This window comes from Flavobacterium sp. LS1R10 (assembly GCF_003968825.1).
Classification (GTDB): Bacteria; Bacteroidota; Bacteroidia; order Flavobacteriales; family Flavobacteriaceae; genus Flavobacterium.
Genome location: NZ_RYDH01000005.1, coordinates 148,705 through 238,152, shown reverse-complemented (window position 1 = coordinate 238,152; position 89,448 = coordinate 148,705). Strand labels below are relative to the sequence as shown.

At 35.3% G+C, this 89,448-nt stretch carries 82 protein-coding genes, 3 tRNA genes and 2 pseudogenes; 48 read left to right on the top strand and 39 right to left on the bottom strand.

Features of this window, described 5'->3' with window-relative positions; genetic code table 11:
* Positions 1-53: 53 nt before the first annotated feature.
* From EKL96_RS11015 to EKL96_RS11005, 3 genes are all read left to right on the top strand, one after another.
* Positions 54-692: a hypothetical protein gene (locus tag EKL96_RS11015; protein ID WP_126462149.1), complete on the top strand. Its 639-nt coding sequence runs from the start codon at positions 54-56 to the stop codon at positions 690-692.
* The gene (locus EKL96_RS11010; protein ID WP_126462146.1) at positions 674-1,876 is read left to right on the top strand and encodes a hypothetical protein; all 1,203 of its coding nucleotides are present in this window, start codon (positions 674-676) and stop codon (positions 1,874-1,876) included. Before EKL96_RS11015 ends, EKL96_RS11010 begins: the two co-directional genes overlap by 19 nt.
* Positions 1,877-1,993: 117 nt before the next feature.
* Complete coding sequence (locus EKL96_RS11005) at positions 1,994-2,548, top strand: REP-associated tyrosine transposase (protein WP_126462143.1); 555 nt, start codon at positions 1,994-1,996, stop codon at positions 2,546-2,548.
* A gap of 212 nt (positions 2,549-2,760) precedes the next feature.
* On the opposite strand, the gene EKL96_RS11000 is transcribed toward EKL96_RS11005, so the two are convergent.
* From EKL96_RS11000 to EKL96_RS10975, 6 genes are all read right to left on the bottom strand, one after another.
* Entirely contained in the window at positions 2,761-3,726 is a 966-nt protein-coding gene (locus EKL96_RS11000) for a sodium-dependent bicarbonate transport family permease (protein ID WP_126462140.1), read from the bottom strand.
* A gap of 36 nt (positions 3,727-3,762) precedes the next feature.
* Positions 3,763-5,115, bottom strand: coding sequence for a dihydroorotase (locus EKL96_RS10995; RefSeq protein ID WP_126462137.1), 1,353 nt, complete (start codon positions 5,113-5,115; stop codon positions 3,763-3,765).
* A 3-nt stretch (positions 5,116-5,118) separates the two neighbouring features.
* Positions 5,119-6,078 (bottom strand): L-threonylcarbamoyladenylate synthase, encoded by a 960-nt coding sequence (locus tag EKL96_RS10990; RefSeq protein WP_126462134.1) that lies wholly within the window; start codon positions 6,076-6,078, stop codon positions 5,119-5,121.
* 3 nt (positions 6,079-6,081) lie between these two features.
* Entirely contained in the window at positions 6,082-6,918 is an 837-nt protein-coding gene (locus tag EKL96_RS10985) for a DUF6671 family protein (RefSeq protein WP_126462131.1), read from the bottom strand.
* Positions 6,911-7,213 (bottom strand): hypothetical protein, encoded by a 303-nt coding sequence (locus tag EKL96_RS10980; protein WP_126462128.1) that lies wholly within the window; start codon positions 7,211-7,213, stop codon positions 6,911-6,913. Before EKL96_RS10980 ends, EKL96_RS10985 begins: the two co-directional genes overlap by 8 nt.
* Positions 7,214-7,514: 301 nt before the next feature.
* The gene (locus tag EKL96_RS10975; protein WP_126453535.1) at positions 7,515-8,951 is read right to left on the bottom strand and encodes an NADP-dependent isocitrate dehydrogenase; all 1,437 of its coding nucleotides are present in this window, start codon (positions 8,949-8,951) and stop codon (positions 7,515-7,517) included.
* Between the two features lie 90 nt (positions 8,952-9,041).
* Between EKL96_RS10975 and EKL96_RS10970 the strand changes: the two genes are divergently transcribed.
* From EKL96_RS10970 to EKL96_RS10920, 11 genes and pseudogenes are all read left to right on the top strand, one after another.
* Positions 9,042-9,962: a LysR family transcriptional regulator gene (locus tag EKL96_RS10970; RefSeq protein ID WP_126462125.1), complete on the top strand. Its 921-nt coding sequence runs from the start codon at positions 9,042-9,044 to the stop codon at positions 9,960-9,962.
* 99 nt (positions 9,963-10,061) lie between these two features.
* Positions 10,062-10,205, top strand: a pseudogene (locus EKL96_RS10965) (DUF2721 domain-containing protein); the annotation flags it as partial.
* Between the two features lie 112 nt (positions 10,206-10,317).
* A complete protein-coding gene (locus tag EKL96_RS10960) occupies positions 10,318-11,214 on the top strand; it encodes a DMT family transporter (RefSeq protein WP_126462119.1) in 897 nt (298 codons plus the stop codon).
* Positions 11,215-11,282: 68 nt separating this feature from the next.
* Positions 11,283-11,636, top strand: coding sequence for a MauE/DoxX family redox-associated membrane protein (locus EKL96_RS10955; RefSeq protein WP_126462116.1), 354 nt, complete (start codon positions 11,283-11,285; stop codon positions 11,634-11,636).
* A 4-nt stretch (positions 11,637-11,640) separates the two neighbouring features.
* Complete coding sequence (locus EKL96_RS10950) at positions 11,641-12,249, top strand: alpha-ketoglutarate-dependent dioxygenase AlkB family protein (protein ID WP_126462113.1); 609 nt, start codon at positions 11,641-11,643, stop codon at positions 12,247-12,249.
* A gap of 45 nt (positions 12,250-12,294) precedes the next feature.
* Positions 12,295-13,122, top strand: coding sequence for a sterol desaturase family protein (locus EKL96_RS10945; protein WP_126462110.1), 828 nt, complete (start codon positions 12,295-12,297; stop codon positions 13,120-13,122).
* A gap of 118 nt (positions 13,123-13,240) precedes the next feature.
* Positions 13,241-13,519, top strand: coding sequence for a DUF2805 domain-containing protein (locus tag EKL96_RS10940; protein WP_126462107.1), 279 nt, complete (start codon positions 13,241-13,243; stop codon positions 13,517-13,519).
* 62 nt (positions 13,520-13,581) lie between these two features.
* The gene (locus EKL96_RS10935; RefSeq protein ID WP_126462104.1) at positions 13,582-13,926 is read left to right on the top strand and encodes a hypothetical protein; all 345 of its coding nucleotides are present in this window, start codon (positions 13,582-13,584) and stop codon (positions 13,924-13,926) included.
* 1 nt (position 13,927) lies between these two features.
* On the top strand, positions 13,928-14,875 hold the full coding sequence (locus tag EKL96_RS10930; protein ID WP_126462101.1) for an alpha/beta hydrolase: 948 nt from the start codon (positions 13,928-13,930) through the stop codon (positions 14,873-14,875).
* A 55-nt stretch (positions 14,876-14,930) separates the two neighbouring features.
* Positions 14,931-16,799, top strand: coding sequence for a peptidase M61 (locus tag EKL96_RS10925; protein WP_126462098.1), 1,869 nt, complete (start codon positions 14,931-14,933; stop codon positions 16,797-16,799).
* A gap of 213 nt (positions 16,800-17,012) precedes the next feature.
* On the top strand, positions 17,013-17,723 hold the full coding sequence (locus EKL96_RS10920) for a DUF4369 domain-containing protein (RefSeq protein ID WP_126462095.1): 711 nt from the start codon (positions 17,013-17,015) through the stop codon (positions 17,721-17,723).
* Between the two features lie 198 nt (positions 17,724-17,921).
* Here the strand turns inward: EKL96_RS10920 and EKL96_RS10915 are convergent, their stop codons facing one another.
* The 7 genes from EKL96_RS10915 to idi all read right to left on the bottom strand — a co-directional run bounded on the left by EKL96_RS10915 (position 17,922) and on the right by idi (position 21,553).
* Entirely contained in the window at positions 17,922-18,386 is a 465-nt protein-coding gene (locus tag EKL96_RS10915) for a hypothetical protein (RefSeq protein ID WP_126462092.1), read from the bottom strand.
* A 129-nt stretch (positions 18,387-18,515) separates the two neighbouring features.
* A tRNA-Thr gene (locus tag EKL96_RS10910) sits at positions 18,516-18,589 on the bottom strand.
* A gap of 78 nt (positions 18,590-18,667) precedes the next feature.
* Positions 18,668-18,934, bottom strand: a complete 267-nt coding sequence (locus tag EKL96_RS10905; protein WP_126453511.1) for a hypothetical protein — start codon at positions 18,932-18,934, stop codon at positions 18,668-18,670.
* A gap of 68 nt (positions 18,935-19,002) precedes the next feature.
* A complete protein-coding gene (locus EKL96_RS10900; RefSeq protein ID WP_126462089.1) occupies positions 19,003-19,965 on the bottom strand; it encodes a type I phosphomannose isomerase catalytic subunit in 963 nt (320 codons plus the stop codon).
* 149 nt (positions 19,966-20,114) lie between these two features.
* Positions 20,115-20,570: a peroxiredoxin gene (locus tag EKL96_RS10895; protein ID WP_126462085.1), complete on the bottom strand. Its 456-nt coding sequence runs from the start codon at positions 20,568-20,570 to the stop codon at positions 20,115-20,117.
* Positions 20,570-20,980, bottom strand: a complete 411-nt coding sequence (locus tag EKL96_RS10890; protein ID WP_126462082.1) for a 6-pyruvoyl trahydropterin synthase family protein — start codon at positions 20,978-20,980, stop codon at positions 20,570-20,572. Before EKL96_RS10890 ends, EKL96_RS10895 begins: the two co-directional genes overlap by 1 nt.
* 12 nt (positions 20,981-20,992) lie before the next feature.
* Positions 20,993-21,553: an isopentenyl-diphosphate Delta-isomerase gene (gene idi, locus EKL96_RS10885; protein WP_126462079.1), complete on the bottom strand. Its 561-nt coding sequence runs from the start codon at positions 21,551-21,553 to the stop codon at positions 20,993-20,995.
* 289 nt (positions 21,554-21,842) lie between these two features.
* On the opposite strand from idi, the gene msrB reads away from it, so the two are divergent.
* The 5 genes from msrB to EKL96_RS10865 all read left to right on the top strand — a co-directional run bounded on the left by msrB (position 21,843) and on the right by EKL96_RS10865 (position 26,263).
* A complete protein-coding gene (msrB, locus tag EKL96_RS10880; protein WP_126462076.1) occupies positions 21,843-22,403 on the top strand; it encodes a peptide-methionine (R)-S-oxide reductase MsrB in 561 nt (186 codons plus the stop codon).
* Position 22,404: 1 nt separating this feature from the next.
* Positions 22,405-23,019 (top strand): peptide-methionine (S)-S-oxide reductase MsrA, encoded by a 615-nt coding sequence (msrA, locus tag EKL96_RS10875; protein WP_126462073.1) that lies wholly within the window; start codon positions 22,405-22,407, stop codon positions 23,017-23,019.
* Between the two features lie 211 nt (positions 23,020-23,230).
* Complete coding sequence (locus EKL96_RS10870) at positions 23,231-24,538, top strand: amidohydrolase (RefSeq protein ID WP_126462070.1); 1,308 nt, start codon at positions 23,231-23,233, stop codon at positions 24,536-24,538.
* A 251-nt stretch (positions 24,539-24,789) separates the two neighbouring features.
* The gene (locus EKL96_RS14220; RefSeq protein ID WP_156063255.1) at positions 24,790-24,954 is read left to right on the top strand and encodes a hypothetical protein; all 165 of its coding nucleotides are present in this window, start codon (positions 24,790-24,792) and stop codon (positions 24,952-24,954) included.
* 235 nt (positions 24,955-25,189) lie between these two features.
* Positions 25,190-26,263: a glycoside hydrolase family 130 protein gene (locus EKL96_RS10865; RefSeq protein ID WP_197037216.1), complete on the top strand. Its 1,074-nt coding sequence runs from the start codon at positions 25,190-25,192 to the stop codon at positions 26,261-26,263.
* A 307-nt stretch (positions 26,264-26,570) separates the two neighbouring features.
* Here the strand turns inward: EKL96_RS10865 and EKL96_RS10860 are convergent, their stop codons facing one another.
* The gene (locus tag EKL96_RS10860; RefSeq protein ID WP_126462065.1) at positions 26,571-28,136 is read right to left on the bottom strand and encodes an NAD(P)/FAD-dependent oxidoreductase; all 1,566 of its coding nucleotides are present in this window, start codon (positions 28,134-28,136) and stop codon (positions 26,571-26,573) included.
* A gap of 213 nt (positions 28,137-28,349) precedes the next feature.
* Between EKL96_RS10860 and EKL96_RS10855 the strand changes: the two genes are divergently transcribed.
* A complete protein-coding gene (locus EKL96_RS10855) occupies positions 28,350-28,589 on the top strand; it encodes a hypothetical protein (RefSeq protein WP_126462062.1) in 240 nt (79 codons plus the stop codon).
* Between the two features lie 95 nt (positions 28,590-28,684).
* On the opposite strand, the gene EKL96_RS10850 is transcribed toward EKL96_RS10855, so the two are convergent.
* Positions 28,685-29,080 carry a hypothetical protein gene (locus tag EKL96_RS10850; protein WP_126462059.1) on the bottom strand — a complete coding sequence of 132 codons (396 nt, stop codon included), beginning with the start codon at positions 29,078-29,080 and terminating at the stop codon, positions 28,685-28,687.
* 9 nt (positions 29,081-29,089) lie between these two features.
* The gene (locus EKL96_RS10845; RefSeq protein WP_126462057.1) at positions 29,090-31,285 is read right to left on the bottom strand and encodes a RecQ family ATP-dependent DNA helicase; all 2,196 of its coding nucleotides are present in this window, start codon (positions 31,283-31,285) and stop codon (positions 29,090-29,092) included.
* A gap of 85 nt (positions 31,286-31,370) precedes the next feature.
* On the opposite strand from EKL96_RS10845, the gene EKL96_RS10840 reads away from it, so the two are divergent.
* The 5 genes from EKL96_RS10840 (at position 31,371) to EKL96_RS10820 (ending at position 34,625) form a co-directional block, all read left to right on the top strand.
* Positions 31,371-32,336, top strand: a complete 966-nt coding sequence (locus tag EKL96_RS10840; protein WP_199739609.1) for an SIS domain-containing protein — start codon at positions 31,371-31,373, stop codon at positions 32,334-32,336.
* The gene (tatC, locus tag EKL96_RS10835; protein ID WP_126453463.1) at positions 32,336-33,151 is read left to right on the top strand and encodes a twin-arginine translocase subunit TatC; all 816 of its coding nucleotides are present in this window, start codon (positions 32,336-32,338) and stop codon (positions 33,149-33,151) included. Before EKL96_RS10840 ends, tatC begins: the two co-directional genes overlap by 1 nt.
* Positions 33,144-33,497 (top strand): carboxymuconolactone decarboxylase family protein, encoded by a 354-nt coding sequence (locus EKL96_RS10830; RefSeq protein ID WP_126453460.1) that lies wholly within the window; start codon positions 33,144-33,146, stop codon positions 33,495-33,497. The genes tatC and EKL96_RS10830 overlap by 8 nt, the downstream gene beginning before the upstream one ends.
* Before the next feature lie 94 nt (positions 33,498-33,591).
* Complete coding sequence (gene lptB / locus EKL96_RS10825) at positions 33,592-34,332, top strand: LPS export ABC transporter ATP-binding protein (protein WP_126453458.1); 741 nt, start codon at positions 33,592-33,594, stop codon at positions 34,330-34,332.
* 56 nt (positions 34,333-34,388) lie between these two features.
* The gene (locus EKL96_RS10820; protein ID WP_126462054.1) at positions 34,389-34,625 is read left to right on the top strand and encodes a DUF5808 domain-containing protein; all 237 of its coding nucleotides are present in this window, start codon (positions 34,389-34,391) and stop codon (positions 34,623-34,625) included.
* Here the strand turns inward: EKL96_RS10820 and EKL96_RS10815 are convergent, their stop codons facing one another.
* Complete coding sequence (locus tag EKL96_RS10815; protein WP_126462051.1) at positions 34,626-35,489, bottom strand: glycoside hydrolase family 25 protein; 864 nt, start codon at positions 35,487-35,489, stop codon at positions 34,626-34,628.
* Positions 35,490-35,496: 7 nt separating this feature from the next.
* A complete protein-coding gene (locus tag EKL96_RS10810) occupies positions 35,497-36,213 on the bottom strand; it encodes a CDP-alcohol phosphatidyltransferase family protein (protein ID WP_126462173.1) in 717 nt (238 codons plus the stop codon).
* A gap of 531 nt (positions 36,214-36,744) precedes the next feature.
* On the opposite strand from EKL96_RS10810, the gene EKL96_RS10805 reads away from it, so the two are divergent.
* Both EKL96_RS10805 and EKL96_RS10800 read left to right on the top strand, forming a co-directional pair.
* On the top strand, positions 36,745-37,731 hold the full coding sequence (locus EKL96_RS10805) for a PorV/PorQ family protein (RefSeq protein WP_126462170.1): 987 nt from the start codon (positions 36,745-36,747) through the stop codon (positions 37,729-37,731).
* 218 nt (positions 37,732-37,949) lie between these two features.
* Positions 37,950-39,089 carry a DUF4105 domain-containing protein gene (locus tag EKL96_RS10800; RefSeq protein WP_126462048.1) on the top strand — a complete coding sequence of 380 codons (1,140 nt, stop codon included), beginning with the start codon at positions 37,950-37,952 and terminating at the stop codon, positions 39,087-39,089.
* A 527-nt stretch (positions 39,090-39,616) separates the two neighbouring features.
* Here the strand turns inward: EKL96_RS10800 and EKL96_RS10795 are convergent.
* The 4 genes from EKL96_RS10795 to EKL96_RS10780 all read right to left on the bottom strand — a co-directional run bounded on the left by EKL96_RS10795 (position 39,617) and on the right by EKL96_RS10780 (position 49,592).
* Entirely contained in the window at positions 39,617-41,146 is a 1,530-nt protein-coding gene (locus EKL96_RS10795; protein ID WP_158614847.1) for a RagB/SusD family nutrient uptake outer membrane protein, read from the bottom strand.
* Between the two features lie 19 nt (positions 41,147-41,165).
* Positions 41,166-44,201, bottom strand: a complete 3,036-nt coding sequence (locus tag EKL96_RS10790) for a SusC/RagA family TonB-linked outer membrane protein (RefSeq protein ID WP_126462042.1) — start codon at positions 44,199-44,201, stop codon at positions 41,166-41,168.
* Positions 44,202-44,932: 731 nt separating this feature from the next.
* The gene (locus EKL96_RS10785; protein ID WP_126462039.1) at positions 44,933-46,483 is read right to left on the bottom strand and encodes a RagB/SusD family nutrient uptake outer membrane protein; all 1,551 of its coding nucleotides are present in this window, start codon (positions 46,481-46,483) and stop codon (positions 44,933-44,935) included.
* A gap of 4 nt (positions 46,484-46,487) precedes the next feature.
* Positions 46,488-49,592 (bottom strand): SusC/RagA family TonB-linked outer membrane protein, encoded by a 3,105-nt coding sequence (locus tag EKL96_RS10780; RefSeq protein ID WP_126462036.1) that lies wholly within the window; start codon positions 49,590-49,592, stop codon positions 46,488-46,490.
* Positions 49,593-49,791: 199 nt separating this feature from the next.
* Between EKL96_RS10780 and EKL96_RS10775 the strand changes: the two genes are divergently transcribed.
* The gene (locus EKL96_RS10775; protein WP_126462167.1) at positions 49,792-50,451 is read left to right on the top strand and encodes a ribonuclease HII; all 660 of its coding nucleotides are present in this window, start codon (positions 49,792-49,794) and stop codon (positions 50,449-50,451) included.
* Positions 50,452-50,476: 25 nt separating this feature from the next.
* Here the strand turns inward: EKL96_RS10775 and lipB are convergent, their stop codons facing one another.
* Together lipB and EKL96_RS14585 are read right to left on the bottom strand one after the other, a co-directional pair.
* Positions 50,477-51,208: a lipoyl(octanoyl) transferase LipB gene (lipB, locus tag EKL96_RS10770; RefSeq protein ID WP_126462033.1), complete on the bottom strand. Its 732-nt coding sequence runs from the start codon at positions 51,206-51,208 to the stop codon at positions 50,477-50,479.
* Between the two features lie 920 nt (positions 51,209-52,128).
* Positions 52,129-52,263 carry a hypothetical protein gene (locus EKL96_RS14585; protein WP_255416231.1) on the bottom strand — a complete coding sequence of 45 codons (135 nt, stop codon included), beginning with the start codon at positions 52,261-52,263 and terminating at the stop codon, positions 52,129-52,131.
* A gap of 268 nt (positions 52,264-52,531) precedes the next feature.
* On the opposite strand from EKL96_RS14585, the gene lysS reads away from it, so the two are divergent.
* The gene (gene lysS / locus EKL96_RS10760; protein WP_126462030.1) at positions 52,532-54,241 is read left to right on the top strand and encodes a lysine--tRNA ligase; all 1,710 of its coding nucleotides are present in this window, start codon (positions 52,532-52,534) and stop codon (positions 54,239-54,241) included.
* A gap of 330 nt (positions 54,242-54,571) precedes the next feature.
* Here lysS and EKL96_RS10755 read toward each other — a convergent pair whose 3' ends face one another.
* Both EKL96_RS10755 and EKL96_RS10750 read right to left on the bottom strand, forming a co-directional pair.
* Positions 54,572-55,123 carry a carboxymuconolactone decarboxylase family protein gene (locus EKL96_RS10755; RefSeq protein ID WP_126462027.1) on the bottom strand — a complete coding sequence of 184 codons (552 nt, stop codon included), beginning with the start codon at positions 55,121-55,123 and terminating at the stop codon, positions 54,572-54,574.
* Between the two features lie 88 nt (positions 55,124-55,211).
* Complete coding sequence (locus tag EKL96_RS10750; protein ID WP_126462024.1) at positions 55,212-56,066, bottom strand: helix-turn-helix domain-containing protein; 855 nt, start codon at positions 56,064-56,066, stop codon at positions 55,212-55,214.
* A 510-nt stretch (positions 56,067-56,576) separates the two neighbouring features.
* Between EKL96_RS10750 and EKL96_RS10745 the strand changes: the two genes are divergently transcribed.
* Positions 56,577-57,020 (top strand): hypothetical protein, encoded by a 444-nt coding sequence (locus tag EKL96_RS10745; RefSeq protein WP_126462022.1) that lies wholly within the window; start codon positions 56,577-56,579, stop codon positions 57,018-57,020.
* Between the two features lie 212 nt (positions 57,021-57,232).
* Here EKL96_RS10745 and hemL read toward each other — a convergent pair whose 3' ends face one another.
* From hemL to EKL96_RS10725, 4 genes are all read right to left on the bottom strand, one after another.
* Entirely contained in the window at positions 57,233-58,519 is a 1,287-nt protein-coding gene (hemL, locus tag EKL96_RS10740) for a glutamate-1-semialdehyde 2,1-aminomutase (protein ID WP_126462019.1), read from the bottom strand.
* A 32-nt stretch (positions 58,520-58,551) separates the two neighbouring features.
* Entirely contained in the window at positions 58,552-59,457 is a 906-nt protein-coding gene (locus EKL96_RS10735; RefSeq protein ID WP_126462017.1) for a glucosaminidase domain-containing protein, read from the bottom strand.
* Complete coding sequence (locus EKL96_RS10730; protein WP_370274312.1) at positions 59,450-60,364, bottom strand: 1-aminocyclopropane-1-carboxylate deaminase/D-cysteine desulfhydrase; 915 nt, start codon at positions 60,362-60,364, stop codon at positions 59,450-59,452. Before EKL96_RS10730 ends, EKL96_RS10735 begins: the two co-directional genes overlap by 8 nt.
* A 201-nt stretch (positions 60,365-60,565) precedes the next feature.
* Entirely contained in the window at positions 60,566-60,844 is a 279-nt protein-coding gene (locus EKL96_RS10725; RefSeq protein WP_126462014.1) for a hypothetical protein, read from the bottom strand.
* 125 nt (positions 60,845-60,969) lie between these two features.
* On the opposite strand from EKL96_RS10725, the gene EKL96_RS10720 reads away from it, so the two are divergent.
* The 7 genes from EKL96_RS10720 to EKL96_RS10690 all read left to right on the top strand — a co-directional run bounded on the left by EKL96_RS10720 (position 60,970) and on the right by EKL96_RS10690 (position 68,185).
* The gene (locus tag EKL96_RS10720; protein ID WP_126462011.1) at positions 60,970-61,158 is read left to right on the top strand and encodes a DUF5522 domain-containing protein; all 189 of its coding nucleotides are present in this window, start codon (positions 60,970-60,972) and stop codon (positions 61,156-61,158) included.
* 17 nt (positions 61,159-61,175) lie between these two features.
* A complete protein-coding gene (locus EKL96_RS10715; protein ID WP_126462008.1) occupies positions 61,176-63,212 on the top strand; it encodes a urocanate hydratase in 2,037 nt (678 codons plus the stop codon).
* Positions 63,213-63,261: 49 nt separating this feature from the next.
* Positions 63,262-63,798, top strand: coding sequence for a DUF4136 domain-containing protein (locus tag EKL96_RS10710; RefSeq protein ID WP_126462005.1), 537 nt, complete (start codon positions 63,262-63,264; stop codon positions 63,796-63,798).
* 59 nt (positions 63,799-63,857) lie between these two features.
* Positions 63,858-64,259 carry a group III truncated hemoglobin gene (locus EKL96_RS10705; RefSeq protein ID WP_126462002.1) on the top strand — a complete coding sequence of 134 codons (402 nt, stop codon included), beginning with the start codon at positions 63,858-63,860 and terminating at the stop codon, positions 64,257-64,259.
* A 36-nt stretch (positions 64,260-64,295) separates the two neighbouring features.
* Positions 64,296-65,456, top strand: coding sequence for an esterase-like activity of phytase family protein (locus tag EKL96_RS10700; RefSeq protein ID WP_233579295.1), 1,161 nt, complete (start codon positions 64,296-64,298; stop codon positions 65,454-65,456).
* Between the two features lie 252 nt (positions 65,457-65,708).
* Positions 65,709-66,053 carry a hypothetical protein gene (locus EKL96_RS10695; RefSeq protein ID WP_126556133.1) on the top strand — a complete coding sequence of 115 codons (345 nt, stop codon included), beginning with the start codon at positions 65,709-65,711 and terminating at the stop codon, positions 66,051-66,053.
* 374 nt (positions 66,054-66,427) lie between these two features.
* On the top strand, positions 66,428-68,185 hold the full coding sequence (locus tag EKL96_RS10690) for an aromatic amino acid hydroxylase (protein WP_126461993.1): 1,758 nt from the start codon (positions 66,428-66,430) through the stop codon (positions 68,183-68,185).
* Between the two features lie 104 nt (positions 68,186-68,289).
* Here the strand turns inward: EKL96_RS10690 and EKL96_RS10685 are convergent, their stop codons facing one another.
* The 5 genes and pseudogenes from EKL96_RS10685 to alaS form a co-directional block, all read right to left on the bottom strand.
* Positions 68,290-68,910 carry a DUF4230 domain-containing protein gene (locus EKL96_RS10685; protein ID WP_126461989.1) on the bottom strand — a complete coding sequence of 207 codons (621 nt, stop codon included), beginning with the start codon at positions 68,908-68,910 and terminating at the stop codon, positions 68,290-68,292.
* Positions 68,911-68,912: 2 nt separating this feature from the next.
* Complete coding sequence (locus EKL96_RS10680) at positions 68,913-69,863, bottom strand: GSCFA domain-containing protein (RefSeq protein WP_126461986.1); 951 nt, start codon at positions 69,861-69,863, stop codon at positions 68,913-68,915.
* A 26-nt stretch (positions 69,864-69,889) separates the two neighbouring features.
* A pseudogene (locus EKL96_RS14635) lies at positions 69,890-70,036 on the bottom strand (GxxExxY protein).
* A gap of 56 nt (positions 70,037-70,092) precedes the next feature.
* Positions 70,093-70,218, bottom strand: a complete 126-nt coding sequence (locus EKL96_RS14630; RefSeq protein ID WP_317125143.1) for a GxxExxY protein — start codon at positions 70,216-70,218, stop codon at positions 70,093-70,095.
* 90 nt (positions 70,219-70,308) lie between these two features.
* Positions 70,309-73,002 carry an alanine--tRNA ligase gene (gene alaS, locus EKL96_RS10670; RefSeq protein WP_126461983.1) on the bottom strand — a complete coding sequence of 898 codons (2,694 nt, stop codon included), beginning with the start codon at positions 73,000-73,002 and terminating at the stop codon, positions 70,309-70,311.
* 338 nt (positions 73,003-73,340) lie between these two features.
* Between alaS and EKL96_RS10665 the strand changes: the two genes are divergently transcribed.
* The 7 genes from EKL96_RS10665 to EKL96_RS10635 all read left to right on the top strand — a co-directional run bounded on the left by EKL96_RS10665 (position 73,341) and on the right by EKL96_RS10635 (position 80,153).
* Positions 73,341-74,318, top strand: a complete 978-nt coding sequence (locus tag EKL96_RS10665; RefSeq protein ID WP_126461980.1) for a M23 family metallopeptidase — start codon at positions 73,341-73,343, stop codon at positions 74,316-74,318.
* Positions 74,319-74,394: 76 nt separating this feature from the next.
* Positions 74,395-74,727 carry a MerR family transcriptional regulator gene (locus EKL96_RS10660; RefSeq protein WP_126461977.1) on the top strand — a complete coding sequence of 111 codons (333 nt, stop codon included), beginning with the start codon at positions 74,395-74,397 and terminating at the stop codon, positions 74,725-74,727.
* Positions 74,728-74,796: 69 nt separating this feature from the next.
* Positions 74,797-75,384: a LemA family protein gene (locus tag EKL96_RS10655; protein ID WP_126461974.1), complete on the top strand. Its 588-nt coding sequence runs from the start codon at positions 74,797-74,799 to the stop codon at positions 75,382-75,384.
* A gap of 149 nt (positions 75,385-75,533) precedes the next feature.
* Positions 75,534-75,971, top strand: a complete 438-nt coding sequence (locus tag EKL96_RS10650; RefSeq protein ID WP_126455359.1) for a TPM domain-containing protein — start codon at positions 75,534-75,536, stop codon at positions 75,969-75,971.
* Positions 75,971-76,765: a TPM domain-containing protein gene (locus tag EKL96_RS10645; RefSeq protein WP_126461971.1), complete on the top strand. Its 795-nt coding sequence runs from the start codon at positions 75,971-75,973 to the stop codon at positions 76,763-76,765. The genes EKL96_RS10650 and EKL96_RS10645 overlap by 1 nt, the downstream gene beginning before the upstream one ends.
* Before the next feature lie 187 nt (positions 76,766-76,952).
* Positions 76,953-77,366 carry an RrF2 family transcriptional regulator gene (locus EKL96_RS10640; protein WP_126455363.1) on the top strand — a complete coding sequence of 138 codons (414 nt, stop codon included), beginning with the start codon at positions 76,953-76,955 and terminating at the stop codon, positions 77,364-77,366.
* A gap of 243 nt (positions 77,367-77,609) precedes the next feature.
* The gene (locus EKL96_RS10635; protein WP_126461968.1) at positions 77,610-80,153 is read left to right on the top strand and encodes a TonB-dependent receptor; all 2,544 of its coding nucleotides are present in this window, start codon (positions 77,610-77,612) and stop codon (positions 80,151-80,153) included.
* A 259-nt stretch (positions 80,154-80,412) separates the two neighbouring features.
* Here the strand turns inward: EKL96_RS10635 and EKL96_RS10630 are convergent, their stop codons facing one another.
* Positions 80,413-83,235, bottom strand: a complete 2,823-nt coding sequence (locus tag EKL96_RS10630) for a T9SS-dependent M36 family metallopeptidase (protein WP_126461965.1) — start codon at positions 83,233-83,235, stop codon at positions 80,413-80,415.
* 627 nt (positions 83,236-83,862) lie between these two features.
* Here EKL96_RS10630 and EKL96_RS10625 point away from each other — a divergent pair.
* The gene (locus EKL96_RS10625; protein ID WP_126461962.1) at positions 83,863-84,615 is read left to right on the top strand and encodes a DUF2490 domain-containing protein; all 753 of its coding nucleotides are present in this window, start codon (positions 83,863-83,865) and stop codon (positions 84,613-84,615) included.
* Between the two features lie 113 nt (positions 84,616-84,728).
* Positions 84,729-84,893 (top strand): hypothetical protein, encoded by a 165-nt coding sequence (locus tag EKL96_RS10620; RefSeq protein ID WP_233579294.1) that lies wholly within the window; start codon positions 84,729-84,731, stop codon positions 84,891-84,893.
* Between the two features lie 122 nt (positions 84,894-85,015).
* Here the strand turns inward: EKL96_RS10620 and der are convergent, their stop codons facing one another.
* Entirely contained in the window at positions 85,016-86,326 is a 1,311-nt protein-coding gene (der, locus tag EKL96_RS10615) for a ribosome biogenesis GTPase Der (RefSeq protein WP_126461959.1), read from the bottom strand.
* Between the two features lie 272 nt (positions 86,327-86,598).
* Complete coding sequence (gene era / locus EKL96_RS10610) at positions 86,599-87,480, bottom strand: GTPase Era (protein WP_126452863.1); 882 nt, start codon at positions 87,478-87,480, stop codon at positions 86,599-86,601.
* 118 nt (positions 87,481-87,598) lie between these two features.
* On the opposite strand from era, the gene EKL96_RS10605 reads away from it, so the two are divergent.
* A tRNA-Met gene (locus tag EKL96_RS10605) sits at positions 87,599-87,671 on the top strand.
* A 34-nt stretch (positions 87,672-87,705) separates the two neighbouring features.
* Positions 87,706-87,778, top strand: a tRNA-Met gene (locus tag EKL96_RS10600).
* Positions 87,779-88,544: 766 nt separating this feature from the next.
* On the opposite strand, the gene EKL96_RS10595 is transcribed toward EKL96_RS10600, so the two are convergent.
* Complete coding sequence (locus tag EKL96_RS10595) at positions 88,545-89,399, bottom strand: leucine-rich repeat domain-containing protein (protein ID WP_126461956.1); 855 nt, start codon at positions 89,397-89,399, stop codon at positions 88,545-88,547.
* Positions 89,400-89,448 lie beyond the last annotated feature (49 nt).

Here is an 89,448-nt window from a genome sequence, read left to right as displayed (position 1 = left end):
CTATTGAAGAATTTAACAATCAAATTAATTACAAAAATGTAGCTTAACTTAATGTGCAGTTTTTATTTGCATATCCAGACCCTGATTTTTTAATAAATGCTCTTGCAGACAAAAATATAGAAAATGTAGATGGTTGGTGTGCAAATCATCACTGTGTAAGTGCAGTTAGTTTATATTTTTTAGTAATTTCTGATAAATTTCCTAACATCAAAAACAAACTTTTAGAAAATTTCAAACAATTAAATTTAGAAAACATTAGTGCTTATTGGTGGTCGGATAACATTTATACTTTGTATTATTTGTTTTTGAGTTATCAAAAATTGAACTTAAAAAATGAAATGGAGCAAATTCAAAATTTTATTTCGCTTAAGGTAGAAAATGGTTTTTACAAAGATACTTATGGTATAAATTTATTTTTCACGGCTTTAGCATTAGAAATTTTAACCTTTAATAAATCCTACAAAGAATTAAATTCAAAAATTGCTGATTATTTGATTAACAATCAGTTTGAAGATGGTTCGTGGCAAGAAAGTAACAGTTTGTGTATTCCAAGACCTAATGAGATAAATCCAATTAATGAAAATTATGAAGTACAAACTTTTGGAATTGGTGTTTGTTCACATGAATTTAATAGATTATTTACAACTATTTCAGCATTAAGAAGCCTTTATATATGGAAAAATCAAAACTAATTCCTGTTTGTTCAATTGATTTATCAATTTCAAAGTTTGATCAAGAAAGTTATTACATTCATCAAACAAAATTTGATTATAGATTAAAACTTTCTCAAGAAAGTCACGATTTACTTTTATTAGCAAATGGTACAAACACTTTAGAAAACATAAAGAATTTAGTAAATGATAGTGAAGTTGATATTGATTTTTTAGAAGATTTTTATTTTAAAAATTTAGCCAAATATGGCATAATCGAAAACAAAGATATTGATGTTCAGCCAATTGGCAAACCAAGTTATTTAAAATTGAGTTTTATTGTTTTACCAGCAAAAGTTGTGGATTTAATAACACCTTATTTAAAATTTCTTTTTGTTCCTCAACTAATGTATTCGTTTTTAGGATTAATTCTTATTTTTTTATCAATTATAACTTTTCAATATTACAACACTTTAATTTCTTACGATTTAACGCAAATTAATTGGTTGTACTTTGGTTTACTAGGCTTTATTAGCGTAACATTTCATGAATTTGGTCATGCAAGTTCCGCAAAATATTTTGGAGCAAAACATGGCGGAATTGGTGGCGGATTTTATCTTTTTACACCTGTATATTTTGCAGATGTTTCTGATATTTGGAAATTATCAAGATTCAAACGAATTATTGTAAATCTTTCTGGTATTTATTTTGAATCTATAATGTCTTGTCTTTACATTGTTTTCGGGTTAGTTGCAAATATTGAAATGTTTGTAATCATTGGTATATTTCTTTTTTTTCATTCACTATGGAATTTAAACCCGTTTTTAAGAAATGATGGTTATTGGGTTTTGTCTGATGGTTTAAATTATCCCAACTTATCTAAAAACAGTTTACTTCTTTTAAAAGATTTTATATTGTCTTTTTTTAAAAAAACTACATTTATTTATTCAGTTAAAAACATTTTTTTAATTCTATATGCTTTTGTTAATCAATCATTTGTATTCATTTTTCTTTATTTTTCTATAAAAAATTACGGTCTTGATTTACTCACTTTTCCTTATGATTTTGTAATATATATTAAAAACGTCATCAATAATATAGTTGAATTTAATATAAAAAATATATTTCACTTTTTTATTCCGTTTTTGTTTTATTACATTCTGATAAACTATTTAAAAAGTATAATTTTAAATTTAGTGAAAAGAAGAAAATTAGTGCAAAAATAAGCACTGCACTCAACAGCTTCGTTGCGTGCGCAGCACGAACAATGAAACTCCGGTTGAACGGACCCGATCGCGCCGATATACCACAATAGTGAGCAAACAATACAAATAACACAAAAAATGTCGACAAAGTATAAAGCCACAACAACTGAAGACGCTTATTTTATTACGATAACTACAATGGGTTGGGTAGATATTTTTACACGATTAAATCAAAAACAAATTATTATACAAGCGTTACACTATTGTCAAGATCAAAAGGGCTTAGAAATTTATGGATATTGTATTATGCACAGCCATATTCATCTGCTTTGCAAAGCAACAAACGGTTTTATATTATCCGATGTGATGCGTGATTTTAAAAAATATACATCTAAAAAAATTATTCAGACTGTTATTGAAGAACCGGAAAGCAGGAGAGAATGGATGTTGGATTATTTTAAAAAAGCTTGTCAGCATTTAAAACAAGAACAACAATACAAAGTTTGGCAAAATGGCTATCATGCAGAACATATTTACAGTAATAAATTTATTAGACAAAAAATGGATTACATACACAACAATCCTGTAAATGAAAAAATTGTAACGATGCCGGAAGATTATTATTTCAGTTCTGCAAGAAATTATGCTGCATTAGAAAATGAATTAGAGGTGATTTTATTAGATTTATTTTAGTTGCCAATTGAAATGGGCACAGTTTGCAAAACTGCGCTAACGATTCTCTGTAAATAATAGCGATTGGATTTATTAAATTTAATTTAGTTGCCAATTGAAATGGGCACAGTTTGCAAAACTGCGCTAACGATTCTCTGTAAAGAACATTCATGTTATTACCAATAGTTTTTGAAACAATTAATAAGTGCTACTACATTGGTCAAAGCAACTGTCTAAAGGTGACACAATACAATTGAAAAATAAATGGGCATCCCAAAAGTAATGTTAAAAGGAAACGTTACTGCCAAAGCCATGGGTAAAAATATTCCTGGATTCGCCTTTGGAACGGCTATTTTCATTGCTGCCGGAACCGCAATATAAGAAGCACTGGCCGCTAAGACAGCAAAAATAAAACGATTCCCAACATCATCGGTAACGAATTGACTTAAGAAAGCCACAATACACCCGTTGATCAATGGGAAAACAATAGCAAAAAAGACGCTAAACCAGCCACTTTTGAAAAAATCATTTAATTTTCGTCCACTAACAATTCCCATGTCCAGTAAAAATAAAGCCAAAAACCCTTTGAAAATATCAGTAGTAAACGGCTTAATTCCTAAAGCCTGTTGCTCACTGGCCAAAAACCCAATAACCAAACTACCTAGAATCAAGAGCACGCTTCCATTAGTAAATGAATGTTTGATAATCGTGGTCATCTTCGTTTTTTGAACTTTTTCCTTACTAAATAATCGGATTAAAATCACTCCGATAATGATTGCAGGAGCTTCCATCAGCGCCATAACAGCAACCATGTGGCCGCTAAAATTGTAATTTTGAATTTCTAAAAAAGAGATGGCCGTTACAAAGGTAACTGCACTCACGGATCCATAAGCTGCAGCAATGGCGCCCGAATTCTCAATGCTAAACTTTTTCTTTAAAATAAAAAAAGTATATAATGGAATTAATACCGCAATCGATACTCCAAAAACGATCGACCAAAGTATGTCTAGAGTAAAGTGACTGTGAGCTAATTCCTGTCCACCTTTAAAACCAATCGAAAAAAGAAGGTACAGCGATATAAATTTAGAGGTATTCTCCGGAATTTCTAAATCACTTTTGACATAGACGGCTATAATTCCCAACACAAAAAACAACAAGGCAGGATTAGTTAAATTATCCAGTAATAAACTAAGATTCATATTTTAATTATTTTAAAATTATTTTATACATTTTGATTATCTTATCTTTTCAAATCGCAATCTTTTTCCTTTTATATCTGTCTTCACAAGTCCTTTTTCATACACCAAATTTCCATTTACAAAAGTTGAACTGATGCTGCTTTTAAAAACCTGTCCTACAAAAGGAGACCATTTGCATTTATATAAAAGAGAGTCTGGAGTTACTTCCTGTTTTTTATTTAAATCAACTAAAACTAAATCGGCAAAATAGCCCTCTCGTATATAGCCTCGTTCTTTTATTCTGTAAATTTCGGCTACATTATGGCTCATTTTCTCCACTACTTTCTCCAACGGAATTTCATCACGATGAAATAATTCTAACATTGCTAAAAGAGCATGTTGTACTAATGGTCCGCCGGAATGCGCCTGAAAATAATTCCCTGCTTTTTCGGCAACAGTATGAGGAGCATGATCCGTTGCAATAATATCTATTGAATTATTGAGCAAATACTGCAGTAAACCTTTTCTATCTTGCTCTGTTTTTATGGAGGGATTCCATTTGATCTTGGAGCCCAGTCTTTCATAATCGGCATCCGAAAACCAAAGATGATGTACACATGCCTCGGCTGTGATTCGTTTTTCTCTGATCGGTGTATGATTATCAAATAATTTGGCTTCCGCCAAAGTTGAAATATGAAAGAGATGCAAGCGTGTTTGGTGTTTTTTAGCAATTTTCAATACTCGTTCAGTTGCTTTTAGGCAAACTTCCTCATCCCGAATAAGAGAATGATAAAAAAAAGGAATTTCAGTTCCGTAAATTAGTTTATAATCCTCCGTATTCTTTTTTATCAGTGAATCATCTTCGCTGTGCAAAGCTACCAAGGTATCGGTTCTTGAAAAAAGTTGCTCCAAAAATTCTGGATAGTTGGCTAAAATTCCCTCGTCATTATTAAAATAAAGCCCATCATCCGTAATTCCACATACATTTTCGGCATTTGTTTTTAAAGCTTCTTCCAAGTTGTTTTTTGAAATCCCCATAAAAAACGAATAATTAGCAATTGATTTTTCCGCCGCCATCTTGTATTTTTCTTCTAATAACTCTTGAGTCAGCGTATTGGGAATCGTGTTGGGCATATCCATAAAGGAGGTGATGCCGCCAGCCACAGCGGCAACCGACTCTGAAAAAATAGTGCCTTTATGTGTTAGTCCCGGATCTCTAAAATGAACCTGATCATCAATTACACCCGGAAGCAGATAAAGTCCTGTTGCATCAATTTCGATATATTTTTTTGCAGGATTTAGTCCAATTGATGGTGCTATCTTTTCAATTCTTTCTCCTGAAATCAGAAGATCTAAATTAAGTATTTGTCCTTCATTGACCACTTTTGCATTTCTTATGATGGTATCCATATTTTATTTTTTGGTGGCTCTTTTTAAACGATCGTTTATCGTTTTGCCTAAACCCACATCTGGAAATCGTTCCGCTATAATGCAGTCGAGATGGCACTTATCTAATCTATGCAAGGCAGCATACAATTGCGATGCGGCTTCTGCTAAATTGCCTGTTGTCGATAGAATTTCCTGTTGTACAATTTTTGGATCATCAATCCCTTTTTGGAATACTAAAACTCCAATTTTTTGATCCGGAAACATTTTTAGCTTCTCCGTCACATCAGCTGTCAAAAAAGTCGTCGTCGAAGGCGCATAGTGCTTAGAAAACATACCTGGTGCCGCTGGAGCAATATCATCATGGGTAATCATTTTTACCGGCCCAACAATTGCTTCAATATCCTCTACAGCCAAAGAACCCAAGCGATATAAAATAGGCTCCCCATTTTCAAATCCGATGATCGTTGACTCTATTCCCCTTTGACAAGCTCCACCATCCAAAACCATTGGTAACACCTCTTCAAAATAGTCAGCAACATGTATTGCTGTAGTGGGACTAAGAGAGCCAAACGGATTAGCACTCGGAGCCGCTAGAGGATAGGCTAACTGATTCAGCAGGGCTAAGGCTACTGGGTGATTTGGAACTCTGATCGCTACGGTATCTTTACCACCGGTAACCAAATCCGGAATGGAAATTTGCTTTTTTAAAACCAAAGTTAAAGGTCCCGGCCAGAAAGCTTTTGCTAACAAGTTCGCTTTTTCAGGAATGTCTCTCGCTATTTCAGAAAGGACAGTTGCCGATTTTATATGAACAATTAACGGATTAAAAAACGGACGTTTTTTAATCGAAAATATACGCTCTACCGCCTTTGAGCTGTAAATATTGGCGGCTAAACCATAAACCGTTTCGGTAGGAATTCCTATGGTTTGCTCCTGATTTAAAAGCGCAACAGCTTTTGGAATCGAACTACTGATTACACTCATATCTTATGGATTACAGGAATCGCAGAATCCTGGTTCTTCGGTTATTTTTTGATGGGGATACATTTTTTCGGAACTAAAACAACACTTTTTACAACTATAAATAAAACTCAAGGTAGATCGTGTGGGCGCTGAACACCATGAACAAGGCAAGCCCTGTTTCGCATCTATCACACAAAAACCCGGTGCTTTACAGCTTGGGCATTCCGTTTTTATAGTTTCCAATAATTTTTGCGCCGCTACTTTTATCACACCCATACGAGTGGGGTTGTACAGCGCACGCATATCAGTTTCAGCATAAACACTCCCATATTTGTTCACAAGGTGCTGAAAAGTATCTTCCAATTCACCTTTTGTGGTAATCCCTTTAACTAGTGTTGTTAGATCATCAGGCTTGCTTCGCAAAATTATGGCATGGGCAGGAAATTGAATCTTATTTGCAAAATCCAAGAGCATTTCTTTACTAGAAATATTTTCTCCATAAAAATTAGTCTCCAAACTGAGTTCTCTGGCAATGATTTCTAAGTCGTTTTTTTTATCGATAAAAATTAAAAACTCATCATCGGCCTGGGCAAAAAAGATAGAAGGATGTGAACCAAAAGAGCCTTCGCTGGCAATAGCCAAATCGCAGTCAAATTCTTCCATTGCCGCCAAACATTTAGCCCTGACGGTTTCAACTGCCGTATTTTTCCGCTCCACTTCACCTGAAAAAGTGCCGAAAATATCCGAATCATAACTTTCAGGAACAAAACAGTGAACACCTAATCCTTTTTCAAAAATTGGAGCAATCACTTTTTCTTTGTGATGCTTGGTGGCAATGAGTAATTGTCTACCCTCAAACATTCAATTCAGTTTTTACTTTAGGACACAGTACAATTTGAATTACACTGTCAATTTTCAGTTCCAAATCCTTTGACGACGCTTCTTTGATGAGTTCCTTGATGTATTCAGAGGCTTCTAAAAGAGTTTCAAGCCTTATTTTTGAATGCGAACAGTCTTCATCAAATCGAATTTGATTGCTAAATTTTTCTAAATTATGATAATTAATCTTATTGTTGATTAACGAAAACAGTACTTTTCCTGCTTCTGATGGTGCAAACTGACCTTCAACTAGCTTAAATTGATATTCTTTTTCCATAATACTTTATAATGAAATTTTATTTTTTTGTAATGTGTAGATCGTGAAAAATATTCCCAAACCTAGAAACAGTGTGAAAAATAAGTTATTAGGTGCTACGATTGTCAATAGTATTCCACCAATCAACCAAACTATTCCAAAGACCAAACTAATTTTTTTATTTTTATTTTTCATAGGGACTAATTTTTTTTACTACTTAATGGAGCGTGTTAGGAATAACTCACCTTATTAAATTCTTTAAAGGAAACAGCACATTTAGTGAAAGAGTACCAATTAAATAAAGGAGAAGTTAACGCATTTCTTACTGTCCTTGACCCAATGAAAAAGCCATTTTCCCGTCAAATTTATATAAATTTTCAGTTTTGATGCTATCGATATTATGGTCGATGCATTGCTGCAATAATCCAATGATCTCCTCTTTGTTAACTAGTACTCCATCCTCAGCTTTGAAACGGCATCTCCAGTGATCTGTACAAAAGGTTTGTTTAAATCCTTCGGGCCAAACTTTGATTCCTCTATTGGAAATCATATTCAGTTTTAGATTTTCAGTCCCTATATTTTTTAGAATTTCGGCTAGCGAATTAGGATCGGTTCCATTCCAATGCACAAATACATCGTGACCTACCAATTCTTTTTTTGCAGCTGGTCTTCTCTTATATTTCGGGAGATCTAAGGCTTGAACATTTTTATAATCTACAGCAGGAAGCTGTTTTGGTTTTTGCCCTAAATTTAGGATTACTGCGTCGGCAAATTCTGAAGTCCCTACTTTTGCAGTGCTTACGCCTTCTTTGAAGATATCATAGGTATGTATTCCGTCTTCAAGCGTTTTCAGCCATGCATTTTGTACTTTACTAGCCACTTCGTTTTGCCCAATATGATTCAGCATCATTACTGCTCCTTGTAATAATCCCGACGGATTCGCAACATTTTGTCCGGCTCTTCTGGGTGCAGATCCGTGAATTGCTTCAAACATTGCACATTCTTCTCCAATATTTGCTGAGCCTGCCAGCCCCACAGAACCGGCAATTTGTGCAGCGATATCAGAAATCACGTCACCGTATAAATTTAAGGTTACAATAACATCAAAATTCTCTGGTGTATCGCTCATTTTTGCAGCACCAATATCTATAATCCAGTGCTCGTTTTCAATTTCAGGATACTCTCTCGCTAACTCATCAAACACTTCATGGAATAATCCGTCCGTCTGCTTCATGATGTTGTCTTTTGTGAAACAAGTTACCTTCTTTCTTCCATACTGTTTGGCATATTCAAAAGCATAGCGGACAATTTTTTCACAGCCTGGACGACTAATGATTTTCAAACACTGCACAACTTCATCCGTTTGCTGATGTTCTATTCCCGCATATAAATCTTCTTCATTTTCACGAACAATGACAATATCCATTTTTGGATGTTTTGTTTCCACAAAAGGGTGCAAACTCATACATGGTCTAACATTAGAATATAATCCTAAGAATTTTCTAGTGGTAACATTCAAGCTTTTATAACCACCACCTTGCGGAGTAGTAATTGGAGCTTTGAGAAATATTCTATTGTTTATTATAGAATCCCAAGATGACTTTTCAATTCCGGAGGTATTGCCTTTTAAATACACTTTTTCACCTACTTCAATTTCATCGAATTCGATTTGTGCGCCCGCTGCCTTAATAATTTTCAAAGTAGCATCCATTATTTCAGGTCCTATTCCGTCTCCTTTTGCTATTGTTATTCTTTGCATATCTTTTTGTTTATTTTTTTTTTACAAAAGTAAAACCGGCTATCCATATATTTTTATTTATATTTGTAATACAAAACATAAAAATTATTTATGAATTATACACTACACCAGCTGCATGTCTTTTTAAAAATTACCCAAAATAAAAGCATCACTAAAGCCGCAATGGAACTGCACCTTACACAACCCGCAGTATCCATTCAATTAAAAAATTTTCAAGATCAATTTGATGTACCGTTAACAGAAGTAATCGGAAGAAAGCTGTTTGTTACTGATTTTGGCAAAGAAATCGCCATGGCTGCAGAAAAAATTCTAAATGAAGTGCATGCAATCAATTATAAAACAATGGCATTCAAGGGACAACTGACAGGACGATTAAAAATTTCTGTCGTATCAACCGGGAAATATGTAATTCCCTATTTTTTATCTGATTTTTTGAAACAAAATCAAGGTGTCGAATTGATTCTGGATGTGACCAATAAAACTAAAGTGTTGAAAAACTTAGAAAGAAATGAAGTAGATTTTTCTCTGGTTTCCGTGTTACCAGAAACCCTGCAAATCGAGAAAGTGGAGCTTATGCCTAATTCCCTTTTCCTAGTTGCTAATAGTGATCAAAAAATGGGAAAAGGAATTCAAGAAAAAAAAATCATAGAAACCTTACCCATCATCTATCGCGAGCAAGGATCAGGAACAAGATATGTGATGGAAAAATTTATAGAACAGAATCAATTAACAGTTTCAAAAAAAATGGTGCTGACCGGAAATGAAGCGGTAAAACAAGCTGTACTGGCTGGACTCGGATGCTCGATCATGCCTTTAATTGGTATAAAAAACGAACTTAATAATAGAGACCTACAAATTATTCCGGTAAAAGGCTTGCCTATTCAATCCAACTGGAATTTAATTTGGTTAAAAGGCAAAAAGTTTTCACCTGTAGCCGATGCCTATTTAAAATTTATTCAAGAAGAAAAAACTAGAATCATCGAACAAACCTTTAACTGGATTACACTTTAAAAATTTAAGTCAGTAAAGGAAAACTCCTCTTATTCATTGCAATACTAAAATGCATCAAAAGATTAGCGATCTTTGCCTTTAAAATGATTCTATTAAATTATGATTTTACAAATAGAAACTCCAGCATTACTTTTTAGCGCAACTTCGTTGATTTTATTGGCGTATACCAACCGGTTTTTGGCTAATGCTGCAATCATAAGAGGATTAAAAAAAACCTACCACGAAAAGCAAAATGATGTAATTTAATTGGAAATCAAAAACCTGAATTTATGGTTGACTCTGATATTATCTACCAATTCACACCTTATAACTAGGAACTAAACCCTATCTTTGCCCGCTTTTTAAAATTAAAAAAATGATAAAAAATAGTATCTTAAAAGGAGTTTTCTTAGTTGGTCTCGGTGCAACGAGTTACGGAATGCTGGCTACTTTTGTAAAGATAGCCTACGGTCAAGGCTACACCACTCCCGAAGTTACCGTTGCCCAATTTGTATATGGAATCATGGGAATGCTGCTGATCAATATGTTTCAAAAAGCTAAGAAAGGAAAAACCGTTATAAAAGCATCCCAAAAAAACATCACTCAGCTGATGCTTGCCGGAACTTCTTTAGGATTTACGAGTATCTTTTATTATTTGGCAGTAAAATACATTCCTGTTTCTATTGCGATTGTTTTATTGATGCAAACCGTCTGGATGGGTGTTTTATTCGAAATGATTTTAGAAAAAAAAATTCCTTCTACTCAAAAAATAGTTTCCGTATTTATTGTCTTAACCGGAACTATCCTTGCTACCAATGTCTTCGAGAATAGTATCGTTTTAGACTGGCGCGGTATAGCTTTAGGGCTTTTAGCAGCAGCTTCTTTTACTACAACTATGTTTACCGCTAATCGTGTGGCAACTCATATTTCCTCGGCACAACGCAGTTTATTCATGTTGTTGGGAGGTGCTGTCATCGTGACCTTTTTTGCAATCTCAACACAAACTACTCCTTTTAACTTTGAAATTTTCATGAAATGGGGAATCATTTTAGCCCTTTTCGGAACCATAATTCCACCTTTATTGTTGAATGCCGGTTTTCCGCTGACTGGAATCGGACTGGGAAGTATTGTTTCGGCACTGGAACTTCCCGTATCGGTACTTATGGCATATCTCTTATTGAATGAGCAGGTAAACCTGATCCAATGGCTTGGCATTATTTTAATTATTTTAGCAATTATCATAATGAATGTAAACCTGAAGCGAACCTCCTAATTGCAGTTTCAATCCATTTGCACTGATTTTAATAAAATTTTTATAAATTCGTATTAAATAACTTTACTATGAATTTACCTTGGCATTTATATGTGATGGCTTTCGTCTACTTTATCGCAGGATTAAACCATTTCAGGAATCCCAGACTGTACTTGAAAATCATTCCTTCGTACTTTCCAAATCCAAAATTATTAAATTACATCAGTGGTTTAGCAGAAATATTTCTGGGAATTTCGCTTTGTATTCCGTTACTTTCCAACTATGCCGCTTGGGGGGTGATCGCTTTGTTGATTGCTATTTTTCCAACACATTTGTATATGTATTTTGATGAAAAAGCAAGAATGGGTCTGCCAAAATGGGCCTTACTATTGCGAATGCCGCTGCAATTATTTTTAATTTACTGGGCGTACCAATATACTTAATCTCGTGAAATCACTTTTCGAATCCACATCAGAACCTGTATTTATTGACTTGCCAGATGCGGAGATCATCTACTATCCTCATTTTTTTGACCAAGAACAAGCCGATATTATTTTTGCCGAATTAATGCAAGATATCCCTTGGCAACAAGACGATATTCGTGTATACGGGAAAATTCATCCGCAGCCTCGTTTGACGGCTTTATTTGGAAACGAAGGAAAACCTTACTCGTATTCGAATATAACGATGCAGCCACATCCTTGGAATTTGCTTTTGCAAAAGCTAAAATCTCAAGTCGAAAAAAGTGCTGATACTACTTTTACAACCGTCTTACTCAACCAATATCGCGACGGAAAAGACAGCAACGGCTGGCATGCTGACAACGAAAAAGAATTAGGAATCAATCCCATAATTGCGTCGTTGAGTTTTGGTGCCCAACGAACCTTTCAGCTCAAACATAATTTAGATAAAGACCTAAAAAAAACTATCCTACTGGAACATGGAAGTTTGTTGCTGATGAAAGGAACGACACAACATTTCTGGAAACACCAGATTCCAAAAACCACAAAACCTATTGGCCCCAGAATAAATGGCACTTTCCGGGTAATCAAATAATTACTTTCATGAAAAATTATTAAATTTGGAATAAATATCTGAATTATGAATGATATCATTACTTATTTTTCTACCATTCCATCGTCACACCGAAGTTTAATTCTTGTGGGCGGAATCACTTTTTTCTGGCTGATCGAAAATGCTTTTCCGCTTTTTAACTTCACCTATAAAAAATGGCATCACGCCGGCATCAATATTTTTATGACCTTCACGACTATTGCTGTCAATTTTTGCCTAGCTTTTATTTTATTAAAAGCGGCTGACTGGACAATTGCTACAAATTTTGGAATTTTACAATGGCTTCCTGAAATGCCGCTATGGCTTTACGCCCTTATTGGATTGCTTTTATTGGATTTAATAGGCGCTTATCTGGTGCATCTAGTCGAACATAAAACCAAGTTCCTGTGGCGTTTTCATTTGATTCATCATACAGACACCTGGATTGACACCACAACCGCCAATAGACACCATCCGGGAGAAAGTGTGATCCGATTTACATTTACCGCTTTGGGTGTTTTAATCATTGGAAGCCCCATGTGGATGGTTTTTCTATACCAAACATTATCTGTAGTAGCAACGCAATTCAATCATGCTAACATTTCACTTCCTAAAAAAATAGATACTATTATGAGCTATTTTATCGTATCGCCAGACATGCACAAAGTACACCACCATCATGTTTTGCCCTATACCGATAGTAATTATGGCAATATATTTTCAATCTGGGATCGGTTATTTGGCACATTTATGACACTTCCAAAAGAAGAAATTATTTACGGAATTGATACCCATCCTAATCCTGAGGAACACAATGCATTAAAAAATTTATTGAAAATACCGTTTCAAAAACAGCCATTAAAGAAAAAAAATTAAAAAAATTAAAAAAAATCATCTTTTGAGAAAAAGTAATTATAATTTTTCTTAATATTGAATGAAATTAAAAAATTTAATTTAATAATCATTAACACCTATTTGAATTAATTTTCACGTGATGAAAAAGAGTAACCGCAAAGAATTGAACTGGGAGCAAACAGAAAAACTTGTTACAATGGCTTTAGAAGAAAAAAATCCTTTTGAAATCATTAAAAAAGAATTTGGTTTGGCCGAAAAAGAGATCCTAGAGATAATGAAGAAGAAGATGCCGGCAGAAAAATTTGAAATGTGGAAAAAGAAAGCTACCGCAAATAAACCAAAACCAAAACCCATAAAAGTGGATGATTTTGACGAAGACTTAGACGGTAAATATTACATAAAAAACAAACTAGATTAAAATAAAACTCCTGATATTCGGGAGTTTTCTGTTTTAAAACAGCAGTCTCAACTCATACATTTATGGTTTCAGTAACATCAAACGAAAACGAATTTATTTTTGATATTCTAGGAAGTCATACATTTTGGGCTTTCGAAAATAAGATTCGTGTACCGAAAGATAAAATAATCCGAGCGTATCAAAGCAACGATGAATTTACATTTTGGATCGGCTGGAAAATGCCAGGCACCCAATTACCATGGGTTATAACTGCTGGCACTTATATCAAAAAAGGAAAACGCAACTTTTGGGACGTTTGCAATAAAAAAAATGCAATTATTGTTGAACTCAAAGATTCCTATTACAATAAACTAATTATTGAAGTCGAAAATCCGGAAGAAACAATAAACGAATTAAATGCGAAATAAAATGAAAAAATTACTACTCGTACTCCTGATCTCGTGTTCAATACTCTGCCATTCACAAACAAAAACAGCAATTCAATCTTTTAATAAGGATGAAGTTACTATAAATCCATTGTTAAATGGGTCGTTGTACTCTCCTTTAAAACAAAACAAAAAGACGAATCTTGTCATCCTTATTGCAGGTTCAGGCCCTACAGACAGGGACGGCAATCAAAAAGGACTCCCCAATAATTCCCTGAAATATTTATCCGAAGAATTAACTAAAAATGATATTGCCGTCTTTAGCTATGATAAAAGAATCCTTGCTCAAATGAAGAGTGGAACGGTAAATGAAGCTACCCTTACTTTTGATGATTTCATCACTGACGCAACCACCGTTTTGCTGTTTTTTAAAAATCAAAAAAAGTACAACAAAATAATAATTGCCGGACACAGCGAAGGTTCCTTAATAGGAATGATTGCTGCCAATGGCAAAGCGGATGCTTTTATTTCATTAGCTGGAGCCGGAAGAACCATTGATGCCGTTCTGGTGGAACAAATAGCAAAGCAAGCCCCTTACCTCAAAGAAGAAGTTCAGAAAAACCTGGACATTCTTAAAAACGGAGAAACTTTCGAGTTAAAAAACCCCATGTTAGCTTCCCTTTTTAGAGCAAGCATCCAGCCCTATATGATTTCATGGATAAAATACAATCCGCAAATTGAAATTGCAAAGTTAAAAATACCCGTACTACTGCTAAACGGAACTGCAGATTTACAGGTGTCAGTTGCTGAAGCAGAACTGTTAAAAAAAGCCAAACCGGAAGCAAAGCTAGTTCTGATCGAGAAAATGAATCATATTTTCAAAGAGATAAATGGAGATGATTCTGTAAATATGAAATCCTATTCTAATCCGGACTTACCCATTGCTCCAAAAGTGGTGACAGCAATAACTGGCTTTATAAAATCGTTATAAGGGGTAACAATTCCCTCTTGTAAAAGACCTATACAATAAACAAAAAACAATACAAATGAAAAAAATATTTTTTGCAATAGCATTTGCTACTCTTCTTTGGAGCTGTAAAACTGTTGGCACTTCAGCAAATGTTTCAAAATCAATTACCGATGTAGTACACGTAGCAATCAACTTAAATGACGTTAAAGAAGACAAAGTAATGGTTACGATTACCGCACCAAAAATTAGCACTGATGAAGTCACTTACAGCATTCCTAAAATTGTCCCTGGCACCTACTCTATTGATGATTATGGAAAATACATTGAAGATCTAAAAGCTTTTGACAATAAGGGCAATATACTTCCGGTTAACAAAACGGATGACAACACCTGGAATATCAAGAATGCCAAAACTGTCACTAAAATAACCTATTGGGTTAACGACACATTTGATACTGAAAAGGGAAGCGGCTTTGGCAAGAATGATATTTTCTCTCCTGCCGGAACAAATATAGATGCAGGAGTCAATTTCATGCTAAACACGCATGGTTTTGTGGGCTATTTTCAAGACAAAAAAGACCTTGCTTATACGGTAAATATAGCCCATCCGGAAACACTTTGGGGAGCAACTTCCATGACAGATCAAGACGCAAGTACTACAAATGATGTATTTACAACAGCTCGTTATGCTCAATTAGTTGAAAATCCAATTATGTATGCTAAACCGGACTACACTACTTTTACTGTAGACGGTATGGAAATATTGATCAGTGTTTTTTCGCCTACCGGAAAAGTAACTGCTGAAAGTATTACTCCACAGATGAAAACCATGATGACTGCTCAAAAAACATTTTTAGGAAAAATAAACGCTACCAAAAAATATACCGTCTTGTTGTATTTATCAAGCATGAAAGATACTGATGCAAAGGGATTTGGAGCCTTAGAACACCCTACAGCCACTACAGTGGTTTTACCGGAAATGATGCCAAAAGAAGAATTGGTCCAATCAATGAAAGATGTAGTTTCGCATGAATTTTTTCATATCGTAACTCCTTTAACCATTCATTCTAAAGAAATTCACTATTTTGATTACAACACGCCTAAAATGTCAGAACATTTATGGCTGTACGAAGGGGTGACGGAATATTTTGCCAATCTTTTTCAGATTAATCAAGGATTAATTACAGAAGAGGAATTTTATACGCGTATGTCTGAAAAAATTGCACATGCAAATGCAATGAATGACACGATGCCTTTCACAACGATGAGCGCAAATGTGTTGACTGAACCTTACAAAGCCCAATACTTGAACGTATATGAAAAAGGAGCTCTTATTGGAATGTGTCTGGATATCATTATCAGAGAAAAAAGCAACGGAGAAAGAGGAATCCTTGATTTGATGCAAAAGTTATCAAATGAATATGGCGCTTCAAAACCGTTTAATGACAAGGACCTTTTTGCAAAAATAACTTCATTTACCTACCCTGAAGTAGGGACTTTTTTAACAACTTATGTTTCCGGACCAACACCAATACCGTATGAAACGTACTTAGCTAAAGTAGGCATCACAAAAGCTATGGCAAAAGTACCTGGTAATGTGTTCTTAAAAGGACAATCCCCGTACATAACCGTGAACCAACAAACAAAGGAAATTATCGTAATTCCAACTATAGAACTAAACGATTTTTATACCACTTTAGAGCTAAAAGGAGGCGACATCATCATCTCTATAAATGAAAAACCTTATTCATTAGACAATATTTATGAAATGATTGCTGAAAGTCAAAACTGGAAAGAGAACGATACAATCACAATTAAGATAAAACGGGATGGAAAAGAACAAATAATCAAAGGAAAAGTTACACTTCCTTACGAAGAAAAAGAAGTTCTTAAAGCCACTGATACGTCCAAAACCGTTTTAAAAGAAGCCTGGTTAAAAGCTTAAATTGATAATTTAATGAGGAACATCTCAATTTAGAAATAAATTGGGATTTTTTTTGATAAATTTGAATGTGTTAGCAAAATCATTCCAACAATTTTCTTTATTTTGCGCCAAAATCTAAACACTAATCAAATCGCCAGGATTCTATCCCGAGATATCAGGACAAATCATAAAAAATGACGATGCCATGTCCTAAAAAACAAATTTTAACTTCACATGAAAAAAACTATTCTAGCATTTATCACTTTAATCCTTTTATCGTCCTGTAATAAGGAGGAACCTGGAGGGAATGTACACATTACCGGAAATATTAAAGGATTAAAAAAAGGAACTTTATACATCCAAAGAGTCGTTGATACAATGCTGGTTGCAATTGACACGATTCATATTGACGGAAGCGCCGTTTTTGAAAGTCACTTAGATCTAAAATCACCTGAAATGCTATACTTGTTTCTAGACAGAGGCGTGAGTAATTCCATGGACAACAACCTGCCTTTCTTTGCTGAGCCGGGAAAAATAACTATTGAAACCAGTTTAGATCGCTACTTATCTGATGCTACAATTACAGGTTCTAAAAACAATGAAATCTTTGAAGAATTTAAAAAAATAAACAGCCGCTTCACCGATGAAAGTCTTATTTTAATAGAAAAAAAATTCAATGCAGTAAAAAGTCAAAACATAAAAACCATTGATAGCATAGGAGCAAAACAGGATTCTAACTTGAAAAGAAAATACTTATTTGCCACAAATTTCGCTCTAAACAATAGAAACTACGAAGTGGCACCTTATATTGCCTTATCCCAGATTTACGACATCAACATAAAATACTTAGATACGATTCAAAAATCAATGTCTCCTAAAGTGGCAAAATCTCTTTATGGAAAGCAATTAACAGAGTATGTAGCAACAATCAAAAAACAGCAATAATCATACAAATTAAGAGAAGTACTATTAGAACCTCCTCGTATTCTATCCTGAGTAGTGTTTTTTCATAATTTATGTTCTAAAAAAAAATGAAACAAAAACCATCTTGTTAAGGCAAGATGGTTTTTTGTTTTATAATTACAGTCCGATTAACATTCCGCAACAGGCTGAATCAAAGCAATTTTAGAACCTAAAAACACACTATAGCGCACTAGAAGTTATTCCAGCAACAATCATTCCTACAAATAGTAAAAGATAAAGAGAGAAAACAACCAGAGTCATAATTCCAATGTATTTATAATGTGACTTTAGGTATTCTAACGAAGCAGTCAAGGCATCTGAATCATTGTTTTGGAATGCTGCTTTGGCATTTGAAGCAAACTTATTCAAGTAATATACTGGAAAAAAATAAAGAATGGCTATCAAAAAGTATACAAAAGCCATTACAAACCCAAAAGAAGATCCCATCATTCCCATAGCAGGATTCACCTTAGCCATAGCAGAGAATAGCGTTCCGGCGAATAAAGCGGCAAAAATAATAAACCCAATTCCGATGTAACCAAGAATGGACAAAAAATAGGCCCACTTTGCGGTTTCTTTCAAAAAGCCCTTAGCAGAGGCGCTAAGTTTCATTTCGAAACTTTCAATCACTGAATGCTCTTCCATATGTATTTGTTTTTTTGTTAGAACCCAAATTTAACAAAAAAAATTATGAAAAGCATTAAATAGGAATCAATTGTCATGTCCCCAAAAACAAAAAACCATCCCGCTTAAGACGGAATGGTTTTATCAAAGAGCCGGCGGAGGGACTCGAACCCACGACCTGCTGATTACAAATCAGCTGCTCTAGCCAACTGAGCTACGCTGGCGACTCATTACGGGTGCAAATATAGGTCTGAATTTCTGTTTTCCAAAACAAATTCAAACTTTTTTTGCTTTTTTTTTGACTACAATTCGTTGATTTTAGCAATCAATTGATTAGCAGTTTGTTCCAATTCAACATTAATTTGTTTGAAGTGTGCTTTTTTATTTTCTACTTTTTTAACATTTACCTTTGTGATTAAAGTGTCAAAAGCAGCAATCGCTTCGTCAATTAAAGCATTCGTTTCTGTTGTTGGTTTTCCTGTTGTAGAAATTTCGAACAAGTAAACTGCTTCAATAATATCTCCTAAAACGTAGTTGATGTCTTTTTTTAAATTCTTAATGTTTGCCATTTTTATTTTTTTAAAATTTGAATTTTAATTTGCGTCTGCAAAAGTACACATAATCTTTCTATTACCGACTATGAAATGTAAATTTCTAAAATTGAAGCTTTTCCATTGATAATGAATGCATGCATGGCAGCAGGAATCAAAACGGTATCTCCCTTTTTATATTCTAGTTTTGAATTGTCAAATTCTATTTCAAATGCTCCTTCCACACACATATATACGGTAAAGCTTTCTCCAGATTTAGAAACTGAAATAGCTCCATCTAGCGGGATAAAGTTAGTGGTAAAGTAAGGACAATCAACCACTGGATTAGACTCATTGCTATTCTTAGAGTATTCTTTTTTAGTTTCAACTGTGTTGTAATTGATCGCTTCCAATGCCAAATCCACATGCAATTCTCTGGTATTCCCATTCGTGTCTACTCGATCAAAATCATACAATCGATACGTAATATCCGAAGTTTGTTGAATCTCGGCCACCATTAACCCAGCACCAATAGCGTGAACAGTGCCGGTTTCCAGAAAGAAAACATCTCCTGCTTGTACTTTTATATCGTCCAGAATAGAGAGCAGGGTTTTATTTTTTAGGTTTTCTAAATAGGCTTCGGGATTCGACTTTTCTTTGAAACCTACAATAATTCGGGCGTTATCATCTGCTTGCAAGATATACCACATTTCTGTTTTACCAAAAGAATTGTGGCGTTTTTTTGCTAAGGCATCATTAGGATGTACTTGAATAGACAAATCTTGACGGGCATCTAAATATTTAAAAAGCAATGGAAATTGCTTTCCAAAGCGATTATAAACCGCTGTTCCTAGGATTTTCTCAGGAAACTCATTAATAATATCTGTCAATGCACTGCCTTTCCAATCTCCGTGAGCCACAATACTGACATCTCCTGCTACAGTCGATAACTCCCAACTTTCGCCAATATGCGTTGAGGCAATGGGTTTATTAAGTATTGTTTTTAATTTTTCACCACCCCAGATTCTTTCTTTCAAAATGGGTTCAAACTGTAAGGGATAAAATGTCATGTAACTATTTTTTTTTGAGTCCCAAATGTAAACAAATCAATATTGTTTTCCACCAAAATAGGTTTCCATTTACAGGAGTCCGTTAAACTACCGAAAAAAGTATAAATTAATTCCAATCAGAAAGGTAGCAAATCACATCTTGTAATTGATTATACTAATTTTTTAATGGCTTCAAGTGCTTTAGGAATATGTTTTGTTGCCAGAATACTGTCAAAAATCATTTGTACTACTCCGTTTTTATCCGTTACATAAGTCACTCGTCCTGGAAGCAACCCGAACATTCCAGAGGGAACCCCAAAAAGTTTTCTTATTTTTTTATCAGAATCGGACAAGAGAATAAAAGGCAGTTTGAATTGTTTGCTGAATTTTTGATGTGAGGCAACGCTATCGCTGCTAATCCCTATCACTTCTGCACCCAAATCCTTAAAATCTTCGTATTGATCCCTAAAACTACAGGCTTGCGCAGTACATCCAGGCGAATTATCTTTAGGATAAAAATAAATTACAAGCGGTTTTTGGCCTACTACGTTTCCACTGTCAAAATCAGTTCCATTGGTGTCTTTCGCCATGAAATGGGGAATAGTATCTCCTACTTTTAGCTCCATTATTCTCCTTTATAAGTTACAAAATTCCGAGGTGTTTCGTATAAAACCACTTCTAATTCAAACTCTGCCTTGATTCTTTTTCTAATTTTATTCCAAATGACTACTACAATATTTTCAGCTGTTGGATTCAAATCCTGAAACTCCGGAACATCCAAGTTCAGATTTTTATGATCAAACTGATGCTCAACTTCCTCTTTAATAATATCACTCAGAAATTTCACATCCATTACATAACCCGTTTCCGGATCAATTTCCCCAGTCACACTTACTATCAGTTCATAGTTATGCCCGTGGAAATTTGGATTGTTGCACTTGCCAAAAACGGCATCATTTTGTTCAAAAGTCCAATCTTTCCTATGCAATCTGTGAGCCGCATTGAAATGGGCTTTTCGTGAAATAGTCACTTTCATAAAACGTATAAATTAGGGGTTATCTGTGCTCGAGTTCAGAGACAAAGGGCTTTTATGTTCTTCCAGAAAATAATAAAACTCGTCAAAAATTATTTTGAACCAAACGGTGTATAAGGCCGGCTGCAATTCCATATCCATTTTAACATCCTCAATTTTCATCCATTTCCAGTCTTCCACTTCCTCCGGATTGATGACCGGTGCGTCGTTATAATAGCCAATCATCACATGATCGAGTTCATGCTCCGTCAAGCCATTATCAAACGGCGCTTTATAAATAAAATGAAAAAGTTCTTTGAGTTCTGTTTTAAAACCCATTTCCTCAAATAGCCTTCGGTTTCCCGCCTGAATATTTGTTTCTCCCTCGCGTTGATGACTGCAACATGTATTAGTCCACAATAACGGGGAATGGTATTTTTGACCTGCCCGCTGCTGCAGCATGATTTCATTCGTACTGTTTAGAACAAAAACTGAAAAGGCACGATGCAGAACTGCTTTTTCATGCGCTTCAAGCTTAGGCATCAGCCCTATCTGCTCATCATTTTCATTAACTAAGATTACATTTTCTTCTAACATGTGGATTTATAATTAGGTCAAAAATACAAAAAAAGAACGGGTATCTATACCGTTTTTGAATTTGTGAAAAGTTTAACGAGTGTTGAATACCCTAATATTCTAATTTTATATTCTTTGTATTAGTCTTCTAATTTACAATTTAGCGTGGGTAAGACCCGCAAAACTAAAAGGCTGTTTTTTTCGTAAATATAGAGGAATCAAAAACTTAAATAAAAGAAAATTCAATTGCAAAGTAGCCGACATTTTAAAATAAAAAGCGCTTTACATTTGTACTGTAAATAAAAAAAAGATGAAAACAAAAAACCAATTCGTAAGTGTATTATTTTTAACCTCTTTATTCATGTTCACTGCCTGTGCACAAACAACAAAGAAACAAGATCCTATAAAAAAAACTGTCACAATGAAAAACACAATTGAAAAACCTGGAAACCCATATTACTCCAATACGGATACTGCAAAACTCAAAATAAGTAATGCCGAATGGAAAAAAGTTCTACCCGAAGATGTCTATGAAGTAACTCGTAATGCGGATACGGAAAGACCTTTCACAGGAAAATTCTGGAATACAGATGACAAGGGGACTTATTATTGTGCCGCCTGTGGCAACAAATTATTTCGTTCCGGCGCCAAATTTTCCAGCACTTGCGGCTGGCCAAGCTTTTTCGAACAAGACAATAAAAACAGTGTGGTTTATAAAACCGATAATTCACTGGGAATGGAAAGAACTGAAGCGCTCTGCGGAAGATGTAACGGTCACTTAGGTCATCTTTTTGATGACGGACCGGAACCAACCAAAAAAAGATACTGCATGAATTCAATCGCACTGGACTTTATACCTGATACCAAATAACATGAAAAAATTATTTTTAGTATGTATTTTAACGACCAGTAGCTTGTTTGCGCAAGGTCAAACACCAAAGCAATCCAATCTTGAATCCATTACTTTAGCCGGTGGATGTTACTGGTGTGTTGAGGCCGTTTATGAGAATCTCATTGGAGTACAATCGGTAATCTCAGGATATGCAGGCGGCAAAAATACCAATCCTACCTATGAAGATGTGTCAACTGGAAGATCGGGTTATGCAGAAGTGGTAAAAATTACCTATGACAAAAACGTAACGAATCTAGATGAGATTTTCAAAGTCTTTTTTACGGTACATGACCCAACGACACTTAACCGGCAAGGTGCCGATGTAGGAACACAATACCGTTCCGCCATTTTTTATAAAAATGAAGCACAAAAAAAATCAGCGCAAACGATAATCAACGCAATGAAAAAGGCCAAGATTTATGATAGTCCGATAGTAACAACACTAGAACCGTTGACTAAATTTTACAAAGCAGAAGATTACCATCAAAATTACTACGCCAACAATAAGAACCAACCCTATTGTCAAATGGTAATTCAACCTAAAATGGAGAAATTCGAAAAGCTTTTTAAAAACCGATTGAAGAAACAAAAATAAAAGAGTAAGAATACCGTCTTGTTTGAAATAACAAGACGGTTTTTTTATATCCTACTCAAAAAAAAGACACTTTACACCCCTATTTAAAATTAATGCCAGACGAAATAATTTTGCTATATTTGTTTCTAACTGACCTTCTTTAGAATCGAAACAGCTGTGTTTTTAACTAAAATAAAGGCTGTTTAGCAACCAAATTTTACACTACCAACTAATGAAAAAAATTATTCTTTTTGCTGGCTTATGCTCCTTCTCCTTTTTTGCTACTGCACAAAATTCCGTTCTTAAAGCCACGGTTGCCCAAAAAGCAGCCTCCTTAGAATCTAAAGTCAGTACCTGGCGGAGAGACTTTCACCAAAACCCTGAATTAGGCAATAGAGAATTTAAAACTGCCGAAAAAATAGCAACACATTTGCGTTCTTTGGGCATGGAAGTACAAACTGGTGTGGCCAAAACTGGCGTGGTAGGAATTTTAAAAGGCGGAAAACCCGGTCCGGTTGTAGCACTTAGGGCAGATATGGATGCCTTGCCTGTAACAGAAAGAGTCGCCATTCCTTTTGCCTCAAAAGCAATGGGAGAATACAACGGTCAGGAAGTAGGTGTCATGCATGCTTGCGGACATGATTCGCATATAGCCATGCTGATGGGAACTGCTGAAATTCTGGCCGCTATCAAAAGTGAATTAAAAGGAACGGTTAAATTCATTTTTCAACCTGCTGAGGAAGGCGCTCCCGATGGTGAAGAAGGTGGAGCTGCACTAATGGTAAAAGAAGGCGTTCTGGAAAATCCAAAAGTAGATGTGATTTTTGGCTTACACATTAGCGCAGACACCGAAGTCGGCAAAATCAATTACCGTCCAAAAGGAGCGATGGCTTCCTCAGACTGGTTCAAGATAAAAATAAAAGGAAAACAATCACACGGAGCCAGCCCATGGCAATCCGTAGATCCTATTGTTGCGGCTTCCCAAATAATATTGGGATTACAAACTATTGTGAGTCGCAATGTAGATTTAACGGAGTCCGCGGCCGTGGTTAGTGTTGGAAAAATTACATCTGGCGTAAGAAGTAATATTATACCGGAAGAACTTGAAATGGCAGGAACGATTCGGACCCTAGACAAACAAGTTCAGGAAATGATCCATAATAGATTGAAACAAATTACCACCAATATTGCAGAAAGTGCCGGAGCTACTGCCGAGGTGATCATCACTAAACAAACCCTGATTACCTATAACGATCCTATATTGACTGAAAAAATGCTCCCTACATTAGAAACTGTAGCGGGGAAAAACAATGTGGTATTGACTCCTGCAGCAACTGGAGCCGAAGATTTTTCGTACTATCAAGACAAAGTTCCCGGACTTTTCTTTTTCCTGGGTGGAATGCCAAAAGGCAAAAATCCTGCCGAAACAGCCTCACATCATACCCCCGATTTTTATATCGACGAGGGTAGTTTTGTATTAGGAATGAAAGCAATGTCCGACCTAACTATAGATTATATGGAAATGAATGCTAAAAAATAAATTAGTACCTGAATAGACAATTTTAAAAAGTTTTTAAAACTACAACCGAAAAGAAATTTTCGGTTTTTTTACACCTTTGTATGATTCAAAAAAATAATATTCAAATGATTTATTTAAAGCAACTTAACCTGTTTTTTTTTAACGATTTTTAGTAAATTTATGTCTGCATCTTAAAAGTTGATTCTGTCAAGGAAACACTAAACATATTCAAAAGAAATCTCTAGGAAAATTGCCAACTAAAAAGCTGTAAAATGAAAGCACTTGAAACCTATTTTAAATACCAAAAAGGGCGTAGAACCTCGTCTTATAAAAAACGTCTGACTCCTATACTGTTAAAACTTTCCATGAGTTGCGGGTTGAAATCAAGAAACAGAGAGCTTTATTTGAATTGGTTGCCTTTTGTAACAAAAAAATAAGCCAAACAATTTCATCTTATGAGCATAATACATGTAAAAAAAACATCTTAAAAGCATTAAAATCATAGTAACTTCAAAAAGAGAATTGTTGTTTAATAAAATAGATGCAACTTTACCGTACAAGACTCTTTCACACCTATCGGAGACAAATAAATACTAAATAACGCTAGGAATCATAAACTCCTTCAAGAATACTTAAAACCATATTTATATAACCATTATGAAACTAACCATCATGCTCATATTCGCATTTATCCTACTGAGTTGCGGCGGTAATTCTATCTATAAATCACAAAGTAAAAGTAAGGATTGGGCGATGCTCGACTTTGTAAAAGTAGATAGCCTAAACCCTATTTTAGAACCACAGTTACATCCTGTTTTTCAATCTCCAATAAGCAACAAAAAAGTCCACTGGGAAGAACGAAATGTTCTTAATCCATCCGCTATTGTCAAAGACGGAAAAGTATACCTCATCTACAGAGCGCAAGACAAAGACATGACATCAAGATTAGGCCTAGCTATCAGCGATGATGGACTGCACTTTAAAAAACAACCCACACCAATATTCTATCCGGACAACGACACGATGAAACAATACGAATGGAAAGGAGGTGTTGAAGATCCTAGAATTATAGAAAGCGAGAATGGGACTTACATTATGACTTACACATCCTATGATGGTAAAACTGCGCGTCTTTGTTTAGCCAGTTCAAAAGATTTAAAAACATGGACAAAACACGGTTTAGTATTAAGGGAAGAAAAATACAAAGACTTGTGGTCAAAATCCGGAGCTATAGTTTGCAAATTATACAAAGATAAAATCATAGCTACAAAAATTAAAGGCAAATACTGGATGTATTTTGGGGATACTGATTTGTATATAGCAACCTCTGAAGATCTCATCCATTGGGAAGTAGCCGAAAATAATGAAAACAAAAAAATGATTACTGTTTTACATCCCAGAATGGGATATTTTGATAGTCGTTTAGTAGAACCCGGTCCTTTTGCATTACTTCAAAAGCAAGGTATCGTGCTGATTTACAACGGAAGTAATGCCGAAAATTATAATGATTCAAGTTTACCTAAATTCACTTATGCAGCAAGCCAGGCGCTATTTGACAAAGAAAAGCCCTATAAATTAATAGACCGAATGGATAGTTATTTCCTTCATCCGGACAAGCCTTATGAAAAAACAGGCGAAGTAAATGAGGTTTGTTTTGTAGAAGGATTAGTTTACTTTAAAAAACAATGGTTCTTGTATTATGGAACGGCTGATTCAAAAATTGCCGTTGCTGTCAAAAACAGATAATACCCATCTTGTTGACATTAATTAATCAACTACTAAACTTCCTAAATAAGCCAAAAATCTGAATATTATATCCCTTTTATTTTGGGGATTAATTCTTTTTTTTTAACTTTTTCAAATTCATTGAAAGTAGAAATAAAGAACGCTATAAAAAACTGGTTAGATTTAGTGGGAAAACTTAAAGTTGGCACGGCTGCAATTCTTAGTATAAGCCACCAATGCCAATTAATAATAATTGATATTGGTGGCAATTAGTGAAGTTTATTTCAAAGCTGGAAAATCTGTAGTAAAACCTAAATTCCTATTCAGATTATTTTTGGTTTAAAATCGCTCCAATCATCAACGCACATTTCTCGCCATCAATAGCGGCAGAAATAATTCCGCCTGCATAACCTGCGCCTTCTCCACAAGGATACAGCCCTTTTATTTGAACATGTTCATAGGTCAAGGGATCTCTGGGAATACGCACCGGGGATGACGTTCTGGATTCTGGCGCATGAAGCACGGCTTCATTAGTCAAATAACCTCGCATTGATTTTCCAAATTCAGTAAATCCTTCCCGTAATATTTGCGTTAAAAAATCGGGGAAAACCTGTCCCATTTCTACCGAAGTAGTTCCGGGAACATACGATGTTTTTGGGATATCCGATGAAACTCGGTTTTGTGTAAAATCAATCATGCGTTGTGCTGGCACTTTTTGGCTTTCGCCAGCTAAATGCCAAGCGCGTTGCTCGATACTTTTTTGGAATTCCATTCCGGCCAAAGCACCAAATTTAGCAAAAGGTTTAAAATCCTCCAGTTGCAATTCGATTACAATTCCCGAATTAGCAGTAGCCTGATCCCTTTTGGATGGGGACCAACCATTAGTAACCACTTCGCCGGGACTCGTGGCGCAAGGAGCAATCACGCCGCCAGGACACATACAAAAGGAATACATTCCCCGGCCTCCTACTTGTTTCACAATAGAATACGGAGCGGGAGGTAAAAACTCCCCACGGTAATCACAACTGTACTGAATGCTGTCAATCAAAGATTGCGGATGTTCTGCCCGCACGCCCAAGGCAAAAGGTTTGGCCTCGATAAAAATCTTTTTTCGGTCTAACAATTCGAAAATATCACGAGCTGAATGTCCCGTAGCCAAAATGAGTTTATTGGCAAGAATGGTGTCGCCGTTTTGAGTAACAACACCCTGAACTTCATTATTTTTTAATAAAATATCGGTCAATCGGGTTTCAAATAAAACCTGTCCACCACATTCGATGATTTTCTCTCGAATGTCCTGAATAATCTGAGGTAATTTATTTGTTCCAATATGCGGATGCGCCTCAATCAGAATATCTTCAGAGGCTCCAAAAGCGACAAACAATTCCAAGACACGCGTTACATCACCTCTTTTTTTAGAACGCGTATACAACTTCCCGTCCGAATAGGTTCCGGCACCGCCTTCGCCAAAACAATAATTGGAATCTTCATTGACGATATGATCGAGATTGATGGCTTTCAAGTCTCTTCGTCTGCCCCTAACGTCTTTTCCACGCTCGATAACTATAGGCCTTAACCCTAACTCGATCAATTGCAAAGCAGCAAAAAGTCCGGCGGGTCCGGCACCAACAACAAGTACTTCTTGAGCTGAGGAAACATTTTTATACTCCGGAAGTTGTATTTTTTGCTCTTGAAAAAGCTCTCCTTTTAAATAAATCACAACTTTAAGATTGATTTTAATGGCTTTTTGACGGGCATCGATCGACCTCTTTAAAATAGAAATATGTTGAATTTCAGTTACAGAAACGGTAATTTGTTTTGACAAATGATTTTTTAGCAGCACATCATTTGCTGCAATTTCCGGGGATACTTGTAATAAGAGTTCTTGAGGCATTTTTTTAGATTATTCGATTTTCAGATTATTTGACTTTTAAAATGTCAAAAATAATCCACGTACAAAAGTAGTATTTTGTACTGACTTCTTCTTGTAGAAAACAGAATCCGTTTTCAATTTTTAAAATTGACTAGTTTTCGAATTAGAGGTTGTAACTTTGTATGCTAAAACAGTTACCCAGTTAAACCATTAACCGATTAATCTTAAGGAAAAATGTCCAGAAAAATAAAATTGATATGGGATTTCCGTGGGCCAGCTTCCGCAAAAACTGCCGAACACCATGAAATCCATTTAAAAGAATACATCGCTATTGAAAAATTGCCATTGAATATCACTGGGTTCGAAATCCAAAGCGAAATGCTTGCCATTGCTTTTATGGTGGTCACCGATGAAAACATGATTCAGGTACGAGATGCTTTGAAACCGCATCGTGGAGAATTATTTACAGTCTAAAGTCATAAAGCCGAAGGTCTAAATGTACAAAAAAATCAAAACAACGGTTGTTATCAAAATTTAAGCCTAATCATAGAACCTTACATCACTTTAAATCAAGTTTGCACTATTTTTCCTGAAGGACATATTAATAAACCCGAATAATAATTGCATTCAAAAGTAACATTTGTCCCAAAAACATCTTTATAAATAGAGGTCAGAAAATAATCAGTCTTACCGTTGCTATTTTCTTTATAATCTTCTTTATAAATGTTTTCAACAACAAATTTTCCATCTATAAATTTAAAATAAGCAACATAACCTCTCCAATTGGCACTGGAAAGGTTAGTTATTAATTTTTCTGGAATTGGATGATCTTTAAAATACCCTTCTAAAGGATTTGATTGTATGGCTAAAGTATCTTTTTCGATAATTAAATAATCCGGAACCTGACCGGTTGCAAATGAGCTGACTGATACTAAAAAAGCAAAAAACACTTTTAAAAACTTCATAAAATTATTTTAATTCGCCACTTCGCTAATGAATTTTATTCGCATCAGACGCAATTCACAAAGATCATATTCACCGTCAAATTCCTTGAGCGCTGCTTCAATATTATCCGATTCGGATTCCATGAAATACTCGTGAATTTCTTCTTGTTGTTCATCGTCAAGCATGTCGTCAATCCAATATTTTATGTTCAGCTTGGTACCAGAATACACAATTTGTTCCATCTCTTTTATTAAAACATCCATCTTAATCCCTTTTGCGGAAGCAATATCATCGAGCGATAATTTTCTGTCAATATTCTGAATGATATAGAGTTTATTTACTGAATTGACTCCTGTCGATTTTACGACAAGATCTTCCGGACGCGTAATGTCATTTTCTACAACATAGCGGCTGATTAATTCCAGAAATTCCTTTCCATATTTTTTGGCTTTTCCTTCTCCAACCCCATGAATATTAATCAATTCTTCTTGAGAAACCGGATATTTCAAAGCCATATCTTCTAGTGATGGATCCTGAAAAACCACAAATGGTGGAACGCCAACTTTTTTAGCTACTTTTTTACGCAAATCCCGCAACATACCCATCAAAATTTCATCTGCAACTCCGGTAGATTTTGATGCGGTTACAATAGCCTCATCGACTGACTCATTGTATTGATGATCTTCCGACATCATAAAGGATTTTGGTTTTTTTATAAAATCCAGTCCTTTGCCGGTAATTTTGACAATGCCATAGGTTTCTATATCTTTTGATAAATAGCCAGCTACCAAAACCTGTCGCAGCAAGGCCATCCAATATTTTTCATCGTGTTTTGAACCGCATCCAAAAAAAGACTGCGCATCCGTTCTATGCGCCTTGATCACTGCATTGACACGACCAATCAAGGTAAAAACAACTTCTTTTGATTTGTATAAATGTTTGGTATCACGCACCACTTCCAGCAGTTGTACTACTTCCGCTTTAGCTTCTGTTTTTGTTTTTGGATTTCTAACGTTGTCATCCATATCTGCTCCTTCGCCCGTGACATCGTCAAATTCTTCTCCAAAGTAATGCAACAGAAACTTTCTTCTGGACATCGAAGTTTCGGCGTAAGCCACAACCTCCTGTAATAAAGCAAATCCAATTTCCTGTTCTGCAACGGGTTTCCCGGACATGAATTTTTCTAATTTCTCGACATCTTTATAGGAGTAATATGCCAAGCAATGGCCTTCACCACCATCTCGACCGGCACGTCCTGTTTCCTGATAGTAGCTTTCTAATGATTTAGGAATATCATGGTGAATTACAAAACGCACATCCGGCTTGTCTATTCCCATCCCAAAAGCGATGGTGGCCACTACGACATCGACATCCTCCATAAGGAACATGTCCTGATGTTTTGCACGGGTTTTAGCATCTAATCCCGCATGATATGGCACGGCACTTATCCCGTTGACTTGCAACACCTCGGCAATAGCCTCGACTTTTTTACGGCTCAGGCAATAAATAATACCCGATTTGCCTTTATGCTGTTTGATGAACCGAATAATATCCGATTCAATATTTTTTGTTTTAGTACGGACTTCATAATACAAATTGGGTCTATTGAAGGATGCCTTAAAAGTGGTAGCATCACACATATCCAAGTTTTTGAGAATGTCTTCCTGTACTTTAGGAGTAGCAGTAGCCGTTAGTCCTATAATAGACAAATCACCCAGTTGTTTTATGATGTGTTTCAGGTTCCGGTATTCTGGTCTAAAATCATGTCCCCACTCTGAGATACAATGAGCCTCATCTATGGCTACGAAAGAAATGGGTACGGTTTTTAGAAAATTGACATATTCTTCCTTTGTCAACGATTCCGGCGCAACGTACAAAAGCTTAGTCAATCCAGAGGTAATATCCTTTTTTACTTGCGCAATTTCAGTTTTGGTCAGGGAGGAATTTAAAACATGAGCAATCCCGTTTTCTGAGGATAAACTTCGAATGGCATCAACTTGATTTTTCATCAAAGCGATTAAAGGCGATACTACTATTGCAGTTCCTTCCTGAATTAAAGCGGGCAGCTGGTAACATAGTGATTTTCCCCCACCAGTTGGCATTATCACAAAAGTGTTCTGCTTATTCAACAGACTTTTTATGACTTGTTCTTGCAATCCCTTAAATTGGCTGAAGCCAAAATATTTCTTTAATTCTTTGTGTATTTCAATTTCGTTTGAATTCATTCTTTATTATGTGGTATTTTGTATAAATTTGCATCATCTAAAGGTACAAATTTCTTTTACACACACAAATTTTAATTATTCAGTTTTGATAACTACAGAAAATATATTGGCAAGTGCCAAAAAAACTATTTTATCGGAAAGCCAATCCATTGCAAAACTCGCTGATTTTCTGGATGAAAACTTTATTAGTGCCACACAAAGCATCTATAATACTGCCGGAAGACTAGTAGTAACAGGGATAGGAAAAAGCGCTATTATTGCCCAAAAAATGGTGGCTACTTTTAACTCTACCGGAACTCCGTCGTTGTTTCTTCATGCCTCCGAAGCCATTCATGGTGATTTAGGAATGATACAAAATGATGATGTGATTATTTGTATTTCGAAAAGTGGCAATAGTCCAGAGATAAAAGTACTGGTTCCGTTATTGAAACGTTTTGACAATACCTTGATTGCCATTACTGGAAACACGTCCTCTTTTCTTGCCAAAGGATCTGATTTTGTTTTGAATACCAACGTCACCTCCGAAGCTTGTCCAAACAATCTTGCCCCTACAAACAGCACTACCGCACAACTTGTCATGGGAGATGCACTTGCGGTTTGCCTGATGGAAATGCGCGATTTCAAACCGGAAGATTTTGCGGTCTACCATCCTGGGGGCACATTAGGAAAAAAATTATTGCTCAAAGTGAAAGATATGTTAGAGCACAGTCTAAAACCAATGGTTACTCCGGATGCTTCAATCAAAAAAGTTATTTTCGAAATTTCAGAAAAGCGCCTTGGTGTCACTGCAGTTGTAGATCAGCATAAGGTAATCGGAATCATTACGGACGGAGATATAAGAAGAATGCTCAATGAACGAGATAATTTCACTGATTTAACCGCAAAAGATATTATGACAAAAAACCCAAAAATGACTTCTTCGGAAGCTATGGTAGTTGAGGCATTCAACATAATGGAAGATTTTTCTATCACCCAATTAGTAGTGGTTGATCATGGCGAATACAAAGGAGTTTTACATATACACGACATTTTAAAAGAAGGAATACTATAATGGCAAAGAAAAACTTAAACGAAATGTCCTTTTTAGATCATCTTGAAGAATTAAGATGGTTATTAGTTCGAAGTACTGTGGCTATATTAATCCTGGCCACTGTTACATTTTTTATCAGTGACTATATTTTTGACGTTATCATCTTTGGACCAACCAATCCAAATTTTATTACCTACCGTGCTTTTTGTGATTTATCACATTATTTGGGTTTTGCTGATAGTATTTGCGTAACCGAAATGGCTTTTATCATTCAAAACACCAATATGGAAGGACAGATCAATGTATTGATCTGGACCTGTATCACCGCCGGTTTTATATTGGGATTTCCTTTTGTATTATGGGAAATCTGGAAATTTATAAGCCCAGCATTGTATGAAACCGAAAAAAAACACGCAAAGCTTTTTGTGATCACCTCCTCCTTGCTCTTTTTCATGGGTGTCCTTTTTGGTTATTTCGTAATTGTCCCCATGTCGATGAACTTTTTTGCTACATTTACCATAAGTGATGTAGTAAAAAATCAGTTTAGCGTTGATTCCTACATTGGGATGGTAAAAACCAGTGTTATCGCTTGCGGATTGTTTTTTGAATTACCAATAATTATCTATTTCCTGACTAAATTAGGCTTGGTAACCCCTGAATTTTTGAGGAAATACTGGAAATATGCCGTAGTCATCATCCTTATAGTAGCGGCAATTGTAACGCCTCCGGATGTGGTGAGTCAAATAATTGTAACCATCCCGATGTTGTTAATCTATGAAGCAAGTATCTTAATATCGAAAATAGTTGTAAAAAATCAAAAAAAAGTAAATGGCTGATATCATAAATGAATTCAACGAGTACCGTTCGAAAATGAACGAAAAATTATTGGCAGACAATAATAAAATTGTAAAGCGAATTTTTAATTTGGATACCAATGCGTATGCTCCAGGCGCTTTGGATGTAAAAACAAAAGAGCTTTTAGGCCTTGTTGCTTCAGCCGTTTTACGCTGCGATGATTGCGTAAAATACCATTTGGAGACGAGCTTCAAAGAAGGTGTCACCAAAGAAGAAATGATGGAGGCGATGGGAATTGCTACACTTGTTGGCGGAACTATTGTTGTGCCTCATTTGCGCAGAGCCTATGAGTTCTGGGAAGCACTGGAGGAAACCGCAACAAAATAATTTGTTAAGAAGTTCTATCGTTTAATTGTTTATTCGTTTATTTGACGATTAAACAATTAAACGATTGATGCGTTAAACGATTAAACCAAAAAAAATGAAATTACGAGCCGAAAATCTAATCAAAACCTACAAAGGACGCAGTGTTGTCAAAGGCATTTCGGTAGAGGTAAATCAAGGCGAAATCGTTGGACTCTTGGGGCCTAACGGTGCCGGAAAGACAACTTCATTTTACATGATTGTGGGATTAGTAAAACCCAATTCCGGAAATATATTCCTAGATGATTTGAACATCACAGATTACCCGATGTATAAAAGAGCACAGCAGGGAATTGGTTATTTAGCTCAAGAAGCTTCCGTTTTTAGAAAATTAAGCATCGAAGACAATATATTAAGTGTTTTGCAATTGACAAAATTATCCAAAGCGGAACAAGAAGCAAAAATGGAAAGTTTAATTGATGAGTTTAGTTTAGAACACATTAGAACCAATCGTGGGGATTTACTTTCCGGCGGTGAACGCCGCAGAACTGAAATAGCCCGTTGTCTGGCTACAGATCCAAAATTCATTTTATTAGATGAACCATTTGCCGGTGTCGATCCTGTTGCCGTTGAAGACATTCAGCGAATTGTAGCGCAATTAAAAAATAAAAATATCGGAATTCTTATTACAGATCACAACGTTCAGGAAACCTTAGCCATCACTGATAAAACCTACCTAATGTTTGAAGGTGGCATCCTTAAAGCCGGAATTCCAGAAGAATTAGTTGAGGATGAAATGGTACGTCGCGTGTATCTGGGGCAAAATTTCGAGCTTCGAAAAAGAAAGTTGGAGTTTTAAAAGAGTGCTTCGTTTTTAGTGTTCCTATTTGAGAATGGAAAATCAAAAAAAAAAAAATGGAAAATCAAGATAAACCAAGTCAAGAAGCATTAGAAAGATGGAGTAAAGACCCCGACAACTGGATCTGGGACCTGTTTTATTATAACAAAAAAGACAAACGCATTTTGCCCCCTAAAAAAATTGCTTGGATGGGAAACACCATAAACTTTGCTAGTCCAAAATCGGTACTTTTTATGATTGGAGCCTTATCATTTTTTGTATTTGTAGTCCTTTCGATAGTGAAAAATAAATAATTATTCCACAGTAATAAACCGCAACTGCTCCAAATCTCCATTGTAAATATTGACATCTACATTGCCATTTATTCCTGGAACAGAAGCTTTCTCCGTAAATTGCCAAAACAACCAGTCTTTGGCTATTTCCTCCCTGTAAAAATTATAATTGGCTATCCAAAAAAGATAATCGCCGAATTCCTCTTTCAAAAAATCATCGTAATAGCGCTCGCCGGTATAAATAATAGGCTTTACTCCGTAATGGGATTCTACAGCATTTAACCACCTTTTCAAGCCTAATTTAAGATTTTCAATCGACTGGTTTTTAGGTAATTTTTCAATATCCAAAACTGGCGGTAAATCTCCCTTTTGAAGGGTGACGGTTTTGATAAAAAGTTGGGCTTGTTCAATTGAATTTTCGTTAGGACGATAATAATGATAGGCGCCTCTAATCATTTTATTTTCTTTGGCACCCAGCCAGTTCCGCTCAAAATTTCGGTCTTTCCGGTCTTTCCCAACCGTAGCGCGAATAAACACAAAATGTAGTGGATATTTATTTTCTAAAGTATCCACATAAGTCCATCTGATTTTACCTTGGTATTCTGAAACATCTAAACCGATACTTTTTCCTTCGTGCTTTTCTAAAACCTGAAAATTTCGAACATCAGAAATGCGCTTGGCTTCAGTTTCTTCTTGTAGAATTTTATCCGATTTAAAACTAAAATAATACGCTAAACCATCTCTATAATGATATCCAACAGCAGCCATCAGTGCTACTAAAAGAGTACCAATAGAATAGCGTAAAAACTTTCCGGAGAAAACAGTTGCTTTCTTCTTATGTTTACGGACAAGGGTAGTTTTTCTTCGTACGGTTTGTTTTCTCATTCAAAAATTACTTTTTGACTACTTTATTATTCAAAACCGACAGTAAAACATAAAACAGTATCAGTAATGGAATTCCTAAATAGCGAAAGAAAACCAACAATAGAAAAGCACAGATCAAAAAGACAATTTGAAGGGTGTTTTCTTTGAAACTGAACTTCTTGATTTTCAGAGAAAATAACGGAATTTCCGCATTTAGCATAAAGGCGCTCAATACGGTTAGCACTAATAAAAACCATGGGTTGGTCAATAGTTCAACAATAAATATAGAATCGGTATATTTCAAAACCAACGGCAGACTCAGAATAAACAGTGCATTGGCAGGCGTTGGCAAACCAATAAAAGAATCTGTTTGACGGGTATCGATATTAAAATTAGCCAAACGATAACAAGAGCCCAACGCAATTACAAAACCCAAATAAGGGAAAAACTGCAAATAACCTGCTGGTGCTGTTGTTGCATGACTAATCATCATTTGATACATCACTAAACCCGGAACAACTCCGCTGGTCACCATATCTGCCAAAGAATCCAACTGCAAGCCAAGCGGACTTGACACCCTGAATAATCGGGCAAAAAAACCATCAAAAAAGTCCAAAAATATACCCAGACAAACAAAATAAAAGGCCATTTCAAAATCTTTATTAAAAGCAAATACCAGCGCAATGCACCCACAAAAAAGATTCAGTAACGTAATTAAATTCGGGATATGCTTTTTAATAGTCATCATAATAAAGTTTAAGTACACAAAGATGGCAAATTTAACATAATAAGTGAATGAAAAGTACGTTTTGTAATAGAGATTTAAACCGCTACAGCCAAGTAGCTTTTTAAGGACTCAAAACTCTGAAAGAGCCATTTCTAAATTATGTACAAATAATTCAAACTACAGCTGTAAAAAAGGTATTCTTCCTTTTGTAATTTACTATGATTCTAAAAAAATGAATAAAAACAAACTTTTCAAGTACTATCCGCGTGTTAGTTTAATTCTTTACGACCATTGTTACCCATAAATTTTTCAGCTCAAGGAACTAGAAGATCCAATAAATTCAGGACTAATCCACACTAAATTGATCCGCAATACTAAATTCAACAGCAAAATGAAATATCCTCAGTAAAAAATTATATTTTTGATAAAAATTAAACAGACTTTTAGTTCGTAAAAATGATGCCCTTAAAAAAAAGCTTTTTAGTAGCAATCCTCTTGGCAAGCACCCTCACGTATGGCCAAGCGGTTAGAAAATACTCCAATGAATTCATGAATATCGGGGTTGATGCGGCTGCATTGGGCATGTCAAATACTGTCGTGGCTTCAACCAGAGATGTCAATTCAGGATATTGGAATCCCGCTGGCTTGATTCATCTGGAAGACCATCAGGTTTCAGTAATGCATGCTAATTATTTTGCAAATATTGCCCAATACGATTACTTGGCCTACGCCAGCCCAATTGATGATCACAGTGCTTGGGGCATTTCATTAATACGTTTTGGAGTTGATGATATATTAAACACCACTGAATTAATCGATAGTCAGGGTAATATTGACTACAACCGGATCAGTCTTTTCTCTACGGCTGATTATGGATTTACCTTTTCCTATGCCAGAAAACTACCCGTTCCCGGATTTCAATATGGTATAAGCGCTAAAGTGATTCGCCGAATCATCGGGAAATTTGCTAATTCTTGGGGATTTGGTTTTGATGCTGGAATCCAATTCGAAAAAAACAACTGGCAATTTGGGCTAATGCTCCGCGACATTACAACGACGTATAACGTGTGGAATATTGACGAAGACGAATATAAAAAAATTGCTGGTGCCATTCCTGAAGAAAACCAAGAATTACCGGAAAGCACTGAAATTACTGCCCCAAAAGCACAATTGGGACTTGCTAAAAGGTTCATCATTCGGTATGATTACAGCATTCAGGCTGCAGCCAATGTGAATATGCGCTTTGCCAGAACCAATGATTTAATTGCAACTAATTTTATAAGTATTGATCCCGCTTTAGGACTGGAATTTGGCTACACTGATTTGGTCTTCGTTCGTGCCGGAGTGGGTAATTTTCAGAATGTACAGCAATTAGATCAGACGGAAAGAGTAGGTTTCCAACCTAATATTGGCTTGGGATTTAAATACAAAGGCATTCAGATTGACTATGCATTGACCGATTTAGGCAATCAAAGTACCGCTTTATACTCAAATATTTTTTCAGTGAAAGTAGATTTGGGAATGTTCCGAAATTAATTTAACAGAACCTTTATAATCAAATAATGCTGTGGATTATGATTCCATTTTTTAAAAGTTCACGATACGTTAGAAAACATGAATTCTGATTTTAACCACCAAACTTTCTGCTTCATTTTTGTTTCTTTGAGTATCTTTGGAAAACAAATACAATCAATGCGGACGCAAATTTATTTTTTAAATACATAAGCGCCCTATTACCCTTTAAAAGCTAACGAATGCAAACCTCTTCTTTCAAAAAAATAATTTTCTTCCTGTTTTTATTTTTAACGGCACCGTGTAGTTTTGGACAAAACATCCAATTATCAAAAAACACGAAGGTCAGTGTACTAACCTGTGGAACAGGCAATGAATCGTATTCTCTTTTTGGCCACACGGCAATTCGCGTTCAGGATACAATAAATGCAATTGATGTGGTATATAATTATGGAGCTTTTGATTTTAACACCCCTAATTTCGTGATGAAATTTATAAAAGGAGACCTACAGTATTTTGCTGTAGCAAATTCCTATCCAGATTTCATCAATCAATATCAGTACGAAAGAAGATCTGTTTATGAGCAGGAGCTGAATATTCCTGAACATTTAAAACAAAAACTGTTTGACAACCTCAATACATCCTTAGCATCAGGAGAAAGTTATTACACCTATAAGTTTATCGATAAAAACTGCACCTCGATGGTTGTTGCCATTATCAACAAAACACTAGATACAACCGCTATTGTAAAAAATGCTGATACTGACCTCACCTACAGAACTATTTTGTATCCGTATTTTGACGGTCATTTTTATGAGAAACTAGGAACAAGTATCATTTTTGGAAAAAAAGTAGATCAATTAGGCACGCAATTATTTCTTCCCTTTGAATTGCAAAAAAGCCTAAAAAAAGTTTTTTTTCAAAACCGTCCGCTGGCACCGGAAAACAAAACCATAATCGAATTCAAAAATGAAGTTCCCTTTTCTTGGTGGAACAATCCGTATACCTATTTTTTACTGCTTGCTCTAATCATTTTTATAAACAAAAAGGGTATCAATTTGTTGTACCTTATTCTAATGGCAACAATAGGACTATTCTTTACGTTTATTGGGTTTTATTCAGATCATCTTGAGCTGGGTTACAACTACAATATTTTGTTGTTTAACCCAACCTTAATAGGGTTATTGTATTTTTATTGGAAAAAGAGCCAAAAAGGGATCTATAATTTGGTTTTATTTAATCTGCTCTCGGTTGTACTCTATTTCTTTTTGATAATCAACAAAGCACATTTAATAATAGTTTTACCCTTAATGGTAACCAGCGGAATTATCTTAGTGCGACTGGCCATTAAAAATAAAAAAAGAATTCCTACACTATTGTAACATCTTAATTTACTATACCTGAATTATTCTAAACAAATATTAAAATTTTTTAACTACCAATTTAATGGTTTTTTAAAATTTTAAAAAAACATGTAATTCGTCACTGAAATAAATGTAAAAACAAAAGTACCTTAAAAGAATAGTTTAAGCTCAATGCGCCTTTGACGCCACTATTTTGGATCTATTAGCAAAAACAGAGTCGTTGTAAATTGGTCTGTTCATTTGATACAATATTCATTAAAATATATTTATCAATACTTCTTTTTGAAAAAAAAAGAATCCTTTATTGTCATTTGTACCAGATGCCTGATCGTTTGTATTTCTTTGAAGCTCCCAAAGAAATGCTTTTGTGTGGGATAATTGTACGGGTTTTAATAATAGCACCTAATGTACACTGGTTTTTCTTGATATTACAGAAATCGCAACTAAATCATCCTATAAAAAGAGATAAAAATCAAACGTCAAGAAAACCAAAAGACATAAAAAAACCGGCATAAAGCCGGTTTCTATAGGGAATATTAATTTAATTAATATCCTGCATTTTGTTGAATAGTAGGGTTTGCATTCAACTCAACCTGAGGAATTGGCAATGCAAATTTAGGACTAGTCAATGGTAAATTAGATGGATTTCCAGCCGGATAGTTCGCTGAACTTGAACTATAGTCCGCAGGATCTCTATTGACACCTGCACCTGCTAAAACACCTATTCTTTTTAAATCTATGAAACGGTATCCTTCAAAAGCGAATTCTAGTCTTCTTTGATCTAAAATAGCTTTCCAAGCTGCCGTAGCATTAGCATATACTGGTAAAGTTTGTGCAGTAGAATAACGTTTATCTAAAATAGATTTTATTGCTGAAGCAGCACCTGCTAAATCACCCGCAGCCACTCTCGCTTCGGCCTTGATAAAATACATCTCAGATAATCTAACGATTTTAAAATCACTATTTAAATTACCTACTGTAGAAGTACCTGGATGTTTAGCTAAAACTAATACATCCGTGTTTCTATAATCAGTAGAAGTTGCATAATTAGCATCTGGAACTGATGTTGGGTGCACTATAGTTGATCTTCTTATGTCGGTTGTACTTAAAGCATTGTACAACGATCTACCTATTTCATAGAATGGAGAACCATCCTTCGTAGGATTTACAGAGGCATAACCATTACCAAGGTTAGCTGCTTGAGAAGATTGTTGCAATGTTCTTTTCAGTCTAAAAATTACTTCTACATTGGCTGGTTCTGAATCCGTGTGAAAAACACTGTTGTAATTAGAGACATCCGCTAACACTAGACCTGATGTACTGATCACATCATTAGCCCAAATTTCAGCATTAGTATAATCGCCTTTTAGAACAAATGCTCTAGATTTTAACGCTTTTACTAAATTCTTACCTGCATATAATTTCGCAGTAGCTCCTGAGTACGGACTTGAAGTGGCGGCATTAAACAACACCAAAGCAGCATCTAGGTCACTATGAATAGACGCATAAAAAACACCATTTGTAGATCTTTGCATCCCCGGTTCAGCTGAAGTAACTACTCTGGTAATTAAAACTGCAGCCAACGCATCGTTGCTCTTAAGATCCGGAGAAAAATAAGAAAGCAACTTCATGTGAGATAGTGCTCTTACCGTTAAAGCTTCTGCTTTAAGCCTGTTCAAATTTGCTTTTTCAGCTGCATCAGTTGTAGTTGCCAATAATTGATCCGCAAATACAATTACACGATTAGCTCTTGAAAGAGTGAAATAAGAAGCGGTCCAGATATTAGAAGGTGATGCAGAACTTACGTTCAAAAAGAAAACATAATCATCATTAATTCCCTGACCTCCGTTAGCAAATCCAATACCAACTTCATCAGTAAAAACAGAACTAAAAATAATATCCTCTCTGTTGGTTAATAAACCATAAGTGGAGTTCATCAACCTTTGTAAATCCGTAGAACTAGTGAACGCAACTTCTTCTGTTAGCGATCCCGGAGTAAAAGGGTCTAATAAATCATTATTGCACGATACAAAAAGAGTACCCGCTAATATTGATAAAATAAATATTTTTTTCATTTTCATAAGATTTTATAAATTAAAATTTCAAATCTACCCCAAAAGTAAATTGTCTGGCAGTTGGGTATTGGTATACATCACTAGCTCTTGAACTTTCAGGATCAAAACCTTGCCATTGTGTGATGTTAAATAAGTTTTCACCTTGCAAAGTGAAAGAGAGATCAGTCAAGAATGTTTTAGCTAAAAATATTTTTGGCACTCTGTATCCGATTTGAGCATTTCTAAGCCTAACATAAGAAGCATCTTTGATAAATCGATCTGAAAGATTTTGAGCTGAAATATTTCCAGCTCTTAAAGAAGGAACATCAGTAGCTGTATTCGTCGTTGTCCAAGCGTTCAACAAATCATCCGTTACATTAAATGTACCAATATTACCTGGACTGTACAAGTTAGATAAATCGAAATCATAACGCACAACATCTTGAGCAAAAGTAAAAGTTGATGACACGAAGAACCCTTTATAGTCAAAATCAAACCCAAAACCACCTTGATACTTTGGAACATTGTTTTTACCTAATGGCTTTCTGTCAGCTGCTACTGGAGTTTCTGTTGGGTTACCATTTATGTCTTGAAATAATAAATTACCATTTACTGGATTAACTCCTAAATAATGATACACAAAAGGTTCTCTGATGCTACCTCCGTTCTGAGTAATCAAATTCCCCGTAATAATTCTTCCATTATTTGCTATAATTCCACCAACGCTATTGTCATTACTAGATCCGTTAGCACGAACTGTTAATCGTAAGTCATTGGTTCTAACAACATCATATCCAATACTTAATTCAAATCCTTTGTTAACAATAAAAGCATCTGAATTTTTCGTAAGCGATGTTGCTCCTGTTGAAGGCACTAATGGTTCACTTATAAATAAGTCAATTGTTTTTTTATTATAATAATCAAAAGACCCTCTAATTCTGCCTCTTAATAGTTCAAAATCAACACCTACGTTATACTGTTCAGTAGTTTCCCATTTCAACGCAGGAAAACCAAGGTTAAGATTATATCCAGTACCATTATTGTAAGCGTTATTTGAACCTGGATAAATATCTGCAAATGCGGGAGGATTTATTCCTGCGAAAATAGTACCATCTACAATTCTCTGATTTCCAGAAGTTCCTATTGATCCTCTAAGTTTCAAAACATTAATAAAATCTAATGATTGCATGAACTCTTCTTCATCTATATTCCATCTACCACCTAAAGACCAGAAATTATTAAATTGATTTTCTTCAATAAATCGACTGCTTCCATCAATTCTATAGGAAGCAACAAGTCCATATTTACTATTGAAATCATAATCAAATGTTGTGAAATAAGAAATCAAATCATTTCTCAATTGAGAGGCTGAAATAGTAGGCACGTAGAAATCATTTGCTGAAGTATCCGAAATATAACCCGCTCCTGTATTAGGTACAAAAAGTTTTGGATCCAAGCCTCTTTGTCTAATATTATTCGACGTTAATCTTGAATGATTGTACTCAGACGCTGCAGAAACATTAAACGTATGTTTCCCAAACGTTTTATTATAATCCAACATAAACAAATTATTGAATAAAAACTCTCTTCGTTCATTGATATCCTCAAAACCACCAAAAACTTGACTAGGAGCTAAAAACAACAACGCATTAAATGATCCTGGAAATTCCGCTTGATGAAATCTATTTTGCAACAATTGTCCTGAAGTTCGTACTCTACCCGTTAGTCCATCAACAAACTCATAAGAAAGCTCCGTTGCCAGATCAATTCTGGTTTCCTGAGTACTATTTTGATACGTTTTCAATTTATCAACCAACATCAGTGGCGTATACAACAATGTACCATTAGCCTGATACAAACTGAATAATTGTGCAGAATTTTGATATTCATTAGGAGAAACATAAGGCGCACCTAAATAAGCCCCAGTTACATAATTTCTATTAATAGCACCTTCTCCTAAGTTCGTTGCTTCATTATTTCTTGAATGTCCAAAAGCTGAATTTACAGAGAATTTAAATTTCCCATCATCTGACTTTCCATTCAAATTATTTCTTACTGTAAACCTTTTAAGACCTGTAGATTCTAAAACCCCCTCTTGATCAAAGAAACTGGCCGAAGTAAACGAATTTATGTTTTTACCATTATTCTCAATACTAAAATTGTGGTTTGTAGAAGTCCCTTGGTTAAAAAAATAATCTACCCAATTTGTATTAATATTATACGCATTAATCTGAGCATCTGTTAACGTAGATCCACGACCCGCTCCGAAATTCTTCTCAATTTTCAACAATTGTTTTGAATTGGCATAAGAATATCTTGGAGTTTGTAAATCATTAATACCAAATTGTGAAGAATATCTAAAAGTAGTTTTTGGTTCACTGTAACTTCCTTTTCTTGTTGTAATAACAATTACACCATTAGACCCTCTAGAACCGTATTGAGAAATTGCAGCAGCATCTTTCAAAACGTCTAAGCTTGCAATATCATTTGGGTTAATCGATCTAAAGTTATCACTATTTGAAGGAAACCCGTCAATTACATACAAAGGATCTGTATTCCCATTGATTGTTCCTGCTCCTCTAATAATAACTGAAGATTTAGCTCCTGGCTGACCTGTACTTGCGGTAATATTAACACCTGCCAATTGTCCTTGAATTGTATTCAAAACATTTGCATTTGGTCGGTTTTCAATTGTTTCGCTGTTTACTGTGGCAGCTGCAGTTACGGCTGTTTTCTTTGTTACCGTTCTGTATCCTTGAACAACAACAGCCTCTAAAGTATTTCCGCCATCAATCATACTAACGTTGATTGAATTAGCAGTTCCTACCGTTCTTGAGACATTTTCCATGCCTATAAAACTAAACACTAATACCTCTCCAGCACTTACTCTGATAGAATATTTCCCGTCTAGATCCGTTTGTATTCCTCTTGTAGTTCCTTTGACTACGACATTCGCCCCAGGTAAGGATCCCGTGGCATCAGACACTACACCTGTAACAGTTTTCTCTTGTGCGAACACAAATTGCATTGACAAAGCCAACAGCAACGAAAAAATCCATTTGAATTTTGATCTCATATTAAATTTGTTTTTTGAATTAGTTATTTTACAAATTTCTTAATAATTTCTTAAAGAAACAAGCTTTTATAAAATTTAACATATTATATTTTTGACACCATTCCTTTTCAAAAAATAAACATACCAATGAAATTTAGTTATTATAACACTACAAACTGCGGATAATCACTTCAAAAATCTTATTTTTGTCAAAATTAATTTAATGTTAAGTCCTTTTTTTTAACGCCATATTTAGAAACTGGAGCGGATTTAATTATCAACAATTATTAGGTCCAAAAACTGAAACTATTCTTTAAACATGAGACTATTTGAATCTTGTATGCCTGAAACAGTTCAAAAGACAACAAATCAAGGGTTTTTCATCAAGACACTCGACATAGTAAACTTGACAACCCATTAGAAAAACCAAACAGAAAAGTTGATTTAAAAACTTATTGAAAAGACAAATTGGTCAAACTTTAATATCAGTAACAGATTTTTCATTTTGAGTGAACAAACCAAAACGAGCTTCATCTTGAAAACATAAGTTAACTTAGTTAAAATCACCTACCGTATTTAGTACTATTTCTATATTATATTTTCGTTTGGTATAACTCAATGAATTTTCTTATCAAATAAGCCATGAATTTTTACCTTTATAACGCTGAAATACTAAAAATCATTAAATAAAAAAACCTTCCACAATCAAAATGACTGGGGAAGGCTCTCTCTTGTTAAAATATGAATCTACATTACCAGCCTGGATTTTGCTGAGCAGCTAAAATTTTATTAGTTGTTGTTACTAATAATGGTATTGGCCATAAGAATCTAAAATCACTTCCTGGGATAGCAGCATTTGTTCTTGGACCTGTGTACGATGTTCCCAAAGTAAATGAACCAGCAGGAGGATTACCATTAGCTAATTTAGAAGGAATTCCATCAATTGGAAACAAATCATCCCCTTGTAATCTGTGAATATCTGACCATCTTCTTCCTTCACAAATAAATTCTATTCTGCGTTCTTTTAATATTGCACCAACTAAATCTTTTGCTGTTGCAAAACTTGCTGTAGTATAAGTTTGAGTAGATGGAACAGCTAATGATCTATTTCTTACTCTATTCAACTGTGTCAAAGCTGATGTTAAATCCGGCGAAGTTTTTCTAGCATTAGCTTCTGCCATATTCAAAAGTACTTCTGCGAAACGAATTACTGGAGCGGGATCAGTTGAATTTGTAATATCAGTATATTTGTTTGTTAAAACATTACCCGCATTGATCGTTGTCATCACACCATTCTCTCTTCTTTTATCATCATTTAACCACATCGCGTCTCTCCAAATGATTGGACTAATACAAATTAAAGCTCTATTTTTATACATTGACGCAAGTGAACCGTTGACACCAGGGTTTTGACCAGCTGTGGCACCATGTTGAATTGAAAAAATAGTTTCAACATTCGTACCTAACGTAAAAGCACCGGCTGGAGTTGGAGCTAAAGAAAGAGCAGATAATTTCGACCCTTCAACTACAACATTATCCCAATCTCTTTTTTGCAGATACACTCTAGTTTTAAAAGCGATAGCAGCTTCTTTTGTTGCTCTAAATTTATTAGTACCAATGAGGTTGCTCTCAGCAAAATTCAAATCAGCTAAAACTTTAGCATAGCACTCCGCTACTGAATTTCTTCCTTGCGCTTTTTCGCTCTCTACTTCCGCGTCAGTATCAACACCTACCTCTCTGTATGGTAGACCAGGGTGACTAGCACCGACAGTAAAATTGTAAGGCCTTGCGAAATAATTCAACATTTCAAAATGTGTTATTGCTCTTAAAAATCTTGCCTCCGCTATGTAACTATTTCCAAGCTGAGCTGTAATAACATTTTTACTTACAGCATCAGTTACACCTTCAATAATTAGATTACATCTGTTAATTAATCGGTAACCATCAACAAAATAATAGGTGTTGTTTGCCGTACCAGCATCGTATGTACCTGTATATGTTAACTGATAAAATCCGGCTAAATTAATTACATCTTCTCCTCTATTATCTCCTTGCTGAACAAAAGCTGCACCCCAGATATAACCTCGACCACTATTCGGATTGTTTGCTGTATTATTAAAAATACCAACCGAAGCCGCGTTATACATACCGTTCATTGAAGCCGTTATCAAAGTAGGTGTTGTGAATGCAACATCAGACGCTACCGCATTTATAGGAGTTAGTTCCAATATTTTCTCATCTGAACAAGAAAACAATCCCATTACTAGCATTACACTAGTTACTATTTTTATGTATTTTTTCATTTTTTTATAAATTTACGTTAATACCAATTGAAAAAATTCTTGCTCTTGGTGTACCGTTTAAATCAACTCCAGAAGTTTCTAATTCTGGATCTAATCCTTTGTATTTCGTTATTAAAAATAAATTTTGTACCTGAGCTGACAATCTCACTCCTTCAACGCTTATTTTTTCGGTTAAAATTTTTGGAAACGAATACCCTAAACTTATGTTATCTAAACTAATAAAGTCTGCATCTTCTACAAAACGAGTTGTTAGATTACTTGCTTGGTTAATAAATGGATTTTGGTTAGCAACTAATCTAGGCGTAACTCCGTCACCAGGATTTGTTGGACTTTGCCATCTACCAAGGATTTCTGTGCTATTGTTGCTTAAACCTAAATTAAGTAAATCTCTTCTAGTACCATTAAAAACTTTGTTTCCACCACTGAAACGAATCAAGAAGCTAAAATCAAAATCCTTATAGCTCATTCTAGAATTAAATCCACCAAAATAAGTAGGAAGTGAATTTCCCTGAATCTTTTTATCGGCTTGTGTTAAAGACGATGCAACGGATACATTTGTGGGATCGGCTGGATTAAATACTTTGTAATTAGCTGTTGCGATATTTCCTTGAACCAAGCTACCATCAGCTTTATAATAGACCGGATTACCGTTTGCAGCGTTTACACCCCAATATGTAAATCCATAAAGCGAGTTTAATGATTCACCTTCCCGAATAATGATATTTGGCTGAATATTTATATCTCCTGAGCTTCCACCAATGATATCTGCACCATTATTTGGCAAATTGTAAACTTTATTTTTCTGTAAGGTTAAATTTGCATTGACATTCCACTTGAAATCTTTAGTGTTTATAACACTATAATCTACTCCAAATTCATACCCTTTGTTTAATACATTTGCAGCATTTCTATCTATTGCATTTCCTGGAACGCCTAATGAAGGATCTATCGGAAACTGAAGTACTACATCTTCAGAGGTATTCTTGAAATAATCAAAGTTTAAAGTCAAACGATTATTAAATAAAGACAAATCTACTCCATAATCAATTTTAGTACTTGTTTCCCATTTTAAATTTCTGTTTGCAAAAGTTGTAAATGCGATACCATTGTTTGGTCCATAAAATGAAGGAGAATATGTACTCAAATAAGGATAATTACTTCTTCCCACATTTGTGTTACCCGTTAAAGAGTAAGACCCTCTGATTTTGAATTGAGAAATGACACTTTTAAAATTTTCCATAAAACTTTCATTCGCAATATTCCAACCTCCAGAAACACCAGGAAAACTTTGGTAGCGAATGTCTGAATTAAATTTCGATAGTCCATCACGTCTTATAGTACCTTGAACAAAATATTTTTCTTTATAATTATAACTTGCTCTTCCAATATAAGAAATAATACCTTCTTCGCTGACACCACCCCCTGATTCTTGAGTACCAAAAGCCCCTGTTACCACATTTTCATTAAAAAATGGATCAGTTATATTGGTACCAGTACCAAAAAAACCTTCATTTCTCTCTTTTTGAGCTTCATAAACTGCTGTCAAAGATAAATTGTGATCATCACTAAATGTTTTATTGTAGGACAAAACATTTTGAACATTCCAACGAGTTAAAGTATTATTATTATTACTTAATCGTCCATTAGTTCCACGTCCATCACCATGTAATGGATTCCAATATAAAAATCCGTTTGTTGAAGCGTTATCAACTCCAATTTGGAAACGATAATTTAAACCTTTAAGGATATCAGCGGATAAAAAAGCACTGGATATAATCCTAGTTACCTTAGATTCAAACTTGTTGTTTGCTAATACAAAGCTAATATTGGATAAATTATCCGTGGCTTGTGTAAGATTTGTACCTTGACCAATATTTCCGGATGCATTAAGGTTAAAACCTGTTGGGTTTGTTGCATCAAAAGGAGAAGTATTAGGCAACTGTCTTATTGCACTAAAGATATTTCCTGAAATAGAGTTCCTTCCTGTATTCAATCCGTAAGTATTAGTTTTGGTAACCCCAATGTTAGCTCCGGCTGTTAACCATGACGTCACTTCATGTTCTAGATTTGACCTAAGAGAATAACGATCTAAACTGTTTGACTTCGCAATACCATCTTGAGTAGAGTAACCTAAAGACATGAAATATCTAGTCTTGTCAGAACCTCCACTAAAAGATAGAGAATGATCTGTTTGAACAGCACCTTTATTCAAAACCTGACTTTGCCAATCAGTATCAAAATTACTTCCAGCTGCCCAAGCCGCTTGACCAGCATTTAATCTTTTTTCGTTATTAATAACTAGAAAATCAGCAGTTTTAAGTAAATCAAATCTTTTTGTTGCTGAAGCAAATCCAGTAACATTACTATAAGAAACTTTCATTGTTCCTTTTTTACCTCTTTTAGTAGTAATTAAAATCACACCGTTTGCAGCTCTAGAACCATAAATTGCAGTCGCAGCACCATCTTTCAAGACTTCGAAAGACTCTATATCGTTAGGATTAATATCGGCCAAACCATTGGTGTCAGCAGAACCTCCAATATCTCCAGAGTAAATTGGTAAACCATCCACTACATACAAAGGTTGAGTACCACTATTAATGGTAGCCACACCTCTAATTCTAACCCTCGGCGCTACACCCAAAATCCCGTTTTGTGTAGTAACTTGCACACCTGCAGCTCTTCCTGCTAATTGACTTTCAAAACTAGGTGTAATTAGACCTTTTATAGCTTCTCCACTAATGGAGGAAATCGAACTAGTAAGGTCTTTCTTTTTCTGAACACCATAACCTACAACAATAACCTCTTCTAGGGTATTATCTGCTTGTAACATTTTAATGTTAACTGTGGATGAAGCTCCAATATTTGCTGTCATATCTTTCATACCAACAAATGAAAATACTAAAACTTCCCCATTACTTCCTTTAATGGAATATTTACCATCAAAATCTGTTTGTGTGCTTCTATTTGTTCCTTTAATAATAACATTCACTCCAGGAATAGGTCCTGTAGCATCAGACACTACTCCTGTAACGGTCTTTTCTTGTGCGAACACAAATTGCATTGACAAAGCCAACAGCAACGTAAAAATCCATTTAAATTTTGATCTCATATTAATTTGTTTTGAATTAGTTATTTCACAAAAATCTTAATAATTCTTTAAATAAACAAGCTTTTATAAAATTTAACACTTTGTGTTTTTGACACCATTCCTCTTCAAAAAATAAACATACCAATGAAATTTAGTTATTATGACACTACAAACTGCGGATAATCACTTCAAAAATCTTATTTTTGTCAAAATCAATTTAATGTTAAGTCCTTTTTTTTTAACGCCATATTTAGAAACCGGAACTGATGAGGCCGGTCGGGGTTGTCTGGCGGGCCCCGTGACTGCAGCAGCCGTAATACTACCTGCGCATTTCCAAAATGAGTTATTAAATGACAGCAAACAATTGTCTGAGAAAATAAGAGAAAAATTAAAACCTATTATAGAACAAGAATGTGTTTCATTTGCCGTAACCCATCTGGAACCGTTGATTATTGACCAAATAAATATTTTGAACGCCTCCATAAAAGCAATGCAGGAAAGTATTTTAAAACTAAATCCAAGACCTGAATCCATTATTGTAGACGGAAATACTCCATTGATTCCTAAGGGTGGGATTAAAAATCGAGGAGGAAAGATTTTTACCGATGCTGAAATTGAAATCCTACATTCGATTCCGAATGCCAGTATCATAAAAGGAGATTCAAAATTTATGAGTATTGCCGCCGCTTCCGTATTAGCAAAAACGTATCGGGATGAATATATGAATCGGATTCATGAGGAATTCCCAATGTACAATTGGAAACAAAATAAAGGATATCCTACCAAAGAACACCGGGAAGCCATTCGGAAATATGGGGTTACAAAACACCACCGAATGACATTTCGTTTGTTGCCGGAACAGTATTGTTTTGATTTTTGAATTTAGATTGCTTCGCCAGTTCGCCTTACAGGCTCGTGTAACGATTTTTGAGTGCAGGTTTCTCAAAAGTGGCATCAAAAAGAATGGCAAAATGTTTCAGGATTTTTTCTTTGACTTCTTGTTCATTCACTTTGGATACGCCTAGTTCTACGTTCAAAGAAGTTACGGCTTTACCGCGAATCCCACAGGGAATAATATTGTCAAAATAACCCAAATCAGCATTTACGTTTAAAGCAAATCCGTGCATAGTGACCCAACGGGAAGCGCGAACGCCCATTGCACAAATTTTTCTGGCAAATGGTGTTCCTGCGCCTAACCAAACACCGGTTTCGCCTTCGCTTCTGCCACAAACAATTCCATATTCTTCAAGGGTAAGAATAATAGCTTCCTCCAGAAACCGTAGGTATTTATGAATATCCGTAAAGAAATTTTCTAAGTCTATAATAGGGTACCCTACGATTTGTCCAGGTCCGTGATAGGTAATATCGCCACCACGATTGATTTTATAAAAAGTAGCTCCTTTAGCTTCCAATTGTTTTTCAGACAAAAGTAAATTACTTAAATCACCACTTTTGCCTAATGTATATACATGCGGATGTACTACAAAAAGGAAATAATTGGGTGTTTGTAAACTCGTTTCTTCTCTCCTATTTTTAATTTTTAAGTCAACTATTTCTTTGAACAATTCTTCTTGGTATTCCCAAGTTTCTTTGTAATCTTTAGTTCCTAAATCTTGAAGTTGGATGTTTTTATTCATGTGTCATTGCGAGGAACGAAGCAATCCTATTTCGTTCACTTATTTTTGAATGACAAAGGTACAACGTTTTGAGTTTACTGTTTTTTCCTATAAGGTTTTTTTTCAAACCTTGCAGGTATGATATAAAATTATGAATCAAAAATAATTAGTCTCGGACTTGAACTAATTTCGATGTTTTATCATTGCGCCAAAAAAGTCACCTACAAGATTTGAAAAAACCATTGAAGGATTAACTCATATTTCTGTCAAGTTGAGCGCAGTCGAGACTAACCAAATGAGTCTCGACTGCGCTCGACTTGACCATAAGGCGATTATTTAAGTTCAATATTATTATTCCAAAACAACTTCAAGATTTATACTCACCGGATTTTTAAACAATCTGTGATTAGAAATTGCATTTCCATTGCTTTTTTGTCATCGCTTATTTTTGAATTTATATTTGAACCCGATTTTATTTTTCGAGGAAAATGATATTTCAAAATAAAATTTTGAACGGCTTTAAATTTATGGAAGCGTATTTTTAATCTTTCAATTTCTTCTTGTTGCTTTTTTAATTCTACTGCGTCTGTAATTTTGACAATTCTTTTAAAAGTACTTCCATCAAAAGTAAAGCTAACACTATAATAATGTTCTTCGGCAACCAATGCATAATTATTTTCTATATCATCCGCCTATTCTTCGGTTTTGTATAAATCAGCAACTTCGGCTATTGTATTAAATTTTTGACTGATTATTATGCAAAATTCTTTCTCGAAGGAACTTTTCTTACTATGGACTTTTACCGTAGTAATTTTTTTAAAAATGGCTTTTTCGGATGCTGGTAATTTGGAAAACGTCTCGGAATTTTTGGTTATCAGATCTTTAAAAACATAAGTTGTATCAAGAAAAACGTCTTCTTTGGAGTGATTTTCAGCTATAAATTACATACAACGATGTTCATCGCGGAGTAATTCTGTTTCAATTTCTCCGGTTCCGTCTTGGTTTAGACAAATGGTTTCTGTTACTTGGCAACTGATCAAAAATAATACTAAAAGCAGTAAATCGTGTTTTTCCATTTGGTAATTTAAAATACTTATTGGTTTCTATATATGTTATTTGTACTATTTTTCATGTTGATTTAAAAAAATAAAAGTCGTAGCATAGCCCCGATAGCAGTGGCATCCTTTTTTTCTTGTTTTTTTTTGAACAAGGAAAAAAGATAGAACGAATAGCGGGACGGATCGTCTTGAAGAAACAAAATATTCTGCTCCAAAAAACGGTACATTTTAAACTTTAAATTTTAAAACTTATATAGTATCTTTGCGCTCTTAAAATCAGCATAAAATGGCATTATCCGAACAAGAAATATTACGTAGAGAAGCACTTACAGAATTACGCAATTTAGGTATTGAGCCTTATCCTGCAGCCGAATTTATTACAACCTCATATTCTAGCGAAATCCTAGCTGATTTTGCAAAATACGAAGGTAAGGAAGTGGTTTTAGCAGGTCGTTTGATGGGGAAGCGTATCATGGGAAAGGCGTCATTTGCCGAATTGAAAGATGCTGAAGGGCGTATTCAAATCTATGTTTCGAGAGATGATATTTCGACAGATGAGGAGAAAACCATGTATAATGTCGTTTTCAAAAAACTGTTGGATATTGGCGATTTTATTGGGATTCGCGGAACGGTTTTCAAAACGCAAGTGGGAGAAATCTCGGTTCATGTTTATGGATTGACGGTTTTGGCCAAAGCCTTGAAACCACTTCCTGTTGTAAAAACGGATGCTGATGGTAAAACACACGATGCTTTTGCTGATCCGGAACAAAGATACCGTCGTCGGTACGTGGATTTGACCGTGAATGATCATGTAAAAGAAACGTTTATCAAAAGAACAAAATTGTTCAATGCAATGCGTTCTTTTTTTAATGACAAAGGATATCTTGAAGTAGAAACGCCTGTTTTGCAACCAATTCCCGGTGGTGCTGCAGCGCGTCCTTTTATCACGCATCACAACTCGCTTGATATGCCTTTGTACATGCGTATTGCGAACGAATTATACTTAAAAAGATTGATTGTTGGTGGTTTTGAAGGGGTTTATGAGTTTTCGAAAAATTTTCGTAACGAAGGAATGGACCGTACCCACAACCCAGAATTTACTGCCATGGAAATATATGTAGCCTACAAAGACTACAACTGGATGATGAAATTTGCCGAAGACCTTTTAGAACATTGCGCGATTGCCGTAAATGGAAGCTCAGAAGTTACTTTTGGAGAACATACCATCAATTTTAAAGCGCCTTACGCCAGAGTGACAATGACGGACTCTATCAAACATTTTACTGGATTTGATATTTCAGGAAAAAGTGAAACAGCGTTATTTGATGCTGCCAGAGGAATGGGAATTGATGTAGATGCAACCATGGGGAAAGGGAAACTGATTGATGAGATTTTTGGCGCGAAATGCGAAGGAAATTACATTCAGCCTACTTACATCACGGATTACCCAAAGGAAATGTCTCCGCTTTGCAAGCAACACCGTGACAATCCAGAATTGACAGAACGTTTTGAATTGATGGTTTGCGGAAAAGAAGTGGCAAACGCCTATTCTGAATTGAATGACCCAATTGATCAAAGAGCCCGTTTTGAAGACCAAATGAGATTGGCTGAAAAAGGAGATGATGAAGCCACAGGAATAATTGACGAAGATTTCTTGAGAGCATTAGAATACGGAATGCCTCCAACATCCGGAATGGGAATTGGAATGGATCGATTGATTATGTATTTGACAAATAATGCTTCTATCCAGGAAGTGTTGTTGTTCCCGCAAATGCGCCCAGAAAAAACTCAAGTTAAAATTGAATTGGAAGACGATGAAAAATTGATTATTGACCTTTTGAAAGTCAATGAAAACCAAATGGATTTTGGTTTACTAAAAATCAAATCGGAACTGAGCGGTAAAAAATGGGATAAAGCCATGAAAAATTTATCTTCTTTAGGATTGACCGAAGTTGTGGTAAATGGCGACAGCAAAGCGTGTCGATTGAAAGCCTAAGTGTATTATAGAGCTATATTTATAAAAAAGGAGCTTCAAATTGAAGCTCCTTTTTTATAAAGAATATTATTTTTTATGACTGTCCGTAACTGATACCAAGTTGTTTCTAAAGCAGTAATCATCAATCTAACCCGATATCGCGGATTTCATAGCAGTTACTTTTTTGATTCAGACCCAAATATATACTTTTTTGCCATTGATACAAGTAACGGATAGTCATATAGTTTAAATAGGACTAATGGTTACTATACAAGGAATCCATCCATTTACGACTTGTGGTAAAAGCCAACACAGTGAGTAACTTCATTGACAATTAAAAAAGATGTCTGATTATTTTTTCCAAGCTCTTCCGGCAAAAGCATCATCTAATTCAGGATTTGTGTTGTGATTAGAATAGTTACTAATTGTTTTTACCGCAATTCCGGCAATAATACCTAAAACATGCGTTTCTGTATATCCTGCGGCTAAAAAGGCATCAACTTCTTCTTGTGCAACATTCCCGCAGTTTGCAGTAAGCGAACGCGTTAGTTTTGATAAAGCGGCTAGTTTTAGATCTGGCACTTCTTTTCCATCGCGAATGGCATTGGTTACTTCAGTGGGTACTTTTGACATTTTATCGGCAATAAAACTGTGAGCAGCCGTACAATATTCACAATTATTTTCATAAGCTACCGAAAGAAAAACAACTTCTTGTTCTACAGAATTAAAACCTGAATTGGCTCTAAAGCTGTTGTATCCATAAATATAGATATCTAACAACGCTGGATTTTGCCCCATGCCTTTGTACATATTAGGTACAAATCCTAATGTTTTTTGAGTGTTGTCAAAAATTGCTTGAGATATTGGAGAAACTGGATTATTTTCTAATTTTAAATGTGCCATAATTTTTGTTTTATATTAATTAGTATTTGTTATTCAACATTACAAAAGTGCAACAAATAAGAAGCTTAGACTTTTGTAATTCGTTCAACTATTTGGATAATTGGTTCAAACGGAAATTCGATGGCGTTTGACTGTATTTTTCGTGAAAAAGTGTCGAAAAATTGGCTAAATCATTGAAACCACAATCGAAAGCAATGTTTGTAATGCGTTCATCAGATACTAATAAAAGTTCAGCTGCTTTTTCTAATTTTTTATTTCTAATATAATTGGCTGGACTATCGTCATAATTTTTTTTGAATTCTCTCTTGAATGATGAAAGACTTAGGTTGGTCATTTGAGCCAACTCTTCCGAACTTATAGGATTGTATAAACTATTTTCTATAATTTGCTTAAAAGTATAACTAGTAGGAGAAAAAAGTTGAGATAAAATTTGTTGAATAACAGGCGCATTTTTGGTTTGACATAAAAGCAGAATTATTTCTTTTAATTTAATGACTAACAAATCTTCGTTAATAAGTGTGGGATTGTCAAAATAAAAAAGCAAGCCTTCTATGTATTTTTGGATTAGAAAATCGTTATTGATTTGGGTTATATCAATAGTTTGATCGACTAATTTTGGTTGCTGAAAAATCTTAGGGAGATCGGTCTCATAAATTTTCTTGAGTATTTCAGGATGAAAATGGACAAATACGATCTGACTTTTTTTAGAAAGAGTATTGCCTTTCATTTGACTGAAGTAAGTACCACATTTGAGCAAAACCGCTTCGTTTACGGGTACTGATATACTTTGATGCTGCATTTTGTAGTCTACTTGCCCTTCGAGCATGTATAGAAAACAAGCTTCATTAGGCACTGGATTTGGGATTTTGAATGGTGCTTCTATTGTCACTTTTTCAAAAATTATATTTCCGAATAATTGGTATTGTTTTCTTTCTGTAATCATTTGAATAGTGTTAAGAGCAAACCAACATCTCGTTTATTTTTTCCGAGACGAAAAACAAAAACCTAGTTTTAGAGTCAAATGGAGTTAATCCCTTTATAAATTCCAGCTTCCACTTTTTTAGCGATTTCCGTCAATGGCTATTCGTTTTTGTTTGTCGCTTTATAATTAGCTAAAGTACTATAAAATTTAGATTTCAAAACCATATCTAACTCTTTTACTACGATATTTAGCTTTTTTTTGATAGTCTTTACCATCGAGTCTAGAGTTAAATTACTACTGTTTTAGGGGTGCAAAAAAACAAATAATAAACCATAGTGATAGTTTTTTAGAATTTCACAACAAATTAACGATTGAGTTATCGCATTAATTATAAGTAAAGCTATCCCAAATCAGGATTTTAAATATGATTTAAACCTTTACTACCCTAAAATCAAACGATAATTTTTTGTTAAGGATTAAACTTTTTAGGTCTATTGTTATCTTATATACATAAAACTTAAAACAAAACAAATGAAAAAATTATTTATCGTTGCATTATTAGTTGTCGGAATGACAAGCTTTGCACAAGAAAAAGAAGCAAGACCGGAAAGAGCTCAAATGGAGCAATTAACTCCTGATCAAAGAAATCAACTGCAGTTAAAAAAGATGACTCTGGAATTAGATTTGAATGCTTCACAACAAAAAGAAATGAGTACAATCATCGCGGAACAAAGTACTAAAAGAGAAGCTAAAATGGCCGAACGAAAAGCAACTAAAGATTCAGCTAAAAAACAACCGACTTCTGACGAACTTTTTGCTAAGAAAAGCCAAATGTTAGATGAACAAATTGTGATGAAAAAACGAATAAAAAAAATTCTTTCAGCAGACCAATATAAAAAATGGGATGAAATGAAAGGGAACAAACATCACGGAATGAAAAAAAGAATGATGCATCATAAAAACAAAAACCAGTAGAAACGGGTAATAAAAAATAATCCTTTCACTTAAACTAAGTAATAACCATGGTATAATGTCGTATTTTAAAATCAGGATAAAATTATATAACAATCTGATTTAAAACTATTTTACTTAAAGTTAATTCTTTTGACTTTACGCCTTTTAAACTTTCGACTTACTTGTTTCATCTTACTTCATAAAAAAGCCCCAAAATTTGGGGCTTTTTTGATTTAAAATGTTTTCGAAACTTTAGCTATCGCTTGAATGGTGAAATCTAAATCTGCATACGTTAATGCATCCGTAATAAACCACGTTTCATAAGCGGATGGCGCAATATAAATTCCTTCCTGCAATAATCCGTGAAAGAATTTCTTGAACGTTTCGTTGTCGCCGTTTGCAGCCGTTTGAAAGTCTACAACCGGAGCCGCATCAAAGTGAACCGAAATCATTGAGCCAATAGTATTGATTGTAAATGCAACATTATTTGTTTTCAGCACTTTATCAATTCCTGCCGCCAAATACGCTGTTTTCTCTTCTAGTCTTTTAAAAATAGTACGATCACTGTCTAAAGCTTGTAACATGGCTAATCCTGCGGCCATTGCCAATGGATTTCCAGACAATGTTCCTGCCTGATACACAGGGCCTAACGGAGCAAGATAATTCATGATTTCTTCTCGGGCGGCAAATGCACCAACAGGCAATCCTCCACCGATTACTTTCCCAAAACAAACGATATCAGCCGTTACATGCAATAATTCCTGAACACCACCAGCGGCGAGTCTGAAACCGGTCATTACCTCATCAAAAATCAAGAGAATTCCGTTGTCGGTACACAATTGGCGTAAGCCTTCCAGAAAGCCTTTATTAGGCGGAATACAACCCATATTCCCCGCAACAGGTTCCACGATTATAGCAGCAATTTCATTTTTATTCGCTTCTATTAAAGTGGCTACGTTTTCTAAATCATTGTATCGTGCCAGCAAAGTATCTTTGGCCGTCCCTGCTGTAACTCCAGGACTGTTTGGCGAACCAAAAGTAATGGCTCCGCTTCCGGCTTGTATCAAAAACGAATCCGAATGTCCGTGGTAACAACCTGCAAATTTGATTATTTTATCTTTTTTTGTAAAACCACGAGCCAGCCGTACAGCGCTCATACAGGCTTCGGTACCAGAGTTTACAAATCTAATTTTATCGATATTTGGAACCATAGCAACGGCTAAAGCAGCAATTTGTGTTTCTAATTCTGTGGGCATCCCAAACGAGGTTCCCAACTTCGCTTTCTCTATCACGGCGTTCACAACCGGTTCGTAAGCGTGTCCTAAAATCATTGGTCCCCATGAATTGATATAATCAATCAAACGGTTGCCATCTTCATCGTACAAATAAGCACCTTTGGCACTTTTGACAAAAATAGGAGTTCCTCCCACTGCTTTAAACGCTCTTACAGGTGAATTTACGCCACCAGGAATTACTTTTTCTGCTTCAGCAAAAAGCTGACTACTTCTTTTATATAACATGTATGAAATTATGAATTATCGTTATTTTAAAATTATTTTACTACCAGTTTTTGTCCAATAGAAAGGGCATTGTCCGAGAGGTTGTTTTTTTGTTTTAAATCCTCAATCTTTAATTCGAATTTTTTCGAAATAGAATATAGCGTATCGCCTTTTTGAACCACATAGGAATCCAGCCCCTTAGGGATTGTATTTCTGGATTCAACCGTTAATTCTGTTATCATTTGTTTTTCATTGGACACATAATTAATATCTAGAACCTGATTGTCATATTCATGCAAATTGTAGCGTTCAATATACGAAATCAATTTATCCGGATATTTAGGATCTGTGGCATATCCGGCGGCTTTTAAGCCTTTGGCCCAAGCTTTATAATCGCCTTTTGAGAATTCAAATAATCCAGCATAGCGGCTTCTTCCTGTTAAAAATAAAGCGTGATCTTTAAATGATTCTGATGGATTGTCATATTTTCTAAAACATTCCTGCGCAGCATCGTCATCATGCCTGATACTTTCACCTGTCCAGCCTACATGGCATTTTATTCCAAAATGATTGTTCGCATTTAAAGCCAAATTACCCTTCCCGGCACCAGACTCTAAAATGGCCTGCGCTAAAATAATACTTGCAGGAATACCATAATTCCTCATATTGCCCATTGCAATATCTTTGAATATGGAAACGTAGGTTACAATCACATCATTTGTAACTATTGTTTTTGAAGTTGAAACAATCTCTTCCGTTTCACTATTATTCAGCTCTTTACTTGATGATTTTCCTGCGGTGGCACGTACTGTTTTGGTTTTCTTTTCATATCCCTTTTTAGCCGTCGTAGCAATTTTTGATTTTGAAGGCGCTTTTTTGGTAGTAACAATAATTGGTTTAGTGGCATTACAACTCACCAAAGTTATTAGTATAAATAGCAGTAGGATTTTCTTAATCATTGATCTCAATTATTGGTAATTGTTTATTCCGAAGTTTCATATTCATTCCCTGAATTCCCTGAATTCCGCCCGTATGAATTAGTAAAATTTTTGATTGGGCAGGAAAATAGTTTTTTTGAATTAGATCTATAACACCAAAAACCATCTTTCCCGTGTAAATTGGATCTAAAGGAATCTTATTTTGCTTATAAAATGAATTGATAAACCCGATTAATGCTTCATTAACTTTTCCGTAGCCCCCAAAATGATAGTCTGTAATGAACTCCCAGTTTTCATTTTGTACAAAACTACGAATTTCTTCTTTCAAAAAGTCGCCTTTTAAGGCCGGAAACCCTAAAACTTTTTGATGCGGCAAAGCACTGTTTATGATACCGGAAATGGTACCGCCAGTTCCTATCGCACAACAAATATAATCAAATTGAGCATCTTCCTGAGTTAGAATTTCCTCACATCCCTTGATAGCAAGATCATTAGTCCCGCCTTCCGGCAGGAGATAAAAACGACCGAATTGTTGTTTTAATTTCTCCAAAAATGAGTCATCACTTTTTAACCGATACGCGTCTCTTGAAATAAATTCCAGTTGCATTCCACAATTTTGAGCGAAAATTAATGTTGGATTCTCTGAGATTTTACTTTCTAATTCCTCACCACGGATAATCCCGATGGTTTTAAATCCTTTTTCTTTTCCCGCATAAGCCACAGCTGCTATATGATTGGAAAAAGCACCTCCAAAAGTAAGCAATGTGGTCTGCTCGTTTTTTTTGGCTTCAAGCAAATTGTATTTCAGTTTTCTAAACTTATTTCCGGAAACAAAAGGATGAATCAAATCTTCTCGTTTGATGGTTACTGAAATAGAGTTCGGAAATGCTGTAATTACCTTTTGATTCAAACGAATATCTTTTGACACAAAGGTAAATTTATATATAAAAAAATACAACCTTTATAGATTGCATTTTGTATTAATTCTTTTCAAGTGGATTTAATTTTCAATTATAATTTTCTGACCACCTCTATTTTGTCTTTTGTAGCTAATTTTACAATGTAAATACCATCGCGAAGACCCGCAGTAGAAAACGCATAGCAGGTATTAACTCCCGAATTTTCTTTCTTAAAAAATCAATTTTCCGGCTACATCATATAAACCACAAGCAACAAGATCCAATAACAAGAGATTACTGATTTTTAGATCTTTTGCAGAATTATTTTGATAAATTACAAAATTTTTACGCACTGCCTCTTCAACTCCTAAACGGGAATTGTTTTTAAAGGTAATTTCAAACTGGGTATTATTGACACCAGCTGGAAGTGACAACTCATGGAAATCGTTTTTCATCTCTAATCCATGATATCCTTTTGGAATTAAATATTTAGAAACAATCAGAAACATTCGCTATAAAATTATAAATTTGTACTACTAAAATGGTGCTTTTTAATGAAAAAGCGCAATCATTTGAATCCCAATTTAGCAATTGAACGAAATCGAATGACGCCTGCAATCGCACAATACCAAATATGATGGACCAAAGTACTGAAAATAAATTAATAGAAGGGGAAGATTTCTATTACACACCCGAAGGCTATAAATGTTTTACTGAAAAACACCATTTAAAACGGGGTTATTGCTGTAAAAGTGGCTGTCGCCATTGTCCGTATAAAAGCCCGCTAACCCCCAAAGGGGGAAAAAGAAGAGATTATGAATAATAAAAGCTTACATTACTATGACTAATTCACCTCACATAACTCCTACCACAATTCCGATTTCAGAAACCAGGACCCTTTTTCAAGAACAAATACAACAAGGAATCCCATCGGTTTTACCAAAACCAAAACCATACGATATAGACATCAATCACGCACCAAAGCGTAAAGAAATCCTTTCGAATGAAGAAAAAAAATTAGCCCTTCGTAATGCTTTGCGTTATTTTGAACCAAAACATCATAATGAGCTAATAAAAGAATTTCGACAAGAATTAGAAATATACGGCCGTATTTATATGTATCGCTTTCGTCCCGATTATGAAATGCGTGCGCGTCCAATAAATGAATATCCTGGAAAAAGCCAACAGGCCAAAGCAATTATGCTGATGATTCAAAACAATCTGGATTACGCCGTGGCACAACATCCGCACGAATTGATAACCTATGGTGGCAATGGAGCTGTATTCCAAAACTGGGCACAGTATTTATTGACGATGCAATACTTATCAGAAATGACCGATGAGCAAACATTGACGATGTATTCCGGGCATCCAATGGGATTATTTCCCTCGCATAAAGAAGCGCCACGAGTTGTAGTAACAAACGGCATGGTAATCCCTAATTATTCTAAACCGGATGATTGGGAAAAAATGAATGCTTTAGGCGTTTCTCAATACGGCCAAATGACCGCCGGAAGTTACATGTATATTGGCCCGCAAGGAATTGTACACGGAACAACTATCACGGTTTTGAATGGTTTTCGTAAAATAAAACGCAGTCCAAAGGGCGGATTATTTGTTACTTCTGGTTTGGGCGGAATGTCTGGCGCACAACCTAAAGCCGGAAATATTGCCGGTTGTATCACCGTTTGTGCCGAAGTAAACCCTAAAATTACACATATTCGCCACAGTCAAGGATGGATTAATGAAGTGATTGAAAATATTGATGCGCTGGTAAAAAGAGTCGCTTTGGCGCAAGCCAATAATGAAATTGTGTCCATCGGATATCTTGGAAATGTGGTTGAGGTTTGGGAAAAATTTGACCAGGAAAACATCCATATTGATTTAGGATCAGATCAAACTTCGCTACACAATCCTTGGGCAGGTGGCTATTATCCTGCTGACATTTCCTTTGAAGAAGCCAATGAAATGATGGCATCAACTCCTGATTTATTTAAAACAAAAGTACAAGAAACATTACGACGTCATACGACAGCAATCAATAAACACACTGCCAAAGGAACGTATTTCTTTGATTATGGAAATGCTTTCTTACTGGAAGCTTCCCGTGCCGGTGCAGATGTCATGGCAGAGAATCACATCGATTTCAGATATCCGAGTTATGTACAGGATATCATGGGACCCATGTGTTTTGATTACGGTTTTGGCCCTTTCCGATGGGTTTGTGCTTCGGGAAAACCAGAAGATTTAGCCAAAACAGATGTAATTGCTTGCCAGGTTTTGGAAGAAATGTCCAAAACAGCTCCCGAAGAAATTCAGCAACAAATACAAGACAATATTCATTGGATAAAAGGCGCACAAGAAAACAAATTGGTTGTAGGCTCACAAGCACGAATCCTTTATGCAGATGCTGAAGGACGCGTAAATATTGCCGAAGCTTTCAATCAGGCTATTGCCAATGGCGAAATAGAAACCGTAATTTTAGGTCGCGATCACCATGATGTTTCCGGCACCGATTCTCCATACAGAGAGACTTCTAACGTTTATGATGGCTCAAGATTTACCGCCGATATGGCGATACAAAACGTCATTGGAGACAGCTTTCGTGGAGCCACTTGGGTATCCATTCACAATGGCGGTGGCGTGGGCTGGGGAGAGGTAATAAACGGCGGATTTGGTATGGTTCTTGATGGTTCAAAGGAAGCGTCAAGACGTTTAGCATCAATGCTTTTCTGGGATGTCAACAACGGAATTTCCAGAAGAAGCTGGGCTAGAAATGAAGGAGCAGTATTTGCAATAAAAAGAGCGATGCAAACGGAACCTTTATTGAAAGTAACCATCCCTAATATAGTCGCTGACAATTTGTTGGATTTTTAAAAATTTGAACGTATCTTTAATAAACATTTAGTAATCAAAAAAACAGGTCATGAAAGCAATTAAACTCCTTCTCGCATTTCTACTTTTAGTATTTGCCTCTTGCGCTTCCGTAAAAGTATATTCTGATTATGATAATAATGTGGACTTTATTCAATACAAAACGTACGCTTTTCATAAAAAAGGCATCGATCGAGTTGAAATATCAGAATTGGACAAAAAAAGAATACTCAATGCCATAGATCGAGAATTAAGTAAAAAAGGAATGACCAAAAGTGAAAATCCAGATTTGCTGATTAATATATTAACTAAAGAAAGAGAACGCATTGACGTAAATCAGTTCAACGCAGGATGGGGTTACGGATGGGGTTGGGGATGGAATCCTTACTTTTGGGGAGGCCGCAGCAGTTTTGTTTCCTCATCAACGGAAGGGACATTGTATATTGATTTAATTGATGCCAAGAAAAAAGAATTGGTTTGGCAAGGCGAAGGAGTTGGTTATTTGACCGAAACCCGAAGTGAAAAAGAAAAACAAATTAATGAATTTGTGGCAAAAATTCTTGAACAATTTCCGCCCAAAGTAAAATAGTTTACCATCACATTTCAACATAAAAGCCTACCTTTGCGTAGGCTTTTTTATACCCAATCATGACACTACAAACTGACATTACTACGCTCGAAGATATCAAATTACTAGTGAATACTTTTTATTCTAAAGTTCAAAAAGACGAATTTATCGGACCCATATTCAACGAAAAAATAGGCAATCGCTGGCCGGAACATTTAGAAAAAATGTATCGCTTTTGGCAAACTATTTTACTTGAAGTGCATTCCTATTCCGGAAGTCCATTTCCACCACACAAACAATTACCGGTCGCCAAAGAACATTTTGACCGCTGGATGCAAATTTTCACTGAAACAACTGACAACTTATTTTCTGGTCCATTAGCCGACGAAGCTAAACTTCGGGCAAAAAATATGGCTGAAATGTTTAATTACAAAATTGACTACTTCCGCAATCTTGAGAAAAGTCAAACGGACAATTCATAGTTTTTAAAGTGGGTTTAATCCAAAATATGTTCCTTTTTGCAAACAGCAACAAATTATTATATGCGCAATTTATTATTACTTGTCGTTTTACAAGCTTTCCTCATTTCTTGTTCCAATTTAAAGCAAACAGCTGACAACAAGTCAACCCCAAGTTTAAAACTAATCAGTTCCATTGAAATTCCTTTTGAGGAAACGTTTCAAAACACAAAAGTGGGCGGATTGTCCGGAATCGATTATGATGCCAAGAATGATTTGTATTATTTGATCAGTGACGATAGATCCATGTTTAACAATTCAAGATTTTATACGGCAAAAATTCATTTGCTCGAAAATAAAGTTGAACGTATTGATTTCCAAAGTGTCACCACTTTAAAAAATGCAACTGGGAAAGCGTTTGGCAATTGGAACACCATGCCAACTACTTCAGCAGACCCGGAAGACATCCGATTCAATCCAAAAACGAACACTTTGGTTTGGAGTAGCGAAGGCGCTCGAGTGCTAACAGCAGATAAGGAAGTTTTACAAGATCCTTCTCTAAATTTCATGGATTTAAAAGGTGATTTTCTAGGCAATGTCACCTTACCGGAAAATTTAAAAATGCAGAAACTGGAAAAAGGTCCGCGAAACAACGGCACTTTAGAAGGAATTACTTTTGACAAAAACTATAAAAATGTCTATACCAATATTGAAGAACCATTATTTGAAGATGGCGACCAAGCCAATACTAGCAAAGGCGGTTTGATTCGGCTGTATCAATTTGATGCCAAAACAAAAAAGAACACCGCTCAATACGGCTATAAACTGGAACCTATTGCTCATGAACCTGTTCCGAAAGGTGCTTTTGGTGTAAATGGCGTTTCGGCAATTCAGTATTATGGTAAAAACCAATTGCTGGTTGTGGAACGCTCCTATTCTACCGGGACACAAGCCTGTACGGTTAAAGTATTTATGTGTGATTTAAAAAAAGCAACTAATATAAAAAACTACAGCTCTTTGCAAAATCAAAAATTCGAATTGGCTTCTAAAAAACTGGTCCTTAACATGGATGATTTGGGAATTTTTATTGATAATATCGAAGGACTTACTTTTGGTCCAAAATTGGCAAATGGTAATCAATCTATTATTTTCATTTCAGATAATAATTTTTCAGATAAACAAAAAACGCAGGTTTTGGTGTTTGAGTTGGTGAAGAAGTAAATCCAAAAAATAGCTATCAATCCTCTATCCAGTTCGCCAAAAAACATATTCAGTACCAACAAAAATGAGAATGCACAATGTTTAATTTAGCGGAAGTCAATGAAACATAATTGGAGAATGTTTGAAATTATACTATCTGGAATTCAGATTTGCCTCGGTATTTTAATATGGTTTTTTGTCTATTTAACTTGCAATCAATATTATACTTTTTTGTAGAAAAATCCATTAATAGACCATCATAGCATTGTTCAAATGGCTGTCAGAAAAAATATAACTTTAGTAATTCTATCACTTATTGCTATTTCATCAGCAATACTTTTAATCAAAAACCTATCTAAAGGCTGGGTGATGAGTGTTATAACTTGGATTATGCTTACAATAACATTGATAATCAACTCCTATCGATTAAACCAAAGCAATCCTAATGAGTTAGATTTAATTTCTATATTTATTATAGGAATAATTACATTTGTTTTTATAGCTATTGTATTCGCATTAAATAATATAGAATTCAAACGGAAATACAGCCCAACCATAAAAAACTGGATTTTCATAGCAATTTCTATTGTTGTACTGACAGCTTTAAAATTTTTATAAGCTTAAGCGAGAGTGTGACGAACTGAGCAGACTTTGTACGTGTAATGTATTGATGAGATTGCTTCGTTCCTCGCAATGACTGAACGCAACTAAATTATGTTGAATTATCTAATCTCAAATTAAACCTCAACTCCCCTAGCCCCGATTGCAATGAAAAGCTTTTTGTGAAAGCCGTTTTGATTTTTCTTGTTTATAAAAAGCGACTCCTCTCCCCAACCCTCTACAAAGGAAAGGGAGAAAAGAGGAATACCCCCCTTTTTATTTCTCCTGCCGGAACATTAGAAAAACAAACGGGTTTGCAAAAACTTGCAATGAAAAGCGGGAAATAGCTCCTGAAATTTGTACTTTTGCAGTTGAACTACAAGGTTTTCGATATGAACTCAACTATAGAAAGCAATCCGTTATTAGACCGATTGCCAAAGCACTTAAAACAATTCATTAAACCTCAGGATTACAGCGATTATACGCCCATAAATCAAGCGGTTTGGCGTTATGTGATGCGCAAAAATGTAGCTTATTTATCAAAAGTAGCGCATAGTTCCTACTTAGAAGGATTGAAAAAAACAGGAATCGAGATTGACAACATTCCGAGCATGTATGGAATGAACCGCATTCTGACTGAAATAGGTTGGGCAGCGGTTGCGGTGGATGGATTTATTCCGCCCAATGCTTTCATGGAATTTCAGGCCTATAATGTGCTTGTAATTGCTTCTGACATTCGCCAACTTGAACATATAGAATACACTCCTGCTCCGGATATTATTCACGAAGGTGCAGGTCATGCTCCCATTATTGCTAATCCGGAATATGCGGAATATTTACGCCGTTTTGGCGAAATAGGCTGTAAAGCGCTCTCTTCACATAAGGATTATGAAATGTATGAAGCCATCCGACTGCTTTCGATCGTAAAAGAAGCTGAGGGAACTCCCCAAGCTGTTATTGATGCTGCCGAAAAAGCGGTAGAAGATTTGCAAAACAATATGGGTGAATTATCAGAAATGGCGCAAATTAGAAACCTGCATTGGTGGACTGTCGAATACGGACTCATTGGAACCGTAGAAAATCCTAAAATTTATGGTGCCGGTTTGTTATCTTCAATAGGCGAAAGTGCGCACTGCATGACAAACGAGGTCAAGAAAATTCCGTATGACCTATCAGCAGCAAACCAGAGTTTTGACATCACAAAATTGCAACCGCAACTTTATGTCACACCAACATTTGCTTATTTAAACCTAGTTTTAGAGGAATTTGCGAATAAAATGGCACTCCGAACAGGCGGTTTATCCGGAATAGAAAAACTGATAGACTCAAATGCTCTGGGAACAATCGAACTGAGTACGGGCTTGCAAATTTCGGGCGTTTTTAGTACCGTAATTGCACACGAAGGCAAGCCTATTTATATACAAACCATCGGAAAAACGGCTTTAGCTTCTCGCCAAAAAGAACTGGTTGGTCATGGAACTTTGACACATCCTGAGGGTTTTGGGAGTCCTATTGGGAAGCTGGAAGGAATCAATCTGGCAATTGAAGACATGAGTCCAAAAGATTTGAATGCCTACGATATACTGGAATCTAAAACGGTCAAACTGGAGTTTGAAGGTGGCATCACTGTTGAAGGTGAAATCATAACCGGCTCCAGAAACTTACAAGGCGAAATTATTTTGATTCGCTTTAAAAACTGTACTGTGTCACACGGAGAAACGATTTTGTTTCAACCAGAATGGGGAATTTATGATATGGCTGTGGGCAAAAAAGTGATTTCGGCTTTTTCAGGCCCTGCTGATGTGAATAGTTTTGATTTGATTTCGCACCTTCCCTCGAGCAAAACCATTAAAGCGAAACATACCGCAGAACGTGATGACTTAGAGGTTTTGTACCAAACTGTTAGAAATAGTAGAGAAACCAAGGAGACAGAAACACCCTTGAAGCCTATATTCGAAAATTTACAAACCAATCACCCAAAGGATTGGTTATTAGCTGTTGAAATCACCGAGCTGCTAAAAGAAAGAAATGAAATGAAATTATTACAGGAAATATTGGTTTATCTCGATCAATTAAAACAAAAAAGACCTGAAGTAGCACATTTGATTACTGGTGGTTTGGATTTAATCTTTGACAAAGAGAAAGCTTAGTTTTCCAATTTAGGTTTATCAAATCGAGCGCAGTCGAGATTTTTCAATAGGCTTAAACAGCTATAAAAATGGTTTCGACTGCGCTAAACCTGACAAAAAAACTATTATAATTTTATTTTTTGTCCAAAATCTTTTTCGCTTTCGATTACTTTTCCTTCGTATTGTAATTTCCAGCCCATTGAATTACTCAAAATTAATATTTTGGACAATTCGCTGATTAATCGGTTTTGAGCATTGGTTTTCAGTGAATACTTTTCTATTTTCTTGGCGAGATTTGCTTTGACCGATTTATTGATTTTATTATAATCATCTCCCGTAAACGGATTCAGCTTGCTTTGTTCTACGTTATAAAACTGAATATCTGGACTTATTTTTATTTCTTCTTTTGGAATACTAACAATAGTGATGGTTTTATTTTTTTCATCTATTTCATATTTCATTTGGCGCAAATCATAAGCAACTGTAACATCAGCATTGACTATTACCAATGCTTTTTTCTCAAAAGAAAGCATATCCAACAAATATTTTTGCTGATTTTTATAGGTAATCACTTCGGAGAAATGGCCTTCAGTAACTACTAATTTTCCAACATTTAGAATTTGTTGTTGAATGAGATTTGTGTTGTACTGGATATCTTCATCGTCGTTTTTCTTAAAATCGCAGTATTTGAATAATAAAAATATTCCCCCGATAACTACTATTGCAATACCTATTCTTCTTAACATAATTAAAATTTCATAAATGAATATTCTGATTCCAATTTAGTGATTTTTTCTCTGACTTTAGACTCAAATTTTAAATGACTTTCAGATTTCGGATTAAAAGGCTTGTGCGAAAGACTTTTTTGAATAGTTGAAACTTCATCCATTGTAGCAAAAGCAGTTTCAGAAATTATAGTTTCCTTGAAACGTTTCCAAATATAATCGATTGCCACTGGATTGGGATGCAACATATCTTCAGTATAAAAACGGTAATCCCGAAGTTCATCCATCATGATTTCGTAGCTGGGAAAGTAATTTATAGTCGAAAGTCGAAAGTCAAAAGTCCCATGAAGCGCACTAATTATATTGGCTTTGCTCCATTGATTTTCGACAAAACCATCTTTGATGTGACGCACTGGAGAAACGGTAAAAATAATGGTGCAACTAGGATTTACAACATGAATTAATTTCAGTGTCTTTACTATACTTTCTTCTATTTCTTCAACAGAAAGTAATTCTTTCTGAAACAGCTTTTGCGGTACTTTATGACAATTAGCCACAACACAATTGCTTTCTATATTTCGATATACCCACGAAGTTCCGTAAGTAATAATAATATGGGAAACATGCTGCAATTGCAGTTTTGTAGCTATCAGTATTGCATTTAAAGAAGCTAACAATTCCTCTTTACTAGAACTGCTCAAATCCGAATGCACATCAAAACAATGCCAGCGTTCGTTGTAAAAAAAAATGTCGCTTTCTGTAAGTTGCTTTCCGGAAACAGCAAAATCAACTAGTTTTTCAATCGCTATAGGATGAAACAAAATGCCAAATGGATTACAACTATTTTGAAATTTAAAATAGTCCAGTTTCTGCGCCATATTTACCGCAAAACAAGAACCCAAAGACATGATTTTAGAAGTATAATCAATAGGAAACTTACTTTTAGGAATGGGAACTTGGGTTCTGAAATTCATATCTATTTCTCGCAAAGCCGCATAGGTTAAAGGTTATTTACAATTCTTGTAATTCCTGTTTTAATTAGTGGTTCGTTGAAATTAATTAACAAGCCAAATTTCATTCCTGTAATTTTCAGATACGTTTAAAGTTGTATTGGATGAACATTAGCAATTTGTTCAACTGATTTTATTTCTAAAATAACTTTATTTTCTATGATTAAGTCAGTTCTGAATCCAATATCTAATTTTACTTAATCCAGACAACGGGAAGTGGTTTTTGACTTTCAACTAGTAGTCCTCTTTTCGTTAACTCATAAAACAAAACAACTTCATAAACTGATTTTAATAACCCTGGACCAAACTTAGTGTGCATCTTTTAACAAACATCAACAACAATTTTTGAAATCTCGTTTTCAGTCATTTTTTTATTTCTCGCTAATATATTAAAAAAATTACGATATAATTACTTTACAAACTCAATTGCTTTTTCTAAAGCTTGCTGAATTCCTGCGACATTCTTCCCTCCTGCTGTTGCAAAAAACGGCTGTCCTCCGCCTCCACCTTGGATAAATTTACCCAATTCACGAACCACTTGTCCTGCATTTAGGTTTTTCTCCGCAACTAATTCTTTAGAAATATAACAGGTCAACATTGGTTTTTCTCCCGAAGCTTCGGGATTCACTGTAGCCAAAACTAGAAATAAGTTATTTCCTAAATTTCCTAATTCATACGCCAAATCTTTTGCTCCCTCCGGATTCAAATCGACTTGTTTTGCCAAGAATTGAACGCCATTAATTTCCTGTATCTCAGCGATTAAACTCGCTTTAAGATTTTTGACTTTATCTTTTACCAAAAACTCAATTTGCTTAGTCAATTTGACATTTTCTTCTTGCATAGAATGAACGGCTTTCAGAATATCCTGAGGATTTTTTAAGGCTATTTTTACTTCATTCAATGTGCTTTCATGCGAAGCAAAATGTGCTTTTACCGCATCACTTGTAATCGCTTCTACACGACGAATTCCTGCAGCAACCGCTCCTTCTGAAACGATTTTGAAATGCCAGATTTCAGCTGTATTTTTCACGTGGATTCCACCGCATAATTCCATGCTTTCGCCAAATTTAATCGCACGAACCTCATCTCCATATTTCTCTCCAAAAAGTGCCATCGCTCCTTCTTGAACTGCTTGCGCGAAAGGAATATTTCTTCTTTCAATTAGTGGTAATTGCTCTTGAATTCTTGCATTTACAAAATCTTCCACTTGCTGCAATTCGGTTTCCGTCATTTTAGCAAAATGAGAAAAGTCAAAACGCAAGTAGTTTGGATTTACTAGCGAACCTTTTTGTTCTACATGCGTTCCAAGAATACTTCTCAAGGCTTGGTGCATTAGATGTGTCGCCGAGTGATTTCTGGAAGACAAACTTCTCAAATCTTGATTTACTTTGGCTACAAAACCAGCATTTATATTTTCCGGTAATTTTTTTGCAAGATGTAAAATCAGGTTGTTTTCTTTTTTCGTATCGATGATTTCGATAGTTTCATTTGCAGACCCGAGCGTTAGCGAACTGGCGGAGCAAACTAACGTTCCTTTATCACCCACCTGTCCTCCACCCTCTGGATAGAAAGGGGTCTTATCTAAAACGATTTGGTATAAAACACCCTCTTTTTTACTGTCTACTTTACGAATGCGAGTGATTTTTACGTCACTTTCTGATTGGTCGTAGCCTACGAATGTTTCTACATTTCCTGGAACTAATAGCAACCAGTCTTCGGTAGAAACTTCTGATGCGGCACGGGAACGTTTTTTTTGTTCTTGCATGGCGGCGTTAAAACCAGCTTCGTCCAGTTCGAATCCTTTTTCTCTAAGAATTAATGCGGTCAAGTCAATTGGAAATCCAAACGTATCATACAATTCAAACGCTTTTGTTCCAGAAACTGTTGAACCTTTAGTTTCGGCAACCACATTTTCTAATAATTGCAATCCTTGGTCTAATGTTCTCAAGAAAGAAGATTCTTCTTCACGAATTACATTCGTAACCAATTGTTGTTGCGATTTGATTTCCGGGAAAAACTCTCCCATTTGATTCGCTAAAACAGTAACTAATTGATTGATGAACGGTTCTTTTATATTAAGAAACGTAAATCCGTACCGAATGGCACGACGCAAAATTCTACGAATTACGTAACCAGCACCTGTGTTTGATGGCAATTGTCCATCGGCAATAGCAAAAGCAACCGCACGAACGTGATCGACTACTACCCGAATAGCGATATTTATTTTTTCCTCATCTGCATTCGGTACGGACAAGTCTCGACTTGTACCTACGGAATTTGATGTGTATTTTAATCCTGTAATTTGCTCTACTTTTTCGATAAGTGGCATAAACACATCCGTATCATAATTGGATGTTTTTCCTTGTAATGCCATACACAAACGCTCAAATCCCATTCCGGTATCAACGTGTTTTGCTGGCAATTTTTCCAGAGAACCATCGGCTTTACGGTTGAACTCCATGAATACATTGTTCCAGATTTCCACTACTTGGGGATGATCATTGTTAACCAAACTTTTTCCTGAAACTAAGGCTTTTTCTGCTGCAGAACGAATGTCAACGTGAATTTCTGAACACGGCCCGCAAGGTCCTTGGTCTCCCATTTCCCAGAAATTGTCTTTCTTGTTTCCAAGAATGATACGGTCTTCGTCAATTAATGCCGCCCAAATATCCCAAGCTTCCTGATCGAATGGTACGTTTTCACTTGGATTACCTTCAAAAACGGATACGTATAAGTTTTCTTTTGGAATTTTATAGACTTCTGTCAAAAGTTCCCATGCCCAGTTGATAGCTTCTTTCTTGAAATAATCTCCAAAAGACCAGTTTCCCAGCATTTCAAACATGGTGTGATGGTAGGTATCAAAACCTACATCTTCCAGATCATTATGTTTTCCTGAAACACGAAGGCATTTTTGCGTATCAGCAATTCTGTTGCTTTTTGGAGTTCCGTTACCTAGAAAATATTCTTTGAACTGGGCCATCCCTGAATTGTTGAACATTAGTGTTGGATCATCCTTGAGAACTATGGGTGCCGATGGAACGATTAAGTGTCCCTTTGATGCGAAAAAATCTAGAAATTGTTTGCGTACGTCTTGTGATTTCATTTTTTTATTTAAATATTTAAAGATTCAAAAATTTAAAGATTAGTTAGAATTGAATTTTTTAATCTTTTAATCATTAAATCTTTTAATTTCTTTTGCCCCAGATAGTAGTGAAAAGCTTCGAGATTTATACATTTATTTTTTCTTGAGGTGGCAGAGCGACCGAAGGAAGCTCCTGCTAGCTCATTAGAAAAAAAATGTATAAACGAGAACTTGCAACAAATAGCTGGAATAGGCACATTATTTTATTTATTATTGAAAAAAGGGTGTAACAAATGAAACATTTCTTAAATTTGTTCGTCTAACCTTTTACAGTGTGCAAAAATAGGGTATTTTAAAATATGTCGAAAGTAAAATATTATTACGATTCTGAAAATTTAGCGTATAGGAAAATAAAAACTCGAAAAAGAAGAAAATTTGGTGTTATCATTCTGTTTTTGCTGGCCTCGATATTATTTGGTTTTTTGAGTTTTATTGTATTATTGAACACCCCTTATTTTGAAACGCCTAAAGATCGGTTGCAGGCTCGTGAAATTGAAAATTTAAGATTGAATTATGCGATTTTAAATAAAAAAATGGATCAGGTAAATAGCGTAGTTGAGGCTCTTGAAGACAGAGATAATAATTTGTATCGGGTATATTTCAATAAAACAGCAATTCCTGACTCTGTCCGGAAAGCGGGATTACCGGGAATAAACAGGTATAAAGTACTAGAGGGATATGACAATTCCCAGTTGGTACTGAATACCACCAAAAGAATTGATGTATTAAGTAAGGAACTCGCCATTCAATCCAAATCACTGGATGTCATTTTGAAAATGGCAGATGCTAAAAGTGATTTTTTGTCTGCCATTCCTGCCATTCAGCCAGTGCGAAATGAAAATTTAAAACGACTGGCATCTGGTTTTGGTTATCGAACAGATCCGTTTACAAAAGTAAGAAAAATGCATGAGGGAATGGACTTTACGGCCAAAACAGGAACTCCAATTTATGCCACTGGAGACGGAATTGTAATAACCGCCGACAATAGGGCCTCTGGATATGGAAATCATATTGTAATTCGGCATGGATTTGGATACGTAACATTATACGCGCATTTGAGTAAATATAAAATACGAGCTGGACAGCGTGTAAAACGCGGAGATGTCATAGGATATGTGGGAAGTACCGGAAGATCTGAAGCACCGCACTTGCATTATGAAGTTCATAAAGATAACAAAGTGGTAAATCCGCTTAATTTTTATTATGGAAACATTTCGGCAGTAGAGTATGTTGCTATAGCACAATTAGCGAATCAAGAGAATCAATCGTTAGATTAATGCTTTAACAAAGTGTTCAGTATTCAGTCGTAACAGTTTATAAAAGAAGTGTTCAGAAAAGATTAAAATAAAAAATATGCACATTGAACTTTCTAAAGACAAAAGATATTACAGCATTGGCGAAGTAGCCAAAGCATTTGACGTGAACGCCTCGCTGATACGTTTTTGGGACAATGAATTTGATATTTTGAAACCAAAAAAAAATGCCAAGGGCAATCGCATGTTTACACCCGAGGATATCACTAATTTGCAATTGATTTATCATTTAGTCAAGGAAAGAGGTTTTACGCTGGAAGGGGCTAAAACCCATTTGAAGGAAGGACAAAAGAAGGCTTTGGACAAGTTTGAAATAATCAGGAAATTAGAAACGATACGCACACAATTAACAAATATTAAAAACGAATTGTAATCCCAAAACAAAACAGGGATCCTACTATTTACAATTAAAATTAAACAACAAACATTAAATTAAACAAAGATGAAAAGATTTTTGCCTTGGATTATCGTAGGAGTTATTATTATTGGTATGTACAGCTGGATTAAAGGGATCAATAATACTGCGGTAACAATGAACCAAACAGTAGAACAATCGTGGGGAGATGTACAAACGGCGTACCAAAGAAGAAATGACCTGATTGGAAATCTAGTAAATACTGTAAAAGGTGCTGCTGATTTTGAAAAAAGTACCTTGACTGCTGTTATTGAGGCACGTGCCAAAGCTACCTCAACTACTATTGACCCAACGAACATCACACCGGAAAAATTAGCTGAATTCAACAAAGCACAAAGTGGTGTAAGTAGTTCTTTGTCTCGATTGTTAGTATCAGTAGAGCGCTATCCTGAGCTGAAAGCCAACCAGAATTTCTTGAAATTACAAGATGAATTAGCTAGCACAGAAAATCAAATTTTAACGTCAAGAACGCGTTTTAACGAAGCAGTTAAACCTTATAATTCACACATTAAAACGTTTCCAAACAGCTTATTTGCAGGAATGTTTGGATTCAAAGACAAAGCATATTTTACTGCTGTTGAGGGAGCGGATGCACCTGTTGAAGTAAAATTCTAAAGTTAGATTATTAGACTTTTTATCTTTTTAGAAGTCAAAATAAAATAAATTTAAATTAAAGAAAAAACCTTTAAAAATTAACAATTTTTGATTTCAGGTTCAACAATTCTGAAATCAAAAATCGTTAATCTTAACTCAAAAATATTTCAATGTCAAAAGTAGCAGAATTATTAACCCCGGAAAACGAACAGGAGATTGTTGAAGCTATTCGCATGGCTGAAAAAAACACTTCTGGTGAGATTAGAGTTCACATAGAAAAAACAACTTCCATGGATGCGTATGAACGAGCCAGAGACGTTTTTCATGAACTTAAAATGGATGAAACCGAACTTAAAAATGGTGTTTTAATATATTTAGCTGTTGATGATCACCAATTTGTAATTTGTGGAGACCAAGGCATCAATGATGTTGTTCAAGATGACTTTTGGAATTGTACACGGGATCTAATGGTCGTTCAGTTTAAAACCGGGAATTTCAAGCAAGGACTTATTGACGGAATCACCAGAGCCGGTGAACAATTACAAAGTTATTTTCCTTGGCAAGAGGGAGACACGAATGAATTATCAAACGAAATATCTAAAGGATAATGCTATTACAAAAAAAGAATACCCTAATTTGCCTAAAGTTGTTTGTTTATCTGTTATTTACACAAGTTAGTTTTGCGCAATTTACCATACCTGAAAAACCAACGTTACAAACCTCTGTTTACGATTATGCCAAGGTTTTAAGTGCCACAGAAAAAGCACAATTAGAAGAAAAACTGATTAAATACTCTGATTCTACCACAACTCAAATTGTAGTGATCACTATAGAAAGCCTAAAAGGGGAAGATGTAAGTCAATTAGCTACCCGGTGGGCACAAAATTGGGGAATTGGAGGAACTGCAAAAGAAGACAATGGTGTCATTATTTTACTCTCTAAAACCGAAAGAAAAATTGCAATAAACCCTGGTTATGGTCTAGAAGACAGGCTTACCGCAGGAACTGGTGGAGAAATAATCCGGAATATAATCATTCCAGAATTTAAAAAAGGAACCTATTACAGTGGATTAGACAAAGGAACAGATGCCTTAATTGATGTTTTTAAAGGCAAATACAAAGGTGTTCGCAAACAAACACCAAAAGAAAAAGAATTCCCGATCCTTCCTATTATAGTTATTGTGATCGTGATACTGGTATTAATATCCCGAAATAAAGGGGGTGGAAATTCAGGAAATTCCGGTGGCGGCGGTCCAAGTCTACTCGACGTTATTATTTTAAGCAGTCTTGCCGGTGGCAGAGGTGGCGGCGGTTTTGGCGGTGGAGGCTCTTCTGGAGGTGGTTTTGGTGGCGGTTTTGGTGGCGGGGGATTCTCTGGTGGCGGATCAAGTGGTAGTTGGTAACTTAGGGCTGGGATGTGTTTCCGCATTAAAACCTTGTTTATTAAACAAATACAACCGTGATTAATACCCAACCCAAAAAAGTAGATTTCTTTTTAAATACCAATAATTTAGCTCATTTTTTTGAAACCTATTTACAGAATAGCAATAATCCAAATTAGTAGCCAAATTAATCAATCAATGACATTACATGCTTTCACATAAAGCCAAATATGCGCTAAAAGCACTGCTGTTTTTAGCGCAACAAGAAGAAACCCATATTTCTCGAACTATCGAAATTGCCGAGGCAGCCTCTATTCCAAAAAAGTTTTTGGAACAGATTCTATTGGATTTAAAGCGTGGCCATTTCGTAGGGAGCAAACAAGGGAAATTTGGCGGTTATTATCTTTTAAAATCTAAAAATGACATTACTTTAGCCGATATTCACAGGCTTTTTGATGGTGCAATTGCCCTGCTACCTTGTGCCTCATTGAATTTTTACGAACGTTGTTCTGATTGCGTTAATGAATCGGAATGCCTACTAAGACACGGATTGATTAGTATTAGAGAAGAAACTTTAAAGGCTATGGAAGGCATCACTATTGCTTCATTGGTAAAAAAATAAAAAACATCATTTAAACTCTACTAATTTTATAGAATTAATTATATATTTGCCTCGAATTTAATATATCATTAACAATACAAATTTAAAAGTATGAAAACGTACCGAAGTAAGTTTGCTTTTTTGAATAGAAAATCCCGCAAAAATCAACTAATTATAATTACAAAAAAGAGCTCTCAAATGATGTGTATGTGTTAGTAAAAAAAATTTAAATTAAATTCTACTAATTACATATACTTACTTTAAATGAAAAATTATATAAATAATACCCTTGTAATACTATCCGTTTTAACGTTCTCAATATCATTTGCGCAAAACATTGAAGGTGTAATTACAACAAACCTAAACATACCATTAGAAGCCGCAAATATTGTACTAAAAGAAACAGATTCTAACACAATTACAGATTCTAGCGGAAAATTTACGATTGACTCGAAAGGAAAATTCCCTTTAACTCTTTTAGTTCAATATGTGGGATATAAAACCGCAGAAATAGAAATTACTTCCTTACCGATATCTACATTACAAATAAATCTTACTGAAGAAAATGTATTGGTCGAGGTGGTCGTTTCTTCAAGACGCCGGATAGAGAAAGTACAAGATGTGCCAATTGCAATCTCCGTAATAACGGGAAAACAGGCAGAACAATCTGGAGCTTTTAACGTTAATCGCATAAAAGAACTTGTCCCATCCGTTCAATTGTATTCATCAAACCCCAGGAATACCGGAATTAATATTCGAAGCCTAGGTTCTCCTTTTGGACTTACAAATGACGGAATCGATCCGGGTGTTGGTTTCTACGTTGATGGCGTTTATTATGCACGTCCAGCTGCAACCACTTTAGATTTTATCGATGTCGAACAAATTGAGGTATTGCGTGGTCCACAAGGATCTTTGTTTGGTAAAAACACCACTTCGGGTGCCTTTAACATTACTACACGTAAACCAAGTTTTATTCCAGATGCTACCTTTGAAGTGACCTACGGAAATTACAACTTTTTGCAAGCTAAAGCTTCGGTTACTGGAGCTTTGAGTTCAAAAATCGCCGGTCGAATCTCATTTTCCGGTACGCAACGTGACGGTTTAATCCATAATGTTGTTACTGAAAAACCTACAAACACATTAAACAATCAAGGAATTAGAGGACAATTACTTTATACTCCTTTTGAAAGAACAAATATCATATTAGCTGCAGATATAACAATACAACGTCCAGATGGATATGCTCAGGTAGTTGCGGGTGTCGCACCAACAGAAAGAGCGGCTTACCGTCAATTTGATGCTATTATTGCTGATTTGAATTATCAACTGCCAAGTTTAAATGCGTTTGATCGTAAAATTGATCACGATACGCCATGGCGTTCAGGACAAGATATGGGAGGAATATCTCTTAACATAGATACAAAAATTGGTAATGGGACACTTACGGCAACAACAGCTTGGCGTTTTTGGAATTGGGATCCATCAAACGATAGGGATTTTACAGGATTACAAGTATTAGCCAAATCGCAAAACCCAACCAGACAGACACAAATAACACAAGAAGTACGCTATGCAGGTCAGCTTACCTCAAAATTAAGCGGTGTAGTAGGTTTATTTTTTATTGACCAAACATCACAAACAGATGGTACAGAAGAATCCGGTAATGCACAATGGCGATTTGCGCAAAGTACTACCAGTAATTTATGGAAGACACCTGGCCTATTTGAAGGATATGGGATCAAAACCGATGCCCGCATTAGAGCTTCCAGTGCGGCAGTATTTAGTCAGTTAGACTGGGTAATAACAGAACGTTTACATGTATTACCAGGTTTACGTTATAATTTTGACAAAAAAGACGCTACTTACAACCGTATCACATATGGAGGACTTCAAACGAATGATCCAGCCTTAATTGCCTTGAAAAAATTAGTTTATACGGATCAGTCTTTTTTATCTAATACAAATAATATTAATTTTTCTGGAAATATAACCGTTTCTTTTAAAGCTACTGACAAGATTAATGTGTATGCGACTTTTGCAAAAAGCTACAAACCCGTTGGAGTAAACGTAGCTGGATTACCTACTCTTGCCGGGCAACCAATTCTTGAACTTGCAGTAATTAAACCGGAAGAAGTAAATCATTATGAAATTGGAGTAAAAACAGCACCGTTTAAAAACTCAATATTCAATTTTACCTTCTTTAATACCGATATCAAAGATTTTCAAACCAATGTACAGGCCGCTGAATTAGGTATAAACCGTGGCTATCTTGCCAATGCAGATAAAGTAGAGGTAAAAGGGGTAGAATTAGACGCCAGTTTTGTAATCAACAAACATTTAACCATCAATGGAGCAGCGACCTATACAGACGGTAAATATGTCAAATTTATAAATGCACCCCTTCCGTTAGAACAAACAGGAGCAGCAGTATCCTTTAAAGATGTTTCCGGAACTGCTTTACCTGGTGCTTCAAAATGGGCAGGATCTTTAGGAGGTGAACTTTCAGATAATGCCAAATTTTTTGGAAATACAGGAAAAATATTCTTTGGAATCGATTCTTATGCCCGTTCTGAATTCTCTTCTAGTCCATCAGCTTCAAAATATTTAGTCGTTCAGGGTTATGCCTTATTTAATGCTCGTGTAGGTTTCCGGGCAACAGATGGTTTGTCGGTACAATTCTGGGGACGTAACCTTTTAGACAAAGAGTACTACGAACAACTATTACCGGCGGGTGGAAATTCAGGACAATATGCAGGGGTATTAGGCGATCAAAGAACGTATGGTATTACACTTCGTTATTCGTTATAGTAGCACTAAATATAAACAAGCATAACAGCACCAGTAAAACTGAGTTTTGATTGTGCTAGATATGCAAATAAAACGAACCGTATTAATTCTTTTACATTTTTAAACCTTTAATGTTGAACTATTTTGTCCTCTAAAGCAGCATATACTCTGTTTTTTTTGTGCGGCATTTGTTATACAAAAAAACTGCCCCAAAAAAGCGACTAACTTTTTGAGGGCAGTTCAATATACATAGGCTCATTGAAAAAACCATTGAAGGTTCTTATTTTTTAATTAACTTCTGACTGTAGCTTGTACCATCTTCTAATTTTATAGTGACAATATAAACCCCTTGAACCAGATTACCCGTGTCTACCCTAGATTGGAAACCTAAGTCCATTTTAGACTCTATTAATTGTCTTCCGTTCATATCAAATATAGAGACTACAGCCTTCCCCGCATTTTTATTTGATCTGATAAACAGCTCAGAACTCATTGGATTAGGATAAATGCTGAATAAAATTTCTGTGTTGTCCAAAAGGGTTAAATTACCACAAACCCCTATTAAAGGAACGTTAACAGTAAAATCTTCCACCTGATCATTCCTTCTTTCTGAGGTTCCTTGTTGCGCTAAAGCCCCAACCCCTCGTCGGGCAAATACCGCACGTATCAAGCATTCATTTGCACCACCATAGAGCACAGCATCAGCCTGTATAATTGAATTTCTTCCCTCTACAAATCCAACATTACCACATGTAATTAATTTTAAACCATCCATTACTAATTGGATAGCCATATTATTTCCACCTGTACCATAATAAATATCCGGATCAAAACCATACTTACCGATAAAAGCCCAATACATATCCCAAATCATAGTTGACCAAACAAATCCTACACCATGAGGTACGCTTATTGCAGGATTCGCAATATCAGCATAAGTATAATCATTGATTGACATATCAGTAGAATATGGAGAAGGACGTATACCAGGCCCTTCGATACCCTGAAACTGTACATAGGTTCCAATCCCTCTTTTTTGTTCGGGGGTATCGTTTATTTTTTGGGTCATTATAAGTCCAAAAAAGTCAGACCAACCTTCTCCCATTTGCTCTTCATAAGCTTGACTCAATAAACAATCAAAACGATTTCGACCTCCAACTAACCGTGTTGATATTCCATGCCCATATTCATGAGCAATTATTCCTTGATCCAAATCACCATCTCTATTGATCAAATTAGCAAGAGGACCTCTGTCAACTAACCGGCCGAAAACAGGTTCTGTTGCCATTTTGTCTAGTAATATCTTTCCGTCCTCAAAAGACAAACCTACTGTGGGGATTGTAATCGTTTTGTATGGTACACCGCCTCCATTTACTGGACCAGCGTTTGGAGCGTTGTTAATGATTATGACACCAATAGCACCATTGTCCTGCGCTATTGTAATTTTATCAACAAATGGACAATTACCACGGATGATAACAGCAATTTTACCTTTAACTGCAACCGCACCAGCAGCTGTATAAGCTGTACATCCATCCCTAGGATCAGGACTCTGTGCTGGTGTACCGGGGGGAGTGGAGTTAGTTGAAACCCATGGAGTCCCGTCATCTTCTACAAGAACTAATCTGCTGTCAAGAGAAGGATCCCCTTCTCTAGGAATAGCTACAAATGGAAAGCGCACGGATGCATATGATTTCCGAAGTTCAGTTGCACTTGGAGGAATGACATCAAGAAACTCTCCAAAAGGAGATGCGCCCCATAAAAACATTTGCATTGTTGGCTCAAATCCATCAATCAAAGTACCAAAATTAGCATTATTAAGTCCACTACCATCCTGAGCTTCGGCCTGTACTTCATCTCCATCCCAATCATTAATGGTTGCGCTGGTAGGTCCAGCAAAACGATCGTAGTCACCCTCCTGGAAATTCCCATTCGTTTCGTCAAAACCATAGGCATAGGAAACATCATGCATGTAGTTGTTCCAAACAAATAAATTGACAATTGCAACTTTTTGATAGGCTATCGGAGCCTTGCCTAAATCTAAAGGGTAGTCAAAACTCAGCGTACCTATACTGCTGGGCGCAGCAAAAGAATCTTCGGTCGCTGGCCCGTTAATATTGCCTCCATCTTCATAGGACTGGACATTATTACCAAGCGTCTTGGATTCTATTTTTCCACCAAATTCATGCCAGCCTTCCGGTGAAGGGACAGCACTTCCTGCTTTTTGTGTACCGATACGTGCTGGATTATTAATCATAGTCCTGCTGCCATGATTGGGAGTCTCAACACCCAAAGGAAAAGCATTGTATTTAGATCCATCCGTAGCAGAAAGTGCTACATTAGATTTCGAATCGAGTACAATAACATTTTTACTATCTTTTTTAAAATTAAAAAAAAGATTGTCTTTTTCATAGCTATGGCTGTGATTCTTGTGACTCCTTTGATTCACAGGTTTCTCATCAGTTACAACAGGTATATCAAAATTACAACTGATCATTAAATCGGATTTCTCTAAAAGTGTCCCATTAGAAGCATTGATCTTTGTTTGCCACCAATGCGAGGCTGGATCTTTAACAATAATCTCATAGGACAATACGAAAGTACCGGTAGAATTCTTAAAATAATTTAATGGAGCTTCAAAATTGCTTGTCTCTAGCTCCGAAGGCTTAAGATCTGATTTAGTAGCATAATTCACTACACTAACTCCGGCAGTATTGCTCAATCCTAACTCACTGATCGCCTTTCGTGCGGACTGAGCTGCGGTCAAACTAGCATTGCTACTACTGATGTTTCCGTATATATTTTTCACAAAAGTATGCTTAAAACTAGTAACCACATTGTTTTTTAAAAGCACTGTGGCTGCTGTATTTGCAATTTTAACCCCTCCTACCTCTTGTTGCAGATACGCAATTAAATAATCCGGGTTTTTAAGCGTCCCATAACTGGTTATGGTAAATTGATTGGCATCTGTAGCAGATAAATTTAAACTTGCAAAATTCACAAGCAGATAGTTTTTTATAATATCTTTTTTATCTTGACCATGACCTATGGTGCTCAGTGTTAAAAAATAACAAAACAAAAAAACAGAGTAAAGGTTTCTCATAATTAGCAGATTTTTAATTACTTAATTCAAATCTAAAACGAATGTAAATTATGAAATTTGATTTAATAAATTTTAGCGTATAATTTGAAATAAAAAACTAATAATTTATATTTAAACGTAAAAAATCAGGTAAATAGCAATTTATTACACTAAAATAAAAGAAAAAAATATTTTTCAGCAATGCCAAAAACATATTTGTACACGTTTATAAAAGGCAATTTTAGGCTATTCAAAATTCTAGCGATTAAAACTAAAGGCTAAACTTACCTATCAGTTTTATTTCTTTTAAAAACAAACTGATTTATACTGTTTTGAAGACTACAAAATGCTATCCATATCTAATGCAACAGTGTTAAATAGCTATATACTTGGCCTCAATGAGTACAAATGACATAAAACCACTAGGTTCTACACCCAAGTTTTCATAAGTTTTACCTGCACTATAACGAAGTAAAAAAGTATTGATGAATTACTTACAAAAACATTAACGCACTTAATTATAACCAGATTGTTAGTACCTTATTTTGAATGCATACCAGTTTTAAAATATTTCATAAAATAAAATAAAATATCTCCTATAGAAATACTAGACTTTGTTTAAATTTGCCTTAATTGAAATAAAATTTAGTGAAAACCATTAGAATTATCTTGTTTTTATTTGTGTCACTGGGCTGCCAAGGACAAAGCAGCAAAATAGTGGATCATCAAAGTATTCTTTGGACACGCTATTACAACCAATTATCGTTAAACGAGAAGTGGTCTCTGCATTCTGAATTTGACAATCGTCTTTTTGTAAAGCCTATTGCTGAAAATTTATATGTTATTCGTGTTCAAGGACGTTATAAAATTAATGATCATCTGGAAACTGGAGTCGGTTTTGCTTATTTCTCTGTTGACACGCAGGTTCCTGAAATTAATTTTGATTTTGAAATCCCGGAATATAGAGGGCAACAGGACATTACATGGAAAAAAATCATAGGTAAAGTAACTTTCCATCAACGTTTTCAATTAGAAGAACGTTTTATTCATAACGCTAGCAAGACTGCTTTATCGCCGGGAACCTCGTTTTCATGGAGGTTCAGATATAGACTTCAAGGGGATTATACCTTTTGGAAAAAAGAAAAACACTTTGTCAAAGCAATATTATCTGATGAAGTAATGGTTAATTTTGGAAAAAAAATCATCAAAAATACGTTTGACCAAAACCGAATTTACATCGCTCTGCAATATGGTTTTAATCCGAATATTGCTTTAGAATTGGGCTATTTAAACAGTTTTCAGCAGCGATCCAACGGAATTGATTATTTCAATAGAAATATTATCCGATTCAGTATATTGCATAAAATAAGACTCCAAAAAAAGAACCGAAAGAACTATTAGTACGTATATATTTTCACTAAAAATACTAAATAATCATATTTTAAGTACTGATTATAAGTATATTAACTAAATATTTAGAATTTAAGATGTGTCTTTAATTAAAAGATATAGCCATGAAAAATTTCGCAATTAAACTCGTGTGGTTTACCACCATTTACGTTTTTGTATTTGCCGGTTTATGTCAGACCACTATTCCTTTGCCAATTTTAATGATCCGACATTGCGTAAGTATACCATTAATCCTATTTATGGTTTACACCGTTCTAGCTGACGATTAAAACTATAAAAACATTCAAATATTGGTACAGTGACCATCCTACGGAAACTTTTGAAGAAGAAAAACGTTAATTGCTCAAATCCATTTTATGCAAAAAAAATCCCGATAAAATCGGGATTTTTTTTATTTCTCTCTAATATAAATATCGATTGGAACGCCTGAAAAGTCCCAGTTTTCTCTAATTTTATTCTCCAGATAACGTTTGTATGGTTCTTTTACATATTGTGGCATATTAGCAAAAAACACAAATTGTGGTGTAGGTGTTGGCAACTGCATGCAGTATTTAATTTTTACATACTTCCCTTTTGTTGCCGGTGGCGGGTAGGCTTCAATCACTTTCAACATAAATTCGTTGAATTTTGAAGTTGCAATATGCTGTTTTCTGTTTTCAAATACTTTGACGGTTGCTTCTAATGCTTTTAACAAACGCTGTTTGGTCAAAGCCGAAACAAAAAGAATAGGCACATCCGTAAATGGCATCAATTCTTCTCTGATTTTAGCTTCATAATCCCGAGTTGACATCGTTTCTTTTTCGACTAAATCCCATTTGTTTACTAATATTACAACTCCTTTACGGTTTTTCTCAGCCAACCAGAATATACTTTGATCCTGACCTTCAAATCCACGCGTGGCATCAATAATCAAAATGCAAATATCCGCATGCTCAATCGCACGAACCGAACGCATTACTGAGTAAAACTCTAAATCTTCCTTCACTTTCGCTTTACGACGAATACCCGCAGTATCCACTAAGTTAAATTCGAAACCAAAACGGTCAAATTTTGTATCAATTGCATCCCGAGTTGTTCCCGCAATATCTGTAACAATATACCTGTCTTTACCAATTAAAGCATTGATAAAGCTTGATTTTCCAGCATTAGGACGTCCAACCACTGCAAAACGAGGCAATACAACTTCTTCCTGAGTTGGCTCTGGTTTTATAGGAAAAGCATCAATTAATGCATCTAATAAATCACCAGTTCCACTTCCTGAAATACTGGCAAACGTATAATATTCTCCTAAACCAAGGTTGTAAAACTCAATCGCATCTTTCTCACGCATGGAATTATCTACCTTGTTTACAGCCAGTAAAACTGGTTTTGTCACCTTACGCAACAATCGTGCAACGGCATCATCCATTGGAGTAATTCCTTCCTCTACATCTACCACAAAAATGATAACATCAGCCTCATCTATTGCAAGTTCGACTTGTTTACGGATTTCTCCTTCAAAAACATCATCAGAACCACGCACGTATCCGCCGGTATCAATTACAGAAAACTCTTTTCCGTTCCATTCGCTTTTTCCGTAGTTTCTGTCACGGGTCACTCCCGAAACAGAATCTACAATAGCTTCTCTTCTTTGTATCAGCCTATTAAAAAGGGTTGATTTCCCTACATTAGGTCTTCCTACTATCGCAACAATGTTATTCATAATCCTATTTTCAAATATTTTGCAAAGGTATGCTTTTTTTAGTTTGTAGTGACCAGTTTTGAGTATTCAGCAAAAAAGCACACTAACTGCACGCCTTCAAACTAAATTTCAATGCCTTTTTAGGAGCTATTTCCAGCTGTCCACTCTATCTTTTATGTTTTAAAGAAAAACATAAAAGGATGCCGTTCCCATCTGGGCTAGGGCATTTCGAATTCTAATATTATTTATCGGAAAGTTTTTAGAGCTGAGCGCTAATAAACTGAACACTGAACTTATTGATTATACCCAAATCGTTTCAACATATTAACGTTGCTACGCCAGTTTTTGTTGACTTTTACGTACAATTCAATATGGATTTGTTTTCCGAAAAACTTCTCCAAGTCGGCACGAGCTTCCATTCCAACTTTCTTCAAAGCAGCTCCTTTATGTCCGATGATGATTCCTTTTTGGGTTTCGCGCTCCACCATAATCAAAGAACGGATTCTGATGATGTTTTCATCCTCAAAAAACTCTTCGGTAACAATTTCTACAGCGTATGGAATTTCTTTACTATAATTCAATAATATTTTCTCCCGGATGGTTTCATTCACAAAGAAACGTTCTGGTTTGTCTGTCAATTGATCTTTCGGGTAATACGCCGGTGATTCCGGTAATAACTCAATGATACGTCCAAAAACTTCCGGCACATTAAAATTCTGCAAAGCAGATATTGGAAAAATTTCTGCGTTTGGAACTTTCGCTGCCCAAAAAGCAACTTGCTCTTCTAGCTGCACTTGGTTTGAAGTATCAATTTTATTCAATAAAAGCAGAACCGGGATTGTGGCGTGAATAATTTTATTAAAGAAAGCTTCATCTTTCAAATCCTGCTCTCCAATTTCGACCATATAAATCAAGATATCAGCATCTTCAAAAGCAGACTTCACAAAATTCATCATAGATGCCTGCATTTCATAGGCAGGCTTTATAATTCCTGGCGTATCTGACAAGATCAATTGAAAATCTTCCCCGTTTACAATTCCAAGAATTCTATGGCGTGTTGTTTGTGCTTTTGAAGTAATTATGGACAATCGTTCTCCAACAAAGGCATTCATTAATGTTGATTTCCCAACATTTGGATTTCCTATGATGTTTACAAAACCTGCTTTATGTGACATTTCTAATATAATTTATTGTGCAAAGGTAGACATATCAAGTCAATAGACGAAATAAAACATTTTTTAAAATTTATGTTTGAATTTATTAAATTTGGTTGTACATTTGCACTCGAAACAACGCGGGATAGAGCAGTAGGCAGCTCGTCGGGCTCATAACCCGAAGGTCACAGGTTCGAGTCCTGTTCCCGCTACTAAGTTAATCGTATTGAGATTACAAACGCACATCGCGGGATAGAGCAGTAGGCAGCTCGTCGGGCTCATAACCCGAAGGTCACTGGTTCGAGTCCAGTTCCCGCTACTGAGAGAAACCCATCAACATTTTGATGGGTTTTTTCATTTTTAAACCCTTCCTCAACCCCTACAAACACTGAGATTAACTCAAATATGGCAAGCCCTACAAGGAAAGTTCCTCTATTGACAGCAATCAGACCTTGCACGAAAGGCTCTATTATAAAGAGATTTTATTCCTTGGTCGATGGTATGAAGTAAATGTCAATTTGCATTTAGAGAACTCCTTATTTAAATCACTAGAACAAGGCGAGGAACAATTACTGGATAAAGAGCGCCAGGTAATTGTTAGATAAAGACACACGGGGAAAATTAAAAAAGGTCATTTGAAAATACAGACTGGCTTTTGTCTTAAGAATATGCTTTTTTTAGTTTTTAATTTATTTTTCGGAATGCTACTTTTTGAACTTCAAAACAGAACCTCATGGAGTAAGAAACCTATCCACTAAAGAAATAAGTCTAAGCTAACTAATGGAGAACTCATTTTGAAATGGAAACATCAAGAAAGGTGTTGACCGATTTGTTTTTTCATTAGAATAACCAAAAACAACTAAGAAATTCAAACAATAGAGATCCAAAAAACTTCCCAAATATTTAAAAGGAATAGATCAAAACAGACAACTAATACACGAATCCGTAAAGCATTTTAAAACTAAAAAAAACCTGCGTGATAAGTCACACAGGTTTTTTACCAACTACGTTTACTAAAATCAACCTATCCAAAATCAACTAAATTCAATTTATTAAAAGATACTAAGCGGTTATTTTATTTAAAATTAATCCTCCGAAACAATAGCTGAGTTTCTATTGGTCGTAACTTCTAATAGCACTGCAACGCCTTTGTCATTCAACATTGTCATATTTAACACATCTAAAACTGCTAAATCTTTAGACACTACTCCATTAAATCTATTGTATGAAATATTCATTTCTTTAAGATTTTCTAATTTTTCTAATTCTATTGGCACTTGACCGTTCATTTTGTTGTCAAATAAACTAAGATTTTCAAGTGCTGTCATGTTTACCACTTCACTACTTAATACTCCCGAAAGTTTATTACTATTTAAGAGCAATATTTTTAACGTTTTTAAATCATATAAAGAATTTGGAATTTCCCCTATAATTTCGTTGTTAAATAATGATAGTATTTCTAACTGTTTCAAGGATCCTATTTGCATGGGCAATTCCCCTGAAAGCGCATTCATATACAACTCTAAGTCTTTCAAATTACTCATTTCACAAATAGAGGAAGGAATTGTTCCTGACAACTTATTAAAAGAAAGGTTCAATACTTTCATTTCTTTTAATTTTCCAATAAAAAAAGGAATCGAACCTGATATTTGGTTCTTGTGTAAATCCAACTCTTGAAGACCTACGAGATTAACAATTTCAGCTGGAATTTCACCCACTAAATTATTATCAGCTAGATGTACTGCAATCACTTTTTCGTCTTGTACTTTTATGCCATACCAAGTGGTAACAGGTGATGATAAATCCCACTTGACATGCCACTGACTTCCACTAGTGGACTGGTACAGTTTCACTAAGGCATCTTTCTCCTGATCAGATACATCGGCCAACATTGAACATGAAAAAAAAATGATTAAAAACAGAGTAGTTACACTTTTCATCCCTTTAAATTTAGTCTTTTACATCCCTAAAATAGATGGTTTCTAGTTA

Coding starts and splice junctions, on each gene's coding strand:
- EKL96_RS10780 (WP_126462036.1), bottom strand. CDS start 49,592: ATGAGATCAAAATTTAAATGGATTTTTACGTTGCTGTTGGCTTTGTCA.
- alaS (WP_126461983.1), bottom strand. CDS start 73,002: ATGAAATCACAAGACGTACGCAAACAATTTCTAGATTTTTTCGCATCA.
- EKL96_RS11010 (WP_126462146.1), top strand. CDS start 674: ATGGAAAAATCAAAACTAATTCCTGTTTGTTCAATTGATTTATCAATT.
- EKL96_RS10620 (WP_233579294.1), top strand. CDS start 84,729: ATGAAAAATTTCGCAATTAAACTCGTGTGGTTTACCACCATTTACGTT.
- EKL96_RS10915 (WP_126462092.1), bottom strand. CDS start 18,386: ATGGAAGAGCATTCAGTGATTGAAAGTTTCGAAATGAAACTTAGCGCC.
- EKL96_RS10790 (WP_126462042.1), bottom strand. CDS start 44,201: ATGAGATCAAAATTCAAATGGATTTTTTCGTTGCTGTTGGCTTTGTCA.
- tatC (WP_126453463.1), top strand. CDS start 32,336: ATGGCAAAGAAAAACTTAAACGAAATGTCCTTTTTAGATCATCTTGAA.
- EKL96_RS10970 (WP_126462125.1), top strand. CDS start 9,042: ATGAATTATACACTACACCAGCTGCATGTCTTTTTAAAAATTACCCAA.
- lptB (WP_126453458.1), top strand. CDS start 33,592: ATGAAATTACGAGCCGAAAATCTAATCAAAACCTACAAAGGACGCAGT.
- EKL96_RS10645 (WP_126461971.1), top strand. CDS start 75,971: ATGCTATTACAAAAAAAGAATACCCTAATTTGCCTAAAGTTGTTTGTT.
- EKL96_RS10805 (WP_126462170.1), top strand. CDS start 36,745: ATGAATATCGGGGTTGATGCGGCTGCATTGGGCATGTCAAATACTGTC.
- EKL96_RS10815 (WP_126462051.1), bottom strand. CDS start 35,489: ATGAGAAAACAAACCGTACGAAGAAAAACTACCCTTGTCCGTAAACAT.
- EKL96_RS10810 (WP_126462173.1), bottom strand. CDS start 36,213: ATGACTATTAAAAAGCATATCCCGAATTTAATTACGTTACTGAATCTT.
- EKL96_RS10640 (WP_126455363.1), top strand. CDS start 76,953: ATGCTTTCACATAAAGCCAAATATGCGCTAAAAGCACTGCTGTTTTTA.
- EKL96_RS10820 (WP_126462054.1), top strand. CDS start 34,389: ATGGAAAATCAAGATAAACCAAGTCAAGAAGCATTAGAAAGATGGAGT.
- lipB (WP_126462033.1), bottom strand. CDS start 51,208: ATGAATAAAAACATCCAACTTCAAGATTTAGGAACTAAAGATTACAAA.
- EKL96_RS14630 (WP_317125143.1), bottom strand. CDS start 70,218: ATGCACACTAAGTTTGGTCCAGGGTTATTAAAATCAGTTTATGAAGTT.
- EKL96_RS10800 (WP_126462048.1), top strand. CDS start 37,950: ATGCAAACCTCTTCTTTCAAAAAAATAATTTTCTTCCTGTTTTTATTT.
- EKL96_RS10905 (WP_126453511.1), bottom strand. CDS start 18,934: ATGGCAAACATTAAGAATTTAAAAAAAGACATCAACTACGTTTTAGGA.
- msrA (WP_126462073.1), top strand. CDS start 22,405: ATGAAAAAATTATTTTTAGTATGTATTTTAACGACCAGTAGCTTGTTT.
- lysS (WP_126462030.1), top strand. CDS start 52,532: ATGGCATTATCCGAACAAGAAATATTACGTAGAGAAGCACTTACAGAA.
- EKL96_RS10635 (WP_126461968.1), top strand. CDS start 77,610: ATGAAAAATTATATAAATAATACCCTTGTAATACTATCCGTTTTAACG.
- EKL96_RS10895 (WP_126462085.1), bottom strand. CDS start 20,570: ATGGAGCTAAAAGTAGGAGATACTATTCCCCATTTCATGGCGAAAGAC.
- EKL96_RS10745 (WP_126462022.1), top strand. CDS start 56,577: ATGAAAAAATTATTTATCGTTGCATTATTAGTTGTCGGAATGACAAGC.
- hemL (WP_126462019.1), bottom strand. CDS start 58,519: ATGTTATATAAAAGAAGTAGTCAGCTTTTTGCTGAAGCAGAAAAAGTA.
- EKL96_RS10900 (WP_126462089.1), bottom strand. CDS start 19,965: ATGACATTTTATCCCTTACAGTTTGAACCCATTTTGAAAGAAAGAATC.
- EKL96_RS10750 (WP_126462024.1), bottom strand. CDS start 56,066: ATGATTACAGAAAGAAAACAATACCAATTATTCGGAAATATAATTTTT.
- EKL96_RS10710 (WP_126462005.1), top strand. CDS start 63,262: ATGAAAGCAATTAAACTCCTTCTCGCATTTCTACTTTTAGTATTTGCC.
- EKL96_RS10975 (WP_126453535.1), bottom strand. CDS start 8,951: ATGCAAAGAATAACAATAGCAAAAGGAGACGGAATAGGACCTGAAATA.
- msrB (WP_126462076.1), top strand. CDS start 21,843: ATGAAAACAAAAAACCAATTCGTAAGTGTATTATTTTTAACCTCTTTA.
- EKL96_RS10955 (WP_126462116.1), top strand. CDS start 11,283: ATGAATTTACCTTGGCATTTATATGTGATGGCTTTCGTCTACTTTATC.
- EKL96_RS10695 (WP_126556133.1), top strand. CDS start 65,709: ATGGCTGTCAGAAAAAATATAACTTTAGTAATTCTATCACTTATTGCT.
- EKL96_RS10860 (WP_126462065.1), bottom strand. CDS start 28,136: ATGCCTCAAGAACTCTTATTACAAGTATCCCCGGAAATTGCAGCAAAT.
- EKL96_RS10685 (WP_126461989.1), bottom strand. CDS start 68,910: ATGTTAAGAAGAATAGGTATTGCAATAGTAGTTATCGGGGGAATATTT.
- EKL96_RS10660 (WP_126461977.1), top strand. CDS start 74,395: ATGCACATTGAACTTTCTAAAGACAAAAGATATTACAGCATTGGCGAA.
- EKL96_RS10845 (WP_126462057.1), bottom strand. CDS start 31,285: ATGAATTCAAACGAAATTGAAATACACAAAGAATTAAAGAAATATTTT.
- der (WP_126461959.1), bottom strand. CDS start 86,326: ATGAATAACATTGTTGCGATAGTAGGAAGACCTAATGTAGGGAAATCA.
- EKL96_RS10995 (WP_126462137.1), bottom strand. CDS start 5,115: ATGGATACCATCATAAGAAATGCAAAAGTGGTCAATGAAGGACAAATA.
- idi (WP_126462079.1), bottom strand. CDS start 21,553: ATGTTAGAAGAAAATGTAATCTTAGTTAATGAAAATGATGAGCAGATA.
- EKL96_RS10940 (WP_126462107.1), top strand. CDS start 13,241: ATGAAAAAGAGTAACCGCAAAGAATTGAACTGGGAGCAAACAGAAAAA.
- EKL96_RS14585 (WP_255416231.1), bottom strand. CDS start 52,263: ATGGAAAAACACGATTTACTGCTTTTAGTATTATTTTTGATCAGTTGC.
- EKL96_RS10665 (WP_126461980.1), top strand. CDS start 73,341: ATGTCGAAAGTAAAATATTATTACGATTCTGAAAATTTAGCGTATAGG.
- EKL96_RS10725 (WP_126462014.1), bottom strand. CDS start 60,844: ATGTTTCTGATTGTTTCTAAATATTTAATTCCAAAAGGATATCATGGA.
- EKL96_RS10655 (WP_126461974.1), top strand. CDS start 74,797: ATGAAAAGATTTTTGCCTTGGATTATCGTAGGAGTTATTATTATTGGT.
- EKL96_RS10945 (WP_126462110.1), top strand. CDS start 12,295: ATGAATGATATCATTACTTATTTTTCTACCATTCCATCGTCACACCGA.
- EKL96_RS10715 (WP_126462008.1), top strand. CDS start 61,176: ATGACTAATTCACCTCACATAACTCCTACCACAATTCCGATTTCAGAA.
- EKL96_RS10890 (WP_126462082.1), bottom strand. CDS start 20,980: ATGAAAGTGACTATTTCACGAAAAGCCCATTTCAATGCGGCTCACAGA.
- EKL96_RS11000 (WP_126462140.1), bottom strand. CDS start 3,726: ATGAATCTTAGTTTATTACTGGATAATTTAACTAATCCTGCCTTGTTG.
- EKL96_RS10690 (WP_126461993.1), top strand. CDS start 66,428: ATGAACTCAACTATAGAAAGCAATCCGTTATTAGACCGATTGCCAAAG.
- EKL96_RS10925 (WP_126462098.1), top strand. CDS start 14,931: ATGAAAAAAATATTTTTTGCAATAGCATTTGCTACTCTTCTTTGGAGC.
- era (WP_126452863.1), bottom strand. CDS start 87,480: ATGTCACATAAAGCAGGTTTTGTAAACATCATAGGAAATCCAAATGTT.
- EKL96_RS10920 (WP_126462095.1), top strand. CDS start 17,013: ATGAAAAAAACTATTCTAGCATTTATCACTTTAATCCTTTTATCGTCC.
- EKL96_RS10855 (WP_126462062.1), top strand. CDS start 28,350: ATGTCCAGAAAAATAAAATTGATATGGGATTTCCGTGGGCCAGCTTCC.
- EKL96_RS10755 (WP_126462027.1), bottom strand. CDS start 55,123: ATGGCACATTTAAAATTAGAAAATAATCCAGTTTCTCCAATATCTCAA.
- EKL96_RS10785 (WP_126462039.1), bottom strand. CDS start 46,483: ATGAAAAAATACATAAAAATAGTAACTAGTGTAATGCTAGTAATGGGA.
- EKL96_RS10595 (WP_126461956.1), bottom strand. CDS start 89,399: ATGAAAAGTGTAACTACTCTGTTTTTAATCATTTTTTTTTCATGTTCA.
- EKL96_RS10775 (WP_126462167.1), top strand. CDS start 49,792: ATGTTAAGTCCTTTTTTTTTAACGCCATATTTAGAAACCGGAACTGAT.
- EKL96_RS10795 (WP_158614847.1), bottom strand. CDS start 41,146: ATGAAAAAAATATTTATTTTATCAATATTAGCGGGTACTCTTTTTGTA.
- EKL96_RS10935 (WP_126462104.1), top strand. CDS start 13,582: ATGGTTTCAGTAACATCAAACGAAAACGAATTTATTTTTGATATTCTA.
- EKL96_RS10980 (WP_126462128.1), bottom strand. CDS start 7,213: ATGGAAAAAGAATATCAATTTAAGCTAGTTGAAGGTCAGTTTGCACCA.
- EKL96_RS10630 (WP_126461965.1), bottom strand. CDS start 83,235: ATGAGAAACCTTTACTCTGTTTTTTTGTTTTGTTATTTTTTAACACTG.
- EKL96_RS14220 (WP_156063255.1), top strand. CDS start 24,790: ATGAAAGCACTTGAAACCTATTTTAAATACCAAAAAGGGCGTAGAACC.
- EKL96_RS10985 (WP_126462131.1), bottom strand. CDS start 6,918: ATGTTTGAGGGTAGACAATTACTCATTGCCACCAAGCATCACAAAGAA.
- EKL96_RS10850 (WP_126462059.1), bottom strand. CDS start 29,080: ATGAAGTTTTTAAAAGTGTTTTTTGCTTTTTTAGTATCAGTCAGCTCA.
- EKL96_RS10830 (WP_126453460.1), top strand. CDS start 33,144: ATGGCTGATATCATAAATGAATTCAACGAGTACCGTTCGAAAATGAAC.
- EKL96_RS10870 (WP_126462070.1), top strand. CDS start 23,231: ATGAAAAAAATTATTCTTTTTGCTGGCTTATGCTCCTTCTCCTTTTTT.
- EKL96_RS10930 (WP_126462101.1), top strand. CDS start 13,928: ATGAAAAAATTACTACTCGTACTCCTGATCTCGTGTTCAATACTCTGC.
- EKL96_RS10650 (WP_126455359.1), top strand. CDS start 75,534: ATGTCAAAAGTAGCAGAATTATTAACCCCGGAAAACGAACAGGAGATT.
- EKL96_RS10705 (WP_126462002.1), top strand. CDS start 63,858: ATGACACTACAAACTGACATTACTACGCTCGAAGATATCAAATTACTA.
- EKL96_RS10865 (WP_197037216.1), top strand. CDS start 25,190: ATGCTCATATTCGCATTTATCCTACTGAGTTGCGGCGGTAATTCTATC.
- EKL96_RS10720 (WP_126462011.1), top strand. CDS start 60,970: ATGATGGACCAAAGTACTGAAAATAAATTAATAGAAGGGGAAGATTTC.
- EKL96_RS10735 (WP_126462017.1), bottom strand. CDS start 59,457: ATGATTAAGAAAATCCTACTGCTATTTATACTAATAACTTTGGTGAGT.
- EKL96_RS10990 (WP_126462134.1), bottom strand. CDS start 6,078: ATGAGTGTAATCAGTAGTTCGATTCCAAAAGCTGTTGCGCTTTTAAAT.
- EKL96_RS11005 (WP_126462143.1), top strand. CDS start 1,994: ATGTCGACAAAGTATAAAGCCACAACAACTGAAGACGCTTATTTTATT.
- EKL96_RS10680 (WP_126461986.1), bottom strand. CDS start 69,863: ATGAATTTCAGAACCCAAGTTCCCATTCCTAAAAGTAAGTTTCCTATT.
- EKL96_RS10960 (WP_126462119.1), top strand. CDS start 10,318: ATGATAAAAAATAGTATCTTAAAAGGAGTTTTCTTAGTTGGTCTCGGT.